The sequence below is a fragment of the Butyrivibrio sp. INlla16 genome (assembly GCF_900104155.1).
GTDB lineage: Bacteria > Bacillota > Clostridia > Lachnospirales > Lachnospiraceae > Butyrivibrio.
The window spans coordinates 57,672-173,014 of sequence record NZ_FMYB01000001.1 but is presented as its reverse complement, the minus strand read 5'-3'; the positions used below and the strand labels follow the sequence as shown (position 1 = coordinate 173,014).

Below are 115,343 nucleotides of genomic sequence, written 5' to 3'. Positions count from 1 at the left end.
ATCTCTATAAAGCTTTGTTATGTTAGAAACTGTAGCAGGGCAAACACCATTTGCTCTTGCACTTTGGCTGTAGGTAAGACGTTTGCCGTGGTTATTATCAAGATCCATGAGTACATGACACCTGCATTTTAGCGTCTTACAACTTGATTTCTTTTTTGAAAGTGAAGAAAGTGTATTGTACTCATCATCAGTTAAGTAAATTGCATTTTTGTTGGGTTTTCCTGCCATAATTAGCCTCGCCGTTTTCTTTTAATTATAGCGGAAAATGCCATCAATTAATAGTAGTAATTTAATTAAATGTCAATTAGACAAGACACTAGTAGAAATTCACTTTTCCATTAAGTCCTCAGGTCTACACTTCAATACTCTTGCCATAGAGAGGACCTTTTCTGCTGAGGCTTTATTTATATCCTTATCGCGTATCTCGTATTGCTGAAGGGTTCGCAGGTTCACACCGGAAGCATCCGCCAGAGCTTTTTGGGACAAACCTATGAGTTTTCTGTATGCCTGGATTCGTGTTACTGTTTTGCTTGCACCGGAAGATGAGACATTTTCTACCAAAAGCAATGCGTGGTCGTCTGAGGTGGTATGGCCTGTGTTATATAGTTTTGCCAGCTTTTCGTAATTTAGGGATTCAAATATTCTGGCAAAACTGATATTTTTCTTCCATTGATAGTAGGCAAGAATGTATCCGCACCAGTAATCCACCCCGGTATCGAAGCGAATAAGAGGCTCAGGCCAGGTTCTGTCAGAGAATCCGCAGGTCTCCAAAACTCTGTGATGAAGCTCAGTGCCGGACATTCCGCTGACAACCATGGGATCGCCCTTTTCAAAACGTTCAGCAAAGCCGCTGATAATCATCATCTGAAAAAAATCGTCAGGCTTGATATCGGGAGTTGCTTCAACCAAGTATTCTACAAGCTCGCCAAGATTACTCATGGCATCATGTAAATATAACTCAGAGTATGCGCAGCTGTTCATCGCTTATTCCTTTCTGTATAATTTCATTTAAATAGATACCTTCAGTTTGTTCCTTTCCCAACAATTTCTGATATGATTCTCTGGCGTCAGCATCGCGTTTTATACGCTTTGGCGCGTATATAAGTCCGTTGACAGGTGAGGCTTCCCAAAAGGTGATGCTGTCGAATACTCTTTTGCTCATTAGCACAACCTGCTTGCCAAGATCACCATATTTCATGGCATATGAGAGCTGCTCTAGCGTTATGGTATTACTGAGGAATGCTCTCGAGAAAGAAAAGTAGGAGTCATCAGCCCTATAGCCGATGATAACATCAGCAGATTTTGTATTGGGAAGATAATTATCAAGTATATGTTCCGCGCCTCTTTTTTCTATAGGACTTGAATATCTTATTTTTCTATTGGCAAGCAAAATGGCGAGCCAGTTTAAAATATGAAAATCAGGACTCAGCAATCGCAGGATCTTAAGACCTTCAGTATTGAGACGATATGTGTTTAAGAATCCTCCTTTATCAGTTATTGCTGCCCATTCCCTGGCGAGCTCAGGATCTTCTGTACAGTAAAAGCCTCTGCCATAGTCATTGTCATCTCTCCCATAGCCGAAAACAGGCTTATTTACAACTTGCACAGAACCGTGATATATAGTCATCTCCATAAAAATAATCTCCTAAAACCACAAAAGTACTTCTGTAGAAGTATATAATAATTATACTTCCGTAGCAGTATATTATGCAATATACACCTTCAATTCGTGAATTAACCGCTTATTAGCACTCGCTTCAATTGAGTGCTAATTTTTTATTGACTTTTGTCTCTCACAGTCTTAAACTCATATTTGTGGGTATTCTATATTATGTAGAACACGCCGCAATATTATTTTAATAAAAACGCGGAGGGGGCGGTTTTCATCCCGCTTCGCGATAGTAATGGAGGCACTACAATGGAGAAAAAAGGTAATCTTTCAATTAACTCGGAGAATATGTTCCCTATCATCAAAAAGTGGTTATATTCAGATCACGACATATTCTATCGTGAGGTTATTTCCAACGCATGTGATGCGATCACAAAGATCAAGAAGATGGACATGATGGGAGAGTATACACTTCCCGATGGCTTCAAGCCCCGCGTTGACGTTGTTCTTAACGATAAGGATAAGACAATAAAGATTATTGATAACGGTATCGGTATGACAGCTGAGGAGGTTGAGGAGTACATTAACCAGGTAGCTTTTTCAGGTGCTACAGACTTCCTTAACAAGTATAAGGATAAGGCAAATGCAGACCAGATTATCGGACACTTCGGACTTGGTTTCTACTCAACCTTCATGGTATCTGATTATGTTGAGATCGATACTCGTTCATATAAGGAAGATGCGGCTTCAGTACACTGGACCTGCGACGGCGGTTCAGACTTCGAGATGAAGGATGGAGATAAAGAGAACGTAGGTACAGTTATTACTCTTCACCTTTCAGATGACTGCCTTGAGTTCTGCAATGAGTACAAGGCTCGAGAAGTAATCGAGAAATACTGCTCATTCATGCCTTATGAGATTTATCTTTCAAGAGAGAACGAGGAAGGCACAGAGACCATCAAGGAATCCGAGAAGCGCGATGACGATGTTGTAATCGAAGTTATCGAGCCTGAGAAGAAGGAAGAAGCTAAGGATGGCGAAGTTTCTGAGGAGAAGAAGGAAGAGGAGAAGAAACTCAAAATCAAGAGAAGACCTCAGCTCCTTAACGATACACATCCTCTCTGGGGAAAGACTCCCAAGGATTGTACCGATGATGAGTACAAGGAATTCTACAGAAAGGTATTCCGCGATTACAAGGAGCCTCTTTTCTGGATTCACCTTAACATGGATTACCCCTTCAACTTAAAGGGTATCCTCTATTTCCCTAAGATCAACATGGAGTTCGAGTCAGCTGAGGGTGTTATCAAGCTTTACAACAACCAGGTATTCATTGCTGACAATATTAAGGAAGTAATTCCTGAGTATCTGATGCTCCTTAAGGGTGTTATCGATTGTCCTGATCTGCCTCTTAACGTTTCAAGAAGTGCACTTCAGAACGACGGATTTGTAAAGAAGATTTCAGACTACATCTCTAAGAAGGTGGCTGAGAAGCTTGCAGGTCTCTGCAAGACAGATAAGGAAAACTACGATAAGTACTGGGAGGATATTTCTCCTTTCATCAAGTACGGCTGCCTCAAGGACGACAAGTTCTGCGAGAAGATGAATGACTACATTCTCTTCAAGAACCTTGATGGAAAATATCTCACACTTCCCGAAGCACTCCAGATCAACAAAGAGGCTGAGGAGGCTGCCGCAGCTGAGGAAGCTAAGGATGAGAATGGTAATACAGTAGAAGCTGAAGTAATAGATGAGAACGGCAATACAGTAAGCGGAGATGGTGCTGACAAGGCTGGTGATAAAAAGGACGAGGAAAAAGAACCCCGCACCATCTATTATGTAACTGATGAGCAGCAGCAGAGCCAGTACATCAACATGTTCAAGGCTCAGAAGATGGATGCATTCATCTTAAATCACAACATAGATGTGCCTTTTATTCAGCAGCTTGAGTCCAAGAATCAGGACATCAGATTCCAGAGAATTGATGCTGATCTTACAGATACCTTTAAGAGCAGAACATCTAAGAAGGCTGAGAAGGAATTCGAGGAGATCGAGAAGAACATCGGCGAGAAGATGAAGAAGGCTCTTAAGAATGAGCAGCTCGTTGTTAAGGTTGAGAAGCTCAAGGATAAGAAGATTTCTTCAATGCTCACTGTATCCGAGGATACACGCCGTATGCAGGATATGATGAAGATGTATGCCGCAAACGGAATGATGATGGGCGACCTTGGTATGGGCGGTCAGACGCTTATCCTCAATGCTAACCATCCGCTTGTTAAGTATGTAATGGACAACGAGGACGGTGAGAACGTAAGCACAATCTGCGAGCAGCTTTACGATCTTGCCCGCATCCAGAATGCACCCCTTGATGCTGAGTCCATGACTAAGTTCGTTCAGAGAAGCAATGACATTATGATGTTTCTTGCTAAGTAATTATTTCTCATATTTTGGGAAAATATTTTTAAGTGTAAAACAGACCGAAATAAGTGTACATTTCGGTCTGTATTTATATATATGATAAATTTACTCTTGAAATCAGGAAAAAAGATCATTTATTTTTTAATAAATGAAGATACAATAGAAGTTGTTTCGTTATATACTATGGTAGATAGTTTATTATAACCTTACTATGAAAAAAGTTTTTTGTTAGCATCAGGCGATTTTCGCCAATTATTATTGGAACATTTTGACCAACCATCGGAGCATAGCAGCTGAAAAAAGTAAATAAAGTGGGTTTATTAGCGTTTTGGTATACATTTTCGACTTATTTTAATAGGTTTTCAAAACCAAAAGTAAATGAGAAGACATTTTTAGAGATTTGGTACCCATGATTTCTAAAAATAGGTATACCAAAATTCGAAAAACACGCTCTTATTTACAAAATGCCTTGCAGAAGCCTCAAAAAGCTTATAAAAGGTATACCAAAATGCCTAAAATGCTCTCTCATTTACGAATAACAATGCTGATTTGTGATGAGACTAATTGGTCATAATCTCCCGATAAGAAATGGCTGTAATCTCCCGATGCCAGCATCAAACATTCTCTTTTTGAAAAATAGCTTTGAGTTAGAGGGGAGGAGTAATGCCTGCGTTAGTTGAGGTACGGGATATATGTAAGATTTATAATCCCGGGGAGAATGAAGTCAGGGCTCTTGATCATGTGAGCCTTACAATAGAAGAAGGGGAATTCGTGGCTATCATCGGCCAGTCCGGTTCCGGAAAATCTACACTGATGAATATGCTTGGGTGTCTTGATACACCTACAAGTGGGATATATCTGCTCCATGGAATGGATGTTTCTCATATGAGTGATGATGAACAGTCAGATGTCAGAAACAGGGAGATAGGCTTTATCTTCCAGGGTTTCAATCTGATACAGTCACTTACTGCGCTTGAAAATGTTGAATTGCCGCTGATGTACAGAGGTGTTCCCAAGAGAAAAAGACGTGAGCTGTCTGTAGCGGCTTTGGAACATGTTGGGCTTGGGAAACGTATGACGCACAAACCTTCGGAGCTTTCAGGTGGTCAGCAGCAGAGAGTTGCAATAGCAAGGGCGATAGCACAGGCTCCGCCGATACTTCTTGCTGATGAGCCTACAGGTAACCTGGATAGTGGTTCCAGCAGAGAGATTATTGCTACTATTAAGAATCTGTATGCCGAGGGCAGAACGGTGATACTTATCACCCATGACCCGGGAATTGCGGCACAGGCTAAGAGGATTATAACCATAAGCGACGGAAAAATCGCAAAGGATGAGATAAACGAGAATTTTACTTTGTAACATGAAAGGCTTTGTTTTTAGACTACGAGGAGACAAGTAATTATGAATTTGGTTTTGGGGAAAAAGAAGAATTCAAAGGACACACTGGAAGTAAATGGAGAAGCTAAGGTAGATGCTGCGCAGGAAGCTCAGGCAGAAGTTTCGCAGGAAACTAAGACTTATGCAGTGAAAGAAGATGCGCCAAGTTATACTCCCGGTAAGAAGAAGGGCTTTGTGAAGTTCATCGTTCTGGGACTCATAGTGTTGATTGTAGGCTGGGTGGTTTTCAATAATATAAAGGCAAAAAATGCTCCCACGCCGGTCACAACCGCTACAGTCGGAAAGGGCGACATCGAAGTTATCGTTTCAATCAGCGGAAACGTTGCATCCGATGAGACCAAGAGTTATTACGCGAAGCTTCAGGCACCGATCGGAACGCTTAGTTTGTCGGAAGGTGACAGGGTCAACAAGGGAGACGTTATTTATACCTATGATGAAGCTGAACTTGAAAAGACAAAGAAGCAGGCTGAGCTCAATCTTCAGCAGGCAAACGGCAGCTACAGCGGAAGCATCGAAAAGAACAATAAGGCTACTGATGTTCTTGAAGGAAGAAGCATTCACGATATTAACAATCGTCTTGATGAGATTACAAGTGAGATAGATGCGATCAATGACAAGATCACAGAGAAGACATCAAGGATGAATCAGACTCTGACAGACCTTCAGAAGGTAAGCCAGGATGTTGATCAGAACAGGGTCTCAGACAGTTATGATGCAGCACTGAAAAACGAGGGACCTAATGAGAGAAGAACAGAGGATGGTGAGAGCCAGATGGCACTTGAAATCCAGGATGCCATTTCCGATGTTCAGTACGCACTGTCAAACGATCCTGAGATTCAGGAGTGGAATAGACAGATAACTGCCCTGAACGAAGAGAAGCAGGATCTTTCCGAGCAGTCATCAGCTGAAATGAGTGCTCTTACTTCGGGTGAAAAGAGTTCACTTGCAGCTCAGAGAGAGCTTGCAGAGCTCGAGAGCACGAATACCATTACTGACATTGAAGAGGCAGAGGGCGGAATCAAAGCAGATTTTTCAGGAGTAGTAACAGAGATTGGTGCAAACGAGGGCTCAACAGTTGCTCCCGGAACAAAAATCATGACTATCGAAAGTACCGATGATGTCAGAGTTGATATCCAGATTTCAAAGTCAGATCTTAGTAAGATCAAGAAGGGGCAGAAGGTGGATGTCACAATTAATGGCAATGATTACGAAGGCGAAGTGACACAGGTTTCCGGAACAGCTAAGAATAACGCGAGCGGAGTGCCTGTTGTTGATGGCAAAATAAAGCTAAAGAATCCCGATGACAGCATTATTCTCGGAGTAGAAGCAACTAATAAGATTCACACCGAGAAGGCAGAGGGTGTTCTTGTACTTCCTTATGAGTACATCGGAACCGATTCTGAGGGTGATTTCGTATTTGTTATTGATAATGGAATTCTTAAGAGACAGCCTGTTACTCTGGGACTTACCACCAGTACAGATGCAGAGATAAAGGAAGGTGTCAGCGAGGGTGATACCATCGTTACCACCGATCCCACAACCCTTGTCGAAGGAACCAAAGTCATCGAGATGAGCGAGTAATGGATACATTTATTGAATATTTAGAAAGTGCCATAAAAAATATTCTTGGCAATAAGATGCGAACAGCTCTTACGATGCTGGGAATCATAATCGGAATTGCTTCGGTCATCGCGGCGCTTACCATAGGAAACGGAATGGCAAGATATGTAGGAAACGAGGTTGATGCTATAGGCGGAAACGTTGCGGATATATATCTTGATATGTCGGTTGCGGACAGGGGATTTAATAACGACGATATAAGAGAAATCAAGGACAACTTCCCCGGAGTCAGTGCGACATTTTATGACAATGAATACGGCATTTCTTCAGGCCCAAGAGGAGCTTATGATACGCTCATCACAGCTGCCGGATCCGATTATCAGAAATCCACACTGACCAAGCTTGAGACAGGGACCTACTTTACCGATGATCAGGTGGATCAGGGAGCAAGAGTCTGCGTCATGATGAAAAATGATGCGGTCCGTCTTTTTGGAACGGCCGATGCACTTGGCAAAACTTTTGAATTAAGCGTTGGCGGCAGTTCTATCGAGCTGGAGGTTATCGGAATAAGAGAAAACTGGAGTGAGATGATTTCCAAGATGATTGATATGGAAACCGACTCCTATACAGCTATGATTGAGATGCCGCTCACAACCTATGCCAGAGCTTTTGGTAAGGACATCTCTGAATTCCATAGTGTCGAGATATATTGGGATAACACACAGCCGGGTACTATTGTTAAAAGTATTGTTCGCTTTGTTGAGAACAGACTTGGGCTGCGAGGACAGGACGCGGTTTATTACATGAGTATGTCAGATGTATCAGGCCAGGTAGATTCTATTATGGGAGCGATAACAGCATTTATTTCACTGGTTGCTGCCATATCCCTTCTGGTCGGCGGTATAGGTGTTATGAATATTATGCTTGTTACCGTAACTGAGAGAACAAGAGAGATAGGTATAAGAAAATCAATCGGAGCAAGAACCAAAGCAATTCTTTTCCAGTTCCTGGCTGAATCCGCTATCATCTCCCTGATGGGCGGAATCGTGGGCGTCATCGTCGGAATAGCGGGAGCTTATGTTGGATGCATACTTCTTGATCTTGAACCTGTGATAGACTTCAAAATTGTAATAGGAGCTACGCTCTTTTCTATGATGATCGGAATCTTTTTCGGCATCTATCCGGCACGAAAAGCAGCAAAACTTAAGCCGATAGACGCACTTGCAAGAAATTGATATATGCCTTCCATTGGGGGAAGGTGTCAGCGAAGCTGACGGATGAGGGTAAGAATTGGAATACATAAAAAGCGCATTTTCGAGTATAAAACAGAATAAAGGAAGAACCTTCCTTACCATGCTTGGTATCTTTATCGGTATATCCTCTGTTATAACAATTCTTTCAATAGGTAACGGAATGAAGGTTTTTGTCAACAGCAGTCTTGATGAAATATCAAGCGGCGGAGTAACAATCAATCTTGATCCCAAGAAAACCGACAGATATCTGGAACCGGAAGATCTTGAAAGAATAAAGGATGCTGTTCCGGAGATGCAGGGAATAACATTGACCATCAGCTCGAGCGGAACCTATAACGATGGCAAGGATGACAGGCAACTTGGAATTACCGGCGGAACTGCGGATATTTCGCATGAAGAGACGAAAGGAATGCATGCCGGAAGATTCTTTAGGGATGACGAGGCGGAAGCCGGAACGGCAGTATGCGTAATTTCTCAGCAGGATGCGCTCCTTTTGTTCAGAACGGATGATGTTGTTGATAAGACATTTACGGTCGACATCGGGTCCAAGAGTGTTGACCTGATGATAGTCGGCGTTGCAAAGAGCAGTGATGAAGATATTGAATCTGCAAAGGAAGCTATAAAGAAAAAAGAAGAGGCATATTATTACTGTTCAATTTATGTGCCGTATGCTCTTTTGACCGGAAGATTCGGGCTTGCGGGGGATAAGATTACAAGCTTTAAAATTTATACCAATCCGGGTATGGCGGACGAGACAGCCCTTAAAGTAAAAAGTGTAACCGAGAACATGCTGGAGCTTCGAGGCGAAGGTGCAGTCCAGATTCAGTCCTTTGCGAGTATTGCAGGAGCATATACCAGTATTCTTGATGTCGTGACACTTGTAGTTGCTCTCATTGCTGCAATTTCGCTCGTAGTCGGCGGAATTGGTGTTATGAATATCATGACGGTTACGGTTACAGAGAGAACCAGAGAAATCGGAATCAGGAAATCTCTCGGAGCCAGAACCTCATACATTTTGATACAGTTCCTGACAGAGTCTGCAATTATCACACTTATAGGTGGTATGATCGGAATGCTTATGGGCTTTCTGTTTACAAAAATTGCGGAGAATTTCATGTCGTTCCCGCCTGCAATCAGTCCGATGAACGTCCTTATGGTTGTTGCGATTTCGATAGCCGATGGACTGTTCTTTGGAATTTATCCTGCGAGAAGAGCGGCGAAGATGGATCCTATTGAAGCGCTGAGGCAGGAGTGATATACACAATATAACGCACAAATATACGCATTAAAACGTCCGAAATGTTTTCGTAAATTAAGTCATCCATACATTTATTTGTATGGGTGGCTTTGTGTTTTTTGTGCTATAATAATTTGGAATATGTTTTCTTTCGGGGAATTCTTTACGTGAATAGTGTAATTGACCGCTTATTAAATGGACAATTTGATAATATAGAAAGAACGCTCAGCTTCTCGCTTCCGCGCCTGGAATTAAATATTAAACCGGGGGAGGTTTGTGAAGGGAGCTTCATTATCTATGGACCTAAGGACAAGGTTGTGCAGGGGCTCATCTCTACTTCTGAGCTCCGTATGCAGGTTCTGACAGCTGATTTTTCCGGCTATGAATATGAGGTGGGATTTAGGTTTGATGGCACGGGTCTTAGCGCCGGTGATGTCATCAAGGGTGAGTTCTCAGTCATATCCAATCAGGGAGAATATCAGCTTCCTTTTGTTGTGAACGTGGAGATTAGTCACGTGATGTCCAGTATGGGACCGATTCGCAACATGTTTCACTTTGTAAATCTTGCAAAAACCGATTGGGATGAAGCGAAAAAACTCTTTTATTCCGACGAATTTATCGATGTTTTTCAGGAGAATGAGAGCGGCTTTGAAAGCCTGTACAGAGGGCTTTCTTCAGTCCCCATGTCCGAAGCGAACATGGAGGAGTTTCTTATTTCCATAAAAAAGAAACAGCCGATAAGCTATATTCCCGACAGGACTGAGATTGTAATAGATAATCCGACAGCTGTTTCGGAGCATACCGTGATGCTTTCCAGGAACGGATGGGGGTATACGCGTGTTGAAGTTGAATTTGACGGAGATTTCCTTTCAACGGATTCTCTTGACCTTACCGACAGCGATTTTATCGGAAATAACTGCTTTTTTAAATTTCGTGTGGATGCAAGTCTCTTGCATGAGGGCAATAACTTTGGATTGATAACCTTCAGAACTCCTTATATGGAGGTTAAGATTCCTGTTACCGCCAAGGTGAATCTCGGATTAGAACACCTTTCATCTATACAGATGGAGAAGAAAAAGCTCATAGTGGAACTTGTTAAGCTCTATGAAGATTTCAGATTTAAGAAAATAGGTTCTAGGGACTGGCTTTCGGAGAGCGGAAAACTTGTTAACAGAATGAACGCAGTGGATGCCAAGGATCCTGCCTTCAGATTATATACAGCTCAGTATCTCATCACAGCATCGAGAGTGAGCGAGGGTAAATGGATACTCGACCAGATGAAGCCGGTTCTGGAGGAGGAGTATCCGGACGACGATACCCTTTACTGTTATTATCTATATCTCACTACTCTTGTTGAGAGAGATGAGTATGCGACCAACGAAGTATCCAGAATGATGGAAGGTATATTCTCCAGAAATTCAGATAGCTGGAGAATCGCATGGCTTCTTTTATATATTTCGGAGGAGTATGCTAACAGCCCCACCAGCAGATGGGTGCTGATGGAACAGCAATTCCAGGACGGCTGCAGAAGTCCAATTATTTTCATAGAGGCACTTAACCTTATGTTTGAGTCGCCGACACTTCTTACCAAGGCCTCGGAGTTTGAACTTCAGACTCTTGCTTATGGAGTGAAAAAGGGTGTTCTTCAGCAGAATCTGATAGACCAGATAGTTTATATAGGATCCAGAGAGCGCAGCTACAATGAGAAGCTGTGCAAGATTCTCATGGCATGCTATCAGACTAATCCTGATAAGATTACGCTGGAAGCTATATGTTCGCTTTTGATAAAGGGAAACAGAACCGATCCCGAATCCTTCGAGTGGTATGCCCTTGGAGTTGAGGAGGAACTGCATATCACAAGGCTTTATGAGTACTATATGGCTGCCATTTATCTCGATGAGGATGGAATGCTTCCCTGCGAGATATCCAAGATGGTGCTCATGTTCTTTTCCTATCAGAGCAATCTTGATTATGAAAAAAATGCGATACTCTACAGGTATCTTCACGAACACAGAGACGAGTATCCTGATATCTACGATTCCTACAGGCTTCAGATTGAGAAGTATCTCGTAGAGCAGGTGGACAATGGTAGGATTAACAAGGATCTCGGTTATCTATATAAAAATCTGCTCACCAGGCAGATGGTTGATGCCAGCAATGCCGACAAGGTTTTAAGGATTTTATACAGCAATGAGATAAGGACTGACAATAAGCGCATGACCAAGGTGATTGTTGTCTACGACAAGCTGGAAAAAGAGGTGGAGTATCTGCTTGCGGGCGGAGTTGCCTATGTTCCTTTGTATGGCAGCGATTACTCAGTTTTCCTTGCGGATGCCGATGACAACAGGTTTGCAGAGGGCATACCATTTATAAATTCAAAGCTTATGCTGGTGGGACAGCTTGCATCCTATGCAACGCCTTATATCCAGAAGGGATCTGAGAGCGTGGAGCTTTTCCTTTGTGATATTGAGAAAAATTCTTATACCATCACGATGGAAAATGTCGGAAGGTTCAGGGAGCTTGCCAGTGATCCCAAGATCAGGTCCATTTGCAGAAAGCATATAAGAGAGAGCCTTATAAGGTTCTATTATGAAAATAACTTTGAGCGTCAGCTTGCAGAGTACATGGATGAGGTTACTATGGAGGATCTCGGAACCGCTGACAGAAGTACGATGTTCGAGCTTATGGTTATGTCCGGCAACTATGATAAGGCGTATAAGCTTGTTCACAGGTTTGGCACGCACAAGCTGGATCCCAGAATTGTTATGCGACTTTTCGGCAGACTTATGGATAATGAGTCGCTCGAGAATACTGAGGATAATGCCAAGATTGCCTGGTATGCATTCTCTCACGCGAAGTATGATGAGCAGCTTCTGACTTTCCTTGCGGCAAACTATAGCGGAACCGTCAAGGAGATGAGAGACCTTTGGAAAACTGCGAACAATCTAAGTGTGGATGTATTTGAACTGTCTAAGAGAATCCTTACTCAGATTCTTTACACCGGAGCACATATCGGTGATAAGATTGCTCTTTTCAGAAGCTATGTGGAAAAGAGCGGCGGCGGAGATGAGCTTGAGAGAGCTTTTCTAGCAAAATCGGCCAACGATTACTTCGTGGATAACATGGTTACAGACAGCTATGTCTTCGAGAGAATTGCCACACTTTCAAAGGAGGGTGCAGAACTTCTTGATGTGTGCAGAATGGCATATCTTAGGAGCTTTACAGAGGCTAACCACGAAGGACTTAAGCCTGACAAGGATATTGTGAAGGACTTCTTAAAGAGGCTTCTGGATCAGAATGTGTACTTTTCATTTTTCATGTACTACCAGAACGAGCTTCCGCAGATGGGACAGTTCTGCGATAAGTCAATAATTGAGTACAGAACCACACCGGGGACCAAGTGCATCGTTCACTACATCTCCAGTGAGGATGAGAATGAGGAGTACAAGACCGCGCCCATGCAGGAGATGTACAGAGGTATCTATGACGCCTCATTTATACTCTTCTTTGGTGAGCAGATTCAGTATTACATCACCGAGGAGAACTACAACGGCCGCGGTGAGAAACTGACGGAGAGCGGAGCTATCTCCAAGAACGATATTGTTCAGGAAACCATAGTCGGCCGCTACTCGATAATAAACGATATTATGATCGGCAAGACGCTTCAGGATTACGATACTGTGGACAGACTTCTTTCCGAGTATTACAGAAAGCGTTTCATGACAAACAAATTATTTAGGATGTTATAAAGCCTTCCCCCCCCATGTGGGGGAAGGTGTCAGCGTAGCTGACGGATGAGGGCACAATGCAATTTTTCAAAGAATCAAAAAACGCAAGAAGATATGTACTTGGTTATGATCTGGGAGAGGATGTCTCGCAGATTAGTTTTCTTGCGTCTGATTCCGACCTTCCGGAGACACTCTCAACCCTGGCAGGCGCAGAGGCTTACAACATCCCAACTGTTTTATGTAAACGAAAGGATGTTAACCAGTGGTTTTACGGTAAGGAGGCCATCGCTAAGATTGAAGCCGGGGAGGGCGTCAGAGTTGACGGCCTTATTGAGGCTGCCAGATCCGGAAAGCGTGTAAATGTAGACGGAACAGGCTATGATCCCGTTTCGCTTCTGACTCTTTTTGTAAAAAGAACCCTTTCACTGCTATCGATGGAACTGTCAATGGACATGGTAGATGCCATTGCATTTACGACAAGGACCATGGACAGCAGAATGATAGAGGTTTTATCTGAGGTTACGGGAGCACTTTCGCTTCCTGTTAAGAATATCTTTTATCAGAGCTATGAGGACAGCCTTTATCACTACATGCTTTATCAGCCTGATGATCTTCTGTCTCATGCGGTTATCGCCTGCGATTACAGCTTCGGCGAGATGACTGTCTATGACATGAAGCTCAACCATAGAACAAAGCCCATTGTTGTGACCATAGATAAAACAACTTACGGCGGGATGGTGCTTTCGCAGGGGAGATTCTCTGAGAATGCGAAGGAGCGCGAGGAGCAGGTAGTAAGGCTTGACCAGAAATTTTTGGAGTTTGCGGAAAAGACCATGGAGGGCAGAATTGTCAGCTCCGTATTTTTGCTGGGCGACGGCTTCAGGGATCAGTGGATGCAGAAATCTCTGGAGTTTTTATGCAGAACAAGGCGTGTATTCCAGGGAAACAATCTCTTCAGCAAGGGTGCAAGCATTGCGGCCAGAGAGAAAGTTGGCCCCAGCGAGCGCATGGAAAAATATGTGCTCCTTGACGGCGGAAAACTAAAATCAAATATCGGTCTTCTTGTTAAGAAGCAGGGTAAGGAGGCCTATCATGCCCTTCTTGATGCCGGTGAAAACTGGTATGACATCGGTACAAGCCTTGATCTTATTTTGGAAGATGAGAATTTTATAGATATTATTATTACGTCACTCACCGCAGGTGAAAAGCATGTACATACTATTGAACTTAATGACCTTCCGGAGCGTCCTCCGAGAACCACGAGACTTCGCATGAAAGTCTCTATGAGGGCTGCGGACAAGGTTATAATACATATCGAGGACATGGGCTTTGGAGAGCTCTTTGAGAACTCCGGCTTGTCATGGAGCGAGGAGATTTCGGTATGAGAGGACTTATTCTTTGTACCGGAAGGTACGCTTTAAAACCCTATTATCTTGAGAAAATCGGCAGACGTATTTATTCAATAGAAGAGCTCTGCTACTGTATAACTCAGAACGCATTTCTTATCGATGTGGATTCTTTTGAAATGAGTCTTGTAGACTGGATAGGAAATGAACTTGGTCTTGAAAAGCTTGCCGATGAGCTGAGACACATGATAGTTCACAAGTGTTCTGCTGTTTCCCTTGCTGGAATGATCCTTGATTATGTCGGATATTCCACGAAGGAAGAAATCGACAGCACAGAGGAGACACTCAGAAGTAATGCGGACATGGATATCTATGAAAAACGCATGTCCAGGGCTGAGTTTTTGATGAAGCAGGGGCATATCACTCAGGCTTTCAGTGAATATGACTATCTTTTGAAGCATATGCCGGAAATGGATAAAAATATAAAATCCAAGATAGAGCACAATCAGGGTGTCATGTATGCACATCTTTTTATGTATGATATGGCTGCGGAGTTTTTCCATAAGGCATGGGAGGACGGCGGAGCAGACGAGTCCTATCTCGGTTATCTTGCAGCAAAGCGCATGATGATGGATGAGAAAGAATATGTTTCCTTTGTGAGTTCGCATAAGGAGGCACACAATCTTTCCTTAAAGCTGGAACAGCGCATGGACGAGGCCAATGATCTGTATGATGCCAGCACTGCAAATATCAAGGTCAGAAGTCTGGAACTGTACCGCTCCGGTGCTAAGATGAGCGAGTACTACGAAGCGGTGGAGAGAATTACTAAGGATATGAAGGAAGAATATCGGGGATTGGTTGAATAATGGGGTTCTTTGATTTTTTCAAGAAAAAAGATACATATCGAATAGAACGTCATCAGCAAAACGAACTGGAAAACTGGAATGATATCGTCTATACAAGAAAAAATATAGACATGGACGACCCTGAACAGAGGCATGAGTACATCGAAAACTGTCTTCAGCAGATGGCTGAGGCCAGCAGGGAGATGGATAACCTTCAGTTCGAATACCGCGTAGTTACCTCACATTTGCGGGACATGGAAGAAATCGATGCACTTCCGCCAGAGCAGCGCGCTGAGGTTAATCAGTGTGCCCAGCGTATTCTCGATAGTGAAGAACAGCAGAAAACTTTCAACAGACGTAAGAGCAGAATGACCGATCAGGAATTCGAGAAGATGGAGCGCCTTCATAATCAGGTCAAGAAGAGTGCCGAAACTCTAAAGGAGACGGAGGAACACCAGAAAAAGGTCAAAAATGACCTTAGAAGGCTGGACGGCGAGAGGCAGGCTTACGATTTCAGACGTGCCGAGATTGAGGTGTCCCTGGACAACATGCAGAGGCTTATGCTTGTGGTCGCTGTGGCGCTTGGAGTTATCACGGTTGCTCTTGCCATCTTGTCTCTGGCACTTAAGCTTAACGTTATTTATGGCTATATGGTGGCGATAACTGTAGCAGCCCTGGCTTTCCTTTTTCTCAATCAGAAGATTCATGAGGCGAGAAGAGAAAAGAAGGTAATCCTTAATTCCATCGCACGTCTTATTCAGTTGCAGAATACAGTTAAGATCCGCTATGTAAATAACAGGAATCTTATAGATTACGAGTGCTTAAAGTATGGTATCAGCAGTTCCAAGGAACTGCTTCAGATGTACAATAAGTACCTTATGGAAAAAAATGAGCGCGAGCGCTATGCCATTGCAGAAAAGCAGCTGGATACCAATCAGAAGGCGCTTGTATTTGCACTACGTAAGTACAGGATTAAGGATCCCGAGATCTGGATTCACCAGGCGATTGCTCTCATAAATCACAACGAGGAGGTCGAAATCCGCCACGAGCTTGTGCAGCAGAGGCAATCTCTTCGTAAGCAGATGGACTATAACCGAGATGTTGTGGCAGGCAATGCCAAAAATGAGATTGAAGAGCTCGTACGCCAATATCCTGTCTATCGCCAGGAAATCCTCGACATGGTCGACCGCTTCGAACAAAGATATCCCGGAGCATAAAATTCCGGGCCGTAGACAGTGCGGGTATCATAAATTTGCGTTTTCGTCTGCGGAGTGATTTGCTAAAACTCAAAAAGAATTTATACCTCATTTCACGTTGTTCAAAGAAATCGGTATAAATTCTTTTTTCATTTTTTATTGCTAATAAATAGGAGATAATGTACTATGTTTTGTGTTGGGTATGGAAAGATTTATTTGTAGGTAATTCAATGGCAAAATATTTTAACAATGAACACGATAAGATAGGTGAGGAGTGCGGTGTCTTCGGAATCTATGATTTCGATGGCGGGGATGTTGCACCCTCGATTTATTACGGACTGTTGTCCCTGCAACATCGAGGGCAGGAGAGCTGCGGTATTGCTGTCAGCGAAACAATGGGTCCGAAAGGAAAAGTAACAAGTCATAAGGACATGGGACTGGTAAATGAAGCGTTTAACCATGAGATCATTTCAGGGATGCATGGTGACATAGGTGTAGGGCATGTGAGATATTCAACTGCCGGCAGCAGCACCAGAGAAAACGCTCAGCCCCTTGTCCTTAATTACGTTAAGGGGACACTTGCGATGGCGCACAACGGTAATCTTGTAAATGCGCCGGAGCTTCGAGAGGAACTTGCGTATACCGGTGCGATTTTCCAGACTACGATAGATTCAGAGGTTATCGCATATCATATTGCAAGAGAAAGGCTTAATACTCCCAATGTTGAGGGTGCTGTTGCCAACGCGATGAAGAAGATCAAGGGTGCGTATTCCCTGGTTATCATGTCGCCCAGGAAGCTCATCGGAGCAAGGGATCCCAATGGCTTCAGACCGCTTGTAATTGGTAAGAGAGATAACAGCTATATTCTTGCATCCGAGACCTGCGCGCTTGATACAATCGGCGCAGAGTTCATCAGAAATGTTGAGCCGGGAGAGATAGTGACCATCTCTCCGGAGAAGGGTATTGAATCCAATCTTCAGATGACCAACAGCGTTAAGCATGGCCATTGCATATTCGAATATATTTATTTTGCGAGACCGGACAGCGTGCTTGACGGAGTGAGTGTCTATGAATCCAGAATAAAAGCAGGGCGCTTTTTGGCAATGGATTCACCGGTGGAAGCGGATGTGGTTGTCGGTGTTCCGGAATCAGGTAACTGCGCTGCACTTGGATATTCAATGGAGTCCGGTATCCCTTACGGACAGGCCTTTGTGAAGAACCAGTATATCGGCAGAACCTTCATAAAGCCGGGGCAGAAGAGCCGTGAGAGCAGTGTTCAGGTAAAACTGAATGCCCTTAAAAACGCCGTCGAGGGAAAACGAGTTATAATGATAGACGATTCAATCGTTCGCGGTACCACTTCGGACAGGATTGTAAGAATGCTCAGGGATGCAGGAGCTACCGAGGTCCATATGAGAGTATCATCGCCGCCGTTTTTGTGGCCCTGCTACTTCGGAACCGACGTACCTGCAAGAGAACAGCTGATCGCCTATAACCGCAGCATCGATGAGATATGTAAGATTATCGGAGCTGATTCTCTTGGTTATTTGAGAGAGGAACGACTCAGTGAACTGGTAAATAACAAGTTTGATATATGTAAGGGGTGCTTTACCGGAGATTACCCCATTGCTCCGCCGGATGAAGATATCAGGGGAGACTTCGAAGCGTAAATCATTTAGGAGGATAATATGAGTACAGACAGATACAGTAGCCCGCTTTCAGAGCGTTATGCAAGTAAGGAAATGCAGTACATCTTTTCACAGGACATGAAATTCAAGACCTGGAGAAAGCTCTGGATCGCACTTGCGGAAATTGAAAAGGAACTCGGACTTAACATCACACAGGAACAGATTGATGAGCTTAAGTCACACCAGGAGGACATCAACTATGAAGTTGCCATTGCCCGTGAGAAGGAAGTTCGCCACGACGTAATGAGCCATGTATATGCGTACGGCCAGCAGTGTCCCAAGGCTGCAGGAATCATTCACCTCGGCGCTACAAGCTGCTATGTCGGAGACAACACAGACATCATTATCATGACCGAGGCACTTAAGCTTGTTCGCAGAAAGCTCCTCAATGTTATCAGCTGCCTTGCAAAGTTCGCTGATGAGTACAAGGATCTGCCGACACTCGGATTCACACATTTTCAGCCGGCACAGCCTACAACAGTAGGTAAAAGAGCATCACTCTGGCTTCAGGACTTCACTATCGATCTTGAGGACATTGATTATGTTCTTGATAATATGAAACTTCTTGGTTCAAAGGGAACTACCGGAACACAGGCATCTTTCCTTGAACTTTTTGACGGAGACCTTACAAAGGTTGATAAGCTTGATCCCATGCTCGCTGACAAGATGGGCTTCAAGGGTTGTATGGCGGTTTCAGGTCAGACCTACAGTCGTAAGATCGACATGAAGGTTGTTAATGTCCTTGCGGGAATCGCGTCATCTGCTACAAAGATGGCTCAGGATATCAGACTTCTTCAGCATCTTAAGGAAGTTGAGGAGCCCCATGAGGCTAAACAGATTGGCTCTTCAGCTATGGCTTATAAGAGAAATCCCATGAGAAGTGAGAGAATCTGTTCACTTTCAAGATACGTAATTGTTGATACATTGAATCCTGCTATTACAGAGATTTCACAGTGGTTCGAGAGAACACTTGATGATTCTGCAAACAAGAGACTTTCAATTCCCGAGGGCTTCCTTGCAATTGATGGTATTCTTGATCTTTGCATGAATGTAACAGACGGTCTTGTTGTATATCCCAAGGTTATCGAGAAGCGCCTCATGTCAGAGCTTCCTTTCATGGCTACCGAGAATATAATGATGGATGCCGTAAAGCTTGGCGGAAACAGACAGGAGCTTCATGAGAAAATAAGAGAGCTTTCCATGATCGCAGGAGACCACGTAAAGAAGGACGGACTCGACAACGATCTTCTTGATATGATCGTAAAGGATCCCGCTTTCCATATGACAGAGGATAAGATCAAGGAGTGCATGGATCCTAAGAAATACACAGGCTGCAGTGCACATCAGGTTGAGAGATTCTTAAGCAAGGTTGTGAATCCCATTCTCGAAGCCAACAAGGATGAGCTTGGCCTCTCCGCTGAAATAAACGTATAAGAGCCGTTCTGCCCGGCCCAGCGCGAGAGAGCAGAACTTCTATTTGAAAAAATACATAAAAAGACAAATATAACTACTTCATTTTCTTGTTTTTATGTTGCATAATTATGATATGCAAAAATCAGTATCCCGCATTGTTGTTTATAATGCGGTGTATGAATACAGGAAAATGAGGTAGTTTTTTATGGGAAAAACATGGGATATAAAACAGTTTGCAAAAACTGCGCGCGCAGCTGCAGCAGAGGGTATTGTCCTTTTGAAAAATGATAAAAATGCTCTTCCGCTGGAGAAGGGGGCAAAGATCGCTGTTTTCGGAAGAAGCCAGATGAATTACTACAAGAGTGGAACCGGTTCGGGCGGCATGGTTAACGTTGACTATGTTGTCGGAATCTATGAGGCTCTGGCCGCTTCAAAGAAAATCAAAGTAAACAAGGATGTACGCAAAGCCTATGAGGCATTCGTAAAAGAGAATCCTTTTGATGCCGGCATAGGATGGGCAGGAGAGCCCTGGTTTCAGAAGGAGATGCCTCTTGAGGATGCGCTTTTAAAGAGAGCGTCAGCTGAATCCGATGCTGCGGTTTTTATAATCGGAAGAACCGCCGGAGAGGATCAGGACAATAAAAATGAGCAGGGAAGCTATCTTCTTACTGATGAGGAGAAGGCTGCCCTGAAGAAGGTCTGCAAGGCCTTTAGGCGCACTATCGTGCTTTTGAATGTCGGAAATATCATCGATATGAAGTGGGTAAAAGAGATTAACCCCGAGGCCGTTCTCTACGTATGGCAGGGCGGTCAGGAGGGCGGAAATGCCGTTCTGGATGTGCTCACGGGGGATGTGAACCCTTCAGGAAAACTGTCCGATACAATTGCTTATAATATCGAGGATTATGCTTCCACAGCGAATTTCGGCTCAGAGAAGAGAAACTTCCAGTCTGAGGATATTTACGTAGGATATCGCTATTTTGAGACCTTTGCAAAGGACAAGGTAATGTATCCTTTTGGATTTGGATTGTCATATACGACTTTTGATATAGCTTTAGGCGAGTTTGATTACGACGCGACAGAAGGCGCCTCACTGGATGTTCTTGTTACCAATACAGGTAACAGGGCAGGAAAAGAGGTTGTTCAGGTTTATGTTGAGGCTCCGCAGGGTGTTCTTGGCAAACCTTCCAGAGCACTTGTAGCCTTTGCAAAGACAGACGTCCTTAAACCCGGTCAGATGCAGAGCATGGAGTTTGATATTCCCAAGTACTGGATGAGTTCCTATGATGACGGCGGGGCTACAAAAAATAAGTCATCCTATGTCATGGAGGCCGGAACCTACAGAATCTATGCAGGTAGTGATGTCAGAAGCGCAGAAGCAGCAGGTGAATTTGAGCTTAAGAAGCTCGAAGTAATCTGTAAGTGCGAGGAGAGCTACGCCCCGGTTAAAGAATTTGAGAGATTGAAGCCTTGTGCCGGTGGAAAGGGTGGCAATAGCTACACTGCAAAATATGAGAAAGCACCTATTAGGACCCTTGATCCTAATAAAAAGAGAAAAGACAGACTTCCGAAAGCACTTCCTTATTCAGGTGACAAAGGCTTTAAGCTTAAGGACGTGGAAGAGAAGAATGTTTCCATTGAGGGTTTCATAGCCCAGCTTTCCGATAAGGACCTCATTGCTATGATGCGCGGCGAGGGAATGTGTTCTCCCAAGGTAACTGCGGGAATAGCAGGTGCTTACGGCGGAGTGACAGACAGACTCTCAGATTTTGGTATTCCTGTCGGAGGCTGCTCCGATGGACCCAGCGGTATACGTATGGACTGCGGAACTCATGCATTTTCACTTCCGAACGGAACCTGCCTTGCATGTACTTTTGATGAAGAATTAAATGAAAAGCTCTTTAACTGGGAGGCACTTGACCTTAGGAGAAACAGAATCGATGCACTTCTCGGCCCCGGTATGAACATTCACAGAAATCCTTTGAACGGTCGAAACTTCGAGTATTTTTCAGAGGATCCGATACTCACTGGTAAGCTTGTATCAGCTCAGCTCCGTGGTCTTCATAAATATGATGTAACAGGTGTAATTAAGCATTTTGCGGGTAATACACAGGAATACAAGAGACATTTTGTTGACAACGTCGTATCGGAGAGGGCACTTCGCGAAATCTATCTTAAAGGCTTTGAAATTGCTGTAAGAGAGGGAAAAGCCCGTGCACTTATGAGTACCTACGGCCCCTTAAACGGTATCTGGACCGCCAGCAGCTATGACCTTCTTACTTCAATTTTGAGAGAAGAGTGGGGATTTGATGGCATCGTCATGACCGACTGGTGGGCAATGGGTAACGACGAGGCCGGTGCTGCAGGAAGCTACCAGAATGTATCCGCTCAGGTTCGTGCCCAGAATGATCTGAACATGGTAAATACCAGCGCAGAGGATAATTCGAATAAGGATGACCTTGACGTGGCCCTTGCAGAGGGAAGACTTACCCGTGCAGAGCTTGTAAGAAGTGCAATAAATATCTGCAAATTCCTGCTGAAAACTCCTGCATACAGACATTTGCTCGGAGAGGAATCAGTACTGGATAAGGAACTTGCAGCTGCGATTTCGGCAGAGGATGCTGTTCTCCAGGATATAATAAAGCTCAAGTTTGATGGCGATGAGCTTGACCTTGATGCTTCCAGGATAAAGGTTGGAAAGGGAGAGACAACTACTTATGTTATTACCAGTCCCAGAAAGTGTCTCACTGATTTAGAGCTTGTTATCAGAGCTAATAATCAGCCTGATGTAGCCCAGCTACCGTTCTCTGTATTCCAGGATAAGATGCTGGTAAAATCAGTTACTCTGACCGGAATGGATAAGGAATGGCAGACCATTAAAATCGGCCTTGGCCCTGCGATGATTGGAAATTTCTACCTTAAGCTCTATTTTGCACAGGGCGGACTTGAAATCAAGTCAGCTAAAATTATTTTCACAAAAGATATAGAGAGTATGTTCAGACATGATCCGGCACTGCTTTGATAAACACGCATAATAATGTGCATAAATACCCTATAAGCTCTTTGAGCTATAGGGTACTTTTTTGTTATTTTTGGTTTTTAAAAAGGGGTTTCGACTTAAGAATATATTATAATTTCGTTATTTTTAAGGAACTATAAATCAATTCTAAAATGTTGGTTAAGTTATCGGGTTAAACGTTTACTTCTCAATATAGAAGTGCTAATAATATAGCTGTGGGGGAAAAGCAAAGAAAAAAGATATGTGATGGTTTTTGTGAAAGGAGAATTTGTCTTATGGGTAATACTTTCAAAAGAATTATGTCAACTATGTTGGCAGTCACATTGGCTGCAACACTTTGCTTTATAGCAATACCTACTCGTGCACAGGCTGCTGTTAAGACAGTCAAAGTTACTTTGACTAAGGACGGCAACGGTGGAGCAGGCATCACTCTTAAGCCTGGTGCAAAGGCTCAGATTATTGTTAAGAAGGCAACAGGAAATGTAACTTATAAGACTAACAACAAAGCAGTTGTTTCAGTAACAAAGGATGGAGTAATCCAGACTAAGAAGGTTGGAAGCGCTGAGATTAAGGTTAAGGATAAGAAGGGCTATTCAGCAACTGTTTGTGTAGACGTTGCAAAGGGAAGCTATCTTGCACGCAGCGGAAAGGGCTCTGACGAAAAGGGCAAGGTTTATAAGATTTGGCTCAGCAAGCCCGCAGTAACACTTGACCTCGGCGAGGGATATTCTGTATGGGCATACACAATTGAAGAAGGCAAGACCGGTAGTGTACAGTTCCAGAGTGAGGACTGGGGAATTGCTGCAGTTGATGATCATGGTAACATCAGAGCTCAGGGACATGGCTCAACACGTATCTACGCTCACAAGGGAGGCAGAACAGCAGCTATCATGGTTAATGTAAACTGATATTTGCAGAATACGATCGTTTTATATAACAGGAGACCATTAGTAGGATAGTTTGAAAAAAGTTTCATCACAAACTGAATAAAGTACAAAACGTTGTTAAAACGTTATATGCACGTACCGGACTAGTCTATAGGGCAGTTCGGTACGTGATTTTTTGTGTATTGTTTCATGATTTTGTCATTTGTGATATGATACTGACATTGATTAGATTGTACAAAATAGAAAATTCCGGAGGAATAGATAAATGGCATTATCAAATTATGTAGAAGCAGTAATAGAAGAAAAGGACTGGTACATCACAAATCTTTCTAATGTGGCTGCCTGCCTGTGGCAGCAGATCCCTGATGTAAGCTGGGTGGGATTCTATTTAATGACTGATAAGGGTAACGATAAAGAACTTATCCTTGGACCCTTCCAGGGAAAAGTAGCATGCACTCATATCGCGCTTGGACGCGGTGTCTGCGGCGTTTCCGCTTCTGAAAACAAAACGCTCATCGTCCCTGATGTATCACAATTTTCCGGCTACATTGCCTGCGACAGTGAGGCACGCTCTGAAATCGTTATCCCCCTCAGAAACAAAGACGGGGTAGTCATCGGAGTCCTCGACATCGACAGCAACACAGAAGGCCGCTTCTCTGAAGCCAATGAAGAATCTGCAGACCTTGAAAAATGTGCGGAACTGATATCAAATATTATCCCTAAAACAATAAATTGATATATACCCCTAATTTAAGGCCGTCGCTTTATCAATAAAATACCCCATGGCAGAGGTGAACTGCCATGGGGTAAAAGAATGGAATGGGTTTTATTAGCCTTTTACTGCACCTTCGATCATACCTTCCATAATCTGCTTCTGAGCGATCAGGAAAAGAATAATCATGGGCAGGATAGCAAGAAGTGCAGCTGCCAGAATCAGGTTCCATTGCTTAACGTAGGAACCGACAAAGGCCTGAACTGCTACAGGAAGAGTCTTTACGGGACCGTTCTGACCAAGCATCATTGAAGGCAGAAGATAATCGTTCCAGATCCACATACCATTAAGAATGGTTACTGTTGTAATAACAGGTGTGAGGAGCGGGAAAATTACCTTGAAAAATACCTGCTCGGGTGAGCATCCGTCAATAGATGCTGCTTCTTCAAGATCATAAGGAATTCCCTTAATAAATCCTACAAGAATGAATACTGTCATTGCGCCGCCGAATCCAAGGTATGCGAAAACAATACCGGGAACTGACTTAAGCATCGGGATACCAATGAACTTTCCGACATCTCTGAAAGTAGAGATAAGAGGAAGCATAACTACCTGGAAAGGAATGATCATTGATGCGATGAATGTGAAGTAAATCACATTTGACCATACAGTCTTATTACGGCAGATAACCCATGCTGCCATTGCTCCGAACAGAGCGAGCAGTGCAAGGGAAAGAACAGTAATAAGTGCTGAAAATCCAAAGGTCTGCCAGAATGTGAAACTGGAGTTGTTTATAACATCATTAAGATTTCTAACAAGCTTTGCAAAAGATGCTCCATTCAGTCCGATGGGATTTGCTGTAATCTCATTGGAATCCTTGAATGAGTTGATAACTACAAGGAAGAAAGGGAACAGCACATAAGCTGCAATTATAATTGCAATAATGAAACGGATAATAACGTTTGAAGTCTTTTCCTTGGTATGCATTATAATTCCACCTCCTTCTTGTTAGATATGCGAACCTGAAGTATTGAAACGCAAGCCAGTATGATGAAGAACAATACGGCTTTTGCCTGGCCGAGTGCGTAATTGTTCTTTATAACAGCTGTGTTATAGATGTTAAGAGCGAGCATCTCGGTTCCGTTTGTCAGGTACTGTCCGAAAATATCTACAGATCCTTTACCATTAGTAAGTGCAAGGTTTACATCGAACTGCTTGAAAGCACTTGTAAGGGTAAGGAACGTACAAATCGTGATTGTGGGAGCGATCATGGGAATCTTTATCTCGAAAAGAGTCTGCATGGGATTAGCTCCGTCAATGGCAGATGCTTCAAGCACATCCCCGGGTATGGTATTAAGACCTGTGATGTAGATGAGCATTATATAACCGGCGTACTGCCAGATGTATACGATGATTACCGCGAGGAAAGCAGTGCCTGTATCGGCAATCATTGAATACTGTGTATTGAAAAGCTTTGTTACAACATTACTGAAAATGAACTGCCATATATAGCCAAGTACGATACCACCGATAAGGTTAGGTAAGAAGTAAGCTGCTCTGAAAAATCCAAGGCCCTTGATTTTTGATGTGCAAAGAAGGGCAAGAAGGAAAGCAACCAGGTTAACCATTATCATGTTACATACAACAAACAAGAATGTTAAAAATATAGACCAGAGGAAACTGGGCTGTGAAAACATACTTGTGTAATTTGCGAGTCCAACGGAATTCCTAACCCTGATACCATCCCAATCGGTAAATGAATATCCGATACCGAGGAAAAGAGGAATGATAACTGTTACCAAAAAGGCAAACAGAAGAGGGAATAAGAAAAGTATATTTATAATTGTGCGATGATATTTGAGTGTCGGGAAAAAGTATAAACCTAAAACTATTCCAATAATACCAATGATGAGTGTGGCACCACGGAATGAAGCCTGGGACTTCGTGAAGTCAAGCATAAGAGACCAAATCAGAAGACCAAGACCTGCTATCAGACAAATGAAAGAAAATACTCCTTTTGAGGTAGAAGGTGTTTTCATAGTGGAAGCTCCTTTGTTCCGGGATAATGGGGTGACGATGTTTCAGTGGTTTAGATAAATCGGGCAGAGCATTTGCTCTGCCCGAGAACTAACAATTTTTAACTTTGATTATTCAGCGTAGTAACTCTTGATTACTGCAGAAATCTTAGATACGAACTCGTCAGCATCTGCGATTGATCCCTTAGCATAATCAGCAAATACCTGACATGTCTCGTTCTGAAGCCCATCCTTCTTAAGCATTGTGTGCCATCCGCTGTAGTTGCCAGCATCGATGTAGCTCTTCATGCTCTTGTAGAAAGGATTTGTAGCTTCAAACTCGCAATCATCGAAAGGAGATACAAGACCAGCCTTGTTTACAAGGATATCCTGTGCAGAAGAACCTGCGCACCAGTTGAAGAATGCCTTAGCTGCATCTACGTTGCCGTCCTTGTAAGCTACCCAGTATGACGGAGGTCCAGCGATGATTGTGTTGATACCATCCTCAAATGCATAAGGAGCGAAACCAACTTCAAAGCTTACATCATCAGGAGATGTTACACACCAGTTACCCTGTGTGATGAATGCGAACTTGCCTTCCTTAAATCCGGCAACCTGCTCATCATATGTTCCGTCAACAAGAAGGTGATCCTTATCAGCATACTCGTTCATCATTCCAACGAACTCAGCGAAATCCTTCATTCTTGCTTCATCAATTGTACCGCCATCGTTAAGCATGTCGATGTACTTTGTGTCATCAGCCTTAAGACCAGCATCAAGGTACTGACCAAATACGTGTGTACCTGAAGACCATCCAAGGTTTGTGGGCTCTGCGCACCATGCAAATACTGCTGTAAGACCAAGCTCATCCTTCTTAGCGTCGATCTTCTCGCAAGCTTCTTTCCAAGCAGCGGGGCTTGTAAGAGAAGAAGGATCAACGTCACACTGTGAAAGGATGTCAGCGTTGTAACCAAGAGCAGTAGCCTCTACTGTATAAGGGAATCCGATTGTGCCCATGTTAGCATCAACGAGCTCGAATCCTGTCTTATCTGTCCATTCCTCACCTGCAAGATCAGCAAGCATGCCGTCCCATGTAGCAGCCTGGTTAGCTTCGATTACGAAGATGTCAGGCATGTTGTCGCCCTGGTACATTTTCTTAAGCTCATCACCTGCGCTTGTGTCACCACCGATTGTCTCGATAGCAACTTCGTTACCTGTTTCAGACTTGTAAAGCTCAGCGAGCTCTTTGAGCTGATCGTTGATCTCGGGCTTACCGTTAAGAAGACGGATAGCTCCTGCAGAAGCTGTAGAGTCCGAAGCTGTAGAGTCCGAAGCTGTATCAGCAGCCTCTGTTGTGTCAGCGGCTGTCTCTGTAGACTCAGCTGTATCAGCAGATGTGTCGGCACCTGAACCTGAGTTGCCGCCGCAAGCTGTCATGCTAAGAACCATTGTTCCAGCCAGAAGAATAGATAATACTTTCTTTTTCATGTTACCCTCCTTAATTGTGCACTTTGCCAATCAGATGTGTTGATTGGCGGTTACTTTTGCGCATAAGTTTTATGCTTAGACTAAAATATCACGATAATAATCAAAATGCAAGTAAAAAAATTCTAAAGTCTCCAGATTTTGCAACACCTTACGCGTAAAAGCTGACTACGACTGGCTTTATATAAATTATTAAATTTTTAAAAAAATAATAAAAATCCTGTTTATAATTTGTCGGCACTTTGCTCAATCGTTTTCGTAGTAAGCCCTGTTTTTGTTGTGTAACATGTACACTTTTTGGGACAAAAAAAGAAACCGAGAGGTTAACACCTTCACCGGTTTCTTTGATTTATATCGAATTTGGAAACTAAGTTTATTCGACAGGCTCTATTTTTTTAACAGTATCTCTTATTATAAGTTTTGTCGGTAATTGTATCTGGTTAGGAGTCTTTTCACCTCGAATTCTCTTAAGAAGTGTCTCGGTGGCAGTTATTCCCTTTAGCTTCACATCCTGATGAACAGTGGTTATGGCAGGGCGATGGAACTGTGCAAACAGAGTATCATCGAAACCGGCAACTGAGATATCATCGGGAACTCTTATGCCGCGATCCTCAAGAGCGGAGAGCAGCTGAACCGCATATAAATCGGATACACACATGATGGCGTCGAATTCGGGAGCTCTTTTACAGATTTCCTCAAGTGATTCCTCTATTTCATCACTTCTCGGCCTTATTTTAAGGAACCAGTCCTCTTCATAATGAATACCATTTCCCTCAAGAGCATATTTGTAACCTGAGAAGCGCTCATAGTCTACGCCGTTCATATTATCTGAAAGAAATGCTATTTTCTTATGGCCAAGCTTGATCATATAGTTAACCATGTCAAAGCATCCCTGTCTGTCATTAAGACCAACGTTAATAAAGTGCTTTAGTCCCTCTATACTATAGGTATCAATGCAGACGATAGGCTTTTTATAGCGTTCGCTGACGCGGATACCGTCGTTATCAATCATTCCGAAGAGCAGTAGACCATCAACGTTCCAGGTGGAAACATGTCTCATGATCTCGGTAGTATCACTTGAGATGTAGAGCATCATGAAGTAGCCGGCATTTCGTATCGATTCCTCAATACCACCTATAAGTTCGGATACAAAAGGATCCATTAGAAGATTCTCATACTTGTCGGCTCTTGCCTTGAGCGCCACGCCTATAATCTTTGACTCGTTCTGAGCAAGATTGCGTGCGTTGATGTTAGGCACGTAGTCAACTTTTTTCAAATAATCTTCTACAATTTTAATTGTAGCCGGAGATACTTCACCTGTTTTTCCGTGTATAACGTTGGAAACAGTGGTCGTACTCATATTTAGTTGCTTAGCGATTTCCTTAATTGTAATCATAAAAAATCCATTAACTAAAAAAATTAACTTTACAAAAGTTCAAAAATGATTATAGTGTAAAAATAACACAGCGAAAATGCGCTGTCAAAAATCTCGAAATGCACATAAATATAGAAACTTTTGCGTTAAAGTTAAAAACACCCCAAAATTATTTTTGAAAGGAAGTAGAAATGAACACTGTTTACGGCAAAATTAGTCCTATGAATGCAATAACCGCAGACATGACCTCCACACTCGGAGGAAAGGATATACAGATTCCTTCGGATATACCGCATGGAGACATGCCCGGAGATAAGATAGAGATCGGCGAAAGTCACATCGCCAAGGCAAAGACAATATTCCCCAGACTTTTGGAGGAGCTTACAAAGGTAACAGCAGCTAATCCTTACGGAAGAGCGGTTATTACCGTATGCGGAGGATCAGGTGTAGGAAAGTCGGAGATTGCTTCACTTCTTTCTTATATGCTTGAAGAGTCCGGTATCGGAAGCTACACAATGTCAGGAGACAACTATCCTCATCGCATTCCTATGTATAATGATGCGGAGAGACTTCACACATTCAGACAGTGCGCTATCCGTGGAATGGTAGACGGCGGTGCGATGAACGCAGAGAACTTAAAGAAGGTTCAGGAGTGGCAGGAACAGGGCGATGATGCCAATGCAGAACATGCAAAGGAGAATCCCTGGTTTTCATCATATCTTGAAGCAGGTAAAAAGGGCCTTTCCGAATACCTCGGGACTCCCGCAGAAACTGATTTTGCTGAAGTAGACAGTATTCTTGCCGCATTTAAAGATGGTGCGGACAAGCTCTGGCTCAAGAGAATGGGCAGAGATGAATGCACACTCTGGTACGACGAAGTTGATATGTCAAAGAAGCAGGTTCTTATCATAGAGTGGACTCACGGCAATACTGACTGCATGAAAGAGGTTGATATCCCGATTCTTCTTAACAGCACACCTCAGGAGACTCTTGAGCACAGAAGAAGCCGTGCACGTGACGGCAAAGTAGACAGTCCGTTTACAATGATGGTTCTTGAACTTGAGCAGAACAAGCTTATGGCACAGGCTCACAAGGCTAAGATAATTGTCAGCAAGCAGGGTGAAATTATAAGCTACGATGATTATAAGAAATTGATGGGTATCTGAAAACCTCATCCGCCCTTCGGGCACCTTCTCCAGTGGGGAAGGCAAAAAAGAAAGGAAACACAATGAGTAAATTTGTAGATAACGGACCTATGCTGAATGCTTACCCCGACAGCTGCGGTGGTACACTCGGCGATATTGTAACCTTCCTTGAGAAGGATGAACTTAAGGATACCTTCAGTTCATTCTATATCCTTCCGAGCATTTACAATACTGATCTGGACAGGGGCTTTTCCGTAATTGATTATGGTATTAATGAGGAGCTTGGCTCAAAGGCTGATTTGGACAGACTCCGCGCCCTTGGAATTGACCTTAAGCTTGATTTCATCTTAAATCATGCATCAGTTCTTTCACCGCAGTTCCAGGATCTTCTGAAAAACGGTGAGAAATCAAAATATGCAGACTTTTTCATAAATTGGAACAAATTCTGGGATGGCTGCGGAGAGATGACCGAGGACGGTTATATCCAGCCTGATGAGAAGTACATAAAGGACATGTTTTTCAGAAAGCCCGGACTTCCGATCCTTATGGTAAGAATGCCTGACGGAAAGGAGATACCTTACTGGAACACCTTCTATCAGGAGGTTCAGTACAGAAGACCGGATGCTCAGGACATTATTAATGCAGTAGAGGAATTTAACGGACAGGGATCCGAGAGAATTCAGTATATGACTGCAGAGAATATTGCGAAGTGTGTCTGCGAGGGTCTTGATGAGGGGAAAAAGCCGGAGGAAATAGATTTCGGTAAATATGCAAAATATCGCGAGGCAATTCTTGAATTCCTTGCAAACGGAAGAAAATATCTCGGACAGATGGATTTGAATATCAAATCAGATCTTGTCTGGGAGCACTATGAGAATACACTTAAGGCGCTTTCAGGATATGGAGCTGCCATCGTTAGACTTGATGCTTTTGCTTATGCTCCTAAGGAGCCTGGTAAGAAGAATTTCCTTAACGAGCCTGATACCTGGGATGTTCTTGAGAAGGTAAGGACTATTGCAGATAAGAACAGCTTGAGACTCCTTCCTGAGATTCACGACAGCTATGGTGCCGGCATCTATGAGAAGGTTGCAGGCAAGGGCTATATGACCTATGATTTCTTCCTTCCTGGACTTCTTATCTATGCGATGGAGCAGAAAAACGGTGAAGCCCTTGCATGCTGGGCTAAGGAACTTGTGGATAAGAAAATCCGCGTGGTAAATATGCTTGGATGCCACGATGGCATACCGGTTCTTGATCTGAAGGGCCTTATTCCCGATGAGGAAATCGAGAAGCTGATAGAGACTATTGTCGGAAGAGGCGGACTTGTTAAGAATCTTCACGGACAGAAGAATATGTACTATCAGGTAAATTCAACTTATTACAGCGCTCTTGGTGCTGATGATAAGAAGATGCTCTTTGCGAGAGCGGTTCAGATGTTCATGCCGGGCAAGCCTCAGGTATGGTATCTCGATCTTTTTGCGGGAGAGAACGACTACGCTGCAGTAGAACGAGCTGGCGCGGGCGGACACAAGGAGATTAACCGCACAAATCTTTCAAATGAGGAGATGCTGAAAAAGCTTAGTAAACCGGTTGTGCAGAAGCAGCTTGAACTTTTGAGACTTCGTAATACCGATCCGGCATTCGGTTTTGATGCAAAGCTTGATCTCAAGCAGGATGGTTCGGTTCTTACCTTTACATGGGAGAATAACGGAAACAAGATCTCGCTTAAGGCTGATTTTGCATCTTATGATTATGAAATAATAAAGTAAAATTTCATAAATATTACATGAAGGTGTTTCTTTAGGAGAACCGGGCATTTTGGCCCGGTTCTCTTTTTTTATCTACCTATTTCATTACAATTTTTATTTCTCTTTATTAATCGTAACAAAAAAATAATAGTGTACTCTAAAAGAATTCACCCCGGGTTTATATATTGATAATTTTTCTATCAATAATATTTATATGTTATCAGTACAATATAGATAACGAATATGATTTCCCGCAAAAGCGTGAAAAGGCGCAGTCTTTACGGGGGAGGAACGGGGGTAACAATGAGAAAATTTATGTTTAAGCAGCTAAAAACAGCATTGGTGCTTCTGTGTGCCATGCTTATTTTTTTACAGATGATTCCGTGTGCAAAACCGGTGAAAGTATATGCTGCTGAAGAAGAGGAAGAGGAATGCGAAGTTGAGGAAATAGAGCAAGGTGAAGAAGATGATGTTGAAGAAGATGAAGAAGACGACGATGATGGCGAGGAAATTAGTGAGGTAGAAAAGAAATTTGAAGGAGAAAATGCCAAAAAGCAGGAAAGCCAGCAGAATAAGACTACCGGGAAGCAGGAAAACTCTCAGAAACAGGCAGAATCCGGAAAGCAGGAACAGGTAAAAAAGCAGGAAGAAAGAAAAAGTCAGGAAGAGACAAAAAAGCAGGAGGGACAATCTGAAACCGTATTAAAGCAGGCGCCTAAGGGCAGGCAAAAAAAGCTTACGGTTGAATTACCCGCAGAAAAGCCAAGATATTATGATAAGGTGGCAATCGGTGAAGAGATAAAGATTGTTGTTAAATCTAAGGGAAAAAAGATAAACAATAAATATTTGAAGTTTAGTTCCAATAAGAAGTCGGTTGCATCAGTAAACAATGCCGGAATAATCACAGCTAATAAGTACGGTACGGCAAACGTTAAGGTTGTTTACAAAACAAAAAAGAAAAAATCTTATAAGTGCAATATATATGTCACTGTAGCAAAGAGTACTGTGCGGACACTTTATGTAGGTGATTCCAGAAGCGTTGACCTGTTCTCGGCAACGGCTGAATCGGTGTTTGGCGAGGTTCATAACGATATAGTTGTCTGTGCTTTGAATGGCGCAAATGTGAGATTCCTTGGAGAAGTACTTGATCATTCGGATCTTAGCGACTACGACATGATAATAACCTGGATGGGAGCAAATGATTTCGGTCATTTTAAGCCTTATATAGTTAAATACAACGGGCTTGTTTCGAAAGGGAAAAAGCTGGTGGTTTGTTCTGTTGGAATGACAAGGGACGCATTTCTTGATGAGGGCGGACAGCCGCTTTTCAACACCGGAGTTATAAACAGGTTTAATATCCAGCTGATGGACTGGGCAGGAAAAAAGAAAAAGGTAAAGACCGTATCAATGAACGACTACATCGCAAATAAGGTATCTATTGATTCGAAAGACGGGGTGCATTATTCACCAAAGCCCAATAAAGGACTGTGGAACTATATTCTTGATAAGGCGGAATGAACCTTTTTATACATAATTAAATGTAAATTCAAGTCAGCAGATCGAAACAGGCGGTTTTGTATCTGCTGATTTTTTTATTCATAATATGAAATCCATTTTGCAAAATAATTTACTTATGGAGGATTCTGTAGTATATTATCATGTGGTTATTTTAGTAAACTAAACCGTGTAACACAGAATGGAGAAATAAAATGGTTAAAGCAGTAGTTGGAGCAAACTGGGGAGACGAAGGAAAAGGTAAGATCACAGATATGATGGCCGATCAGGCTGATGTGGTTGTACGTTTTCAGGGAGGCGCGAACGCAGGACATACCATTGTTAATAAGTATGGTAAGTTTGCACTGCATACTCTTCCTTCAGGTGTATTCCACCAAAATATAACAAATATCATCGGCAACGGTGTGGCACTTAATATTCCGGTACTCATCGGAGAGCTTAATTCAGTAATTGAGAAAAATGTGCCGACTCCGAATCTTCTTATTTCAGATCGTTGTCAGATAGTTATGCCTTATCACATTCTTTTCGATCAGTATGAAGAGGAGAGACTTGGCGGTAAGTCTTTTGGATCAACAAAGTCAGGTATCGCACCTTTCTATTCAGATAAATATGCAAAGATCGGTTTCCAGGTTAATGAACTTTTTGATGAGGAGCTTTTAAAGGAGAAGGTAGAGAGAGTTCTTGTTACAAAGAACATCCTTCTTAAGGAGCTTTATCACAAGCCGGAGATCAGTCCTGCAGAGCTTCTTGATACTCTTCATGAGTGGAGAGACATGGTTAAGCCCTATGTTGCAGACACTGCGTTGTTCCTTGAGAAAGCAATTAAGGAAAATAAGACAGTTCTTCTTGAGGGCCAGCTTGGAACTATGAAGGATCCTGACCACGGAATCTATCCTATGGTTACTTCTTCTTCAACATTGGCTGCATACGGAGCAATCGGAGCAGGTATCGCACCTTATGAGATTAAGCAGATTGTAGTAGTTAACAAGGCTTATTCTTCTGCTGTAGGAGCAGGTGCTTTCACATCAGAGATTTTTGGCGAAGAAGCTGATGAACTCAGAAGACGCGGTGGTGACGGCGGTGAGTACGGTGCAACTACAGGACGTCCTCGTCGTATGGGATGGTATGACTGCGTTGCAAGTAAGTACGGCTGCAGACTTCAGGGTGCAACCGACGTTGCTTTCACTGTTCTTGACGTACTTGGCTATCTCGATGAGATACCTGTATGTGTTGGTTATGAGATTGATGGTGAGGTTACCAAGGACTTCCCTGTAACACATCTACTTGAGAAGGCTAAGCCCGTATACGAGACACTTCCCGGATGGAAGAGCGATATCCGTGGCATAAAGAAGTATGAAGATCTTCCGGAGAACTGCCGTAAGTACATCGAGTTCATCGAGAAGGAGATAGGATATCCGATCACCATGGTATCTAATGGACCTGCCAGAGAAGATATCATCTATCGCGAGAGCCCGATTAAATAATTGAGGATTATACATGGCTAAACGAGGCAATAATGATAAAACTCCGCTTATCAGACGTATATTGGCAATAATAGGTGTTTTGGTTCTTCTCGGAGTAAACGGTATCTTTTTCATAAAGGCTGTTCGAGGGACCTTTGATACGCCGAGTGCATTTATCACAGCTGCTGTGTCTACTGCTGCAATACCGATAGTAGTATGGCTCTTTGTATGGGCTTTTTCAACCGTAACAGGGAAGAGGACAGTGGCATCTCCTGATCCTTACGGGAGAAATGAGAAAGACGAATCTGAGGATGAGATAATGGCAGAAGACCTGAATATTGAGGAATCCACAGACAAATCCGAGACTTCCTCTGTGTCAAGGAAATCCGACAAGGCATCCAACGGGAAAGTAGACAGCGTGATTTTTGATATTGGTGGAGTTCTCGCTGATTTTTGTTGGGAACAGTTCATAAAGGACAAGGGCTACGTTGAGGATACAGTAAACAAAATTGCAGAAGCCAGCATTAAATCGCCTGCATGGGATGAGTTCGACAGAGGCGTTCTCGATACTATGGAAGTAATACAGGGGTTTGTAAAAAACAATCCTTCCATGGAAGCGGAGTTGTATGATGTTTTCTCTGACCTTAGTGGTCTTTTGAAGAAGAGAGAGCGGACTATTCCCTGGATACGAGCGCTTAAGAAAGCAGGCTTTAAGGTTTTTGTTCTTTCCAATTATTCAAAGCAGGCTGAGGATGCCAATCCCTTTATGAAGGAATTCCTTGATGAGGTTGATGGCGGAATTCTTAGTTATAAGGAACAGATAATAAAGCCCGACAGAAAAATCTTTGAACTTATATGCGAACGATACGACCTTATTCCGGGTAAGTGTGTATTTATAGATGATCTTCAACGAAATGTAGATGCTGCAAGTGATTTCGGAATGAAGTCAATATTGTTTGAGAGCTACGAACAGGTAGACAGAGAGCTTTCAAAGCTTGGGGTTACCTGTAAGATTGAGATGTAATCTTTAGATGTTTGCTTTTTTATAAAAAATAGTATTGACAGTATAACGATAAGAGTGTTATATTATCCAAGTATGTAAAACAAAGCAGAGGTTTCCACTCTCACCCTGTGGCGCAAAGCTTGCAGGTGTTAATACATCTTAGATACCGCAGATATTGGACTACGCGGTTATTCTGATTGATTGTTAAGTGGACTTCCTTTGTGAGTCCACTTTTTTTATACAAGTTTTGGAGGTACAAAGCTATTAGCAATAACGATTTATTCATCAATGAACAGATCAGAGACAAAGAAGTTCGTGTTATTGGGGTAGACAATGAGCAGCTCGGCGTTATGTCAATTCAGGATGCCAGAAAGCTTGCTGATGAGGCCGGAGTTGATCTGGTTAAGATAGCACCCAATGCTAAGCCGCCGGTTTGCCGTATTGTTGATTACGGTAAATTCAAGTATGAGCAGCTTCGCAAAGAGAAGGAAGCACGTAAGAAGCAGAAAAATGTCGAGATTAAGGAGATAAGACTTTCACCCAATATCGACACTAACGACCTTAATACAAAGGTTAACGCTGCTAAGAAGTTTCTCGAGAAGGGTAACAGAGTTAAAGTTACTTTGAGATTCAGAGGACGTGAGATGGCTCACATGGGAGCAAGTGTGCACATTCTTACAGATTTTGCTGAGGCTCTTGCTGATATCGCTGTGATAGATAAGCAGCCTAAGGTTGAGGGACGTTCTATGACTATGTTCCTTACCGAGAAGAAGTAATGTCTCTTGCTCACAAGGCAAGTTACATATATAAGTAATTGTTCAGCTTGATTATTGGATGATTACACTGTCCTTTCGGACGGATAATGAAATAATTTACAAGCATAGGAGGATTTAGTTATGCAGCACAAGATGAAAACAAACAGATCTGCTGCCAAGCGTTTCAAGGTAACAGGCACAGGTAAGCTGATCCGTAACAAGGCGTACAAGCGTCACATTCTTACAAAGAAGTCTACAAAGAGAAAGAGAAATCTCAGACAGGCAGCAGTAGTTGACGCTACCAATGTAAAGACAATGAAGAAGATTCTGCCTTACGTTTAATCTTAAGTATTATCGTATAAGAGCAGTACCGGTTATTCGAAATTAATTTAGGAGGAAAACGAAATGGCAAGAATTAAAGGTGGCATGAATGCCAAGAAGAAGCATAAGAGAGTTTTAAAGCTCGCTAAGGGCTATAGAGGCGCTAGATCAAAACAGTACAGAGTTGCTAAGCAGTCAGTTATGAGAGCACTTACATCAGCATTCGCTGGTCGTAAGCAGAAGAAGAGAGATATGAGATCTCTTTGGATCACACGTATCAACGCTGCAGCTCGTCTTAACGGAATGTCTTATTCAAACCTTATGCACGGCCTCAAGCTTGCAGAGGTTGAGATCAACCGCAAGATGCTTGCTGAGATGGCTGTAAATGATCCTGAAGGATTCAAGACTCTTACAGAGATCGCTAAGCAGAAGATAGCATAACTATTACGAACCGTTCCCAATGATTTGGGAGCGGTTTTTTTATGCCCAAAAACTTTCAAAATTCGAACATTTTGAAAGAATGATTAACCTAGAATAAACTTTATAAACAAGCATAAATTCTTTAGGAAAAAAGTATGTAAACCCTTGTAAATACTGGCTTTAACGGGTAAAGTACAAGATAGAGAAATAATCATAAAAATGGAAAAATATGAAAAAAACATTTAAAAAATGACATTTAGTGTTGATTTTTTAAATCAAATATAATATCATAAAATAAGTGAAACACGTGAAAATGTGTTTCAATTATGATTGAAAAGTTTTCCAAACAGGTTGACTTTTTAGTCCGTAGTTTAATATGGATGGAATTCAGGGCAAAGCTATCGTGAGGTAGTGACGCAAAGCTACAGGGTCTGAGGCTTATCAGACAGCCAGCTGCCTGCGCTTTTATTTTAGGAGCGCGGTTACAATTCGCAGTGATGATTTGCCCTGTTTGAGAAGCTTCAAACAGGGTTTTTTTGAGGGAAAAATATGGCAAAGCGGTATTTCCGAAAAAACACAGTAGAAAATTATGCTAAAAGGCACGACTTTTTAAGAAGGTGGCTTTCAGTAATGCTGGTTGTCGGTCTTCTGATTACTACCGTTACTTTATATGCCATGAATAAGGCGGCTTCAGCTGTTACCGAAGAGGGAGCAGAGGAAGTAGGTATGGTTCTTAATCCCGATGCTCTGGGCAGTCCTGAAGGCGGTGAAGAGGGGGCTGCAGAGGAAAGCTCAGAGGAAGAATCCGGAGAGGGGTCCGGTGAAGAGATTACAGAAGAATCCTACGAGGAGTCCGGTGAGGAGTCCTATGAGGAGGAATATACCGAAGAAGGCAGTGGCGAGGAATCCGAAGAAAGCCAGGAAGAATACGTTGCTGATGCCGGAGATTCCGAGGAATATTCAGAGCAGAGTTCCGAAGAATATGCTGAAAGTGAAGAGTCTTCAGGTGAAGAGGGAAATGGAGAAAATACAGAGGAAGGCTCTGAAGAGGCTATAGAAGACGAAAATGCCGAAGAGACAACTGAAGAAACAACGCAGGAACTTGCAGAGGAAGCTCCTGCGAGTATAGAACTTTCAGCAGATGTCAGACTTGCGGTTTCTTATGTTGATGAAGCAGGCGAACTTATTAAGGATGAGGAAGGAAATGCTGTAGCCGATGAAAGAGAGATGAATCTCTCGGAGGGGCTTGATCTTACGGCGGGCAGCAGCGATGTACGTGAATTAGAGGGTTACACCTATGTGGGTGCAGCCCTTGATGACGTGTCTGTTACAGGAATTACTGTGAAAAGGCTTGAATCCGAAGGCGAAGAAAGCGGATTTAAGTATTATGAAGCTACAGATGAAAGCGGAAATGTCTATGATGTCACTTCCGATGCTAAGCTTGTTATCACCTATCTTAAATCCGAAGAGGAGGTGGCAGAGAGCGAAGGCAAGAGATCAAAGGTAATAATAGATGATGTCGCTGTTACCGCAGTTTATGTAAGCTCTGCAGGTGAGCATATCAAGGAAGATCAGAAACTTGAGCTTACAGAAAATCTCGATCTCTCCAAGGCTGAAGAGACCGAGAAGATAGACGGATATTTCTTCAAAGAGGTTACTTATCAGGATAAGAAAGTAGCTTCGGTAAACATTGTTGAAAAAGATATCACTGATGAAATGATCGACAAGGCCATCGAAGAGGGCAAAGCTGTTGAACTGAAGGAGAAGAATACGAGCGATTCTTCTGAAAACAGTTCTGAAACGGCAGCGGAAGATACAGCTAATGAAACAGCTACAGATAGTGAAACTTCCGAAGCTTCCGGATCATCCTCTACAGGAAAGAATATTGTGATAATCGTGGAAGACGAAGATGGCACAAGAAAGATCGAGGAAGGCAGTGCAACTACATATAAGACCTATGAAGTTGTTACTGTTGAAGGTGAGACTATCGAGGTCACTGAGAATTCCGAGATTTCCTTCACTTATCTTAATGCAAACACGCAGGATACATTCACTGTTACCAATGACAAGGTAACTGTTACAGTTAAACTCTCCAATCCCGGATCACTTCCGGAGGGTGTTGAGCTTGTAGTGTCCGAAATCAATGAGAATTCCAGCGGATACAACTATGATGCATATCTTCAGGCTATGAACGAGAATGCAGAAAGCATTGCCTCTGCCAGCGGACAGGAAGAAGCCCAGATTTACGATAAATCCAATACTCTTATATATGACATCTGTTTCAAGCTTGATGGCGTTGAATATCAGCCTGCCGAGGGAACAGCTTCTGTTTCCATGCAGCTTATAGAGAACCAGCTTTCAGAGGATCTCGGTGCAGAAAATGAGGAGGACGTAACTGTAATCCACATGCCTGTATCCGAGGAAGTAATGCAGAATGTTGATTCAACTGAGGAAGCAACAGACATCTCCTCAGGAGATATCTCCATCGAAGTTATGCCTGAAAGTGATGCGAATCTTGAAGGAGACAAGGACAGCGTTGAGTTTGAAACAGATTCCTTCTCAGCCTGGGCTATAACTATCAACGGAACCTATACCTGGACAGGAAATAATAGCATGTCATCTTCCCAGATTGCAGAGGGACTTGGCGATAATATTTATTTCAGCGTTGTTGCAAATGACCTTGCTCTTGCAACTCACTCTGAAGGAAATGTTGCCGTTGTAAATCTTCAAGGTGGTGCCGCAGGCAATGCACTTGGTAATTCTACGAATGTTTATACTCACATCAGCGGTTTTGACCTCACGGTTACAAGAAAAGCATCAAGAGCCGGAAGATATAATTTTGCGATTTACTCAAATTCCAAGGCTGAGGGTAATCCGATTCATACTTTCAGCATAGATATTACCAGTAACGGTGGAAGCGGAACGTATACTGTTCCTGTAGATGCTAAGCAGTATACTAATCTTTTCGTGTTTGAGCTTGATTCTCAGGGTAAGCCTATAACTGATTCAGCGAAGTATGTTTCTACGGATAACGGCAAAGGAGATAATTCCCTTATCGGAAAGTTCAGTGATAACTACGTAGAGAATATGAATGGTAATTCTCCTCAGTATGTCATTCAGAAAGTGGATGGACAGACAATCAATCTCTATGTAAAGAATGAGAACAAGGTTTACAGGAAAACGGGAGACGACGTTAAGGATGAGGCTTTAACAAGTCCTTATCCTGTAAATGTTGGAAGCCTTCTTTCGCAGGCATATTCATTATCAAAATCTCTGGCATATATAAAGACCAATGATTCGGTTGAAGTTGTGAATATTAAGGCGACAACAGGAAACTTCAGGGAAGATGTGGGTAATGCTCTCGGAAAAGATCAGAACTGGATTACAGCCGAAAACGGAGGCTTTAGTTTTGGCGGCAAGCTCTTGGTAATAAATCTTGATCTTACAAGGTTTGTAGATAAGGGTTATGCAATAACCCAGTTTATTGCGAACGGCTCGAAGAGCGGTCAGGACTGGGAAGAAGTCGCAAATCAGATAATTATAAATCCTGTTCAGAAGGTTAACGGCGAATATGTGCCCTATACAGGAGCACTTACTCTTCAGTTAACCTCCGGCACGATTGTTGCGCCTTCTGCATATGTCAAGCACGAATCCGGTAACCACGTCGGAACAATCATTGGAAGCACTGTAAATCATGCAAGCGGTGAGATTCATAAGATTACTGTTCAGAGATACCTTACGCTCAAAGGCAACGTTACAATCAGCGACGTCGAGGGTGAAGTAGGCGGATCGCTTGAATTTAATGTTATTAAAAAGATTAACCGCTCCAAGGATAATGTGACGGAAACATTCTCCTTCAAGCTGGAGAGACTTGTTGACAATAACACCAGATGGGATACAGTTGAATCTGATATTAAAAACGCAGGCAACAACATAAGCTTTAAGGTTGAGGATATATCTCAAAATGATCATCTTAAGGATATGACTGTCGGACAGACCTATGTATTCAGATTTACAGAAAATAAACTTCCTGACAATTCGCCCTACACTAAAGATGGATCCTTCATCCTTGTGAAGGTTAAGGATTATCGTATGGCGAAGCAGGAAATAAACTATTACCGCGTTCCGATGTATGAGGAGGACACGGAAGGTAAGATTATACTGGATGAAAAAGGCGAAAAGAGGGTATATTACGGATACAGTGATGTTCTTCAGAATCCTTCTCAGGCACCTAATTACTGCAATACTGCACACCGTGTTTATGATGATGATATCGCTTTTAATAACACCAAGGGCGGAAGTCTTACGATTAAGAAAGTTTGGAACTACGATTCCTTTAAATATCCGTTCATTTATGTGTATGTATGCGGACGTGCAAATGGTAAGGATATTACTTCAGAAAGCAGACTAGTAACGCTCAGCTGGGAGAATAACTGGACTGAAACAATTACAGACCTGACAACAGCTACTGCAAAGGGTAGTCCTATTATCTACAGGGTTGCAGAAGTAAATGCGATAGATGTTTACGGCAACGTGATTGATTACAATACAATTCTGGCAAGACTTAATGCCGGTGACCACAGATTGCTACTCTATGACGATGGTGACACTGATGCTAATAATGTCACTAAGTATTCGGACGGGCAAAGTGCAGTACTTCCCGGTGGAGATGTGAGAATAAGCAAAGCTTCAAATGGATATGTGGTAAGCTACAGCACTACGGTTCCGAATATGAAGTCTACCTATGGCGGAAGCTCATGGCAGAGAGTTGGGCTTGTTGACGGTAACGGCGGCGAAGTAACAATAACCAATACTCAGGTAATAGACTTTGAGGTTACAAAGAACTGGATACTTGATGGAAAAAATCTTCCGGATAAGAGTCTGGTAAAAATAGAGCTCTGGATGAATTCAGCAAATATCCAGGATCAGGCAACAGGTATTGAGCCGGTTGTGGTAACTGATAATATTACGCCTACAGTTGAAGGTGCTGACACGGCATGGACATACACCTGGAAGACACTTCCTGCCTTTGATTCCCAGGGAGAGCCGATAGTTTACTATGCAAAAGAGACTTTGATTCCTGAGGGATTTTCATCAGATGCTGAGACAGAGGGTAAGAAGGTAACTACTGTCACGGAAAACTATAAGGATTCGAGCACAGGATGCGAGAGACTAAGGAAAGTAAGCATTACCAATACCGGAATGTCTCTTAAGCTGCATATGAACAAGCTTCTTGATGCAAAGGATCCCGGAACCGAGAAGTACTACTTCTGGGTAAGGGTGTATGATGAAGAGACAGGCGATTGTAAGGGAAGATATCTTCCGGATCACAACTGGGTCGCAAATAACGGAAAAGCGATTGATTATGAAATCGATCCCGCTGCATGGGAAATGAAGGTTGGCGGAACTTACTACTTCCTCTTCAGAGAGGGTAAGTGCGACGAAAACAATAAAACTACCTGCACGATGGATCCGGGTGCAATAATTGCAAAGGTGAATTATACAGCGATAGGCACAGCTGAAATTCACTATTACAAAGTTTATGAGTCCTCGGATACTGATGCATTATTTGCCAATAATTCTCTGGCGCCCTCATATTGCACAAATGAAGTGACAGATGATGGTGTGGCATTTAAAAATAAGACCGGTGCAAGTGCGGATATTTATGTTGTGAAGGAATGGGATTCACTTGTGGGACCTCCGCTTACGGATTCCTGGACACCGGATAACATTTTCGATGTAATAGTGAAACTCTATTCAAAAGAGGATGGAAAAGAGACACTGGTCGAAACCAAGACCATTAGCGTATCCGATAATTCAACCGCTGATTCAAAGAAGGAAAGACTTGGCGGAAGAGGAGGATATCCGAGCGTATGGACAGGAAGATCCAACCCGATAGTTTTCGAGGACATGCCGGCTTATGATTCAAAGGGCAACAAGATAGAGTACTTTGTAAGAGAGTACTGTATGTATGAAGGCCAGGAAACAGAGCTTACTTTGAACGGAGCGACAGTAAACGGATATAAACTTACCAACAAATACACCGAGAAAGCAAAAGATGGCTCAACACAGTTTGTTCTCCACAATACTCCTTATCTCATAATTCAGAAGGAGTGGACAATAAACGGGCAACCTGTTTCTGCTCAAAGTGCAAAGAGCTTTGGTGCAGTTTTCGTAAACCTTTATCAGTCCTATCGAAACTCCGGCGATGACGGAGCATATCAGGGTGATGCATCAAGCGGTATAAATGGTATAAAACTAATACAGTCAGCGATTGTTTTATCTGCAGATAATGACTGGACTTATGAGGTTGCGGTTGAAAGAAAGCATGACGCGGAGCAGCAGTATGTATACTATATCCGTGAGTGTGATAAAGACGGAAATCCTTATCCCGACAGTAATCTGCGTACTTACTATGATTACAATTACAATAATGTGACAAAACTCTCCGATTACAGGTATAAGCGTGGATTTACGGATAGGAATAACGGAGGAAGTCAGGGTACGACGACCTGGAACCTTGCCTATGTTTCGGGAAACAATTTCCCGTTCATTAAGCTTAAAGTAGTAAATGAGCGCGGAGGTTATACACTTCCTAATTCCGGTGGAAGTGGCACGATGAGATATTATCTTGGCGGACTGGCTCTTATTATGCTTGCCTTTGCAGGCCTGGCCATCATGCTGCTGAAGAAGTACGGACATAGAAAATTGTAGTACAATTATACTTTTGCTTAAAAAGTTTATAAATTATAGTCAAAAATGACTATTACGAAAATAATAGCACTGGGCTATAATGTGTATGCGTTTTTTGTAATGTATTCTTTAAGTCATAATCTAATAATTGTTGCGATCAAAGATTGGTGTTCATAGAGGTGAGCCATGGCACAGAAAGAATTACGAAAACTTAACAGAAAAGAACTTCTTCAGATGCTTGTTGAATTTTCCGAAGAAAGTGAGGCAATAAGAGCCCACGAGAAGGAGATGCAGGAACAGTTCGACAAGGAGAGAGAACAGCTCCTTCAACAGATGGCTGACGAGAGAGCGGATCTTTTGGCCAAGTTCGATGAAGAGAAGGCTGAGATGAGAAGCAAATTCACGCAGCAAAAGGAAGAACTTCAGGCCCAGTACGCAAAGGAGAAGGCAGCATATATGCAGCAGGCCGCCATTGAAAGAGCTGCGCTTCTTAACAGCTTCAACGAAGAGAAGGCTGAGATGCGTGAAAAATTCAATGAACAGAAGGCAAAGGCAGAGGCACTTTTCCAAAAGGATATCACCGGACTAAGGGCCAGGCATGAAAGAGAGTTCAAGGGCTTTCATGCACGCCTTGAGAGAGAAAGAGATGCCCTTCACGCTGAGGAAGAGAAGAAGTTACAACAGATAGAAGATGCAGGCACACTTGCTGAGGCAGTGCTTTCCATAAACGGCTTCTTTGAGGCTGCCAAGAAGGCCGCAGAGCAGTATGAAGAGACTATAAAGAAGATAGAGGCTATGAGAATAGCAGAAGCTGAACGCGGATTTAAACCTGAGGAAAAGGGCGAATCCGAGGAGATGCTCAGGATTAAGAGACTTTCAGGAACACTGAAGAAGGCAGAGGCTGTAGAGAAGACTAATGAACCTGAAGAGGTAGTTGAAGCTGAGGTTGATGAGAGTAAGGCTTTGGAAGCTGTCGATGAAAAAACTGAAAAGAAAACCGTAAAGAAAACGACAGCGAAAAAAACTACGACTAAAAAGTCGACAACCAAAAAAGCAACAACTAAAAAAACAACAGCCGAAAAAAACTCAATCACAAAAAAGAAAGCCACCTCCAAGAAAACTAAAACAGATGATGAGGCTGAAAGCGGCGAAATAGCTGAGGTTAAGAAAACTCAATCAAAAAAAGCAAAAAAAATTGAGGAAACTGAAAATTCAGCCACCACTGAAAACCCCGCCGCTGCGGATGAAGCATGAGTAATCAACGCTGTCAAGTACGAATTATGAATAAATCATTTCATATTTCGTAAACATAAAAATTTGTACCTCACTTATAATGAGAATGCTACCCGCTGAATCGCATTTATTCAAGTGCGTTTTAGCCTGGACTAAACAAGGAGTAATATGGATACGGAAATCAAAAAAGTCCAAGTCGAAGAAACTCCAAATGATCAATTGAATAAACCGTCGCTGGATGAACTGAAGGCAGAGCTTAAGCGCGAATATAGAAAGCACGACTATAAGAGAGCTCTAAGGAATACTCTTGTGGTTATCATAGTTGTTGCGGCGCTCTCGGTACTTGTATCAAGCTTTTTTATCACAGTTCTTAAGGTTACCGGTGACAGCATGACTCCCACTCTGGAGACAGGACAGATAGTAATAGCGAATAACTATTCTGAGTTCAAAACAGGAGAACTGATCGCTTTTTACTACAATAACAAGGTGCTTGTTAAGCGAGTTGTTGGATCTCCGGGAGACTGGATCAACATTGACGAGACCGGCAAGGTATTTGTCAATGGCGTAGAACTTGATGAACCATATATTTCGGATCCGAGTCAGTATGCTGCCGGAATGGGAGAAGGCGACAAGGTTGAGTTCCCGTATCAGGTACCGGATAAGAGGTACTTTGTTCTGGGAGATCACAGATCGGTTTCGATTGATTCAAGATCCACCACAGTTGGATGCGTTTCCGCAGAACAGCTGATTGGCGGAGTGTTTTTCAGGATATATCCTTTTAAGGATTTCGGGGGAATTGAAAGTAAGGCCAGCACCGGCAATGAAAGCATGGAAGAGCCGGAATTGCAGTAAAACGGGATGGAGAACAGGTTAAGGGAAGGAAAGAATGAGGAATCTAGATAACAATCGCGTTGAGGGGTTTGTAAAAAAGCACATTTTCTTAAAAAGATGGATATCTGTGATGCTTGTTGTAGCACTACTTGTTACCTGCACAACAATGTATGCCCTTAATAAAGCGGCATCCGCAGTATCTGAGGAGACCGCAGAAGATGTGGGAATGGTGCTTACCGGTGAAGGCAGCGAAGAGGGAACTGAAGAAGCCGGAGTTACAAACGAAGAAGAAAGCACAGAAAACGCGACTCCTGTAGAAAATAGCGAAGAAGGTGAAAGCTCTGAGGAGAATGCATCTGCTTCAAGTGAAGAAGCTGAAAGTGCTAACACAAGCGAAGAGACTTCAAGTGAGACAGCTACTTCTGAAACTGAGAATGTAGAAAATGCAGAGAATACCGAATCTTCAAACGAAGGCGAGGTCTCAGAAGAGAGCACTGTTTCAGAAGAGGCTAATGCAGCTACTGAGGGTGAAAGCACAGAAGAGAACGTAGCAGGCGAGGAAGCTGTAACTGAAGAGCAGACTGAGAATACAGAAGATAATTCATTGCTTGCCAGCAACAATGACATCGAGCTTACAGAGGATGTTGTTCTTACAGTTTCTTATGTGAATGAAGCTGCTGAGAAAATTGCGGACGAAAAAGAGATCAACCTTTCCGAGAGCCTTGACTTTACTACCGAAGCTCCCAAGCAGGAAGGTTATGAGTTTGTAAATGCAGCAATCGATGGAACAGTAATCACCAAGATCGTCGCTAAGAAGGACGCAAACGATCACAAGTATTACGAAGTAACTGCAGAGAAAAAAGAGACAGAAGATTCCTCTGAAGAAACTCAGACTATTGTAATTAAAGAGAATAAGACAGTTGTTCTTACATATAAAGCAATTGAAGCAAATAAGACAGAGTATGTATTTGAAAACGAGAAGGTCAGAGTAGTAGCTACACTTGAGAAAGCAAATGCTATTCCGGATGACGCAGAGTTTGTAGTAACTGAGGTTACTGCAGAGACAGAAGGCTACGACTACGATGCATACATGAAGGCTCTTAACGATGGTGAAGAGTCAACACTTTCAAATCATAACAATTTAAACACAATTCTTTATGACGTTGCGTTCATGGTTGATAAGAAGGATGCAGAGGGCAACATCATCGAAGGTGAGAAGGTTGAGTACCAGCCTGAAGAGGGCAGTGTATCAATCAAATTCGAGTTCCTTGCTAATCAGCTGGGTGAGCTGAATGAGAAGGCAGGAGAAGATAATAACATTGAAGTTATCCATATGCCTCTTGATGAGAAGGTAAAAGAGAGCGTTGATTCAACTGCTGAGGCTACGGAGCTTGAAGCATCAGATATCAGTACAGTTCCGGTTGAGGCAGAGGTCAATGCCGAGGCAGAGGAGGTTGAGATTTCACTTGATAACTTCTCACTTATTGGCTTTACTACTTACTTTAGCGGAACAACAACATTCAGTAACGGATCAAGAAACCTTACATATACTTTGAATGAGACAAAGGATTCATACAAGGAAAGTGATTATTACGACAAGAGCCTTGTATTTGGAGTAGCAGGTAACTTCCACATCGTAGCATTTGATACTGCAAGACTTAATGCTCACACAAACGGAAACGTTCTTGCCAAGATGCTTCATACCGAATCCAACTTTGGTACAAACAATCTTGAAAAAGAACTTTCTTATGTGCAGAACATTTCTAAGGCTAATGAGAACATGGCTTCCAAGGAAGGACATACACTTGCTATCGGAAGTAATGTCACATTAAATGTAACAAGTGATCATTACTTTGGAATTACTGCTCCTTACAACGGAAATGATCCTATAAAGATTGCCAAGCCGTTCAATATAGTACAGGATAAGAGCACAATTCAGAATCCTTACATTGACCTGAATGCGGTTAAGGAAGACATCACAAAGATGTCTCTTGAGATGGCAAAGGTTACAGATGGCGGAGTTAATGATTCACAGAGAACAACTTCCGAAGCAGTAATTAAGTATGAAGGCAACGGAGGCGCCGGATATAAGACCTATACAGCAGCACAGTGGAACGAATTGGTTTCGGAAAGAGAGCTTAAATTCGTATTTGAGAGTGATGAAAATGCAAATCCTGAACAGGCTATCATCATCAACATCAACTGCGAAGGTGCTGATTACATAGGAATGCCAAATAAGGCCAGCACGATCAAGGTTGGAACCGAAACACTTTCTACAAGTGAGACTACAGCCATCAAGGCAGGAAGAATTGTTTATAACTTCTACAATGTAGATAAGGCAAAGAATAAGAACATTAAGCTTCAGGAGATCTTCGGACAGGTTATCGCACTTGGTGCAAACCTCGAGGTCAACAAAGGTAACGGTAACTTCATAGCTGAGAACGTTACAATTTCCGGTGAGACTCACCGTAGAGACTTTGTAGGTACTACAAAGAAGAGCGCTATTGTAAAGCTTAGTGCTACAAAGAAGGTTGACGGACAGAATCCTACAGCTGATCAGGTATATGACTTTACAGTTGAGGCAGGAACATCTAACTGGTACGGAAATCTTGACTGGAATACTAAGAATGCGATAACAGTTAACAACGAGATAGAGACAGTAAGTGCTGATGTTTCAGACTTCATTGAAAAGAAGGAAGGAACTTATTACTTCCGAATTCATGAGGTAGCTAAGGCGAATGATGCATCAACTGTTTATGACAATACATATTATGTTGCCAAGGTAGTAATTAAACAGAAGACAGAAGGTTCAACAATTACTTTCTATCCTGAATCAGTTACTTACTACAGATTAAATGGCGCTGATGCGAATGTAAATAATCTTGGTACACCTATAAATACCAAGGAGCCTGTATTTAACAACTCAGTAAGAAAGCCTGTAGATATTACACTTTATAAGCTCCTTAATAATGAGAATCCTGGAGATGTTAAGTTTGATTTCGTAATCAAGCGTTTGAAGGATGATTTCTCAGGATGGAAGAACGGCGGTGGTGTAGAGAATCTTATTCACAATGAAGGTGATACGATCAAGTATTCAATAGATCCCGCTTATTGGGAGATGAATACTTCCGCAAACAATGTATTCTACTTCAAGATTAATGAGAAAGCTAAGGAAGGTTATAGAATTGATAAAACAATCTTCCTTGTAAAGATCGACTATTCGAGAAATGCTCAGAACCCTGAGGTTACATACTGGAAGATGGATCAGAGTGATCAGTACTTTAACTATTGGGTTAATGAATTAAAGAAAGCTGCGGACAATCATGACAAGCAGTATTTAAAGAATCTGATAGAAACATTAACCGGTAATCAGGGCCCGAAGGTTTCAGGGAAAAATCTGGTGGTATTCAGAAATTACATAGATGGTATCGGTAATCTCAGAATACACAAGATGGTTGTAAATGATTTTGGTTCTGACTTTGTAAGGGACAGTAAAGACGGACGTGCACTTTTATCAAATGTCATTTTCCGTGTTACTGATAATAAAACCGGAAATTACATAGTTGTTGAAGGTTTCACAGGTCATGCAAAAGATGAGACTAAGCCGGCAAAAGCATATGCTAAGAACGGCAGCAGGCTAAAAGGTAAAGATGGCAAAGACCTTACATACAGGGTTGTATATAACCAGAGCGCACAGTGGACAATAATTGGTCTGCCTGCAGGTACATATACTGTTGAGGAGGTTGCTGACGGATTAACAATCGCTTATGATGCAAAGTCTAATGTGAGCACACCTATTGAGGCAACAGACCTGTCACGTGTTACTAAATACGATGTGACTGTTGATAGTGAGGAAGTTGGGCTTGATACCTACGGTATCGGTGGAGAGAACTACAGAATGGTATTCTCCCGTGACCTTGGCGGAGAAGATCATCATAAGGATCTGGCACCGACAGAAGTATTGGTTGGAAGCACTGATATCAACAACCCTTCACATACTCAAACAGTTCAGGTATGTAACTACTACAGTAAGCCTATCGGACCTATCAAGGTATTCAAGAGATATACCGGCGGTGAGATGACTGATGATATGCAGTTTACCTTCAAGATTGAAGGTGCGGGCTATACAGCTCATGATTCTGCAGGAAATCCGATTTCCCTGAAGAATCAGCCAATGCCTGTAGTATCGGAAAAAGTGGCCGGAAGTACAACTCATGAATATACGAACAGGGTTCAGGATACAGTTACTCTTACTCTGAAGGATATGACAAAGCAGAAGGATGGCTCCTATACAGCAGAGGCTGTGTTCGCATCCATACCTTTCAGATTTGAAGGAGATTACTTCTACAAGATATATGAGAATGAGACCGGAATTCCGGGAATCGCATATGATAAGACAGTTTATTATATAAAGATTCATGTAGAGAAGAAGTACACTACATTCTCTAAGACATATACTGCTGAGAATATGACACATCCGGCACTTTATCAGTATGAGAAAGCCAATAATCTGGATAAGACTATGCCGGAAGAGGATTTCTATTATCTTGGAGCAACCGTAACCTATACGGATGATGTTGAGTATTCAAATGTAATAGCAATCTGTGATCTGTCTCTTGGCAAGGGATTAAATACAAATGATCCTAAGTCCAATGAGTTTATTGTGACTTACACCAAGGGTAAGGTTGAGAATGTCAACTTTATCAATACACTTAGCGGTAACTTAAGCGTTAAGAAGGTATGGCTTGACTCTGATAAAAAGGATGATTCAGCTAATCATACTTCACTGAAGCTTAGCATCTGGCAGAGAGTGGCAGGAACCACAACCTGGACCAGATACGGCAATGATATAGAACTCGGACCAAATAAGAAGGAACCTGAAAAGAGTTGGACATTTACTTTGACAGGACTTCCGCTTCTGACTAAGGATGGGAAGAAGTACGAGTATTGTGTAAAGGAAGCCGATAGCTACCTTGCATCTACTGAAGTGACCTATGAATATACCGTTAATGACGCAAGCGGTAAGCATACTGATACAGTAAAAGCAAATGCTCAGGGACAGATAAGTGTTGATGGTGTTACAACATATGATCCCGGATACAGCATGCATGTTGGCGCAGACAATATCAGCTACGGTGAAGTAACGATAACAAACAGAAGTCTGGTGGTTAATGAACTTCCGGCAGCAGGCGGAATGGGAACACTTCCATTTATGATTGTCGGTATTGCTATGACTATCGCGGCAGGAGCAGCTCTGCTCTTTGGTCGCAGGAAAAAGGACTAAAATGCTGAATGCATTTTAACAAGGTGCTCATTTGCACCTCATATAAGTAGTAATAAAGCAACTAAAAAACGTCTAAAACAGACAAGATTCAAGACAAAAGGAGAGAGGTTTTAAATGAAAGGATTAAAGAAAATTTTAACTGGTATCCTTGCTGGTGCTATGGCTCTTACCATGACAGTTTCAGCAGGATCCGCAACTACTGCCAAGGCAGCTGGAGAGGGCAGCATTACAATTGAGAAGGCTAGCGAAGGCCAGGAGTATAACGTATGGCGTGTATTTGACTATGTTCCTGCCGGCAGCGATTTGACAAAAGGTGTTTACAAGCTTTCAGCAAAGTTTTCAGGTTTTAAAAGTAGCTATTTTTCAGTAGGTGATGGCGATATTCTTGACACATCCAAACTTGCAACAGAAGCTGATGCAATTGCTTTTGGACAGGAAGTAATAGCATATGCCAAGAATGGCCAGACAGAAGTTGCGAAGTTCAGAGTAGCACCTGAAGTAACAAAAACTGCTGATGCTAACGGAACTCTTAAAGTGACCGGTTTGGACTATGGCTATTATGTATTGGATTCTTCACTTGGTAGTGCAGTATCTCTTAATACATCTACTCCTAATGCAAAGCTTGAGGAGAAGACAGAAGTTCCTTCAGTTGATAAGAAGATCACAGGTCTTACAAAAAATGGTACAACTCAGAAGACTGTACTTGATACAACAGGAAACAACGCTCAGATTGGTGATACTGTAGAATTTACCGTAACTGCTGATCTTAAGAAGGGCGGTGTAAACTACAAGATCGTCGATACTCTTACAGAAGGTCTTACACTTAATAAGAATGAATCAGATTTCTCAGTAACATTTGCACCTGCAAAAGATGGTGGTGAGGCTGTTGCAGTTGAGTATAAACTTGATGCAGCTACAGATAATGGCTTTGAGATGAGTTTTGCTGAGCCTTCAGCTGATGTTAAGGCTATTGTTACATACAGTGCAGTAGTAAATACAAATGCAAAGATTTCAGAGGATGTAAACAAGAATACTGTATATCTTAAGTATGGTAATACAAATACACCTATTGTAGAGACAATTACCAAGACATATCCTCTTGTTCTCAAGAAGGTTATTGCAGGAACAGAGACTGTTCTTGCAGGCGCTAAGTTCAAGATTTACAGAGCTGATACAGGCCTTCAGGTTAAGCTTACAAAGGTAAGTGATACAGAATACAAGGTAGATCCTAATGGATCTGATGCTGATTCAGTTATCGTTACTGTTGAGACAACACCTATCATGATCAAAGGTCTTGACGCAGCTAACTATATCCTTGAAGAGACAGAGGCTCCTGCAGGATACAACCTTATTACATCAGAAGCAGGCGGAAAGCAGCATGCGAAGATGGTTACTGTAACAGAGCAGTCAACTGTAAAAGCTCCTACAACTGAGACAATTGAGAATAGTACAGGTTCACTTCTTCCTTCCACAGGTGGAATCGGTACAACAATTTTCTACATCATCGGTGGACTTCTCATCGTAGCAGCTGTTGTATTCTTCGTAGTACGCAGAAAGGCTGATGCTGAGTAATATCTGTGAGATAGAGAATTTAGAGGGATTATTGCAATAATTATATTACTGGAATAATTGAATCTTGTTTCTGTAGACCAATATATATAGAAACATACTGTAACACCGGGTCGGGCTCATCCGCCCGATCCGGGATACAGATATATTATTTCGGAGGAGCTATATAAAAAGAAATAGGGGGAGAATTTGTTGCACGGAAGGCGTTTTATAGCCTGACTATCGATTGTTATTAAATTTGGACGGAAAAATTATGAAGAGTAAGGGCTTTGCAAAGCAATTACCAAACATCATATTTACAGCAATATTTGTTGTTGGACTTGGTATATTTTTGTATCCGTCCGTAAGTAATTATATTAATACCAAGAACCAAAGTAGAGCAGTTTCGAACTACGAAGAGCTTATGTCTTCATTTACAGAGGAAGATTACACGAATTATTGGAATGCTGCCTATGAATATAATGAAAAGCTACTTTCGAAAGGGATAAATTTCAACCTCTCGGAAGAGGAATTGGCAGAGTATCATTCAATACTTGATCCAACCGGGACAGGAGTAATGGGACATATTGAAATTGAAAAACTGGGCGTGGATTTACCGGTTTATCACGATGTTTCCGAATCTGTTTTGCAGGTCGGCATCGGACATATACCCGGATCATCGCTTCCAGCTGGAACAACAGGTTCGCATGCGATTCTATCCGGACACAGAGGATTACCATCCTCTAAACTTTTTTCTGACTTGGATCAGATGATTGAAGGAGATACATTCCTTCTGCATATAATGAATCAGACTTTTGCATATCAGGTTGATAATATTTCGATAGTGCTTCCTGAGGAGACGCAGGGTCTTACGATTTATCCTGACAAAGACTATGTCACGCTGGTGACGTGTACACCTTACGGTGTCAACACTCACAGAATGCTCGTAAGGGGCAGGCGTGTTGATTATAATGAAGAATCAAGACTTATAGTACCTGCTGATGCGACGAAGATAAATAATCTTCTTGTTGCACCGTTTATCGCAGGACCGATAATATTAGTTCTGTTTATTTGGTTTGTAATTAGTACATCAGACCATGGGAAAAAGAAAAAATCTGCGACAGTAGAGGATTTACGCAGACATTTGAGGTAAGTTTTTATGAAGATTTTTGAGAAGGTGAAAAAACTGATAGTAGGAGCTGCGGCGCTTAGCATGTCAGCGATGCTACTGCTTCCGGGAGTGGCAGCGAGCGCAAGTTCGGATAACAACAACGGACTTGGTACCATTGACATGAACAAGGACGCTACATTGTCGGTTTACTATTACTTTAATTCCTACGGAGATATTCCTGAATATGGAAAAATGGCAGGAGTTAATGTCAAAGCCTACAAGATTGCATCTATTTCCGCGACAGGTCAGTTTACTGTTGTATCACCATTTGATAGCCTTGGGCTTGATATAACAGATATGTACTCAGTTGCTGACCAGGATAAGTGGAACAATATCATCACAGAGGCGAGCAAATGTATCGCTGCAAACGGCGTTCAGCCTAGCTATACAGCTACTTCCGATGCAGAAGGCTATGCAAAATTCGGAAAGGTTGACAAGGGACTTTATCTTGGAGTAAGTGATCCGGTTGTAATCGATCAGATTCAGTATAAATATTGGGATTTCCTTTCTGTAGTTCCCGGACCTAACAACCTTGAAGAGAATCAGGGTAACGGATGGGACGGAACATGGTCAAATGCATCTTATGATGTAGTAGCTATCCCTAAAAGAGAAGCTGTTCACCTTGAAGATGATCCGGAACCTTTCAGCGTGTATAAGCAGTGGATTGATAACGGTGGAGAGGACAGACCGAAGTCAATTACAGTTAAGATTTACTGTGATGGAAACCTTCTCGAGACTGTAGATCTTTCAAATGAAAATAACTGGCAGTACAGTTGGCAATATGAAAAGGGGCATAATTTCACGGTAGAAGAGGTAATGAATACAGATGATTATACTTCAAATGTTTCAAGAAATGAGAATTCATTTATTGTTGTAAATACCAAGAATCCGGAGACTCCGGAAACACCCGATAAGCCTAACAAGCCAAGTTCACCGAAAAAACCCGATAAACCGGATAACCCGGAATCACCTACAACACCGGATACTCCGGATAATCCGACACCGGATGATACGCCTGATGTACTTGGTGCTATCAGAGACTTTATTGGAGAACTTCCAGAGGTTTTAGGTGCAAGAAGACTTCCTCAGACAGGACAGCTTTGGTGGCCGATTCCTGTACTTGCTATTCTGGGTATACTTCTTATAATCTTTGGATTTAGAAGTGAGAAGCACAGAAAATAAATCTGCAGTTGGAGATAAGGTAGAAAAAAGTGTTTATAGTCCTAAGATGATCGGGACATGACACAATTATGGGGGCTTGCTTTAAGATTAAAAGGTGGGCTTAACATGAAAATTATTACAAAAGGTAGAATAATGATCCTTATGGGATTCCTGTGTTTTGGAATTGCTGCTAATATCATAGTGCATAACCAGAATGAGGATCTTGAGGCCGGAGTAAGCGCAGCGGGGCTCCTTGAAGGAGTTGAGGCGCAGGTAACAAATGCTCCTCTTGATATGAATCCTACGGGACCGATGAAATCAGTTGATGTGAATGGACAGTCCTTTATAGGAATCATTGATATCCCTGCCATCGACATAAGACTTCCGATACAGACCGAGTGGTCTTCTGTGAATGCTAAGACTTCGCCCTGCAGATATAAGGGCTCTGTATATGAAAATGACCTGATTGTTGCAGGACATAACTACCAGAGGCATTTTGGTAATCTAAAAAATCTCGTTGCGGGAGATACCATCATCGTGACTGATGTAGATGGAAGAAAGTACTACTACGAGGTTACTTATATCGAAGACATAGGAACCTATGAAGTCGATAAGATGGATGAAGGCACCTGGGATTTCACAGTATTTACCTGTACCATCGGAGGCGCAAGCCGTGTAACTGTAAGATGTGATTTTGTTAAGGTTGAGGCACCCGGCTCCGGAGATGAGATAACCAAAGAAATTGAAGAAGCTGTTACAGCTGATGAAAATCAGTAAAGATGATATGTATATTAAAAACCGGTTCGAGTTATTTGACTCGAACCGGATTTTTTATACGCTTTATAGTGCTTATTTTCAGAAGAATCAATCCTTATCTGTCTGCATGTCCTGCAGCTTGTTTGCCTGCTGGAATATTTCAAGAAGTATTCCTTTAAAGTCATCGAACTGGCTTACAGCAGTATCGGCAGCACGGGCTCCGTCATTTGACAAGGCGGCAACCTCCTGGCTTGTTGCGGACAAATTGCTGATTCCGTCATTGATTTCAGTGGTGGAGGAAGCGATAGTCTGCATGCCTCGCTCGATATCACTGAATCTGTTAAGCATATCTGTTACGTTTGCGTTAATACTGTCAAAATTGTTTCCTACGGTTTCAATCATTTCATTCTGCTCTGTTACGGATGAAATGCTGTCATCGATACTTGCCATAGCTTTCTGAACATCTTCGGTTAGCTCGTTGATGATTCTTGTAATCTCAGTTGAAGCATTGTTTGTTTCGCCTGCAAGATCTCTGACATCATTAGCAACAACCGCAAATCCTTTTCCGGCTTCACCGGCTCTTGCTGCTTCAATGCTGGCGTTGAGAGCAAGGAGGTTAGTCTGCTTGGAAATTGACATAATGGCGCCGACAATTTTCTGAACTTCTTCAACCTTATTGATAACGGCCTGAGTGGCTTCAACTGTAACCTGGCTGGTGGCAGCTACATTCTGTGATTTTTCCTTAAGTTCCTCGATAACCTTTACACCTTCCTGAACAGTATCCTGGGTCTGTTTTGATACGCGGGACATCTCCTGTGTGTGTTCTTCTGTGGTTTGTGTTTCGGACTGAATCTGCTGAACTTTGTCTGCCTGATGGCTTATAGCCTGCGAGGTGCTCTCCATGCTGCTTGCTATATCATTCATCCCGGACTGCTGAGACTCGATGATCTCCTGAAGGCTGGATAAGTTGCTCTGTGAGTTGTTGAAAAGATCGGTGATTGTATTAGCAATTTCAGCCATCTGATTACCAGTTTTCAATGACTTTTCAGCATGACGATTGATTTTATCATTATTTTCATTGTTGAAGTTGGTAAGAAGACCTACAACACTTAAGCTTGTGATGAATGCAAGCGCCAGAGTAATAAGCGGCGGTACATATTCAAGAGAAAGCTTGCCTGAGACAAGAGCCTTGATGCAGGTAATTGCAAAGGAAAGGGTTATTGCAGCAATACCAACTCGGGAAAGTCTGATATTTAAATAGATCATACTGCTGATCAGAATCGGGAGTCCGAATGCGAAGTAAATCAGATCATCGGACGCGATAAGCAGAACGAAGTAGAAGACTGTAGCACCGCCCATGATAAGTACTGATCCCTTTTTTACTTCGGGATATTTATAATTGCCTGCAACCACCATAAGTATGCCGACTATGGCGCTGACAATTATAGCTATAACACCAAGTGTTTGTCCTTTGCCAAGCAGATTATTCAATGCAAGAACTGTGCCGCTGGCAATAATGATAATACAAACAATAAAACTGACTTTATTGGCGCGCCTGTACTGTTGTGCATTCATAGGCCATCCTTTCTGCTACGCTTAATTCGTGCATGTTAAATGTTCACTATATATCATTTTGATTTTAACATGCACCCAGTGCAAATTTACTGAAAAGGGATTAAAAAAATAATAAAAAAACGATAAAACCATCGTCCGCGAAGGCAGGAAATAAAAAGTGTGTTATTATGGTAGATGATATATTTAGATGTTAGCGTTTGCTCAACAAATATTGATTATAGAGATGAGAGGTATGGACAATGGCATTTGAAAAATTACAGCCTACAGAGGTATTTAAATGGTTTGAGGAGATATGTAATATTCCGCACGGATCGGGAAATCTGAAGAAGATCAGCAGTTTTCTTGTGAAGTTTGCAAAGGACAGAGATTTGTACGTTCGTCAGGACAACGATCTTAATGTAATAATAAAAAAGCCGGGAACCAAGGGCTATGAGAAGCATGCTCCGGTTATCCTTCAGGGACATATGGATATGGTTGCGGTTAAGGAAAAAGACGCAAAAATCAATATGGAGAAGGACGGACTTGATGTAAAAACCGACGGAGAGTTTGTATGGGCTGATAAGACCAGTCTTGGCGGAGATGATGGTATAGCTGTGGCTTACTGTCTGGCGCTTCTTGACAGCAAAAAGATTCCGCATCCACCCCTTGAAGTCATCATTACTACTAATGAAGAAGTTGGAATGGATGGAGCAATGGCTCTTAAATGCGATGACATCGAAGGCAAGAGGATGATAAACATCGACAACGAGGAAGAAGGCGTGATGATCGTAAGCTGTGCAGGTGGCGCAAGATTTCATGGATATCTTCCTTTGACAAGAGAGAATAAGAGCGGAATAAAGGTTAAGATACATGTTAAGGGGCTTCAGGGCGGACATTCCGGTGAAATGATAGGAAAAGGCCGCGGCAATGCCAATGTGATCATGGGCAGACTTCTTCTCGAGATAACCGATGCTCTCGAGGTTGGTATTATAAGCCTTAACGGCGGTGTTGCTGACAACGCGATTGCTACAGACTGCGAGGCTGAGCTTTTGCTTATGGGACTGGCCTCTCAGATGCACGGTAATATTGTAGGACCTGATGTATCTTTCTTCTCACTTTTCGGAAAACTGTCTTCAATTGCTTATAAAGTGGAATCTGATTTTAAGGCAGAACTTGGAAGCAGAGATCCGGGACTTTCAATTGTGGTAGAAGAAGTACACGAAAAGACTCTCGAGCCCGAAAAGACCGATATTTCAAATATGGCGTCCGTAAATCTTGATTCAAGTGTTGATACCTTTACGGAGACTCATGAGAAGAGAGAAGCGGTTTCAGGAGTTATTCCGTGCGCAGAGGTTATAGAACTCGCAAGATGCATATGTGCTATGCCTTACGGTGTTCAGTCAATGAGTTCATCCATTGAAGGTCTGGTTGAGACTTCACTGAATCTGGGCATACTGAAGATAGTAAGCAGTCAGACCGGAGCGGTTGAAGGAAAAGGCGCTGCGAGCCAGAGCGCCGGAACTATGGATGAGGCCTTCCTTCTTGACTATTCTGTCAGAAGTTCGGTTGCACCCGCAAAGGAAGCCCTTATCCGTAAGATGGAGATAATAATCGAGGGCTTTAACGGAATATTTGAAGTCACCGGAGAATATCCCGGATGGGCATATGCTGAGAAGTCTGAGCTTAGAGATACAATGGCCAAGGTCTATAAGGAACTCTATAAAAAGGATATCAGAATTGAAGCTATTCATGCAGGACTTGAGTGCGGTCTGTTTTCCGAAAAAATCGATGGCCTTGATTGTGTCTCAATAGGTCCTGATATGCAGGATATTCATTCTACAGGTGAGAAACTCAGCGTTGCTTCTACAAAGAGAACCTGGGAGTACCTGTGTGAGGTACTTAAAGCACTGTAATTTCATACCAATTTGATATTAATATTAAGAAACTAAAGCGCAGGAATAATAAAGGCCTGCGCTTTTTTCTATGCACTAGGAAACTGATAATAAAAAATCGGATAATCACAAAAAAATGTTCTTGTCAAGTACGAATTATGAACAGAATTATTCATATTTCGTAACCAAAAGTGAAAAAATAATTCATATAATTATATAGTCGAATGAAAATTTTAATCTTAGGAGGGATTATGAAGAAGAGTATAGTGAGAAAACTTGCTTTTACACTTGTACTTGTGCTGATGCTTCGGACCTTCGTGTCTGACTATAACAGCATTGGTGTAAGAGCGGACGAGGGTACAAATGAAGAAGTAACCTCAGTTGAAGAAACAGTTCGCTTAAGCGAAGTGTTGGAAAGTGCAGAACCTTCAACTGAAGAAACTGAGATAGCTGAAGTTCCCGCTGCACCTGCAGAGGAACCTGAAGCACCTGCAGAGGAACCGGAACAGCCGGCTGAGGAACCGGTAGTTACCGAAGAACCTCAGACAGTAGAAGAGCCGGCTACCGCACCTAGTGCTGAAGAAGGAAATGTCGAAGAGGCTCCCGCACCTGCAGAGGGTGAAAACGTAGCTCCTGAAGCAGCTCCTGCTGAGACACCTGCAATTGATGAGAACGGTGAAACTCCTGCAGAGCCTGAAGCACCCGCTGCAGCTGAAGAAGCAGCTCCTGCTGCAGAAGAACCTGCTGTAACTCCCGCTGAAGGCGGAGAGACCGTAGAAGCAGCTCCTGCTGTAGAGAAGGGCATGCTGGTTGTTTCTGTTATTAAGGATAGCGAGACAATATATTTCGATACCTTTAATCAGGACACAGGCGCAGAAGTTACTTTGACTGACTATTTTACTTCTATAGATCCTACCGATGAGGCAGGTAATGTAGATATTACTGAGAAAGATGCTGTTGCTGCAAGACTTACAGAAGGCTTCTACAATTGGGCAGCTGCCAATGTTATTCCTGGCGAGAATAAGATAGTTGAGTGGAATAAGATTTCTCATGTAACAGGAGAAAAATGGTTTATCGAGGGCGCAATCATTGATGATCCCGATGCTCCTGTAGAAGAGACCTATACTCCTGCAAATACTGTTTATACTCAGAGTCCGTCAGATGGAAATGCTGAAGGCACAAAGACAGAAAAAAATGAAACATCCGGTGGAAATGGTAGTGGCAATACAACTGGTGAGGGTGAAACATCAGGTGGAAATACTGAAGTGCCTGTAATAACAACTTATAATGTAAAAATATTTATAAGCGATAATGATGGCAAATATACAGATGCTCCTTCATTTGTGTTCAATTCAACTGATGAGGTAAATCCTTTTGGTAACCTGGAAGCTGTAGTTGATAAGTCATTAACTCTCACTCCGGAGAATAATGTTTCTCTTGGAAACACTATATATATATTCGATAAGGAAAATAAAAACAATGTTACTACTATCGACAAAGTAGTAGATAATCCGAATAATGATCCTGATACGAATGTTTTTGTAATATATTACAAGGTGGATCCTAAATCATTAGGAAAAACAAAGGTAGCATATTATGTGCTTCTTCCTAATCAGCCAATACCGGCTAATTCAACTCAGCAGGATGATAAGAATTATTATCCCGAGATGAACAAAGGTTATAGCTATGAGAAGTGGCTTGGAACCGCACAGAGAGATCTCTACGCAATACCCGATAGTGAAAGAGATGGGAACGGAAACGTTTGGGATCCTACAGGAGCCAGGATTAATGCTGAAATTGATACTGTGCCGACAGATCTGATAGATGCGGATTTTGTGAACGATGACGTATTGAAGAAGTATAAAGTTCTTGATGAAACAACTAATAAATTAAGAAGTCCTAAGGCAAGTGATATCACATGGTATGTGTACAAAAATGTTGGAGATAAAGCTAAAGGTGAAAAGGCATATCATATTGATGGATACCTCAACCGCGCTTATGTAACAGTTAGATATCATGCAAATTATCCTAAAGATGTTAAGGGTGAGCCGGATGTTGTTCCGTTTGAGAAACAGCTGACAGGATCATCACATGTACTTAAAGAATACTCCAAAACAGATGCAAGTGATGATAAAGGAGTATTTACTAAGGCACCTGAAGGATATTCATTCCTTTGCTGGATGGATAAAGACGGAAAATACTATGATCCCGGTGACTCAAAAATTCTTATGAGTGATACAGACTTCTATGCAGTTTGGTTGCCTGATTCGGTTATAACAATTATTGTTAAGATTAAGGCTGCATCAGATCAGGATGGTCGCGATACATATATTAAGTATGATGGTTCAAACCACCGTGGAAACATGGATGTAGATGTTGTTGTTGATACAGAAACTATTAAGAATGCTCTTGACGGTTTGGATCTTAACAGTAGTGCTGTAACGCCTGAGCCCAAAGCTGTTTCACTTTCTGAAGCATTGCAGATAAAAGCTCTTTCTTCAGGAAAACCTGTAGCCCTTAATGAGGGTGCTGCTGAGGAAGATAAGGTCTTCGCTGTAGATGATAAGAAGGTCGAGGTTAGCCTTGATAATGGTATCAAGTTTAACATTACTGTAAGTGGACTTACAGTAACAGGCGGATACGGTAAGCACGTTCTTCCCGATGGAGCAGGATATCCGATATCTGTTGAGACCAAGGATAAGAAGATTACTGTTGAAGGACTTAAGAAAGACATATCCGATAAGTTCAAGATAGTTTTTGATTCCGGAATTTCAGTAAATGCAGAAGAGAAGCAGCCTACAAGTGCCGTAATCGGACATCTGTATATCCTTCCCAGAGAGGTTGAGCTTGTTTCTCCTTCAGCAGAGAAGCTTTATGACGGAACACCTCTTACAGCTACTGATATCACAGTAGGTGCAGACGGATTTGCAACAGGCGACAGTGCAGAGTATACTGATTTTGCTTCTCAGACAGAGGTCGGAAGCACACCTAACACATTTAATTATAAGCTTGTGAATGTGGTTCAGCCTCTTGATTACAGTATTAAGCAGGTTACCGGAACACTTACCGTTAAGGATAATCCGAAGAGTGATCTGCCGAAGGATCCTGAGACTCCTGACAAGCCGGATAAGCCGAAGAAGCACAATAAGCATGAAAAGCCTGATAAGCCGAAGAAGACTAACCACTATGATCCGACACCGAATAACGATAATCCTCCCACAGAGGAAAAGAAGGTTCTTGGTGCAATCAGACCTATGAACGGTTCTGAGGAGAAGGGTGAAGTACTTGGCTCAAGAAGAGGAGCAACAGAAGATTCCACAAATACAGCAAGACTCTTTGTTCTTATAGGAGCAGCTGCAGCATTGGCAATTCTTCTCTTCGTAGGAAAAAAGAAAAAACGAGAAGTGCAGTAAGAGCTTTTCATAAAATCTGACAACGCAGAGCGTCACGAAATGTGGCGCTCTGCATTTTTTATGCTACAATAGCTGTATAAGTTTTGAGGGGAGTGAGAATTATGAGCAGAGAAAGCGGAATTCTGATGCCGGTATTTTCGCTGGCGTCTAAGTTTGGTATTGGGTGTTTTTCAAGAGAAGCCTATGATTTTGTGGACTTTCTTGAAAAGTCTTATCAGGGCTTCTGGCAGATTCTTCCTATAGGACCGACAAGTTTTGGGAACTCGCCGTATCAGCCCATTTCAGCCTTTGCGGGCAATCCTTATTTTATTTCACCGGAGAAGCTTATAGAGGAAGGCCTTTTGACCTGGGACGATATTAACGGTATCGATTTTGGAAGTGATCAGGAAAAAGTCGATTACGGAAAGCTTTATGAAAACAGACCATTAATTCTCAAAAAAGCCTATGAGAATTTCCTCAAAAAAGGTGATATGAAGGCCTTTAAGGAATATAGGAAAGCGCATGAATACTGGCTTGAGGATTATGCGCTTTATGTTTCGATAAAGGCTGCTCAGGATGGAAAATCATGGCTTGACTGGCCTGAGGATATAAGAAAACGAGATCCCAAGGCTCTTGATAAGGCAAGAGGCGAATTTAAGGACGAGATAGAATTTATCTGCTTTGAGCAGTTTAAATTTGATGAACAGTGGAAAAAGCTTCATAAATATGCCCTTGAACACAAGGTTAAGATTATCGGTGACCTTCCGTTCTATGTTGCTATGGACAGTGCTGACAGCTGGTCGCACCCCGAGGTTTTCCAAATGGATAAGGATCTTGTTCCTAAGGCGGTTGCCGGATGTCCTCCGGATGCTTTCTCAAAGGATGGCCAGCTCTGGGGTAACCCTGTTTACGACTGGGACTATCTTAAAAAGAACGACTATTCCTGGTGGGTAAAGAGAATAGAGCGCAATTACGAATGGTTTGATGTCATCAGAATCGATCATTTCCATGGCTTTGCTGAATACTATGAGGTCCCTTACGGCGATAAGGATGCAAGGGGCGGAAAGCAGATGAAAGGCCCCGGAATGGATCTTTTTAAGGCGCTGGAGAAACAGCTCGGTAAGCTTGATATGATCGCAGAGGACCTCGGTACCACTACAGAGGAGAATATAAAGCTCCTTGAGGATTCGGGATTCCCCGGAATGAAGGTCCTGCAATATGGTTTTACAAGCTGGGACAGTATTTATGTAAATCACAGGCATACAAGAAACAGCGTGGTATATACCGGGACTCACGATAATACTCCGACCTTTGCATGGGTTCAGGAGATATCGGACGGAGAGCGCGATTTTACCAGAAGATATATCAATTCGTTGCATACGAATTATGGTGCTCTTGTCTGGGATATTATAAGAGAAGCCTACAGATCGGTGGCTGATCTGTGCATAGTTCCTCTTGTGGATTATCTCTGCAAAGGGAAAGAAGCGAGAATCAACACGCCAGGGACGGCGGACGGCAACTGGATGTGGAGACTTTTGCCAAACTATCTGTCGGAGGATCTTGCGAGAAGCATAAGACTGATGGCAGAGACCTACAGCAGAATACCGACAGAACTTCCTAAGGATTAGTCAGTTTATTTTTTGCCGCAATATGCCGATATATATAGCGGAAGTATACATGACTATTAAACTGAGGGCATATTATGAGTTACGATTTATCCTCTTCTATGGGAAGACTGACAGATTTATATCTTGATAAGACAGGACTTTCGGGCAGTGGATCACTGCTTTCTTCCGATGGCATTTACAGCCTTGGAAAAGGCAACAAAAAGAGCGCTGTAGATGCTATTTCCAGTTCTTTTTCAAAAGCTGACGAAGCTAAAGAGAAGGTGGGAAAAGAGTTTTCCGATGTCTATGATTCACTCCAGGCTATGCGTACTCTGAATAATACAATGAGGCAGAGCTATGATATGAATCACAAAGAGGACAGAAAAAAGCAGTCCATGGATCGCCACTCGGCCATGAATTTCTCCAAGGGCAGTAGCAGGATCATGGACATGCTAAGTACACAGATAAACTCTGAGATGGACAACAAGGTATCCAAAGCCATGAAGAATGGGATAGATAGCATTACAGACAATAAATAAGAAAAAAGATAAAGACATAAAAGCTTATCCATCAGAAAAACAGAACCGGATGGATAAGCTTTTTTATATTATAATTATTCATGCCTTACGACTTCAAATCGTTCGAGACTAATTTCTTCCCCTTTGGGGATCCCCGCCTTCTGGCAGGCAATATTTATCTGCTGTATTACACTGTCAACTCCATCGAGATTAGGAAGGAGAAGACCGCGCTTATATCCGCTTCGAACTATTACTCCGTAGCGCTTAACATCAAGTTCGTCCGGTGATGATATGGGCTCCGGCTCATCAAGAACATCCACGCTTATCTCAAGCCAGGGGAGTTCATCCGGCGTTATCATCGGGAATCTCGGATCGTTAGTTCCTGCGCTTATGGCATTTTGCAGGATTTCCTCCGCTATGCAGCCACAGGTAGGTGAGATAGTACCTATGCACCCTCGAAGAGCACCGTTTTTATGTATCGAGACGAAAGTGCCCGCCTGGTTTTTATACATTTCCCTGGGCAGACCCATATCCATAACGTCCTTTACATGCAAGGTTTTCCCTGCGTTGACGTAGTTTTCCAATGAAAATCTGGCAAGCTTTACATAAGGATCTTCATCCTTTTGCCTCTCTCTTAGTTCATCTAACTTTTCATCTCTCCATATATCAAGAAAATGCCTGTTCTCATCAGGACCGCCTACCTCAAAACGGCAGATTCCGTAGCCTACTCCAAAGGTTGCAGCGTGGACAAGAGCCTCGGCCTTTACGGAGAGACCATCAAGCGCACCCGCCATCATTACAAAGGATTTGTGTCCGCATTCAGCAGCTTTTTCACAAAAACTGTCTTCAAATTCAAACAGACGCTTGAAGTTGCCGCTGCCACAGACGTCCATTATACGCTCGTCGTACTGCGGCCCTTCCGGAGCAAAACCGTAGGGGCCTTCTTCTTTCATCTTATGAGAGAGATCACCGCTTGCAACATAGACTATACGTCTTCCGGTTTCGTTTACAGCTTTCTGAATAATCTGCCCCATCTGGTAATGGAGTGCCAGAGGAAGGCCGGAGAGTCCAATTCTAACCAGCTTGAAATCAGTATATTTTTTACATATGAAATAAAGCGGAATGATTGTTCCATGATCCAGGGAAGGGTCGCGCTCACCCATAGTGCCTGCAGGAAATTCATGCAGAGCCAGACCGCCTTGACCTTCGCTATCTGAGTCGTTAGCCTTGTCAGATGCGTCCATGCCGCCCTTTTCAGCAATCCGGCAGATGGTGCTTACAAGTTCTTCATCATACTCGGCGTCAAAGCTTACCTGCTCAGCATTAAAACGAGCCATATCCCCATAAGCAGTTTTCCCGGGAGAAATATGAAAATAATCCGCATACATGATGCTGTGAGGACTGGAGATAACGATAGTATCAGGTTTGAGGCTTGCAATTTCGTCAGCTACCTTCTCATAAGCTGCTGTTACTTCGGAAATCTTTTTCTCCTCGCCATCACCTACTTCGGGTAGGATAATAGGCGGATGAGGTACCATGAAAGCTCCTAAAATCGGCATAATTTTTTCCCCCTTTTAGCATAATTATACACTATATTGTGATATAATAAGCAGGTAATTCAAACAACTATATTTAGGAGGAGTCAGATATGTTTTGTACTAATTGTGGAGCAGAAAATCCCGATAGCTCCAAATTCTGTACCAATTGCGGCGCGCCTCTCGGAGTTCCGAATCCGGGTCAGGGTGCAGGTCCCGAGGTTAATCAGAATGCGGGCATGGGTTCAATGAATGATCAGAATAGCGGTTTTATACCTCAGAATGATCAGCCTGTTGGCTTTGATCCCCAGAATTCAGGCGGTTACAACAGCTTTCAGCCTAATCAGCCCGCGCCCTACTACGGAGGCGGAATTAGCGGAAGAAGCATTGCTCTTGCAATCGTTCTTTCAATTGTTACCTGTGGTATTTACAGTATTTACTGGTTTATTGTTCTTACAGATGAGTCCAATCAGCTCAGCGGGCGCAGCCATGAGACATCAGGTGTAATTGCATTCCTGCTTACTTTTGTTACCTGTGGTATTTACGGATGGTACTGGGCTTACAAGATGGGTGAGAAGACTGATCAGATCAAGAATACTCCGAACGGAAGCTCTGCTGTTCTGTTTATCATTCTTCAGATTGTTGGTCTCGGCATCGTAAACTATGCAATTGCACAGGATGCAATCAACAAAGCAGTTGGATTCCAGGGTTAATCCCTAATTCTATACATACAAGACCTAAAGGGGGACATCATGATTCACGTTTTGCAAGGTGATATCACAAAAGTTACAGGTTTTGGAGCAATCGTTAATCCGGCTAATAATTCTCTTCTGGGTGGAGGCGGTCTCGACGGAATGATTCACAGAGCTGCCGGACCTCAGCTGAAAACGGAATGCCGCAGGTTAAACGGCTGTGAAACCGGTGATTCCAAACTTACGCTTGGTTATAACCTTCCATGTGATTTCATAATTCACTCCGTAGGTCCTGTATGGATGGGCGGTACAGCAGGCGAGGAGGAGCTTCTTTCCTCCTGCTATGTCAGCGCTTTGAAAATCGCCCTCGAAAATGGCATTCGCAAAATCGCATTTCCTTCCATTTCTACAGGTGAATATGGTTATCCCGTTGATAAGGCTGCAAAGCTTGCTATAGCTACAGTCTCTGATTTCGTTGCCGAAAATCCGGACGCCTTTGATGATATCAGCTTTGTTGTTCCTGATGATTTGAGTTTTAATACTTATTCCGAGGCCGCTAAGGAAGCTGCGCCCAAGAAATCAGAACCTAAGAAAAAGGCGGAGCCAAAGAAAAAGAGCGCAAAAAAGGCTAAAGAAAAAGTCGCAGACATCGAGCCCGGGAGTGAAGATGGCGCTAATGAAACGGGGAATACAGATGAAGCTGCAGAAAATGAAGCTGTAGAAACTACTTCGATGAGCGAAGTGCCGGGTATAGAATTGCCCGTCCCAACGGTTTCTCCTTCTTTGCCCGGTGCTCCTTACAATAAATATCATATCGACTGGCTGATAGACGAGGTTGCAAACGGTAATGACCATACTTACGTATGTTTCTTTCTTGCTGAAAAAACCAGTGAATACTGCCAGCTTTCTCAGTGGTATAAAGGAAAAACAATCTATATAAACGGTAGAAAGTATAGTTCTGCTGAGCAGTATATGATGTCTGAAAAGGCCCTGCTTTTTAATGATTTCGATACTTACAGTAAGATCATGAGCGAAGAGGATCCTGCCATCTGCAAAAAGCTTGGCAGAGAAATCTCAAATTTTGATGAGGCTGTATGGAGAAGCTGCAACCGCGAAATTATCTTTAACGGTAATATCGGGAAGTTCCTTTCCGATAAGGACTTTGCCGATGTACTACTATCTACAGGTGATGCTGTGCTGATAGAAGCAAGCCCCACGGATGATATCTACGGAGCAGGTTTATCGAAAGAAGAACTGCTGTCCGAGAGCGGGGAACTTCTTATTCCACCGCAGAACTGGCATAAAGAAGAATCCGATTTTCAGGCCAAGAATGAATTGGGCTTCGTGCTCATGGCTGTGAGAGATTGGTTTAAGGACAGGTAGCCCCTCATCCGGCGCTGCGCACCACCTTCCCCCAAAGGGGGAAGGCTTTTTTATTGCGTTGAACACACCTTCCCCCAAAGGGGGAAGGCTTTTTTATTGCGTTGAACATCGCCTTCCCCCAGGGGGAAGGTGGCGCGCAGCGCCGGATGAGGGGAGCGCTTGACAAACTCTACTAAATAAACTATTATCCTAAGTGTACTAGTTACAATAGTACGCACCAAACAGGAGGATGACATGCTGATAGAGATTGATTACAGAGACAAAAGACCTCTGTACGAGCAGATTTCAGGGAAAATTGAAGAGCTGATCCTTTGCGGCGTGATAAGTGCTGATGAAGCGCTGCCGTCTGTTCGTTCGCTAGCCATGGATCTTTCCATCAATCCCAACACGATTCAGAAGGCATATGATGCTCTGGAGCAGAGAGGGCTATGCTACTCTGTCACGGGAAGGGGGAGATTCGCAGCATCGGCAGACGAAGTACTTCCTGCGAAGAAGCGGGAGATACTGGATCAGCTTGACGCAGTTGTTGATAAGGCCGCAAAGATCGGTATGACTTCTGCAGAACTAATCGACAGAGTCAGTAAGAAAATGACCACTTAGCACCACTTTTTTCGGAGTGGAACCTCACAGGAATGTGAGGACAAAGAAATGAAAAAACAGGAGGAAGTGTATGATTCAGGTAAGTAATTTATCCAAAAGCTTTGATGATATACAGGCGATTGCCGGTATTGATCTTACCATAGACGACGGGCAGGTCTTCGGACTTGTGGGGACAAACGGCGCAGGTAAGAGTACATTTTTAAGATTGGCGGCAGGAATTCTTAAGCCGGATACAGGTTCTATAATAATTGACGGAAGACCTGTTTATGAGAATCCGGAGGTAAAAAAGGATCTTTTCTATATTTCGGATGACACCGCTTTCTTTCCCAATACAACACCGAAGGAGATGGCCTTTTTCTACGGCTGCATCTATCCCGAATATGATATGAAGAGATTTGATACTCTCATGGGTAACTTTGGACTTGATAAAAACAGAAAAATAAAGACTTTTTCAAAAGGAATGAAAAAGCAGCTTTCAATTATACTTGGTATCGCAGCAAATACCAGATATTTGTACTGCGATGAGACCTTCGATGGTCTTGATCCTGTGATGAGACAGGCGGTTAAGAGTCTTTTCATGGGAGACATGGCTTCGAGAAAATTCACACCTATTATCGCATCCCACAACCTCAGAGAATTGGAGGATATCTGCGATACAGTAGGACTTCTTCACAAGGGAGGAATACTTTTATCCAAAAACCTTGATGATGCTAAGGCGGATGTACATAAGCTGCAGTGCGTATTCAGGGATGACGTCAGCAGAAAGAGGATAGAAGAGAGGTTGTGTATTCTCACTACGGAGGAACGGGGAAAACTCGTTACAATGACTATCAGAGGTCAGGAGGATGAAATAAACGACGCTTTAAGAGCGGAGAGTCCTGTTTTTATGGAAATTCTTCCGCTGTCTCTTGAGGAGATATTTATAAGCGAAACGGGGGTAGAGGGATATGACATCAAAAAGATTATTTGCTGATCTGCTTAAGGAAAATTCCAAAAGAAGGCTCTGGCCCATCGCACTTTCAATTTCGGCAAACTTTTTTGCACAGATAGTTCTGGCGGTTCTGATGATAGGACGCTACAAAGAAAGAATTATCGATGGGCGAACAACAATTTATGATGTGAGAGGAGCATTCTATTACGAAGTCGGTGGAATGCAGAATGTTGCGATTTTCTTAATTCTTCTTGGGCTTTCTCTGCTAATTGCGCTCCAGGGCTACAGTTACCTCTTTGACTCCAGGCAGACGGATCTTTATTATTCGCTTCCGGTCAAAAGAACTAAGCTCTTTGATGTTGCCAATCTCATGGGAATTATAGTGTTTGCGGTGCCTTATATTATCTGCCACATAATAACAGTATTTATGGGGCTTTCAAGAGGCTATGTTGAGGCAAAAACGCTTCCCCTTTATGCAGCATCTGCTCTGATAGTAATACTTGTTTATATTATGTTTTACGAGGTGTGCGTGCTCGCCGCAGTTCTTACAGGACATGTTGTGATTGCGGCTCTTGGCTGCGGAGTATTCTTCTTCCTTGGTCCTGTTGTGGCCACTTTGAAAGAAGCACTGATGGGAACCTTTTTTGGAAGTTATGCATCTGACGTACCCAGATCAGGCTTATTTAAGGGCTCACCCATAACACTGTCGACTGATCTTGTGAATGCACTTCGTGGGGACGGACAGTATGAGATAGCATTCCGCTTTGGCCGTGCAATAGTACCATGTATATTAACAATTCTTATTGCAGTGGCAGGGTACGGCCTTTCTAGGTTTCTGATCACAAAGAGACATGCTGAGGCTGCAGGAAAAGCGATGGCCTTTGATATTACAAAGCCTGTTATTAAGGTTGTTATGCTTGTGGTAGCTTCTCTTGGCGGCGGAATAACAATGTTTTACATCGGTGATACCAGAAGTCTTGGAAGCTTTATCTTCGGAATGGTATGCGGCCTTATTGTGGTGCACTTTGTAATTGAGACAATATATGAATTTGATTTTAAGGCAAGCTTTAAGCACTTTGGTTCATTCTTTGTTGGCACGGGAATTGCTGCGGTTTTACTGTTGGCGCTTGTGTTTGATATCTTTGGCTATGAGAGCTGGCAGCCTATGCCTGACAAAGTTGAGAGCGTTGCAATCGATGATTACCTGGTATTTGCAAATCTTCACTGCCCAATGTACAGAACAATGGATAATCCCGAGGATAATTTATATTACGACTGGGGGACAAGTGATTCCGAGTTCATTTTCCGAAACATGAAGCTTAAGGACATGGAAAATGTTGAAAAGCTGACAAAACAGGGAGCCATAAATGCCAAGAATAACCACAGAGTAGCTTATCGAGGTGATCGGTATGGCCAGAGTGAACTTGCTGTGATTCGAGAGGACGGGAAAACAGCCTATAACACAATAATAAATGTTCAGTGGAACATGAAAAACGGTAAAAAGATCAGAAGAACATACTATGTTGATATTGATACCGATGAACTGGTGAATGCTTACAAAGCTATCTACAATAGTGATGAGTATAAATACGGGAAATTCCCTGCTTTGACTATGGAGCCAAACGAGATCGATAAGATTGGCTATGAAACACTTTCAGGTTATTTTGAAGAGAATATAGGCTCTGCAAAAATGAAAGAATTCCTTGAGGCTTACAGAGAAGACGTGATGAATCAGACCTTTGACGATTTGACAAAGGAGCTTGCAAGCATAGAAATTTCAGGTTTAAAGAATACCGATAATCCGTATGACAGTAATTATTTATATAATTTCTTCATATTCCCGTCCTTTACAAAGACAGGAGAGTTCCTCAAAAAGAACGGAATTTCCACCGATTGGAAGGATGGACAGGATAAGATTGTTAAGGCTACAGTGGGTGTGACAATTTATACAGAAGACGGTGAATACGGTCATGATGAGTATTGGACCAGTGAGAATACAAATGAGATAAATGATGTTCTCAAATACACCGTACCGGAATCACTTTATGGAGCTACAGGTGATGTAAATGAAAAGTGGAGAGGCTTCACCTATGACCGTGAGAAGTTTGCGAATATTAGCTTCAGCACAGATATTGAGGGCAGCAATGAAACAAGGTCATTATCTACACTCCTCTTCAATGAAAAGGGACTTCCCCAGGCTGTGGTAGATCTCTGCTTCCCGGATGCAACCGATGATGAGGTCGGACAGGCTGATAACGGAAACGTGGGCTGGACAGATTGTGTATCATTAAGGTAAATGTATTGCTTCGCAGACGGATGAGGGGGATATCACCTAAAATGACTATATATTTTTATGAATAATCACATAATAAATACTATTTACAAAAACACAGCAAAATGTTATTCTATTATATAACTATAGGTTACTCTACCCTGAGTGGCGGAGTATTGGGAAGGATCCTAATCACATTATCACTCTGCAGATGGTGTGACGAGCAGTCAGTTAATGGTGGGGACCGGAGATGAGGCTGCGGCGCAAAAATGGATTTATCCTTTTTCACGGAGGAAAGAAAGGAGCGCACATATGATAGGAGGCATAAGCAATAATAGTTATTCCAACTACTCTCAATACGGCAAGATAGCTAGCGGTAAGAAGTTACAGAGTGCTGCTGATGATGCTGCCGGACTCGCTATCAATGAGAAGATGGAGAAAGAGCAGAGAACCATGAAGGTTCAGGCCAGGAACGGACTGGAGAACATTGGCCAGCTGAACATTAAGGATGGCGTACTGGATGGTGTTACCGATTATCTTCAGAGCATTCGTGAGAACGCAGTATATGCTCAGAACGGAACACTTTCAGCAAGCGACAGGAGCGATATTGCAAATGCAAATTCACAGCTGATGCAGGGAATCGGCCAGCAGCTTGACTCATCCCAGATGAAATCACTGGGACTTGATAAGCTTGATGTTAACGATCTCGATTCCATTGATGCAGCAATTGCGAATGTAAGCAATGCAAGAGGCGAGGTTGGTGCAGTAACAAACGGATTTGAGCACAATGTAAGCTACAGCAACATTGCAAGAGAGAACCTCTTAAGTGCTCAGAGCTCAATAGCTGATACCGACATTGCCCAGGAGGTTACAGAGCTTAAGAAGAACCAGACACTGGATGCATATCGTCTGCAGATGCAGAAGAAGCAGCAGGATGATGAGCAGCAAAAGAGCAACATGATGAATCTTATGCTTTAATCAGTGGGAAAACCTTCTGAGGTTACAACTTCATAATTATCCGTAATGAACATTACGTAGGTATCGGGGATGGACTCAATGAGCTTCATCCCCTTTTCTATGCCGTAAATATAGCAAATAGTTGAGAGAGCATCACCGTCAGCTGAAGAGTCAGATATTATAGTAACACTGTACAGATTATTTTTTATCGGAAAACCGGTTTTGGAATCCAGAATATGATGATAGAGTTCGCCGTCTTTTTCAAAATAGCGGTCGTAAATTCCGGAGGTTACAACGGATTTGTCTGAAAGAGAAAGAGTTGTTATGGGATCATTTTCATCGCCAAAGGGTCTCTGGACGCCTGTGGTAAAGTCTGTGAAACCACCTGATTTATTCGGCTTTTGGCCAATCAAAAGCACATTTCCGCCAAGATTTATGATCCCGCTGTTTATGCCTCTTTCCAAATAAAACTGCTTTAATTTATCAGCGATATATCCCTTGGCTATTCCGCCAAGATCAAGCTCGGCTCCTTTATCAAGGAGGCGGACAGTGTACTCCCCATCGTCTTCATTTAATTCGACATTTTTATAATCTACATGAAAAAGAGCAGCAGACATGATAGGAGATTCCGGAACTGCCTTGTCGGAATCTGCATGAAAATTCCAAAGATCAGTAACGGTTCCGATCGTAGGATCAAAAGCTCCCTCGGAGAGCTCGGCATATTCAAGCGCTTTTTCTATGAGCTCATAGGTATCTTTGCCAACAACTACGGCGCTGCCGCCGGCATGGTTGATATTCCAGACATCGCTTCCTTCCTTTTTGTTCGAAAACAGATTCTCATATCTGGAGCACTCGGTAAGACATTCAGATAGAAATTCGTCGCAGTTTTTTTCTGCATCTGTGTTTCTTGTGAAAAAAGAGGAATCCTCTGATACAAAGTCCTTGTTGTAGGCGGTAAGAGTTATCACGGTATCAAAGAAAAAGCCTACTTTCTGACTTGCCTCATCATTCGGGACCTTGTTGCAGCCTGAGAGCATAGAGCCGGTAAAAAAGCATATGAACATAAACAATACCCGCAGGTAATTGCGGGTATTTACTGACATTTTGTTTTGCATTTTTAATGTATGTGATTGCATAAAATATATGATCCTTCGAAGATTATTTATGCATCCATGGCCATGCGCTCTGGTTTACCGGAAGGAGAAGAGAGCTTCATGATCTTGGGCGAAATGCGGATGCTGGTATAGAGTGTTGCATATTCGGATGCAGACAGATCCTCTATATAATTAAGCATATAATTTTTATCGTAACCGTTTTTCTTCAAAATATCGGCTGCCTTATTATAGGCGATGGCAGCTTCATTCTCGGTATTGTATTTTCCTACCACAAAATTTCCGTTTACATGAATCACAACCTTATACTTCAAAAATCCGCGCTCAGCGTACTGCCTTACGCCGTGGTAGCGATTAAGGATCTCGATATTTTCATATCGAAGGTCATTGGAGTTGCCGTTGGCAAAGCGGTAGTCACGCCCCTCAACCGCATAACTTCGGATCCCGTAGCGGCTTAGGATACTGATCTGGGAGCCATAGTCAGCCACGAAAAGATGTGAACCTCTCTTCATTATCTTATGCGATGAATAATAGAAGAGATCGTCAATATCAAAAATAAGTGTGTGGCTCGGTGAGAGATAGTAGAAAAAGTACTTTTTCTCAAGATAGATGGGCGTAGGAATATAAAGCCCTTTGTCTCTGAAGTTGATAAGAACCACAAACTTTTCAAAAGGCAGAGGCTGCCCCTTTTTATAGGAGTCGATTGTGCAGCTGCTGTCAGAAAGTACGGCTGCAGCCTGATCGTAGACCTTCCCCGCGGTCTTCTTATCGGCAAAGGACCCCAATGCTATGTGCTTCCCCCTGAAGGTGATGGACGCTCTGTAGGATTTCGTCCCGTCCTTCAAACTTGTTTCATACACCCCCGTAACCTTACCAGTCATTTAAGTTTACCCCCATAAGCTTAAATTCAGTTGTGTATTTATATGCAGTTTTGTGGTATACTTTGTACTCAAAGTAATGTCATAAGAAAATCGTTCAAACACTCATCAGTGTAGAGTCGTCTTTTCATTATTCTATCATATTAGACAGCACTTAGAAAATAAGAAAAACAAAGGAGCGTGGCAACATGAACGTTATGTATTCAAGTACCAGAGGTGATAAGAAGAAGGTAACAGCTTCACAGGCTATTCTGCAGGGGCTTGCTTCGGATGGAGGACTTTTTGTTCCCGACAGCATTCCGAAGTTTGATAAGAGTCTCTCAGAGCTTAAGGAGATGGATTACCGCGAGACCGCTTATCAGGTTATGAAGCTTTTACTGTCCGATTTTACTGAGGAAGAGCTTCGCTACTGTATTGAACATGCCTATGACTCCAAATTCGATACACCCGAGATGGCACCCATTACAGAGGCTGACGGAGCATTTTATCTTGAGCTCTATCATGGAAAAACCATTGCATTTAAGGATATGGCACTTTCTATTCTGCCTTATCTTATGACCACAGCTGCCAAGAAGAATCAGATCAAGAATGAGATCGTTATTCTTACAGCTACCAGCGGAGATACAGGAAAAGCTGCACTTGCAGGCTTTGCGAATGTTCCCGGAACAAGAATCTGCGTATTCTATCCCAAGAACGGCGTATCACCTATCCAGGAAAAGCAGATGGTAACTCAGGAGGGAGACAACACCTGCGTAATCGGAATCGAGGGTAACTTCGACGATGCTCAGACAGGCGTTAAGAAGATATTCACAGATCCTGATTTTGCTAAGGAACTTGATGAGAAGGGCTTCCAGTTTTCATCAGCTAACTCAATCAATATCGGAAGACTTGTTCCTCAGATCGTATATTATGTTTATGCATATACAAGACTCCTTAAGGAGGGCAGAATCGCAGAGGGAGATCAGATAAATGTAGTAGTTCCCACAGGTAACTTCGGTAACATCCTCGCTGCATATTATGCAAGTAAGATGGGACTTCCGATCAAGACCTTTATCTGCGCATCAAACTCTAACAAGGTTTTATACGATTTCTTCAAGACCGGAGAGTATGACAGAAACCGTGAGTTCGTGCTCACAAGCTCACCTTCAATGGACATCCTCATCTCATCCAATCTTGAGAGACTTATCTATCATATCGCAGGTGACGATGCAAATGCAGATGCTTCCTACATGAAGGAACTTTCTGAGAACGGAAAATACGAGATTACAGATTCTATGAGAAAGGAGCTTGACTGCTTCTACGGCGGATTTGCCACAGAGGAGGAGACAGCTTCCGCAATAAAGAATCTTTTTGACAACACAGGATATCTTATCGATACACATACAGCAGTTGCTTCAAGTGTCTACGACAGATATGTAAAGGATACGGGCGATAAGACTGTTACGGTTATCGCATCTACCGCAAGTCCTTACAAGTTCACCAGAAGCGTTATGCAGGCGCTCGGAAAAGATGATGCAAGTCTTGATGACTTCCAGCTTGCAGACAAGCTCTCTGAGGTTTCAGGGGTAGAGATTCCTGAAGCAGTTACCAGCATTCGCGACGCTAAGGTTAGACATGATAAGGTTGTGGCGAAGGATGCATTGGCTGATGCAGTGAGAGAGTTCTTGCGTTGAATGTAACCCCTCATCCGGCAGCTTCGCTGCCGGATGAGGGGATGAAATAGGAGGTTGTATGGGAATTAGTCATAACGAGACAAACATTTACACAGATAACGCACCACAGTTATCCGGTCTCGCGCAGATTGTTGAGACCGCCGATCAGATAGATCCTGAACTTTTCACTAAATTTGATGTAAAAAGGGGACTTCGTGACTTAAACGGTAAGGGCGTACTGACAGGTCTTACCAATATATCCACCATTAATGCAACAAAAGAGGTAAACGGAGAGAGAGTACCGGCAGACGGTGAACTGTACTACCGCGGAATAAATGTTAAAGAGATTGTTCACGGAACAGCAAGCAAGACAAAGTACGGATTTGAGGAAGCAGCGTATCTTCTTTTATTCGGAAAACTTCCAAATAAGGATGAACTCCAGGGCTTTACTGAGCTTCTGGGCTTTTACAGATCTCTGCCCACAGGCTTTGTAAGAGACATCATCATGAAGGCACCCAGCCGTGATATGATGAATACCCTTTCAAGGAGTGTACTTACGCTATATTCCTATGACGATCATGCTGACGACGTTTCTATGCCCAATGTACTCAGGCAGAGTCTTCAGATGATAAGTCTGTTCCCGCTCCTTGCTATTTACGGATACCAGGCTTATAACCATTATCATGAAGGGAAGAGCCTTTTTATACATCCGCCGAAGGCAGAACTGTCTACGGCTGAGCATATTTTGTATCTGCTTCGTCCGGACAGTAAGTATACTGAGCTTGAGGCGAGACTATTAGATATCTGCCTGATCCTTCATATGGAGCACGGTGGTGGTAACAACTCGTCCTTTACGACTCACGTTGTGAGCTCATCCATGACAGATACTTATTCCGTTATTGCTGCGGCTATCGGTTCACTTAAAGGCCCCCGTCACGGCGGCGCGAACATCAAGGTTATTCACATGTTTGAGCAGATGGAAAAAGAGCTTAAAGACTGGTCCGATGAGGAAGAAGTCAAGGAGTATTTGAAGAAACTTCTTCACAAGGAGGCCTTTGATAAAGCAGGACTTATCTACGGTGTAGGACATGCTATCTACTCAAAGTCCGATCCGAGAGCAGTGCTCCTTAAGGAGTACACTGTACAGCTTGCTAAGGAGAAAGGCATGGAAAAAGAGCTTGCCCTCTATGAAGCTGTTGAGAGACTTGCCCCTGAGGTTATAAGCGCAGAGCGCAAGATGTACAAGGGCGTAAGTATAAATGTCGACTTTTACTCAGGTTTTGTTTACAAGATGCTCGAGCTTCCTGAGGAACTCTTTACACCGATGTTTGCGATTGCGCGTATCGTCGGCTGGAGTGCGCACAGGATGGAAGAGCTTGCTAACAACAGCAAGATTATTCGCCCTGCTTATATGGCAGTAAGCGACTATAAAGACTATATCCCTATGGAAGAAAGATAAAATGCCTTCCCCCTAGGGGGAAGGTGGCGCGAAGCGCCGGATGAGGGGATTTTTTGGAGGCAAAAAATAAGATGAATGATTTAATAATGGGCAGATTATCCGCCCTTAGAGAAAAAATGGCAGCAAACGGCATTGACTATTATCTGATGCCGACTTCCGACTACCATAACTCGGAATACTCAGCCGATTTTTTCAAAGCACGTGAGTATTTCTGTGGCTTTACAGGCTCAAACGGAACTCTCGTGGTATCCGCCGACTGGGCCGGAATGTGGACTGACGGAAGATATTTTATTCAGGCCGAGAGAGAGATGGAGGGTACAGGAGTTACTCTTTATAAGATGGGAGAGGAAGGCGTTCCCACAATTTCAGAATACCTCTCTGAGAATATGAAGAACGGACAGGTTCTAGGTTTTGACGGAAAAGTGGTTCCTGCAAGAGAGGGACTTGCTTATGAAAAGAAGCTAAAAAAGAACCAGGTAAAGATAAAGTTCGACAAGGATCTTGCCGGAGAAGTCTGGAGTGAAAGACCTGCTCTTCCCTGCAATCCTATATATGTTTTGTCGGATGAACTCTGTGGCAAGTCCTTTGCGGACAAGCTTGCCGATATCAGAAAAGTTATGGAAGAGGAGAAAGCAAACGCATATCTTCTCTGCAAACTTGACGATATTTGCTGGCTTACGAATCTTCGCGGAAATGATGTGGAATGTAATCCCGTTATTCTCAGTTACCTGTTCATCACTAAAAAGTCTGTAAGCATGTTTGTACAGATTGAAGAATTAAATGATGAGGTCCGCGCTTACTGTGCCAATAACGGAATCGAGATTATTTCCTATGACAGGATAATAAACTGGCTTGATGAATATGAGTATGAAGGCTTAACACTCTATGATGAGAGAAATGTAAGCTATTCGGTTTACAGAACGATAAAAGATAATTCAGAGAGCAGCGGCGCCAACATCAAGAACATCTACGATCCTACCGAGATGATGAAGGCATGCAAAAATGAGACTGAGATAAAGAACATCAGGGAAGTTTACATAAAGGATTCCGCTGTTCTTACGAAGTTCATTTACTGGGTTAAAAATGAAGTTAAAAACGGCACATTAAACGAATATACTGCAGCAATGCATCTGGATGAGATGAGATCTCAGATTCCGGGATTCATTGAACTTTCATTCCCGACAATCAGTGCCTATAAGGATAATGCTGCTATGATGCACTATGAAGCAACAGCGCAGTCCAATGCAGAGCTTAAGCCTGAGGATTTCCTGCTTGTTGATTCAGGAGCGACCTACATGGGCGGAACAACTGATGTAACAAGAACCATAGTTCTCGGTCCCATGTCCGATGAGGAGAAAAAGCACTATACACTTACCGCAGTGGGAATGCTTCAGCTCGCCAATGCACATTTCCTTGAAGGCTGCAACGGTAGAAACCTTGATATTCTTGCAAGACAGCCCCTTTGGAATATCGGAATCGATTACAAGTGCGGGACAGGTCACGGAATCGGATATATGCTTAATGTCCACGAGGGTCCTCACAGCATAAGATGGAAGTCCAGATCTTCAGAGGATGAAGCACCGCTTAAGGTAGGTATGATCATGTCGGATGAGCCCGGCGTATATATCGAGGGTAAGCATGGAATCCGCATCGAGAATATCCTTGAGGTTGTATACGGTGAGAAGAATAGTGACGGACAGTTCCTTGAATTCCGTCATCTTACCTATGTACCTCTCGACCCTGATGCCATTGATAAAAAGTATCTGCAGCCTCGCGAGATTGATGCAATCAATGAATATCAGAAACTGGTTTATGATACAATCTCACCTCTTATCGAAGAGAATGAGATAAAAGAATGGCTTAAAAAACAGACCAGACCGATTAAATAATTATTTCATAAAAAAGCGCGTGAAGTGTAGATTTCATGCGCTTTTCTTCATATTAAATTAATAATTTTTTAGGTAAAATCTATTGATTTAGCGGGGTGTAGGTTTATAATGTAATTAGAAGCTGACGCAGATCAGCGTTTCGAGCCAAGTGCTCGCCTGGGATGCTCGACAACTCCGGTGTAATTTGAACCTACATTTACTTTAAACGGGACACTTAGATTGCATTTTCCAATGTCACGCCTCCGGCCCTGCACATGTGCAGACAAGCTATGGGAGAGGAAGACAGCGAAAAGGGCTGCGGTAACCCACCTGGCGTTAGCTAGGAGTCAAATAACCGGAACCGGCATTCTCGGGATTATTTCAAAACAGCCTTAGGGGCTGTTTTTTTTCATACATATTTAATAAACGAAACAATTGTGTATGTTTTTTCGTAATGATATAATAAATTGACAGACAAATGTACGCGAACTTTGAAAGGAGTATTGAAATGCTTGCTTCATTGATTCCTTTGTTTGATGATGAAATGAAAGTCTGTGCCTATTCTGTATTTGCGCAGAGAGATAATCATCTGATGAATCCTTATCTGATGGGGACCGGGTTCTTGGATAACGTTGTCAACATTGTAGGTCTTGACATTGTGGACAGCGTTGGAACAAATGTCCTTTCAGGAGGTAAGGAAGTCTTCGTTGAGATCAACAATATTTCACTATTTGCCAATATAGAGGAACAGTGCAGAGCACCTAAGAACATAATAGTTCTTCTTCTGGATACTTCGGTGCTTCCAGAGGAGCCTTATCTGTCAAGGCTGTGGGATCTTCGCGGACAGGGTTACAAAATTGCGATAAGGAAGCTTGCAGGTAATCAGTTTGAGACCTATAAGCCGATTCTGGAGATGTGCGATTATATTCTTCTTGACCATCGCAAGGTGAATATCAGAAGTGCGAAGATTTATTTTACAAGAGCATATCCGGACATTAAGCTTTGCGCAGTTGGCGTGGATACTAAGGAGGACTACGACAGACTTACTTCAGACGGGGCCTATGATCTGTATGAAGGTATTTTTTTCAGACTTCCGGTAGAAGAATCAGAGAAGACCGTAGCTCCTTTGAAGGTTACATATATTGAGCTTTTGAATGTTGTCAACAATCCTGATTTTGATCTCCAGGCTGCTGCTGATGTAATCGGAAAGGATGCCGCTCTTGTCATTTCTATGTTGGAAATGGTTAACCACATGAGCCTTAATTCTGAGATTACTTCCGTAAGACATGCGGCTGCAATGCTTGGACAAAAAGAACTGAAGAGATGGATTAATACAGCGGTAACGAAGGAACTTTGCTCCGACAAGCCAAGTGAGATTACACGTATCTCCATGGTGAGAGCGAAATTTGCCGAAAACCTTGCCGAGTGTTTTAAGCAAAAAGGCCTTGCACCTGAGCTCTTCCTAGCCGGACTGTTTTCACTTCTTGATGTCATGCTTGACCAGACTATGGAACAGTCACTTAAGCTGGTGCATGTATCCAAGAAGATTGAGGATGCTCTCCTTAGACATACCGGTGAGCTGTGGCCTGTATTACAGTTCATGTTCGAATATGAGAATGCTTCCTGGCAGGAGGTTTCACGTCTAATGATTACCGAAGAAATCGACATGGATGCGACCTACAAAGCTTACACGGATGCACTCAAGTGGTACAGAGATTTGATTGATCCAATTTGATTATATTTTTAGTGTTAATAGTCTATAGTGCCTTTCCCCCCTTTGGGGGAAGGTGGCGCGCAGCGCCGGATGAGGGACTCTAACTGTTGCATAAAAATGCAGCAGCTTTTTTATTTTCTTCCTATTTATTTATATTTGTTGTATAATCTTTAGAGTTTAAATCGAAGTAAGGAGCCTACAGTTATGATTAAAGATTACAAGGAGATGAATAAAGAAGAGCTTGAACGCGAGCTTGCCAACATGCGAGCAGAGTACAAGAGATACCAGGCCATGGATCTGACCCTCAACATGGCGAGAGGTAAGCCCTGCCACGAGCAGCTTGATATTTCCATGGGAATGATGGACGCGCTTAATTCCGGCGCTGATCTTTCCTGTGAAGACGGAACAGACTGCCGTAATTACGGAGTGCTTGACGGCATACATGAGGCTAAGGTCCTCATCGGAGCTATGATGGAGAATAAGCCTGAAAATATCATTATCTACGGCAATTCATCACTTAATGTAATGTATGATACAGTTTCAAGAGCGTATACCCACGGAATCATGGGCAATACTCCCTGGTGTAAGCTTGATAAGGTTAAGTTCCTTTGCCCTGTACCGGGATATGACAGACATTTCGCAATTACAGAGTATTTCGGAATAGAGAATGTTCCGGTTCCCATGACACCCGAAGGACCGGATATGGACATGGTAGAGAAGCTTGTTTCCGAGGATGAATCAATAAAGGGAATCTGGTGCGTTCCGAAGTATTCCAATCCTCAGGGATATTCATATTCCGATGAGACAGTTAGAAGATTTGCAAGACTTCGCCCCGCTGCAAGAGACTTCAGAATTTTCTGGGATAATGCATATGGTATTCACCATCTTTATGATGATGATCAGGATTATCTGATTGAGATTCTTGAAGAGTGTAAGAAGGCCGGAAGTCCCGATATGGTTTACAAGTTTTCATCAACTTCCAAGATCACATTCCCCGGAAGCGGAATTGCTGCTCTTGCAACATCTCTCAATAACCTTGAGGAGATCAAGGCTCAGCTTTCAAACCAGACCATCGGACACGATAAGGTTAACCAGCTCCGTCATGTGAGATTCTTCGGCGACATCGAGGGCATGAAGGAACATATGAAAAAACATGCCGAGATCATAAGACCTAAGTTCGAAGCAGTTCTTGAGATTCTCGACAGAGATCTGGCTCCGTATAAGATCGGTGATTGGACAAGACCCAAGGGAGGATATTTTATCAGCTTTGATGCACCTGAGGGCTGTGCTAAGGCTATTGTAGACAGAGCTAAGAAGGCCGGAGTTACCATGACAGGCGCCGGTGCAACTTTCCCCTATAAGAAGGATCCCAAGGACAGCAACATTCGTATTGCTCCTACATATCCTTCACTTGCGGATCTTCGCACAGCAATGGAGATCTTCACAGTATGTGTTAAGCTTGTATATGCAGACAAACTCTTAAAAGAGATGAACGAAGCGAACGCATAAAAGAGGTAAGAATGAATCAATTTCCTCCAATCAGCAAAGAAGACATGAAAGAGCGCGGTATAGATCAGCTTGACTTCGTCTATGTATGCGGCGATGCCTACGTAGACCATTCAAGTTTTGGTGCCGCCATCATAACAAGAACATTAGAGGCTCACGGTTACAGCGTGGGCCTTATTTGTCAGCCCGATTTCAGGGATGAAAACAGCATAACGGTTCTCGGAACGCCCAGACTCGGATTTCTGGTCTCTGCCGGTAATATGGATTCCATGGTGAACCATTACACAGTTGCAGGAAAGCGCAGAAAGACTGATGCCTACAGTCCGGGCGGCAAGATGGGACTTCGTCCCGATTATGCGACTATCGTATACTGTAATCTCATTAGAAAAGTTTATAAGCATGAGCCCATAATCGTGGGCGGTATTGAGGGAAGCCTTAGAAGACTAGGACACTACGATTACTGGTCGAATAAGGTAAGGCGCTCTATTTTGCTTGATTCCGGGGCTGATATTATATCCTATGGAATGGGCGAAGTAAGCATAGTCGAGATAGCGGATGCCCTGGCTTCAGGCATGAATATCGCTGATGTTTCCTTCATAAACGGCACTGTTTATAAGACCAGAAACGAGGAAGACATATACGATGCGATTAAGCTTCCGTCGTTTGAAGAGATTAAATCAGATAAAAGGAAGTATGCCGAAAGCTTTAGCATACAGTATAAAAATACGGATCCCTTTAACGGTAAACGACTGTATGAAACCTATGATGGCAGCCTTTTTGTGGTGCAAAATCCCCCTGCAAGACCGCTTACACAGCAGGAGTTTGATGATGTCTATGAGAGAGATTATATGAGGGCCTGGCACCCCGTATACGACGCTGTGGGAGGCGTGCCTGCCTTTGATGAGATAAAATATTCCATTACCTCCAACAGAGGATGTTTTGGGGAGTGCAATTTCTGCGCCCTTACTTTCCATCAGGGGAGAATAGTTCAGGCTAGAAGTCATGAGTCCATCATTAAAGAGGCCAAGCTTTTCCTTGAAGAAAAGGACTTCAAGGGCTATATCCATGACGTCGGAGGCCCCACGGCTCAGTTCAGAAAACCTGCCTGCAAAAAGCAGATGAAGCTCGGAGCATGTCCGAATAAGAAATGCCTTCATCCGGAGGTATGCAAAAACATGGATGTGGACCACAAGGATTACCTCAGCATTTTGAAGAAGCTCCGTGCGCTGCCCGGTGTTAAGAAGGTCTTTGTAAGGTCGGGAATAAGATTCGATTATCTGCTTGCGGATAAGGATGATACATTTTTACGGGAGCTATGTAAGCACCACATCAGCGGGCAGCTGAGAGTGGCTCCTGAGCACATCTCCGATAATGTTCTAAGTAAGATGGGTAAACCCGGCGTTAAGGTCTATGATCGTTTTATTGAAAAATTCGATAGAGTAAACAAGCAACTTGGAATGCAGCAGTATGCAGTGCCTTACCTGATGTCATCGCATCCGGGAAGCACCCTGAAGGATGCCATAGCTCTTGCTGAGTATCTTTGCAAGCATAAGCTCAGCCCCGAACAGGTTCAGGATTTTTATCCCACGCCCGGCACGGTTTCTACCTGCATGTACTACACAGGTCTTGATCCGCTTACTATGGAGAGTGTGTATGTGGCAAGAGATCCGCATGAAAAAGCGATGCAGAGAGCACTCATTCAGTTTAGAAGACCTGAGAATTACGATCTTGTTAAGGAAGCGCTTCTTCGCGAGCACAGAGAGGACCTTATCGGCTTCGGACCGCAGTTCCTTATTCCGCCCCGCAAGCCTTTGCCTAAAACATCTGTTGAGAAGAGAAAAACAAAGTCTACGCCTTCTCCTGAGGGGCGCTCGACGTCCGGGGGACGTCGGTCCAGCGCGGACCGGAGCGGAGCGGAGACAGGTGGCGCGAAGCGCCGGATGAGGGGATCCAATCCTAAGAACAAAAGGCGAAAATAAAAAAATCCCCCATTAATGGAGGAGGAGCTGTCAGATGGGGAATCTGACAGCTCTGGTATGAAAAAAGTTTTGTTGGGGGAGTCAGAAGTTCTCACTTCTGATACTTGTATAATACCTTTAATGTTTGTCTAAAGTATGTACATAGCCTAAAAGAAGCATAAGATTTATAACCAAAGTCTGAACTAATTATAATAAAATCATAAACTAAACTAATAATGTAAAATATACTCTTAAATATGATTGCAACTTTTCTGTTTATCGTATTCCATAATATATCTTGTAAAATATAACGATACATAAAAAATACGGATTTTTGGCGGAAAATAACCCCCTGGGGGGCTTGCGACTTCTGCCTGTAAAGCTATAATTCTTCTTGAGCAAAAAGAAAATTCAAAGTTTTGAAGAGCTTTTTGCCACGTATTTTCAACAAATCAGGAGGATTTTTTACTATGCACATGGCGGATGCTTTGGTTTCACCTGCAGTAGCAGGCACTATGTATGTACTATCAACAGGAGCGGCAGCTTACTCAATCAAGCAGGTTAAAGAGGAGAATGATCCTAAAAAAATCCCTGTAATGGGTGTTATGGGTGCATTTGTTTTTGCAACACAGATGCTCAACTTTACCATTCCGGGTACAGGTTCATCGGGACATCTTTGCGGAGGCATGATGCTTTCGGCTCTTCTTGGTCCTTACGCAGGATTCCTTACCATGATTGGAGTCCTTTTGGTACAATGTCTGCTGTTTGCGGACGGAGGTCTGCTAGCCTTGGGGTGTAATGTATGGAATATGGCCTTTTACGGGTGTTTTGTAGGTGCCCTTTTGATATGGAAGACCATTATGAAAAAAGGAGCAACCAGAGGTAAAATACTTTTAGCTTCAATACTTGGCTGCGTTTTGACACTTCAGATGGGAGCTTTTTCAGTTACTCTTGAAACCCTGGCTTCAGGAATCACAGAGCTTCCGTTCTCGGTATTTGTTGCTACCATGCAGCCGATTCACCTTGCAATCGGAGCTGTTGAGGGCCTTATTACAGCAGCAGTACTTATTTTTGTAAATGAGGCAAGACCTGAGCTTCTCTGGGGAGTTGGAGATGAGAGCAAGGCAAAGGAAGGAAAACTTTCACTTAAGAATACTATTGTGGTTCTTGGCGTTATTGCAGCTATCTGCGGCGGTATTGTTTCACTTTTCGCTTCAGCTTTTCCGGATGGACTCGAGTGGTCTATGGAGAAGGTTGCGGGAACAGCAGAGCTTGAAGCAGCAGGCGGTGCTTATGAGGTTGCAGACAGCATCCAGACAGCAACATCACTACTTCCCGATTATGCGTTCAAGAACAGCGAAGCAGCTGTCGGTACAAGCTTTTCCGGAATAGTGGGAGCTTTGGTAGTGGTTGTCATCCTGATCGGTGCATGCTACGCATTTAAGTTCTTTAAGAAGGATAAACCTGTCGGAAATATTTAATGGATTCAATAGAAAAAAGATTACGTGAATTTCAAAAGATACAGGAGTTATGGCAGCGTTCCCACTGGATGAATGACCTTCATCCTCTGGGGAAGCTGCTTATTTCCGTTATGTACATTTTTACTGTGGTATCCTTTGACAAATATGCCCTGGCACCACTTATTTTGATGGCTGTATATCCTGCTTTCGGATTTATAGTCGGTGAGTTGTCCCTTAGAATGGGAATTTATCGCATGAGACTTATTTTGCCGCTTGTACTTTTCGTTGGAATTCTCAATCCGTTTTTTGACAGAGATATATTGTTTTATGTGGGTGAGATTGGTATAAGCGGCGGAGTTATCTCAATGATCACGCTTATGCTGAAGGGTTTTTATGCAGTGCTTGCCGCATATATACTGATTGCTACGACATCCATTGAAAAACTGTGTCATGCGCTGAGACTGATACATGTTCCAAAGATTATAGTCATTGTAATTCTTCTGATTGAGAGATATTTTTTCATAATGGGCGAAGAGGCAGACAGAATTGCCACCGCCTATAAGCTCAGAGCACCGCGCCAGAAGGGAATCCACTACTCGGCCTGGGGAACCCTCGTTGGAATGTGGCTGATAAGAAGTATGGACAGAGCAGGTGTTGTTTATGAGAGTATGCTCCTTAGAGGCTTCAAAGGGAATTTTGACATGGAAGAAATAAAGGCAAGGCCTTTTGATATAATATACACAATCGCCTGGATCGCGATATTTGTATTTATAAGAAATATAATTAAAATATGATGAATAATAAAGCCTTCCCCCACAGGGGGAAGGTGCCCGAAGGGCGGATGAGGGGACCTATATGCAAACCGGAGTACACGGCGAACTACTTACAATTGAAAACCTGAACTTTTCCTATGAAAAGAATGCCCAGGTATTGTTTGATATCAATTTTCATGCATCCGAAGGAGAGAGTATCGGACTTATCGGCGCGAACGGAATCGGAAAGTCCACATTATTAAAGCTTCTTGTGGGACTGTACCTTGATTATGACGGGAAACTTGAGGTGGCGGGACATCCTGTAAACAACAAGAATTTAAACCATATAAGGGAGCATATAGGCTACGTTTTTCAGGATTCCGACAGCCAGCTATTTTTATCAACTGTCGAAGAGGATGTGGCCTTCGGACCAAGAAACTATGGGCTCTCCAAGGATGAAGTTGAAAAGAGAGTGACCGAGGCACTTCAAAAGGTGCATATCGAGGAACTTAGAAAAAAGCAGAACTTCAAGCTCTCCGGAGGTGAGAAAAAGCTCTCCGCAATAGCTACGATTCTTTCGATGGAACCTGATATAATACTTATGGATGAGCCTTCAATCGCTCTTGATCCAAGGAACAGACGCAATCTCATAGGTGTTTTGAACGAGCTTTCATGCCTTAAAATAATTGCATCCCACGATCTTGATTTCATAATGGATACCTGCGAGCGGGTGGTTTTGCTATATGATGGCAGGATAGAGGCAGACGGAAAAACAGATGATATACTAAGAGATAAGAAGCTTTTGGAAGACCACGGATTGGAATTGCCGCTGAGGTTTCAGAAGGTATAAAATGTTTTAAAAAGTAACATGTAGTATGAGGTCTAATAATGAGCAGTAAAAAGGGTGAACATAATCACGAACATGATTCCGGGCATATTCATAGTCATGTGCACTATCATTCTCCGGAGATAAAAAAGAAGCAGATAAACAGGCTTAGTAAAGCTATCGGACATCTGAATCATGTAAAAACCATGATTGAAGAGGATGAGGATTGCGCAGATGTATTGATGCAGCTATCAGCAGTTAATTCAGCGCTGAAAAGCCTTGGTAAGGAAATAATCAACGAGCATATGACTCATTGCATAATTCATGCCATAGAGGACGGCGACACTACAGCGGTGGAGGAATTCCAGAAGGCTGTTCAGAAATTTATATAATAGAATTGTTTTACAACTTATATGACCTTTCATCCCAATAAATGTTTTGTGGAATGCATTGAAAAATGGTAGGATAAACTATATAGATATTTTCTTAAATATTCTTTATGAGGAGGGTTTAAAAGTTGGATAAAACTAAGGAACTGTATATCAGTGACACCGAAGAGAAGGCACAAAAGGCGCTTGATACAGTGGATGCTTTTATTAATCATCAGGGGCTTACCGGTAAAAGAGCCATTCATTTAAGACTTCTTGCCGAAGAGACAATCGGAATGGTTAAGGCTATGACCGGAGATTACCAAGCTCTTTTCTGGATGGAGCATGAAGACGGGGAGTACAGAGTCAAACTACTTGCAAAGACGAAGATGAATCTGGAGAAAAAGGAAGAGCTTCTCTCTGTAGCAACCTCCAAGAAAAATGCAGCCGCTAAAGGTTTCATGGGGAAAATCGGAGATATCATTGAGAACGGACTTCTCAATTTTGATGAGGTAATGTCCCTTCAGCAGGAATATGGCGGAGGAGCAGCCGATTTTACGATGTGCGGAATGGGTGCTCCGGGCGAGCTTCCTCCTATGGGAGATCCGCTTATCTGGTCGCTTAGCAACTATAAAGATGCATTGGATGAAGCCGATGATGAAGAGGATGATGTTAAGGAGGCAAATGACGAGCTTGAGAAATCAATAGTTGCAAGTCTTGCCAAGGATGTTATCGTCGGAGTTAAAAAAGACAGCGTGGATATGACAATTATCTGGAGTTAAGAAAAAGGGCATCGAGGTAAACAGTTCAGATTACTGTGAGCCGTCGATGCCTTAATCATAAGTACAAGGAAGAAAGATGGAAAAGAAGAAGACAGCACTCATCGCCATGAGCGGCGGAGTGGACAGCAGCGTTGCGGCTGAGCTTATGAGCGAAAAGGGCTATTCATGTATAGGCTGCACTATGAGACTATATGAAAATGACATGATAGGCGAGGATCTTTTCGGAACATGCTGCAGCAAAAAGGATACCGATGATGCCAGAGCTGTGACGGAGAAGATAGGAATTCCCTATCACATTTTTCACTATGAAAAAGAGTTTATAGATAACGTAATAGAGCCCTTTGTCTGCAGCTATGAGCGCGGGGAGACACCGAATCCCTGCATCAGATGCAACAAATATCTGAAGTTCGATATTCTTTATAAAAAGGCGAAGGAGCTTGACTGTGAATACATAGTCACAGGACATTACGCAAGGATAGAGGAAAAGGACGGTCATTTTTATCTGAAAAAAGCGGTGGATGACACTAAGGATCAGAGCTATGTTCTCTATGATCTCACAGAGGAGCAGCTGTCACATACTATGTTCCCGCTTGGAGAATTTAAAAAGACGCAGGCTCGAGAGATTGCGGAAAAAAATGAATTTGTGACCTCTCACAAGAGCGACTCCCAGGATATATGCTTTGTGCCAGACGGAGACTACGCATCCATGATAAAAAGGTACAGAGGTAAGGAATATCCGGACGGAGATATAGTTGATAAGAACGGAAATGTAATAGGACACCACTATGGGCTTATCAATTATACCATCGGACAGAGAAGAGGTCTCGGGGTTCCTGCAGACAGAAGGCTTTATGTCACGGAGATTGATACCGAGAAAAACAGAGTGGTTCTGTCTGACAACGAGTTTCTTTTTAAGCGTGAGGTGACAGTCAGGGATTTCCACTGGATAACAGGAGAAATGCCAAAGGGCGATATCAGATGCAGCTCTAAGATAAGATATAAGCATAAGGAACAGCCTGCAACCGTAACCCTTCCCGAAAAAGAGGGCGGAATCTGCAAGATTCTTTTTGATGAACCCCAGCGTGCGATAACCGCAGGCCAGTCAGCGGTCTTGTATGATGGAGATATCGTGCTTGGCGGGGGGATAATCTGCAAACAGTAGAAGCGTGCAAATAAGAAAACCGGCTTAACCAGCCGGTTTTTTGCTGTTAATCTGTTCTAGGAAGCTGTGAAGGAGCCTTCCCGTAAAGCCCCAGACTATCGGATCGGTATCCTCATAGATCCACATGTCATACTTTTGAACATGGAAACCATAGGTGCTTTTTCCGCCGGTAACTTTTTCAAAAGGGAAATTATCCGGCGCAAATGTTCTTTTCTGCATCTTATAGCATACAGGAGGGTGATCCAGCAGGTAGGACACCGGATAGGTAAAGATTTTCTCGACTTCATCTTTTGAATAGGTGAAGTCGTCTTTTTTTACAAGTCCTACGAACGGATAGATTATCGCACCTGTAGGGCCCATTATGGGCGGAAGCTCTGAGAGGATTTCGAGGTAGTCTTCAATTGAAGATTCGCAGCTCTTTGCCTCAGAGTTATTATTTGGAATGTTATCATGATTGAACTTTGAAAATAATTCCTCAAAAAATTCCCTTAGGGCAGCCTCTTTTGGTGTTTCTCCTTCTTCAATCCTCCCTCCGGGAAAGCATACTTCTCCCGGTTGAAATTCAAGTTTATGAGAGCGCTCCTCAAAGAGAATGTGCATCTCACCATCTTTTTCAATCAGAGGGATGATGACTGCTGAGCTTCCCTTAGAGACGGCAGGTGTGTTATTAAGTTTATCTATTTTTTCAAGGATTTCTTTTTTATTCATAGCTCTATTATAGTACTTAAGACGTTTTTATTGCTATAATGGGAAAAGTATTATGGCTTTACAGAAGAAAACAGCATGAGGAGATATACGTATGGACAGAAATAAGACAATCATCAAAACAAGCATAATAGGAATCGTTACCAATATTCTTTTAGCAAGCTTTAAGGCAGCAGTTGGTATAATTTCAGGCTCTATCGCGATAGTTCTTGATGCGGTGAACAACCTGAGCGATGCGCTTTCATCAGTTATCACAATCATAGGAACGAAGCTTGCGGGAAAAGAGCCCGATAAAAAGCATCCCCTTGGCTACGGAAGAATCGAATATTTAAGTGCGGCTATGATTTCGGTAATTGTTCTTTATGCCGGCATCACTTCCTTTGTGGAATCCATAAAGAAGATTATTAGCCCTGAAAAGCCATCCTATCAAACAGCTTCTCTTATAATCATTGCTGTTGCGGTGGTTGTAAAAATCGTTCTCGGAACCTACGTAAAAAAGGTGGGAGAAAAGGTCAATTCCGAATCCCTTGTCGCATCGGGACAGGATGCAAAGCTTGATTCTGTTATATCTGCAGCTACCTTGCTGGCAGCCATAATTTTTCTTGCGAGCGGAGTAAGTCTTGAAGCGTATCTTGCAGCGGTGATTTCCATAGTTATCATTAAGGCGGGCCTTGAGATGCTTCGCGATAATCTGTCACTGATTCTCGGTGAGAGAGTTGACTTTGAACTTTCAAGTGAGATTAAGAAGACGATAGCATCGTTTCCTGAAGTGCAGGGAGCTTATGACCTTCTTCTTCACAACTACGGACCGGACAGATATATCGGCTCTGTGCACATCGAAGTGCCGGAAGATATCACTATCTACAGACTTGATCAGCTTCAGAGAGAAATAGCAGCCAAGGTCTATGAGGAGCACGGCGTTGCAATTGAGGGTATCAGTATATATTCTCAGAATTCGGATTCTTCGGCAGCAGGTAAGCTCAGAAATAGTATTGCTAAGAGTATACTCTCCAAGTACGACACGGTAAAACAGATCCACGGTTTTTATCTTGATGAGACCAAGAACATCGTAGCTTTTGACATGGTTGTTTCTTTCAAGGAGAGCAATAGAGAAAAACTTCATGATGATGTTATTTCTGAATTAAAGAGCGTATATCCGGAGTATTCGTTCCAGATAAATCTTGACAGGGATTTTAGTGATTAAGATGTAATATGAAGAAAACTAAAAATTTTCTTGTGTTTTTTGCAACATTATAGAGGGGATATTTGTATTATAAGTGAAGCCGTTTTAGGGTAACAATAAACGGTATACTACGAAAAAAGGAGAGACCGAGGGCAATTACTGCATATCAGGGAGGTTTTAAGAAAGTATGATGTATAAGAAAATGAGATCATTAGGAACAATGATGAGCCTGGTGCTTACGGCATCAATGATTAGCGGCTGCAGCATAGCTAATCCGCAGGAACAGATTGACGCAGTAGTGGATAGTGGTGAGTCGGAAAACTCAGATACACAGACTGAAGAACAGGTAAAGGTTGATACTAAAGACGGTATTGGCAGCAGTGAGCATACAAATATATTAAGCGGAGATGATGGTAGTCAGGATGCTCCGGGATTTTTCTCAGATGAAACAGGTGGTGAGAAAGAAGACAATACAGATGAAAAATTGTCATCCGATCAGAGCGTAAACACCGCATATAATGTCGGCGGACCTACCTACAAGCTTGTAACCAAAGAATACAGTATAAAATATGATGGTGATGTAACCTTCCCTGAAAATAATGAAAACAGCAAGGATTATTCCAATGGAATATTGTTCGAGGGAGTAACGCAGTCGGTACTGATGGATGAGGAGTGGAAGGATATATATCCGGAACTCTATAAAACTCTATATGACCAGACTCAGAATGTCATTGAAAAGGCGGACGGCTGGGCAAACAGTACAGCGGAGGAAGCAAAGGCCCAGTACGAAGACAGCGCACAAAACGGCTACACATTTTTCGGACCATTTGAAAATACGGATGATTACAGTATAAAGCGTTCCGATAATACTGTGCTTAGCATATATTGCTTTAACTATGAGTTTACCGGCGGAGTTCATGGAATTTATGGTGCTTCAGGCCAGACCTTTGATGTGGAATCAGGAAAAGAGCTTGATCTCGGAGATGTTGTGACCGTACCTGAAGAGGAACTTGACAAGATAATTTTGACAAAGCTTCACGAAATCGAGGAGTATGACGGACAGTTTTCATTGGCAGAGGATGGGCTTAAAAGTTATCGTTATTATGCGGAATTTGACACGAATTCGGATGTTCATGAATACAAATATAAATGGTATATGTCTGATGATGGTATCCATATCATTTTCAATGTCTATGAAATAGCGTCTTACGCCGACGGTATGCAGGATATCGTGATCGGATATGAAGAATATCCCGGACTTGTTGAAAGCAGATTCATTCCCGAGGAGAACACCGGCTATTGCAGAAGAGAAGATATCCCGGTTTGGAAAAAAGGCAATGACTCAGATATTCATTACATCCACTACAACTACTATCCTACAGATTACGATGATATGGACGACGAAATGATTTCCGCGGAGGATCTTGAGCTTGTTATGGAAAACGGCAGCAGTGCAAAAATCGGAGGCGGCTTTAGCATAAGACGTGATAGAGGTCTGAAATCCTACAGAGTCGGTACTCCGGAGGGCAGAGAGTATATTTATGTCATAATTCCGATAGAAAATGACTACTACTATCTTAACGTATTTGATATAACAGACGGAAGTGTGACTTATGTCGGAGACCAGGGATTCCATTACCTGGAGGAGTCTATCTACGGTGGTTTTGACATAGATACGTTATATTCGAATCCTGATAATATGCATTTCGGTCAGGTGCTTAACAGCCTCGGTACTTATACCTGCTATGGTTCTTACAAAGTAGGGAAAAACGGAATGCCTGAGCTTGTATCAAAGGAATTTCACATTGCCTGGAAGTCGGAAGAGGCTTACAGCAAGACTAAGCTAAGCGCTGATATCGTCGGAGAAGACGGAACTGTTCTTCAAAGCGGTGTTACTCTGCCGGTAGGGACACATGTTATCCCCTATAAAACCGATGGAGAGACCTACATTGACTGCAAGCTTGATGATGACCGGATTGTAAGATTTACATATACTTCCTTTGAGTATCCGGCTTCATTTAAAGAAGGCGAAGTGGATGACCTGTTTGAAGGATTGAAGTACGCGGGATGAAAATGATAAAAAAAACATAAATTTGATATAACCTTTTTCTAAAATTATCTAATATGGCTATACCGATTAGATTTATGGGAGGAAAAAGGACATGAAAAACAAGCAATTGGGAAGGTTGTTTGCGATGACAATGGCAATGGCCTTAACGGTTACAAGTGCTCCGCTTTCAGTAAGAGCTGAGGAAGAGGCTCCGGAGGGAAGCGTAGCAGAGGCTGCAGCAGAGCCCGCAGAAGGAGAAGGTGCGGACAAGAGCGACGATGGCCAGTATTCTCTTGTATGGGAGGATGAATTCGACGGTGAAACCTTGAACACCAACGACTGGAATGTTGAGCAGCATGAACCCGGCTGGGTTAATAAAGAGAAGCAGAGATATACCGCAATTGATGAGGGCAATATCGAAGTGCATGATGGCATGCTTCATATTATTTCCAAATATGAGGAGACAGAGGTCGAGGATGCCGAAGGTGAGAGCGAGGACCAGGGCGAAGCTAACTACGACTCAGTTGAATTTAGCACATATGGTTTTGATTTCGATATGGGCGGAGAATCATCTACAACAACTCTCCAGCTTAATTTCGGAAAAGTAGATGGCGAATTCGGTGAAGCAGCTGCAACGGTTTTGATTGACAGTGTTTCACTTAAGGATATTACCGATGGAGGCGAGGGTGTTGAAGTTTTGAAAAACTCAGACCTTGACTCATCAGACGGGGAAAGACCTGACGGTTGGGAACTTGGAATTACAGATCCTGCTAAGGGTGAGTACAGCGTAACAGACGGAGTGCTTAAGATTAAAATTGATGAGTGCGGTTCTGAAAACTGGCATGTTCAGTTCCAGCAGAAGGACTTTGAGCTTATACCGGGTCACAAGTATCATTTCGAGATGAGCGCCGTAGCAGACAATAACAGAACTGTTCAGGTTAATGCTATGGATTATTCAAACTGGGGTTGGTTTGGCGGTACCGGTTTGACTGTTAACGGAATCGGAGAGCTTTCTGAGGCAAGCGGATCTGCTAAGACTGTAAAGGGTGAGATCACTTCGGGAAGAATCACAACACAGAACCTTCACGATTTTACCTATGGACGTTTCGAAGCAAGAGCTAAGGTTCCTGCATCAAAAGGACTTCTTCCTGCATTCTGGCTTATGGCTACAGACGAAGGGCTCTATGGACAGTGGCCTAAGTGCGGAGAGATCGACATCATGGAGGTTATGGGACAGAATACAAGCAAGTCTTACCATACCATCCACTACGGTTACAGCCAGGATACACATAAAGAGAATCAGGGGACAAAGGTTATTGACGAGAATGGATTCTCCAATGATTTCCATGATTTCAGAGTTGACTGGGAACCCGGTCTAATCACCTGGTATGTTGACGGAGAGCAGGTTTATCAGACAAATGACTGGCACACAGGTACCGATGATGACAACCAGATTACATATCCCGCTCCTTTTGATCAGAACTTCTACATCATTCTGAATCTTGCGGTAGGCGGAAGCTGGGTTGGCTATCCCGATGATTATCACGATATTGACGGTGAAGAGTTCGTTGTTGATTATGTGAGAGTATATCAGAAGGATGAGGCTTCTTACTCCCAGGGCGAAGAAGTTGCAACACGTCCTGAGAAAGAGCCTGTACAGTACAGAGAGCCCGTAGATGGCAACTATTTATTAAACGCAGATTTTTCAGCTCCTGTAGACGAAGATAAGGATAATAATTCCAGCAAGAACTGGGTGATTCACCTACAGGATGATGCAGAGGGATCAACAGCAGAAACAGCTGATGGCGCAGTTACAATTACTCCTTCTACAGTAGGCGAACTGAGCTACAGCGTACAGCTTAAGCAGGCAGGTATTCCTATGTACAAGGGCTGGGAGTATGAGCTTTCATTCGATGCATACTCTACAGAGAACAGAAGTATAGTAGTAGATGTCTCCGCTCCCGATCGCAACTGGAGCAGATATCTTGCTGATACAACAGTTAATATTACTCCGGAGAACAAGAATTATACTCTTGATTTCACTATCAATGATAAAACTGATCCCAACGGTTCACTTGAGTTCAACCTTGGAGCGCTTGGTTCAACAGCACCTGTGACAATTTCAAATGTTAAACTTGTTCATAAGTCCGGAGAAGAGATTCAGGAGACTAATGAAAAGACAATCCGTCCCGACGGAAACTATGTATACAACGGATCATTTGACCAGGGTGATAAGAGGCTAGGTTACTGGGAAGTTGAGGAAGAGGATAAGGATAACGTATCCGTAACAAATACAAAGAACAAGAGAGAGCTTATGGTTAAGGTTGAGGTTCCCGAAGGAACTTCAGAGACTAACCCTGTGACAATCGCACAGTCTGATCTTGCTCCTTTGGTATCAGGCGAGTACGATTTCAGCTTCAGCGCATACACAACTGATGGTGAAAAGGACGGTCTTACAGCTACAGTCGCAGGCAAGACCTTTACACCTGAGCTTACAAATGAGAAGAAGAATTTCAGTAATGTACTCGTTGTTGACAACGATCTTACAAGAGAAGAAACCGGAGTAGAGTTCACATTTACAAAGCCCGGAACATACTTCCTTGACGATGTATTTTTAGCTGAAAAGTCTCTTCTTAAGAATGGTTCATTCAATGCAGGAATGACAGCCTTTAAGGTTTATGTCAATGAAGCAGCAAAAGCAAGCAGCGTAATTGACAGCATGAATGGCAACTCCAATACCTTCGCGATGAAGATTGATAATACAGGAGATGCCGGAAATGACTGGTACATCCAGCTCAACCAGGATGATATCAAGCTTCAGAAGGATAAGTACTATAAGGTTGCTTTCAGAGCAAAGTCAAGCATAGAGCGTAAGATTAAGTATTCCGTAGGTCATAACGGAGAGACCGATAATGACTGGTCAACCTATGACGGTGCTTTTGTAGAGACAGTTAACGGTGATTGGAAAGAATTTACAAGCGCATTCCAGATGCCTAAGGATGATGCTGCAAGATTTAACATCACAATGGGATCTGTTGACGGAGTACAGATAACAGATCAGCACGATGTTTACATCGATGATATCTCACTTGTAGAGATCACAAAGGAAGAGTTTGATAAGTTAAACGGTAATGAAGCACCTGCTCCGGCACCTTCAGAGACACCTGCAGAAGAGCCTGCAGAAACTCCTTCAGAGGAGAAAACTTCAGAAGTAGCTCCTACAGAGGAGAAGACTTCAGAGGCAGTACCTGCACAGGAGAAAGCTTCAGAAGTTGCTCCTTCCGAAAACAAAAGCGAGGAAGCAGCACAGCAGCCTGCACCTACGGTTGAAACCAAGAAAAATGAGCCAGCAAAGGTTCAGTCTAAATCTAACAATAATGGAAAGGCTGAGAAAGGCGAAGTAAAGGCTTCAAAGAACAAGGTTTACAAGGTAACAGGTAAGGGCGAAGCAAGCTTCAAGCCTAACACTGGTTCAAAGAAGAAGATTTTCACAGTTCCTTCAACCGTTGTAATTGATGGAGCCAAGGTTAAGGTAACAAAGATAGCAAAGAACGCATTCAAGGGTAACAAAAAGGTTAAGAATGTAACTATTGGAAAGAATGTTACCACGATCGGTAAGAACGCGTTTAACGGCTGCGAAAACCTTAAGAAGATCACTGTAAAGGGTGATAATCTTACTAAGATTGACAAATCAGCCTTCAAAAATTGCAAACATGATGAGGACTTCATAGTTGTAATCTATGCATCTAATGATGAGAACTTTGTTAGAATAGCTAAGCTCTTCGAGGAAGCCGGACTTACAGGTGTAACCTTCGTCCGCAAATAATTTATGCTTGTCGTTCCGGGCGGCATGCCGCCCGGTTTGATAGTTCTCCCTATATTTTTTTATCATACCAAAATCCCGCACAATTCAAGTGATTGTGCGGGATCCCTTTTTATTTCCATGTAGTTCCATAATATGTTTCGCGATACTTCTTAGGTGTCATTCCGGTCTCTTCGAAAAAGAGCTTACTGAAATGACTCTGTGAAGAGAAGGAGAGATAATTGGAAATATCAATTATTGAATAATCGCTGAATCTGAGCAGGTTCTTTGCTTTGTCCAATTTGACATTCCTTATATAATCACTTGGGGATATCCCCAGTTCTTCCTTGAATAATCTTGAGATATGACTTGTTGAAGTCTTCATATGTTCAGCAAGATCATCAATAGTGATGCGGTCGTTTACATTTGTATAGATGTAATTCAGGCATTCGTTTGTTGTCTTAGAAAGATTTGCGTTGTGCTTTAAATCCTTCATCCTGACGGTGTAGTCCATTACCATCTTGGAATGAAGATCCGATATTTCATTGATAGTCTTTATGTCATCGAGCTTTTGTATATAAAAATCGCTGAGTCTGAAGGCGCGCTCCATCTCCATGCCCTTTTCGGTGCATATTCTGGTGATGAGTGCTACCGTCACAACAAAATGATATTTGAGATTCTGGAGAGGATCCCTTGAGAGGGTACCGGTTCCGTTGGCATCGAGGAATCTGTGGTTGTCGATGTTTTCCTGGATGGCATCCACATCCCCGCTGGCAACACTCTGATAGAACATGTACTCATCGTTCTGCTGGCGGTGTATCATCTCGCTCTCTGAAAGATTCAGTTCATTCTCTTCCCAATCCTTGGATAATAACATAGTAATAACTCCGTAGTTACTTAAAAATTAAGTTGTTTATGCAACTATAATAGAACAAAATTGCTGATGTTTCCAATAATCTTTTTATTAATCCTAAGTGTAAATGTGATAAAATTATATTTAGACTTTGTGTATGAAAGTTTGAAGGGAGTTAAAAATGTACGAAGAACAGAGGGGAAGCTTCGGCTCAAGACTTGGATTTATTCTGGTAAGTGCAGGCTGCGCAATCGGTATCGGTAATGTATGGAAGTTTCCGTATGTGACGGGAGCTAACGGCGGCGCGGTATTTGTGCTTTTTTATTTGCTCTTTCTTATTCTCATGGGAATTCCCGTAATGACAATGGAGTTTGCCATCGGTCGTGCCAGTGGGCAGACTGTGGTGCGCGGCTATCAGAAGCTGGAGAAGCCGGGACAGAAGTGGCATATACACGGATGGATGTGTATTATCGGATGTTATCTTCTCATGATGTACTACACCACGGTTTCAGGCTGGATGGTTGACTACTTCTACAAGTTTGCGTCGGGACAATTTGCGAATGTAGCTACCGAAGGAGTAGAAGAGGTCTTTGGAAATATGCTGGCTAATCCAAAGGAGATGGGAATCTTTATGGTGATAACCGTTGTGTTCGGATTCCTGGTTTTAAGCCTCGGCGTTGAAAATGGACTTGAACGCGTCAACAAGGTCATGATGATTGGTTTGCTTGCTCTGATTATAGTTCTGGCACTTCATTCGTTGACACTGGAGGGTGCGGCAAAGGGTGTTAGCTTTTATCTCCTTCCCAGCTGGAAGAGAGCCATGGAGGTTGGAATCGGCAAGGTTATAAGTGCAGCGATGAACCAGGCCTTCTTTACACTGAGCCTTGGTATCGGTGCCCTTGAAATATTTGGTAGTTATATGTCAAAAGAGAATTCTCTTACCGGAGAAGCAGTGAGAATATGCGCGCTTGATACCTTTGTAGCGATCATCTCGGGCCTTATCATTTTCCCTGCATGTTTTAGCTATAACGTTGAACCCGGTCAGGGGCCTGCGCTTATTTTCATAACTTTGCCCAAAGTATTCTTGAATATGAATCTTGGAAGATTATGGGGAACATTGTTCTTTATATTTATGACTTTTGCAAGCTTCTCGACAGTTACTGCTGTATTTGAAAATCTCGTGGCATTCCTTACGGATAACCTTGGATGGAGCAGAGGAAAATCAATTTTAGTAAACTGCATATTTATCATTGTTGCCAGCATTCCCTGCGTACTTGGATATAATGTCTGGAGTGATCTCCACATCATTGGAGCAAGGGATGTCCTTGATTCCGAGGACTTTATTGTAAGTAACATCCTGCTTCCTCTGGGATCACTTATATTCCTCTTGTTCTGTACAACAAAGTTCGGATGGGGCTTTGACAAATATATTGAGGAAACAAACACCGGTGTCGGCATGAAAATGCCTCACATCCTCAAGTATTATTTTAAATTCATCCTCCCTATCCTCATAGCCATAATCCTTATCCAAGGCCTCTTACCTTGATTAGTTACCGCCGGAGTTAATTTCTAAAAATACTATACTTAAGAAACGAAAATTTTATAAATGCCGATTATAATTAATGATGGAATTGTGTTTTTTGACTGTTTGCCAGGTACCGTATGATATCGGAATAACAGGAAAACTATGGATAAAACGCTTGCCAGAAAATTGATTATATCGGCATTTCTTTTTATAGCTGCGCTCTTTGTGATGCAGTTTCTTTACTATGCCCAGGTAAGCCTTGAAAAAAAGAATAATCATGAAAAGCTAAGAGAATATATCAATCAGGATCTCGTTTTCAGCTGGGATACCATTGATGATGACCTGGCAAAGATAAATGAGATGATAGAGACAAGACACTTTACAAATGAGGATCTCGGAAGACTCTATGAGAAGGCCAGCCTTATATATATGCAAAAGGGCGAAACCATGAGCTACTACAGATACCTGGGTTATGCCCTGTATTATCTTGAACGGAGTGAGGACAAAGACTATACTGTCAACATTTACCTCGATCTTGCTAACTTTTTCCTGAACAATTATACAGAGGACTCGGCGAGAAAAATGATCACTGAGGCACAAAAGGTCGAAGAATTCGATGATATCGAAGATGTTCAGATTAAGAGCTATGCATACCGAATGCTTGGCATCATGGCTATTTTTGATGAAGATTATAAGGCTGCGGAGAAATATCTTGAGGAATCTCAGGATATAGTTGCGCAGTCGCATACAAACATATATGAAGAGAGCTATATGGCAATCAATGATACCTGGCTTGCCAGAGTTTATGTGGATACAGGAAGATATGAAGAGTGTCAGGAAAAACTGGATAAGTGGGACGGACACGATATGTTCATGATGGATGTTTACCGTCAGATAATGCTTCGGGATCTGATAGTTCCCTACTACCAGATTAAGTGCTATCTGTCTGCCGCCGAGACCTTAAAGGACTCAGACAAACTCAGTAAGGAGGAGCTTGAACAAAGAGAAGTTGAGGTTGGTGAACACCTTGATCAATTTATAGAGCTTTGCGAGGAAAATGGCTATCAGAAAGCAGAGCTTAGCACTATTTTAAGGCTTCAGACCGATTATCCGCCGACCAGTGACGAGGTTCGGTTTAAACTGTATGGCATATTGAACAGATTGTATACGGATTTGTTTGATAATCAGAATATATCGTATTCAAATGTCATTGATAACATGGTCTCTGATTCAAAGGCTGAGATGACAAGAGATGAGCAGTACAGGAAACAGTATGTCGAGAAATTGCAGATAATCATCGGTTCAATGATTGTTGTTGGCATTATAATACTGATATTTATAATATTGCTTCTAAACAGTAGGATAGATGGTCTTACAAGGCTCTTTAACAGAAAGACCTTTAATCACGACTACAACAGGGCAAAACGAAGAAACCAGATATTCAGCATAATAATGGTTGATATAGATGACTTTAAGCAGATCAACGATAGCTATGGTCATATCAATGGCGATATAGTGCTGGGAAGAATGGGACAGCTGATGCAAAGGGAAATCACAGCAGATGTTCACTGCTATCGTTACGGCGGCGAGGAATTCGTATTGCTCGTTGATAAAAAAGCTGTGCCTTATGCTGAGGCAGTTGCGAACAGACTCAGGCTTTATATGGAGCAGCAGACCTGGATGTTCGCGGAGGACCAGAAGATAACTTTAAGTATCGGGGTTGCCACCGGAAGCGGTAAGGATGATGTCCTAAAAAATGCGGACGATAGCCTGTATTTTTCAAAGGAAAACGGAAAGAACCGCGTTACGGTATATGAAAAAAATAAAATCTTAAGCCATTGACAGTGCTGTGTATTTTGACTGGGATGCTGCAATATGAGCAGCATCCCTTTTCTATGGAAGGTATTGTGTGTATAATAAAATTTTGTATGGATAGATTATTATCCGGTACAGGAATAGTTTGGGCTAGGAGAATTCATGTCAAATATAATTTTACTTATCAGTAATTCCATACTGCTTGGCATTGGTCTTGCGATGGATGCTTTTTCCGTGTCGATTGCAAATGCCATAGCAGATCCTGAGATGAACCCTAAGAGAAAAAATGTAATAGCGGGTACTTTTGCCGGTTTTCAGTTTTTGATGCCGATGATCGGATGGATCTGTGTACATACAATAGCTACTATATTTACACAGTTTCAGGTACTGATTCCCTGGATTGCGCTGATTCTTCTTTCATATATTGGCGGTAAGATGCTGATTGAGGGAATTAAGGAACAAAAGAGTGATGAGCCTATTGAAAAGGAACCGCTTACTGTAAAGCTTTTGATGGTTCAGGGAATTGCAACGGCAATAGATGCACTTTCCGTAGGCTTTACAATTTCTGATTACAACGCACCGGAGGCGCTTGTGTCTGCACTCATTATCGGCGCGGTTACTTTTGTGATATGCAGGATTGGTCTTCACCTTGGAAGAAAAGTCGGACTTAAACTTGCAGGAAGAGCCATAATTGTAGGCGGTATAATTCTTATCGGAATAGGAATAGAGATTTTTGTAAGAGGATTTTTCGGAATCTGAGTAAATGCATTTAGAAAGGAACAACTATGGCAACAATCAATTCAGTTGAACAGCTTACCGAGAACAGATTCGTTAATCTGTTCCATGTAAAGGGTGAGAATGATAAGGGGCATAAGTCCAATTATTTTGTGGCATCCAGATGCAAGACAAAAGACGAACTTATGATAAACACAGGGAAAAATGTGGCGGATGGTGTTTCTATCTATGCGCTTTGCGGAGAGAAGCATGACAAGGTGGTTATGGTAAAACAATACCGCTATCCGATAAATACCTATATCTATGAGTTCCCCGCAGGACTATGCGAGCCAGGAGAGGATTATCACGAAGCTGCAGTTCGAGAGCTTCGCGAGGAGACGGGACTTACATTTCACCCTATTGAGGTGGATCCGATGTATGAGCTTCCGAGATTCTCATCGGTCGGAATGACAGATGAATCAGTGGCTATGGTATTCGGATACGCAGATGGTAAGATAACCGATAAATACCAGGAACTGAGCGAGGAGATTCAGGTTGTAATTGCTGACAGGGATGAAGTCAGACGCATCCTTAAGGAGGAGCATGTTGCAATTCTTGCAGCCTATCAGCTCCAGCACTTTTTACATGATGAGGAACCATTCGCTTTTTTGGAAGAAAAACAGTAATATATTAGCCTTCTCCCCCTGGGAGAAGGTGTCAGCGAAGCTGACGGATGAGGGAAAGGTTAAGACAATGATTAAAGACAATTTAGAAGAAGTAGAGAAGAAAATTCAGGCAGCCTGTGACAGAGTAGGACGCGATAGAAGCGAAGTTACACTTATTGCGGTAAGTAAGACCAAGCCCGTATCTGATATCAGACAGGCGATGGACTGCGGCATTACCGTATTTGGTGAGAATAAGGTTCAGGAGATAAGGGACAAAACGGAGGAGATTAAAGAGCCTCTTCACTGGCATATGATCGGTCATCTTCAGACCAACAAGGTGAAGTATCTTCCGGGAAAAGTGGATATGATCCACTCTGTTGATAAGCTCTCACTTGCTGAAGAAATTGAGAAGCAGGCTGCAAAACACGACCTTGTCATGGATGTTCTCTGCGAAGTAAATATGGCAGGAGAAGATACAAAGTTCGGCCTTACACCGGAGGAGGCGCCGGAATTTGTAAGAACTATAGCAAAGCTTCCTCATGTCAGAGTTCGCGGACTTATGACTATAGCGCCTTACACAGATGAGCCTGAGTCTAACAGACAATATTTCAGGGCACTCAGGGAGATGCTGGAAAAGCTCAAGGGAGAAAATATCGAAGGGACGCAGCTTGATACACTTTCAATGGGAATGACCGGAGATTACGAGATCGCTATAGAAGAGGGGGCGACCTTTGTAAGAGTCGGCACCGGAATATTTGGCGAGCGCGACTACGGTAAGGTGTAACCATCACAGTTTACCAATTTTTCATAATCATTTTATTGATAATATGCCCACGGAACTTTAGAATATTAATAGGGCGTGAAAATTTGCTCAATTCTATTCCCGGAGTGGTCTGATGTTAAGAACAATGCCTTTAACCAAAAACCTCACACTGGATCAGATAAACCACCTGATAGACACAGGTCATGTTTTTGTGGCGCCTCTTGGCATGAACAGAACCGCTTATATCGTTATAAATCACAAGCCCTTCATGGTGGTGGTAACAGATGTATCAATAAACGGAATCCAGCTTTCGGGCTCCTGGTACAACTGGGATGAACTAGAGAAGATGGGCGGAGTATTCGAATCCGAATTTGAAGCTCTTAAGGCTGTAGCCGGAGGAGCATAAAACAAAACCATTAAAACAGCCGCCGCATATATATGTTATACTTCAGACTCGTTGCAAAAAACGCATAATCGTCTGAAGTATAACATATATATGCGGCGGCTTTTCTATGCTTTAGTATTCATTATGTTCTTGCCTGCTCATGCCTTTATGTGTTTCATGTCTTTGCATGCGTTATGTCTTTGTATAATTTATGCTTTGGCGTGTTTCATGTGGTAGAGGTCGGTGCCGGCGCGGGCAATCAAGGATGGAATCGGGACGGGAGAGGAGTAGTCGTACTCCGCTATGCCTACACATACTGATAAATCATAGGGAGCAGCGGCCTTCTCGTTGAGAATCTTCACGCTTGATCTGATCTTATCGGAGAGCCAGTTTACTTCACCTTTGTATTCGGTTTCGGCAATGATTATAAATTCATCCCCGCCATATCTTGAAACAAAGAATCTGTTTCTGTGAGCCTGGCAGGCTTCCTTCATTGCAGTGGAGACTCTGACAAGAGCCTTATCGCCCTCTATATGTCCGTAGTTATCATTTATTTCCCTGAAGTGATCCACGTCAATTATCATAAGATAAAGTGAAAGACCCGGTGTAGGCGTCTTCATTTTTTTCAGAAGATAACGCTGCATCTGGTGTCTATTGTTGACCTGAGTAAGGGAATCCATGGAAATCAAATCCTCCAATGAGGTCAGATAAACCTGAAGGATGGAAAGCGTTGCACCAAAACACATGATTGGAATCTCAAGGAATATCAACTGAAGAACTCCGCATGCTATGGGAAGGAGCGGGAAAATACCGATTACAAAATAAAGTCCGTGGTCAATATAACGCTCCTGTGTGTAGACTCTGATAAAAGCCTTGATAGACGCATGAACCATGTATCCGATGGGGACAAGTACAAGTACGGCATAAAGAGGACCATACAGAAGTGTGCCTGACTCATCAAAGGAAAAGACTATACCGCCAAATGCTCCGAAGAGAATCAGGAGAATAGCCAGTATCATGGGAGCAGCACTTTTTATGACTCCTTTTCTTGAAAGGATGTCCTTGTTTTGCTGATTCAGTTCGCAGAATAAAAACCAGCAGTAGCTGCAGGCAACAATAAATGCATAAGGAATAATGGAAACGATAAACATTGCGCTCTGAGTACTTGGAATGAGTCCCTCAAAGAAAAGCGCCCAGACAGCATCTGAGAGAAAATATCCCATCAATACCAGAATCATGTGACGCAGAACAATTGTTGAAGTCTGGCGATCAATGCCTTGATTTATCTTTATAAGAATTAGCCCCAAAATGATAGTGCATGCTATATTGGCTTCGGTATAATACAGAGCTTCAGACACGATGAGTCCCCCTGAGTTGTAATGAATTTCGCATCTGCGATATTTCCAACTATTTTATCACTTTTAGAGCCTCTATTTTTCGGCATTTTATAAATTTTATAATTTTTTAATAAATTATACACCGTGTGAAATTACGCTAAATTAAGGGAATCTTTAGCTAATTGTGCTATACTAATACCGATGCTATATTAAATATTTTTTATGGGGGTAAAGCCATGCAGATTTATGTTTCACAGAGCGTAGTTCGAAGTGGCGACGGAACGAGAAACCATCCATTCCGTTTCATTCAGGAGGCTGCCGACATAGCGCGCCCCGGGGACGTAGTAATTGTTGCTCCGGGTATTTACAGAGAATTTGTGCATCCGAAAAACAGCGGAACCAAGGATCAGCCTATAGTTTATTGTACCACCGAGCCTCAGGGGGCTGTGATCACAGGCGCCGAGGAAATAAAGGAATGGGAACCCTTCAGGGGAGATGTCTGGAAAGTCAGTGTTCCCAATAATATTTTCGGAAATTACAATCCCTTCACAACGAAGGTAGAAGGTGACTGGTATTTTACCGACAGGGAGAATCACACAGGAGAAGTTTATTTAAACGGCAAATCCATGTATGAAGAGAATTCCCTTGAGGCAGTTGAGAATCCTGAAGTCAGAAGAAGTTCCTGGGATCCGGAGTTTAGCGTTTATACCTGGTTCTCAGCGCAGGAGATGAATGACACCGTTATCTTTGCCAATTTTCATGGAAAAGATCCAAACGAAGAAAACGTCGAGATAAGCGTAAGAAGGAACTGCTTCATGCCGCTTACCGATGGTATAAATTACATCACTGTGTCAGGCTTTGCAATGAGGCAGGCAGCAACGCAGTGGGCACCGCCTACAGCTTATCAGGACGGACTTATAGGACCGCACTGGGCTAAGGGTTGGATCATTGAGGACTGTGAGATCTATGAATCCAAGTGCTCGGGCATTTCTTTGGGAAAATATCTTCAGAGCGGCAATGATAATAAGTGGACAAAGACGTATATTAAGGATGGCACCCAGACCGAGCGCGATGCTGTTTGTCAGGCAGTAAATGAGGGATGGGACAAAGAGCATATTGGTTCTCACATAGTAAGAAGGTGTGAAATCCATGATTGCGGGCAGACCGGAATTGTGGGACATCTCGGAGGCGCCTTCAGCACAATTGAAGATAACCATATTTACAGGATAAATACCAAGCATAATATAGAAGGTGCCGAGATTGGCGGTATCAAGATGCACGCCGCAATCGATACGATTTTCAGAAGAAATCACATCCATCACTGCACCAGAGGAATCTGGCTTGACTGGCAGGCACAGGGAACAAGGGTTACTCAGAACTTTTTCCATGATAATACTCCGCCCGAAGGGTGCGAAATAAAGAGCGGATTGTCTCTGGGAGAGGATTTGTTTGTCGAGGTATCGCACGGACCGACTCTTATTGACCACAACCTTATGCTGTCTGATATTTCCTGCAGACTCAGTACGCAGGGTATCGCACTTGTGCATAATCTTATAAACGGCTCATTTACCTTTGTCGGTGAGGGCTGTGACAACGGCGGACTTAAGTTCCAGAGCTGCAGATACACGCCGTACCATGTTCCGCACTCCACGAAAATTGCGGGATTTATGACTATTCTGCACGGCGATGCAAGATTCTATAACAATATCTTCGTTCAGAAGGAGATAAGGCAGGACCTCAGAGATTATGTGCATCAGGCAGGCTTTGAGTCACTGACGCTATACAATTTTATATGCGGAACCAAGCCCTATGATGGTTATCCCACGAAGGAACAGTATTTTGCCTCGTTAAAACCGATGTCCGGAGACTTCGCTAAGCCCGGCAGCAATGATAAATACTATGATCATCTTCCGGTTTACACCGGTGGAAATGCGTTCTTTAACGGAGCGCAGCCCTGTGACAGCGAGCATTCGCCCTATATTGAGAAAAATCATACCGTTAAGATAATTGTCTCCGAAGAGGACGGACATTTCAGACTTCACACAAACCTCTACGAGTATCTGCCAAGGAGCATGACTCGAATGGTTTCAACAAAGGTTATGGGACAGGCTTTTGAGCCGGAGCAGTTTTTTGAAAATCCGGACGGGACAGAGATTATCTTTGATACGGACTATTTTGGAAGAAAAAGATCAATCCATCCGCTCTGCGGACCTTTTGAAGAAGGTGCTGCGGACAGGTTTACCGTTGCATATCCCACCATGGGCGGACGTGCAATATATTATCACGATAAACACCGCCTTGAAGGAAGAGCGCGTAAGCGTATTTCTCAGAAGGACTTGGAGGATATGGAGCCGGAGCAGAGACCTTTTGGGGAGTTTGAGAACGGCCCCGAGGGTGAAGCAAGCTGGGAAGCCATGGAAAAAGAGGATGAAGTGGCAAGAATCCAGGCTGATATTACGATGACCGGCTGTGAAAATGTTACCTTCCCCTACAATGGAACGTTGTTCCAGGTTCAGGATATTTTTGTAAGAGGCAACACGGCGTGGCTTCGCGATCTTAAAACGCAGAGGCTTGTTGAGGTTGACTGCGAATACGGAATCTATTCGGAGAAGAAAAAATGGAGTGTCAGCTCATTGCAGTCTGTAGATGCCGGTTCTGATGCCAATATGAGCGGTCTTGTTCAGACAGTGGGAACACTTTTGTGCGTACTCAGTAAGAGTATGGCTCATGATCCCGCAGATGCCTGCAAGACTATAAGTGAGAGAGTAAATAAGGCTCTCGAGCCCCGCATAACTATGAGACTCACACCTAAATATTTAAAATTTATACAGGAGAAAAAATTCATCTCATTAGAGGATGTTATTTACAGAGTAAAGACATCACCTATTGAGCCTGTCACAGAGACTGTTGAGAATCTGTGATACAGATAACTATTAACAATGGAAAGACATACAAATTGGTACAAACTTGATAACGCTGCAAAGATCATTCCTTCAACAGTTAGCGGGGCAAATACGAGAGTTTTTCGTATTTCCTGCGAACTGTTTGAGGAGATTGATCCGGTCATATTACAAAGGGCGCTTGATGAGTCCATCGTCGAATACCCTTTTTTCAATTGCATTTTAAGGAGAGGACTTTTCTGGTATTACCTTGAGGATTCAAACCTTTCCTGTGAAGTGGAAGAGGAGCATCTGCCTCCCTGCAGTGCGCTGTATCTTCCCGGTAAAAAGAGTCTTTTATACAGAGTGTTTTATTATAAGAGACGCATAAGCATAGAGATGTTCCATGTGCTGGCTGACGGAACGGGTGCGTTCATGTTCTTTAGGCGTATGGTGACGAGATATCTCGAGATTGCTCATGATTTTCATGTGGATGACGATTTCTTCGCAGCGGAAATTTCATCTCTTCAGGAGAAAAATAACGATGCCTTCAGGCATTTTTATCAGAACCAGAAAGGCTTAAAGCAGCTAAAGAGCCTTTCTTCAAACAATGCTTATCAGCTTCACGGAGAAGTTGACAGTAACAATGAGTCACATATTGTTGAAGCCTGTGTTTCAGCTAAGGCTTTCAAAAAGCTTGCCGAGAAGTATGGCTCAACAGTTGGAGTCCTTTCGACTGCGGTTTATATCGCAGCCATAATAGATACGATGTCGACTGCACAGAAGAAAAAGCCTATTGTTGTAAGTGTGCCGGTAAACCTGAGGCAGTATTTTCAATCTTACACAGCGAGAAATTTCTTTGGGGTAATAAGCATAAAATATGATCCCATGGATTTTGACAATACGCTGCAGAGCATTATAGATGTGGTGAATGCAGCTTTTAAGAAGCAGCTTGAGCCTTCAAGAATTAATGAGACCATGAATTCTTATGCGGCGCTTGAGCATAATATAGCGATAAAGGTTGTGCCGCTTTTCATAAAGGATTATGTCGTAGGACAGTTTGATGCTGCTGCCAAGAAAGGTGTGACGACTTCGATTTCAAATATGGGTGTTATAAAAATGCCCGCTGAGGTGACTCCTTTCATAGAGAGATTTGCGGCGTTTATGACTGCTTCCAAGGAGCAGATAACCATATGCAGCTTCAGGGATAAAATGGTGTTCGGAGAGTGTTCGGCCTTCACCAATCATCCCACGATGCTGAACCTTTGCAGAAGGCTGACTGCTGAGGGAATCGGTGTTGAGATAAGCACCAATGATTATGATGTTCCAATTATTAAGGAAAAGAAGACAAGGGAGAGTAAGTAAATGCATTATTGCCCGAAATGTAAAATTGTAATAAGAGGGAACAAGACCTGCTGTCCTTTGTGTGAAGGAAAAATTCTCGGCAGGAGCGACGTTCTTAGAACCGGTATAGATGAGAGGATGTATGATATCGATGACTTTTCGGAGGAGCCGGATGAGCCATACCCGACGCTTCCCGAGAGAAAAATCAACGGCGTGACTTTTGTGAAAATATGCACCTTTTTACTGGCAATCATTATAGTACTTGGAATTACTCTTAAGTATCTCTTCGGAGATATGGTGACCTGGGTTGGAATGGTTATTCTCGGAAGTGTTGTGTTATGGCTGGATATACTGGCCATCATGCGTTACCGCTATAACATATTAAAAGTTCTTGCAGTTGAGGTACTTGTCGCGATAATTGTCGACTATTACATTGACAAGGTTACAGGCTTTCACGGATGGAGTGTTATTTGGATGATTCCTTTTTGCCTGGTGGGGCATTCGATCGCGAGCTGGATTATCGCTAAATTTATGAAGCTTCGTATAGAGGAGTACATCATATATATTGTATTTGATGCTGTGCTCGCCTTTTCCCAGGCCTATTTCATCTGGAACGGTGAAAACACATATCCTTACGCAGCGGTGTTTGTCATGGCAGCTTTCGCGATTGCTGTCGCCGCATTGTTACTGTTCCGCTTTAGAGAGCTTAGCAGTGCAACGCAGAGGATGTTTAACGTGTAAACCTTCTATGTGGCGAGAAGCCACAACGAGAAAATGCTTGCATTTTCGAGTCTGGCTCTGAAGAATTACTTACAAGAGATGATGGATCATGGACTACAAAGAAAAACGCAAAATCAGAAAGCAAAAACTAGAGCAGCAGTTTGGCGACTTCGTGGAGAATTCCATCGGGAAAAGAATAGTTGATAAAGACCTTATTGCCCCTGAACTCCCCGATAAGCCTGAAAAGAAGAAGTGGTACCGCGTTATAATTCCCATGGGGCTTAGCGGTGATGGCTCTGAATATCATGTTTATGTAAAGATTGCAGATCCCAAAAAGCTCTGCATCTTTTTTTCAGGCGGAGGTGTGGCGTACAACGAGTACACTGCTGCAAGGCCTATTACCGGTGGAAAGGTTGCTGCGGATCTTCCCAATTACTATTGGAATAATCTGCGCCCTTTTACACAGATAATGAACATCGATATGGGCATTATGAACCTCAAGGATAAGGCAAATCCGTTCAAGGACTGGTCTATAATTGATATACCCTATGCCACCGGTGATTTTCACGTAGGAAACAACGATTTCCCCTATGAAGGTGAGGATGGAGAGAAGCATGTTCTTCATTTTCACGGATATATCAATTTTCTCGAAGCGATGGGGGTATCCAGAAATTTGTTCGGAAACCCGAAAAGACTTCTGATAGCTGGTAACAGCGCAGGCGCTTTTGCGGTTCCGGCACTTACTGATGAGATACTCAGAGTGTGGTACCCTGAGGTGAAAGATGTGACGCTTTTATCGGACAGTGCGCTTCTTCTTTACAATAAGTGGGAGTATACCGCACGGGAAGTTTGGAAAGCTCCGGAGCCGATATGTGATGCCATTAAGTCAGACAACATCACGCTTAGCTGGTATAGACGATTATTTAAAAAATATGGTGACAGACTTAGATATCTTTACTCCAGTTCCACCAGGGATTATGTGCTTAGTGCCTACTATAATGATGTTACCAACAAAACCTACAAGACGGATGCGGATGTTCAGGATGCGTACTATAATCAGCTTAAGGAAATGGTGAAGGAGTTAAAGAATCTTACTCCGAAGTTCGGTATGTTTATCAATGACTGGACGTTGCCTATTGTCACAAAGGGTGGAACTGTTCATACAGCAGTGCGGGAACCGTATTTTACCCTTTTTTCGCAAAACGATGTGACAATGGCGCGATGGCTTCACGATGCCGTAAACGGGAATGTGTATGATATCGGGATGGAGCTACTGAAATGATGTCATAACTATATAGCCTTCCCCTGTGGGGCGCACGACGTCCGGGGGACGTCGGCTTTGCGCTGACCGGAGCGGAGCGTAGACAAGGTGGCACGAAGTGCCGGATGAGGGAAAAACAATATACTAAATTTTTTCTAAGTTTATGCCGAAATAAAGTATGAAAAAATAAAAGCAGGGGATTTATGCGCATGCAAAAACGTAGGGGGAAAATCAGGAAAACAATAAGAAATACTATCCTTACGTTATCCTGCATCACCTTTCTGGTGGTGACAGGTATTTTTGCTGTAGAGATTTATCAGGAGCAAAAGAGCAGCGCCAACATGAGAAAAGTTCAGGCAATGGCAGCCGTTACGGTTGGCGAATCCGGCACCGTAAAGAAGGCTATAAGTGATGATCCTGATGATCCAAAGAACAATCTCGCAGCTCTGAAAATCGAGTACCTGTATAAGAAGAACAAGGATCTGACCGGCTGGCTTCGAATTAACAATTCGGATATTGATTATCCGATAATGTACAGGGAAGGGGATAATGACTATTATCTTCAGCACGATTTTTTCGGAAATGATGACAGAAACGGCCTATTGGTTTTAGATAAAAGATGCAGTTTTGATTTGTCTGATAATCACCTTCTGATACACGGACATAACATGAAGTCCGGAGCATTGTTCGGAACTCTGAAGTATTATAAAGAAGATGAGTATCTTAGAAAGCACCAGGCAGTTGAGCTTGACACACCGACAGAACAGCGATTTTATGAGATAATAGCAGTGGTTGATACCACAGCAAACGGTGAGAAGGATGGCTTTAACTACGCAGATTATATCAATATAAATGATAAGCAGACTTTTGATACCTACATTGCATATCTTAAAGCAAAGTCACTTCACAAGATAGCAGCGACAGCTTCCTACGGTGACCAGCTGCTTACACTTTCAACCTGTGACTATACAATGAAGAACGGAAGATTACTTGTTGTTGCGAAACGAGTAGGATGATAAATTGCTAAATGACAGAGATGAATTTTGAGTCTAAACATCGGAAGGGGAATTTGACATGAAAAAAATACGAGTACTTACAATAATTCCAATTTGTCTTATGCTTATGCTTACGCCTGTATCTGGAATCCGCGCAGGTGCCGTAACGGTTGATATTAAGGACAATTACGATGCCGGACTTTTAGGCGAAGAGAGGGATGGTAACGGTAAAGATGAAGATGAGGATGCTGCAAGCACCGCGAGCTCAAGTACTGCAGCAAACAGTGCATCCAAGGCTTCCTCAGCAACAAGTAATACGGCTTCATCAACTGCTCCGGCAGCAACCACGCCGACAACTACTACGCCGGCAGCAACAGATGTCGCTGCTAACATTGCTTCTACAGCAGCAACCACCACAACAACAGATCTTCCCAAAACAGGTGATGATAACCGCATAATGATTACCTTCATTGCAATGCTTGCCAGCTTTTCAGTATTCCTGACAGCACTGCTTACAGGGAAACATCTTAAGGCATGAAGATGCTCATATTATTGATAAGCTTAGGTCCGGACATATTGTTCGGGCCTTTTTATTTTTGATCTAAAATTTTTAAATTTCCTCTAAAGTTATAATGTTTTTAGCCGATATATAAGATAGCAAGGGATATGCCGAATATCAAAGGATTGATAATCTTTGGTATTCGGCTGTTTTTGTGTTCGAGGAGTGATGCTTTACCCATAAATGATGAAGAATGGGGATTTATGGGTATGTTTAATAATGTGGGGTTCCAAGATTATTCTGATTTAGGGAAAATGTTGGTATAACGGAAAGAATTATTTGCCAAGATATTTGATAAATAAAGAATATGTTGGTAAAGAAGATTTGCTCTGTTACCAAGATATGTAGAATATCCGAACAATCTGGGTATAGAGCGCCTGAATAAATACCAAGGTATACTTACTACTATAAAAATCTGGGTAAAGACGAGTTGGCCTATTACCAAGATTTGAGTAATAAGAGACTAATCTTGGTAAAAAAGAGATTTTTTCATACCTGTAAATTAAGGAAGTGTCTAATATTTGGGCATGAGCGGTAAAAATTCAAGGAACAGTACCTTGAAATTTGTATAATGCTTTTTTCAAGGTAAAGATAAGAAAAATGTTACATTGGATTAGAACAAGAGGAGAAAATCAATGTAAAAATGGGGGGATATCTGGGACAACTGCGATCGTTCAACAGCGATTAGTAAAAGGAGGGATTGTCTATGATGGAACTCACCGAAATT

82 protein-coding genes, 1 other RNA gene, 1 pseudogene and 1 riboswitch (2 of these 85 cut by a window edge) are annotated in these 115,343 nt (G+C 42.7%); of the genes and pseudogenes, 70 read left to right on the top strand and 14 right to left on the bottom strand.

What is annotated here, in order from left to right:
• The 3 genes from BLR42_RS00625 to BLR42_RS00615 form a co-directional block, all read right to left on the bottom strand.
• A protein-coding gene (locus BLR42_RS00625; protein WP_091865692.1) for a helix-turn-helix domain-containing protein crosses the window boundary here: on the bottom strand, positions 1-228 show its start. It extends 285 nt beyond the left edge of the window; the window shows 228 of its 513 coding nt (coding positions 1-228); the start codon lies at positions 226-228; its stop codon lies beyond the left edge, outside the window.
• Between the two features lie 99 nt (positions 229-327).
• Positions 328-981 (bottom strand): helix-turn-helix domain-containing protein, encoded by a 654-nt coding sequence (locus BLR42_RS00620; protein WP_091865689.1) that lies wholly within the window; start codon positions 979-981, stop codon positions 328-330.
• Positions 959-1,633 carry a DUF3990 domain-containing protein gene (locus BLR42_RS00615; protein ID WP_091865687.1) on the bottom strand — a complete coding sequence of 225 codons (675 nt, stop codon included), beginning with the start codon at positions 1,631-1,633 and terminating at the stop codon, positions 959-961. The genes BLR42_RS00620 and BLR42_RS00615 overlap by 23 nt, the downstream gene beginning before the upstream one ends.
• A gap of 285 nt (positions 1,634-1,918) precedes the next feature.
• Between BLR42_RS00615 and htpG the strand changes: the two genes are divergently transcribed.
• The 14 genes from htpG (at position 1,919) to BLR42_RS00545 (ending at position 24,333) form a co-directional block, all read left to right on the top strand.
• On the top strand, positions 1,919-4,039 hold the full coding sequence (htpG, locus tag BLR42_RS00610; RefSeq protein ID WP_091865685.1) for a molecular chaperone HtpG: 2,121 nt from the start codon (positions 1,919-1,921) through the stop codon (positions 4,037-4,039).
• Between the two features lie 648 nt (positions 4,040-4,687).
• Positions 4,688-5,386: an ABC transporter ATP-binding protein gene (locus tag BLR42_RS00605; RefSeq protein ID WP_091865682.1), complete on the top strand. Its 699-nt coding sequence runs from the start codon at positions 4,688-4,690 to the stop codon at positions 5,384-5,386.
• Between the two features lie 42 nt (positions 5,387-5,428).
• Positions 5,429-7,006, top strand: a complete 1,578-nt coding sequence (locus tag BLR42_RS00600; protein ID WP_091865680.1) for an efflux RND transporter periplasmic adaptor subunit — start codon at positions 5,429-5,431, stop codon at positions 7,004-7,006.
• The gene (locus BLR42_RS00595) at positions 7,006-8,220 is read left to right on the top strand and encodes an ABC transporter permease (protein ID WP_091865678.1); all 1,215 of its coding nucleotides are present in this window, start codon (positions 7,006-7,008) and stop codon (positions 8,218-8,220) included. The genes BLR42_RS00600 and BLR42_RS00595 overlap by 1 nt, the downstream gene beginning before the upstream one ends.
• Positions 8,221-8,275: 55 nt before the next feature.
• Positions 8,276-9,493 (top strand): ABC transporter permease, encoded by a 1,218-nt coding sequence (locus tag BLR42_RS00590; RefSeq protein WP_091865676.1) that lies wholly within the window; start codon positions 8,276-8,278, stop codon positions 9,491-9,493.
• Positions 9,494-9,642: 149 nt separating this feature from the next.
• Positions 9,643-13,224 (top strand): DUF5717 family protein, encoded by a 3,582-nt coding sequence (locus BLR42_RS00585; RefSeq protein WP_091865674.1) that lies wholly within the window; start codon positions 9,643-9,645, stop codon positions 13,222-13,224.
• Between the two features lie 56 nt (positions 13,225-13,280).
• Positions 13,281-14,588, top strand: coding sequence for a DUF5716 family protein (locus tag BLR42_RS00580; protein ID WP_091865672.1), 1,308 nt, complete (start codon positions 13,281-13,283; stop codon positions 14,586-14,588).
• Positions 14,585-15,415 (top strand): hypothetical protein, encoded by an 831-nt coding sequence (locus BLR42_RS00575; protein ID WP_091865670.1) that lies wholly within the window; start codon positions 14,585-14,587, stop codon positions 15,413-15,415. The genes BLR42_RS00580 and BLR42_RS00575 overlap by 4 nt, the downstream gene beginning before the upstream one ends.
• Positions 15,415-16,611 carry an AAA family ATPase gene (locus BLR42_RS00570; RefSeq protein WP_091865668.1) on the top strand — a complete coding sequence of 399 codons (1,197 nt, stop codon included), beginning with the start codon at positions 15,415-15,417 and terminating at the stop codon, positions 16,609-16,611. Before BLR42_RS00575 ends, BLR42_RS00570 begins: the two co-directional genes overlap by 1 nt.
• A gap of 209 nt (positions 16,612-16,820) precedes the next feature.
• Positions 16,821-18,260 carry an amidophosphoribosyltransferase gene (gene purF, locus BLR42_RS00565; protein WP_026498484.1) on the top strand — a complete coding sequence of 480 codons (1,440 nt, stop codon included), beginning with the start codon at positions 16,821-16,823 and terminating at the stop codon, positions 18,258-18,260.
• A gap of 18 nt (positions 18,261-18,278) precedes the next feature.
• Positions 18,279-19,712 carry an adenylosuccinate lyase gene (gene purB, locus BLR42_RS00560; protein ID WP_091865665.1) on the top strand — a complete coding sequence of 478 codons (1,434 nt, stop codon included), beginning with the start codon at positions 18,279-18,281 and terminating at the stop codon, positions 19,710-19,712.
• A gap of 184 nt (positions 19,713-19,896) precedes the next feature.
• Positions 19,897-22,713: a glycoside hydrolase family 3 protein gene (locus BLR42_RS00555; RefSeq protein ID WP_091865662.1), complete on the top strand. Its 2,817-nt coding sequence runs from the start codon at positions 19,897-19,899 to the stop codon at positions 22,711-22,713.
• Positions 22,714-22,985: 272 nt separating this feature from the next.
• Positions 22,986-23,618, top strand: a complete 633-nt coding sequence (locus BLR42_RS00550) for a hypothetical protein (RefSeq protein WP_091865659.1) — start codon at positions 22,986-22,988, stop codon at positions 23,616-23,618.
• Between the two features lie 244 nt (positions 23,619-23,862).
• On the top strand, positions 23,863-24,333 hold the full coding sequence (locus tag BLR42_RS00545; RefSeq protein ID WP_091865658.1) for a GAF domain-containing protein: 471 nt from the start codon (positions 23,863-23,865) through the stop codon (positions 24,331-24,333).
• A gap of 93 nt (positions 24,334-24,426) precedes the next feature.
• Here the strand turns inward: BLR42_RS00545 and BLR42_RS00540 are convergent, their stop codons facing one another.
• The 4 genes from BLR42_RS00540 to BLR42_RS00525 form a co-directional block, all read right to left on the bottom strand.
• Positions 24,427-25,296, bottom strand: coding sequence for a carbohydrate ABC transporter permease (locus BLR42_RS00540; protein ID WP_091865656.1), 870 nt, complete (start codon positions 25,294-25,296; stop codon positions 24,427-24,429).
• Positions 25,296-26,348: a carbohydrate ABC transporter permease gene (locus BLR42_RS00535; RefSeq protein WP_091865653.1), complete on the bottom strand. Its 1,053-nt coding sequence runs from the start codon at positions 26,346-26,348 to the stop codon at positions 25,296-25,298. The genes BLR42_RS00540 and BLR42_RS00535 overlap by 1 nt, the downstream gene beginning before the upstream one ends.
• A 108-nt stretch (positions 26,349-26,456) precedes the next feature.
• Positions 26,457-27,812 carry an ABC transporter substrate-binding protein gene (locus BLR42_RS00530; protein ID WP_091865650.1) on the bottom strand — a complete coding sequence of 452 codons (1,356 nt, stop codon included), beginning with the start codon at positions 27,810-27,812 and terminating at the stop codon, positions 26,457-26,459.
• A 370-nt stretch (positions 27,813-28,182) separates the two neighbouring features.
• Entirely contained in the window at positions 28,183-29,205 is a 1,023-nt protein-coding gene (locus BLR42_RS00525) for a LacI family DNA-binding transcriptional regulator (RefSeq protein ID WP_091865646.1), read from the bottom strand.
• A 221-nt stretch (positions 29,206-29,426) separates the two neighbouring features.
• On the opposite strand from BLR42_RS00525, the gene BLR42_RS00520 reads away from it, so the two are divergent.
• From BLR42_RS00520 to BLR42_RS00445, 16 genes are all read left to right on the top strand, one after another.
• The gene (locus BLR42_RS00520) at positions 29,427-30,350 is read left to right on the top strand and encodes a nucleoside/nucleotide kinase family protein (protein ID WP_026498491.1); all 924 of its coding nucleotides are present in this window, start codon (positions 29,427-29,429) and stop codon (positions 30,348-30,350) included.
• Positions 30,351-30,412: 62 nt separating this feature from the next.
• Entirely contained in the window at positions 30,413-32,098 is a 1,686-nt protein-coding gene (locus tag BLR42_RS00515; protein WP_091865643.1) for an alpha-amylase family protein, read from the top strand.
• A gap of 282 nt (positions 32,099-32,380) precedes the next feature.
• Entirely contained in the window at positions 32,381-33,595 is a 1,215-nt protein-coding gene (locus BLR42_RS00510; RefSeq protein WP_091865640.1) for an Ig-like domain-containing protein, read from the top strand.
• Positions 33,596-33,786: 191 nt separating this feature from the next.
• Positions 33,787-35,076, top strand: coding sequence for an adenylosuccinate synthase (locus tag BLR42_RS00505; RefSeq protein ID WP_022760511.1), 1,290 nt, complete (start codon positions 33,787-33,789; stop codon positions 35,074-35,076).
• Positions 35,077-35,089: 13 nt separating this feature from the next.
• Positions 35,090-36,079: an HAD family hydrolase gene (locus tag BLR42_RS00500; RefSeq protein WP_091865638.1), complete on the top strand. Its 990-nt coding sequence runs from the start codon at positions 35,090-35,092 to the stop codon at positions 36,077-36,079.
• A gap of 242 nt (positions 36,080-36,321) precedes the next feature.
• On the top strand, positions 36,322-36,834 hold the full coding sequence (gene infC / locus BLR42_RS00495; RefSeq protein WP_026498495.1) for a translation initiation factor IF-3: 513 nt from the start codon (positions 36,322-36,324) through the stop codon (positions 36,832-36,834).
• A 120-nt stretch (positions 36,835-36,954) separates the two neighbouring features.
• A complete protein-coding gene (gene rpmI / locus BLR42_RS00490) occupies positions 36,955-37,155 on the top strand; it encodes a 50S ribosomal protein L35 (RefSeq protein WP_022760514.1) in 201 nt (66 codons plus the stop codon).
• Between the two features lie 63 nt (positions 37,156-37,218).
• Entirely contained in the window at positions 37,219-37,575 is a 357-nt protein-coding gene (gene rplT / locus BLR42_RS00485) for a 50S ribosomal protein L20 (RefSeq protein ID WP_022760515.1), read from the top strand.
• A 360-nt stretch (positions 37,576-37,935) separates the two neighbouring features.
• Positions 37,936-38,015: riboswitch (cyclic di-GMP riboswitch) on the top strand.
• An 88-nt stretch (positions 38,016-38,103) separates the two neighbouring features.
• Positions 38,104-44,268 (top strand): Cna B-type domain-containing protein, encoded by a 6,165-nt coding sequence (locus BLR42_RS00480; protein ID WP_091865635.1) that lies wholly within the window; start codon positions 38,104-38,106, stop codon positions 44,266-44,268.
• Positions 44,269-44,433: 165 nt separating this feature from the next.
• Positions 44,434-45,501, top strand: a complete 1,068-nt coding sequence (locus tag BLR42_RS00475; RefSeq protein ID WP_091865632.1) for a hypothetical protein — start codon at positions 44,434-44,436, stop codon at positions 45,499-45,501.
• Between the two features lie 147 nt (positions 45,502-45,648).
• Positions 45,649-46,332 carry a signal peptidase I gene (lepB, locus tag BLR42_RS00470; protein WP_091865629.1) on the top strand — a complete coding sequence of 228 codons (684 nt, stop codon included), beginning with the start codon at positions 45,649-45,651 and terminating at the stop codon, positions 46,330-46,332.
• Positions 46,333-46,366: 34 nt separating this feature from the next.
• Positions 46,367-51,595 (top strand): LPXTG cell wall anchor domain-containing protein, encoded by a 5,229-nt coding sequence (locus tag BLR42_RS00465; protein ID WP_091865625.1) that lies wholly within the window; start codon positions 46,367-46,369, stop codon positions 51,593-51,595.
• 114 nt (positions 51,596-51,709) lie between these two features.
• The gene (locus BLR42_RS00460; RefSeq protein WP_091865622.1) at positions 51,710-53,167 is read left to right on the top strand and encodes a SpaH/EbpB family LPXTG-anchored major pilin; all 1,458 of its coding nucleotides are present in this window, start codon (positions 51,710-51,712) and stop codon (positions 53,165-53,167) included.
• 250 nt (positions 53,168-53,417) lie between these two features.
• A complete protein-coding gene (locus BLR42_RS00455; RefSeq protein WP_091865619.1) occupies positions 53,418-54,296 on the top strand; it encodes a class C sortase in 879 nt (292 codons plus the stop codon).
• 6 nt (positions 54,297-54,302) lie between these two features.
• Positions 54,303-55,496 (top strand): Cna B-type domain-containing protein, encoded by a 1,194-nt coding sequence (locus tag BLR42_RS00450; protein WP_091865616.1) that lies wholly within the window; start codon positions 54,303-54,305, stop codon positions 55,494-55,496.
• Between the two features lie 105 nt (positions 55,497-55,601).
• Entirely contained in the window at positions 55,602-56,252 is a 651-nt protein-coding gene (locus BLR42_RS00445; RefSeq protein ID WP_170832578.1) for a sortase, read from the top strand.
• An 87-nt stretch (positions 56,253-56,339) separates the two neighbouring features.
• Here BLR42_RS00445 and BLR42_RS00440 read toward each other — a convergent pair whose 3' ends face one another.
• Positions 56,340-57,806 (bottom strand): methyl-accepting chemotaxis protein, encoded by a 1,467-nt coding sequence (locus BLR42_RS00440; protein WP_091865610.1) that lies wholly within the window; start codon positions 57,804-57,806, stop codon positions 56,340-56,342.
• A 239-nt stretch (positions 57,807-58,045) separates the two neighbouring features.
• On the opposite strand from BLR42_RS00440, the gene BLR42_RS00435 reads away from it, so the two are divergent.
• The 4 genes from BLR42_RS00435 to BLR42_RS00420 all read left to right on the top strand — a co-directional run bounded on the left by BLR42_RS00435 (position 58,046) and on the right by BLR42_RS00420 (position 65,215).
• Positions 58,046-59,698, top strand: coding sequence for an aminoacyl-histidine dipeptidase (locus BLR42_RS00435; RefSeq protein ID WP_091865607.1), 1,653 nt, complete (start codon positions 58,046-58,048; stop codon positions 59,696-59,698).
• A 230-nt stretch (positions 59,699-59,928) separates the two neighbouring features.
• Positions 59,929-63,090, top strand: a complete 3,162-nt coding sequence (locus tag BLR42_RS00430) for a hypothetical protein (protein ID WP_091865604.1) — start codon at positions 59,929-59,931, stop codon at positions 63,088-63,090.
• 101 nt (positions 63,091-63,191) lie between these two features.
• A complete protein-coding gene (gene malQ / locus BLR42_RS00425) occupies positions 63,192-64,697 on the top strand; it encodes a 4-alpha-glucanotransferase (RefSeq protein WP_091865600.1) in 1,506 nt (501 codons plus the stop codon).
• Between the two features lie 74 nt (positions 64,698-64,771).
• Entirely contained in the window at positions 64,772-65,215 is a 444-nt protein-coding gene (locus BLR42_RS00420) for a hypothetical protein (RefSeq protein ID WP_091865597.1), read from the top strand.
• Between the two features lie 74 nt (positions 65,216-65,289).
• On the opposite strand, the gene amrA is transcribed toward BLR42_RS00420, so the two are convergent.
• The gene (gene amrA / locus BLR42_RS00415) at positions 65,290-66,753 is read right to left on the bottom strand and encodes an AmmeMemoRadiSam system protein A (protein WP_091865593.1); all 1,464 of its coding nucleotides are present in this window, start codon (positions 66,751-66,753) and stop codon (positions 65,290-65,292) included.
• Positions 66,754-66,842: 89 nt separating this feature from the next.
• Between amrA and BLR42_RS00410 the strand changes: the two genes are divergently transcribed.
• The 7 genes and pseudogenes from BLR42_RS00410 to BLR42_RS00385 all read left to right on the top strand — a co-directional run bounded on the left by BLR42_RS00410 (position 66,843) and on the right by BLR42_RS00385 (position 73,585).
• Positions 66,843-67,442 (top strand): DUF4234 domain-containing protein, encoded by a 600-nt coding sequence (locus tag BLR42_RS00410; protein ID WP_091865590.1) that lies wholly within the window; start codon positions 66,843-66,845, stop codon positions 67,440-67,442.
• A 39-nt stretch (positions 67,443-67,481) separates the two neighbouring features.
• Positions 67,482-67,985, top strand: a pseudogene (locus BLR42_RS24045) (macro domain-containing protein); the annotation flags it as partial.
• 168 nt (positions 67,986-68,153) lie between these two features.
• Positions 68,154-68,804 (top strand): NADAR family protein, encoded by a 651-nt coding sequence (locus BLR42_RS24040; RefSeq protein WP_242879151.1) that lies wholly within the window; start codon positions 68,154-68,156, stop codon positions 68,802-68,804.
• Between the two features lie 234 nt (positions 68,805-69,038).
• Positions 69,039-69,404 carry a GntR family transcriptional regulator gene (locus BLR42_RS00400; RefSeq protein ID WP_242879146.1) on the top strand — a complete coding sequence of 122 codons (366 nt, stop codon included), beginning with the start codon at positions 69,039-69,041 and terminating at the stop codon, positions 69,402-69,404.
• A gap of 70 nt (positions 69,405-69,474) precedes the next feature.
• The gene (locus BLR42_RS00395; RefSeq protein WP_026498503.1) at positions 69,475-70,377 is read left to right on the top strand and encodes an ABC transporter ATP-binding protein; all 903 of its coding nucleotides are present in this window, start codon (positions 69,475-69,477) and stop codon (positions 70,375-70,377) included.
• The gene (locus BLR42_RS00390; protein WP_091865584.1) at positions 70,352-72,631 is read left to right on the top strand and encodes a DUF6449 domain-containing protein; all 2,280 of its coding nucleotides are present in this window, start codon (positions 70,352-70,354) and stop codon (positions 72,629-72,631) included. Before BLR42_RS00395 ends, BLR42_RS00390 begins: the two co-directional genes overlap by 26 nt.
• A 288-nt stretch (positions 72,632-72,919) precedes the next feature.
• Positions 72,920-73,585: a flagellin gene (locus BLR42_RS00385; protein ID WP_170832577.1), complete on the top strand. Its 666-nt coding sequence runs from the start codon at positions 72,920-72,922 to the stop codon at positions 73,583-73,585.
• Here BLR42_RS00385 and BLR42_RS00380 read toward each other — a convergent pair.
• Together BLR42_RS00380 and BLR42_RS00375 are read right to left on the bottom strand one after the other, a co-directional pair.
• A complete protein-coding gene (locus tag BLR42_RS00380; protein WP_242879145.1) occupies positions 73,582-74,628 on the bottom strand; it encodes an FAD:protein FMN transferase in 1,047 nt (348 codons plus the stop codon). The two genes, BLR42_RS00385 and BLR42_RS00380, sit on opposite strands and share 4 nt — an antisense overlap.
• A 98-nt stretch (positions 74,629-74,726) precedes the next feature.
• Positions 74,727-75,557 (bottom strand): hypothetical protein, encoded by an 831-nt coding sequence (locus BLR42_RS00375; protein WP_091865575.1) that lies wholly within the window; start codon positions 75,555-75,557, stop codon positions 74,727-74,729.
• Between the two features lie 185 nt (positions 75,558-75,742).
• Between BLR42_RS00375 and thrC the strand changes: the two genes are divergently transcribed.
• The 13 genes from thrC to mnmA all read left to right on the top strand — a co-directional run bounded on the left by thrC (position 75,743) and on the right by mnmA (position 91,061).
• Entirely contained in the window at positions 75,743-77,227 is a 1,485-nt protein-coding gene (thrC, locus tag BLR42_RS00370; protein WP_091865572.1) for a threonine synthase, read from the top strand.
• 58 nt (positions 77,228-77,285) lie between these two features.
• Complete coding sequence (locus BLR42_RS00365; RefSeq protein WP_091865569.1) at positions 77,286-78,665, top strand: citrate/2-methylcitrate synthase; 1,380 nt, start codon at positions 77,286-77,288, stop codon at positions 78,663-78,665.
• Positions 78,666-78,736: 71 nt separating this feature from the next.
• A complete protein-coding gene (locus BLR42_RS00360; RefSeq protein WP_091865862.1) occupies positions 78,737-80,554 on the top strand; it encodes an aminopeptidase P family protein in 1,818 nt (605 codons plus the stop codon).
• 150 nt (positions 80,555-80,704) lie between these two features.
• Positions 80,705-80,914: non-coding RNA, 6S RNA (gene ssrS / locus BLR42_RS00355), on the top strand.
• 127 nt (positions 80,915-81,041) lie between these two features.
• The gene (locus tag BLR42_RS00350) at positions 81,042-82,268 is read left to right on the top strand and encodes an EAL and HDOD domain-containing protein (protein WP_022760542.1); all 1,227 of its coding nucleotides are present in this window, start codon (positions 81,042-81,044) and stop codon (positions 82,266-82,268) included.
• A gap of 186 nt (positions 82,269-82,454) precedes the next feature.
• Positions 82,455-83,756 (top strand): aspartate aminotransferase type Ic, encoded by a 1,302-nt coding sequence (locus tag BLR42_RS00345; RefSeq protein ID WP_026498512.1) that lies wholly within the window; start codon positions 82,455-82,457, stop codon positions 83,754-83,756.
• Positions 83,757-83,767: 11 nt separating this feature from the next.
• Positions 83,768-85,732 carry a YgiQ family radical SAM protein gene (locus BLR42_RS00340; protein ID WP_091865567.1) on the top strand — a complete coding sequence of 655 codons (1,965 nt, stop codon included), beginning with the start codon at positions 83,768-83,770 and terminating at the stop codon, positions 85,730-85,732.
• A gap of 449 nt (positions 85,733-86,181) precedes the next feature.
• Positions 86,182-87,192 carry an energy-coupling factor ABC transporter permease gene (locus BLR42_RS00335; RefSeq protein ID WP_091865564.1) on the top strand — a complete coding sequence of 337 codons (1,011 nt, stop codon included), beginning with the start codon at positions 86,182-86,184 and terminating at the stop codon, positions 87,190-87,192.
• Positions 87,192-87,965: a cobalt ECF transporter T component CbiQ gene (gene cbiQ / locus BLR42_RS00330; protein ID WP_091865561.1), complete on the top strand. Its 774-nt coding sequence runs from the start codon at positions 87,192-87,194 to the stop codon at positions 87,963-87,965. The genes BLR42_RS00335 and cbiQ overlap by 1 nt, the downstream gene beginning before the upstream one ends.
• 61 nt (positions 87,966-88,026) lie before the next feature.
• On the top strand, positions 88,027-88,773 hold the full coding sequence (locus BLR42_RS00325) for an energy-coupling factor ABC transporter ATP-binding protein (RefSeq protein WP_091865558.1): 747 nt from the start codon (positions 88,027-88,029) through the stop codon (positions 88,771-88,773).
• A gap of 38 nt (positions 88,774-88,811) precedes the next feature.
• A complete protein-coding gene (locus BLR42_RS00320) occupies positions 88,812-89,141 on the top strand; it encodes a metal-sensing transcriptional repressor (RefSeq protein ID WP_091865555.1) in 330 nt (109 codons plus the stop codon).
• Between the two features lie 125 nt (positions 89,142-89,266).
• Complete coding sequence (locus tag BLR42_RS00315) at positions 89,267-89,899, top strand: hypothetical protein (protein ID WP_091865552.1); 633 nt, start codon at positions 89,267-89,269, stop codon at positions 89,897-89,899.
• A 76-nt stretch (positions 89,900-89,975) separates the two neighbouring features.
• The gene (gene mnmA, locus BLR42_RS00310) at positions 89,976-91,061 is read left to right on the top strand and encodes a tRNA 2-thiouridine(34) synthase MnmA (protein ID WP_091865549.1); all 1,086 of its coding nucleotides are present in this window, start codon (positions 89,976-89,978) and stop codon (positions 91,059-91,061) included.
• Between the two features lie 24 nt (positions 91,062-91,085).
• Here mnmA and BLR42_RS00305 read toward each other — a convergent pair whose 3' ends face one another.
• Entirely contained in the window at positions 91,086-91,769 is a 684-nt protein-coding gene (locus BLR42_RS00305) for an NUDIX hydrolase (RefSeq protein ID WP_091865546.1), read from the bottom strand.
• A 91-nt stretch (positions 91,770-91,860) separates the two neighbouring features.
• Here BLR42_RS00305 and BLR42_RS00300 point away from each other — a divergent pair, with 91 nt between their 5' ends.
• The 3 genes from BLR42_RS00300 to BLR42_RS00290 all read left to right on the top strand — a co-directional run bounded on the left by BLR42_RS00300 (position 91,861) and on the right by BLR42_RS00290 (position 98,825).
• Positions 91,861-92,970, top strand: coding sequence for a cation diffusion facilitator family transporter (locus BLR42_RS00300; RefSeq protein WP_091865543.1), 1,110 nt, complete (start codon positions 91,861-91,863; stop codon positions 92,968-92,970).
• A 166-nt stretch (positions 92,971-93,136) separates the two neighbouring features.
• A complete protein-coding gene (locus tag BLR42_RS00295; RefSeq protein ID WP_091865540.1) occupies positions 93,137-95,020 on the top strand; it encodes a DUF3298 and DUF4163 domain-containing protein in 1,884 nt (627 codons plus the stop codon).
• A gap of 91 nt (positions 95,021-95,111) precedes the next feature.
• On the top strand, positions 95,112-98,825 hold the full coding sequence (locus tag BLR42_RS00290) for a carbohydrate binding domain-containing protein (RefSeq protein WP_091865537.1): 3,714 nt from the start codon (positions 95,112-95,114) through the stop codon (positions 98,823-98,825).
• Between the two features lie 109 nt (positions 98,826-98,934).
• Here the strand turns inward: BLR42_RS00290 and BLR42_RS00285 are convergent, their stop codons facing one another.
• Complete coding sequence (locus BLR42_RS00285; RefSeq protein ID WP_022760555.1) at positions 98,935-99,678, bottom strand: helix-turn-helix domain-containing protein; 744 nt, start codon at positions 99,676-99,678, stop codon at positions 98,935-98,937.
• Positions 99,679-99,835: 157 nt separating this feature from the next.
• Between BLR42_RS00285 and BLR42_RS00280 the strand changes: the two genes are divergently transcribed.
• The 6 genes from BLR42_RS00280 (at position 99,836) to BLR42_RS00255 (ending at position 105,542) form a co-directional block, all read left to right on the top strand.
• Positions 99,836-101,200 (top strand): sodium-dependent transporter, encoded by a 1,365-nt coding sequence (locus BLR42_RS00280; protein WP_091865533.1) that lies wholly within the window; start codon positions 99,836-99,838, stop codon positions 101,198-101,200.
• A gap of 141 nt (positions 101,201-101,341) precedes the next feature.
• Entirely contained in the window at positions 101,342-103,021 is a 1,680-nt protein-coding gene (locus BLR42_RS00275) for a GGDEF domain-containing protein (RefSeq protein ID WP_091865530.1), read from the top strand.
• Positions 103,022-103,156: 135 nt separating this feature from the next.
• On the top strand, positions 103,157-103,753 hold the full coding sequence (locus BLR42_RS00270) for a manganese efflux pump MntP (RefSeq protein WP_091865527.1): 597 nt from the start codon (positions 103,157-103,159) through the stop codon (positions 103,751-103,753).
• Between the two features lie 26 nt (positions 103,754-103,779).
• Positions 103,780-104,394, top strand: coding sequence for an NUDIX hydrolase (locus BLR42_RS00265; protein WP_091821472.1), 615 nt, complete (start codon positions 103,780-103,782; stop codon positions 104,392-104,394).
• A 67-nt stretch (positions 104,395-104,461) separates the two neighbouring features.
• A complete protein-coding gene (locus tag BLR42_RS00260) occupies positions 104,462-105,157 on the top strand; it encodes a YggS family pyridoxal phosphate-dependent enzyme (protein WP_091865860.1) in 696 nt (231 codons plus the stop codon).
• 112 nt (positions 105,158-105,269) lie between these two features.
• Entirely contained in the window at positions 105,270-105,542 is a 273-nt protein-coding gene (locus tag BLR42_RS00255) for a hypothetical protein (RefSeq protein ID WP_022760561.1), read from the top strand.
• A 188-nt stretch (positions 105,543-105,730) separates the two neighbouring features.
• On the opposite strand, the gene BLR42_RS00250 is transcribed toward BLR42_RS00255, so the two are convergent.
• Positions 105,731-106,879 (bottom strand): GGDEF domain-containing protein, encoded by a 1,149-nt coding sequence (locus tag BLR42_RS00250; RefSeq protein WP_091865524.1) that lies wholly within the window; start codon positions 106,877-106,879, stop codon positions 105,731-105,733.
• A 215-nt stretch (positions 106,880-107,094) separates the two neighbouring features.
• Here BLR42_RS00250 and BLR42_RS00245 point away from each other — a divergent pair, with 215 nt between their 5' ends.
• The 7 genes from BLR42_RS00245 to BLR42_RS00215 all read left to right on the top strand — a co-directional run.
• The gene (locus BLR42_RS00245; protein ID WP_091865521.1) at positions 107,095-109,779 is read left to right on the top strand and encodes a right-handed parallel beta-helix repeat-containing protein; all 2,685 of its coding nucleotides are present in this window, start codon (positions 107,095-107,097) and stop codon (positions 109,777-109,779) included.
• 18 nt (positions 109,780-109,797) lie between these two features.
• Positions 109,798-111,102: a hypothetical protein gene (locus BLR42_RS00240; RefSeq protein WP_091821466.1), complete on the top strand. Its 1,305-nt coding sequence runs from the start codon at positions 109,798-109,800 to the stop codon at positions 111,100-111,102.
• Positions 111,103-111,822 (top strand): DUF6320 domain-containing protein, encoded by a 720-nt coding sequence (locus BLR42_RS00235; RefSeq protein ID WP_091865517.1) that lies wholly within the window; start codon positions 111,103-111,105, stop codon positions 111,820-111,822.
• 88 nt (positions 111,823-111,910) lie between these two features.
• On the top strand, positions 111,911-113,083 hold the full coding sequence (locus BLR42_RS00230; RefSeq protein WP_091865514.1) for a pectin acetylesterase-family hydrolase: 1,173 nt from the start codon (positions 111,911-111,913) through the stop codon (positions 113,081-113,083).
• Positions 113,084-113,271: 188 nt separating this feature from the next.
• Complete coding sequence (locus tag BLR42_RS00225; RefSeq protein ID WP_022760567.1) at positions 113,272-114,078, top strand: class B sortase; 807 nt, start codon at positions 113,272-113,274, stop codon at positions 114,076-114,078.
• Between the two features lie 58 nt (positions 114,079-114,136).
• Entirely contained in the window at positions 114,137-114,595 is a 459-nt protein-coding gene (locus BLR42_RS00220) for a hypothetical protein (RefSeq protein WP_091865511.1), read from the top strand.
• A 727-nt stretch (positions 114,596-115,322) separates the two neighbouring features.
• Positions 115,323-115,343, top strand: partial view of a hypothetical protein gene (locus BLR42_RS00215; RefSeq protein ID WP_091865508.1) — the 5' portion only. 1,143 nt of this gene lie beyond the right edge of the window; 21 of the gene's 1,164 nt are visible here — the first part of the coding sequence; its start codon is at positions 115,323-115,325; its stop codon lies off the right edge, out of view.

Bases quoted from the DNA above. Each gene is read 5' to 3' on its own strand.
- BLR42_RS00620 (WP_091865689.1), bottom strand. From the start codon at position 981: ATGAACAGCTGCGCATACTCTGAGTTATATTTACATGATGCCATGAGT.
- BLR42_RS00615 (WP_091865687.1), bottom strand. From the start codon at position 1,633: ATGGAGATGACTATATATCACGGTTCTGTGCAAGTTGTAAATAAGCCT.
- htpG (WP_091865685.1), top strand. From the start codon at position 1,919: ATGGAGAAAAAAGGTAATCTTTCAATTAACTCGGAGAATATGTTCCCT.
- BLR42_RS00605 (WP_091865682.1), top strand. From the start codon at position 4,688: ATGCCTGCGTTAGTTGAGGTACGGGATATATGTAAGATTTATAATCCC.
- BLR42_RS00600 (WP_091865680.1), top strand. From the start codon at position 5,429: ATGAATTTGGTTTTGGGGAAAAAGAAGAATTCAAAGGACACACTGGAA.
- BLR42_RS00595 (WP_091865678.1), top strand. From the start codon at position 7,006: ATGGATACATTTATTGAATATTTAGAAAGTGCCATAAAAAATATTCTT.
- BLR42_RS00580 (WP_091865672.1), top strand. From the start codon at position 13,281: ATGCAATTTTTCAAAGAATCAAAAAACGCAAGAAGATATGTACTTGGT.
- BLR42_RS00575 (WP_091865670.1), top strand. From the start codon at position 14,585: ATGAGAGGACTTATTCTTTGTACCGGAAGGTACGCTTTAAAACCCTAT.
- BLR42_RS00570 (WP_091865668.1), top strand. From the start codon at position 15,415: ATGGGGTTCTTTGATTTTTTCAAGAAAAAAGATACATATCGAATAGAA.
- purF (WP_026498484.1), top strand. From the start codon at position 16,821: ATGGCAAAATATTTTAACAATGAACACGATAAGATAGGTGAGGAGTGC.
- purB (WP_091865665.1), top strand. From the start codon at position 18,279: ATGAGTACAGACAGATACAGTAGCCCGCTTTCAGAGCGTTATGCAAGT.
- BLR42_RS00555 (WP_091865662.1), top strand. From the start codon at position 19,897: ATGGGAAAAACATGGGATATAAAACAGTTTGCAAAAACTGCGCGCGCA.
- BLR42_RS00550 (WP_091865659.1), top strand. From the start codon at position 22,986: ATGGGTAATACTTTCAAAAGAATTATGTCAACTATGTTGGCAGTCACA.
- BLR42_RS00545 (WP_091865658.1), top strand. From the start codon at position 23,863: ATGGCATTATCAAATTATGTAGAAGCAGTAATAGAAGAAAAGGACTGG.
- BLR42_RS00540 (WP_091865656.1), bottom strand. From the start codon at position 25,296: ATGCATACCAAGGAAAAGACTTCAAACGTTATTATCCGTTTCATTATT.
- BLR42_RS00535 (WP_091865653.1), bottom strand. From the start codon at position 26,348: ATGAAAACACCTTCTACCTCAAAAGGAGTATTTTCTTTCATTTGTCTG.
- BLR42_RS00530 (WP_091865650.1), bottom strand. From the start codon at position 27,812: ATGAAAAAGAAAGTATTATCTATTCTTCTGGCTGGAACAATGGTTCTT.
- BLR42_RS00525 (WP_091865646.1), bottom strand. From the start codon at position 29,205: ATGATTACAATTAAGGAAATCGCTAAGCAACTAAATATGAGTACGACC.
- BLR42_RS00520 (WP_026498491.1), top strand. From the start codon at position 29,427: ATGACCTCCACACTCGGAGGAAAGGATATACAGATTCCTTCGGATATA.
- BLR42_RS00515 (WP_091865643.1), top strand. From the start codon at position 30,413: ATGAGTAAATTTGTAGATAACGGACCTATGCTGAATGCTTACCCCGAC.
- BLR42_RS00510 (WP_091865640.1), top strand. From the start codon at position 32,381: ATGAGAAAATTTATGTTTAAGCAGCTAAAAACAGCATTGGTGCTTCTG.
- BLR42_RS00505 (WP_022760511.1), top strand. From the start codon at position 33,787: ATGGTTAAAGCAGTAGTTGGAGCAAACTGGGGAGACGAAGGAAAAGGT.
- BLR42_RS00500 (WP_091865638.1), top strand. From the start codon at position 35,090: ATGGCTAAACGAGGCAATAATGATAAAACTCCGCTTATCAGACGTATA.
- rpmI (WP_022760514.1), top strand. From the start codon at position 36,955: ATGCAGCACAAGATGAAAACAAACAGATCTGCTGCCAAGCGTTTCAAG.
- rplT (WP_022760515.1), top strand. From the start codon at position 37,219: ATGGCAAGAATTAAAGGTGGCATGAATGCCAAGAAGAAGCATAAGAGA.
- BLR42_RS00480 (WP_091865635.1), top strand. From the start codon at position 38,104: ATGGCAAAGCGGTATTTCCGAAAAAACACAGTAGAAAATTATGCTAAA.
- BLR42_RS00475 (WP_091865632.1), top strand. From the start codon at position 44,434: ATGGCACAGAAAGAATTACGAAAACTTAACAGAAAAGAACTTCTTCAG.
- lepB (WP_091865629.1), top strand. From the start codon at position 45,649: ATGGATACGGAAATCAAAAAAGTCCAAGTCGAAGAAACTCCAAATGAT.
- BLR42_RS00465 (WP_091865625.1), top strand. From the start codon at position 46,367: ATGAGGAATCTAGATAACAATCGCGTTGAGGGGTTTGTAAAAAAGCAC.
- BLR42_RS00460 (WP_091865622.1), top strand. From the start codon at position 51,710: ATGAAAGGATTAAAGAAAATTTTAACTGGTATCCTTGCTGGTGCTATG.
- BLR42_RS00455 (WP_091865619.1), top strand. From the start codon at position 53,418: ATGAAGAGTAAGGGCTTTGCAAAGCAATTACCAAACATCATATTTACA.
- BLR42_RS00450 (WP_091865616.1), top strand. From the start codon at position 54,303: ATGAAGATTTTTGAGAAGGTGAAAAAACTGATAGTAGGAGCTGCGGCG.
- BLR42_RS00445 (WP_170832578.1), top strand. From the start codon at position 55,602: ATGAAAATTATTACAAAAGGTAGAATAATGATCCTTATGGGATTCCTG.
- BLR42_RS00440 (WP_091865610.1), bottom strand. From the start codon at position 57,806: ATGAATGCACAACAGTACAGGCGCGCCAATAAAGTCAGTTTTATTGTT.
- BLR42_RS00435 (WP_091865607.1), top strand. From the start codon at position 58,046: ATGGCATTTGAAAAATTACAGCCTACAGAGGTATTTAAATGGTTTGAG.
- BLR42_RS00430 (WP_091865604.1), top strand. From the start codon at position 59,929: ATGAAGAAGAGTATAGTGAGAAAACTTGCTTTTACACTTGTACTTGTG.
- malQ (WP_091865600.1), top strand. From the start codon at position 63,192: ATGAGCAGAGAAAGCGGAATTCTGATGCCGGTATTTTCGCTGGCGTCT.
- BLR42_RS00420 (WP_091865597.1), top strand. From the start codon at position 64,772: ATGAGTTACGATTTATCCTCTTCTATGGGAAGACTGACAGATTTATAT.
- amrA (WP_091865593.1), bottom strand. From the start codon at position 66,753: ATGCCGATTTTAGGAGCTTTCATGGTACCTCATCCGCCTATTATCCTA.
- BLR42_RS00410 (WP_091865590.1), top strand. From the start codon at position 66,843: ATGTTTTGTACTAATTGTGGAGCAGAAAATCCCGATAGCTCCAAATTC.
- BLR42_RS24040 (WP_242879151.1), top strand. From the start codon at position 68,154: ATGAGCGAAGTGCCGGGTATAGAATTGCCCGTCCCAACGGTTTCTCCT.
- BLR42_RS00400 (WP_242879146.1), top strand. From the start codon at position 69,039: ATGCTGATAGAGATTGATTACAGAGACAAAAGACCTCTGTACGAGCAG.
- BLR42_RS00395 (WP_026498503.1), top strand. From the start codon at position 69,475: ATGATTCAGGTAAGTAATTTATCCAAAAGCTTTGATGATATACAGGCG.
- BLR42_RS00390 (WP_091865584.1), top strand. From the start codon at position 70,352: ATGACATCAAAAAGATTATTTGCTGATCTGCTTAAGGAAAATTCCAAA.
- BLR42_RS00385 (WP_170832577.1), top strand. From the start codon at position 72,920: ATGATAGGAGGCATAAGCAATAATAGTTATTCCAACTACTCTCAATAC.
- BLR42_RS00380 (WP_242879145.1), bottom strand. From the start codon at position 74,628: ATGTTCATATGCTTTTTTACCGGCTCTATGCTCTCAGGCTGCAACAAG.
- BLR42_RS00375 (WP_091865575.1), bottom strand. From the start codon at position 75,557: ATGACTGGTAAGGTTACGGGGGTGTATGAAACAAGTTTGAAGGACGGG.
- thrC (WP_091865572.1), top strand. From the start codon at position 75,743: ATGAACGTTATGTATTCAAGTACCAGAGGTGATAAGAAGAAGGTAACA.
- BLR42_RS00365 (WP_091865569.1), top strand. From the start codon at position 77,286: ATGGGAATTAGTCATAACGAGACAAACATTTACACAGATAACGCACCA.
- BLR42_RS00360 (WP_091865862.1), top strand. From the start codon at position 78,737: ATGAATGATTTAATAATGGGCAGATTATCCGCCCTTAGAGAAAAAATG.
- BLR42_RS00350 (WP_022760542.1), top strand. From the start codon at position 81,042: ATGCTTGCTTCATTGATTCCTTTGTTTGATGATGAAATGAAAGTCTGT.
- BLR42_RS00340 (WP_091865567.1), top strand. From the start codon at position 83,768: ATGAATCAATTTCCTCCAATCAGCAAAGAAGACATGAAAGAGCGCGGT.
- BLR42_RS00335 (WP_091865564.1), top strand. From the start codon at position 86,182: ATGCACATGGCGGATGCTTTGGTTTCACCTGCAGTAGCAGGCACTATG.
- cbiQ (WP_091865561.1), top strand. From the start codon at position 87,192: ATGGATTCAATAGAAAAAAGATTACGTGAATTTCAAAAGATACAGGAG.
- BLR42_RS00325 (WP_091865558.1), top strand. From the start codon at position 88,027: ATGCAAACCGGAGTACACGGCGAACTACTTACAATTGAAAACCTGAAC.
- BLR42_RS00320 (WP_091865555.1), top strand. From the start codon at position 88,812: ATGAGCAGTAAAAAGGGTGAACATAATCACGAACATGATTCCGGGCAT.
- mnmA (WP_091865549.1), top strand. From the start codon at position 89,976: ATGGAAAAGAAGAAGACAGCACTCATCGCCATGAGCGGCGGAGTGGAC.
- BLR42_RS00305 (WP_091865546.1), bottom strand. From the start codon at position 91,769: ATGAATAAAAAAGAAATCCTTGAAAAAATAGATAAACTTAATAACACA.
- BLR42_RS00300 (WP_091865543.1), top strand. From the start codon at position 91,861: ATGGACAGAAATAAGACAATCATCAAAACAAGCATAATAGGAATCGTT.
- BLR42_RS00295 (WP_091865540.1), top strand. From the start codon at position 93,137: ATGATGTATAAGAAAATGAGATCATTAGGAACAATGATGAGCCTGGTG.
- BLR42_RS00290 (WP_091865537.1), top strand. From the start codon at position 95,112: ATGAAAAACAAGCAATTGGGAAGGTTGTTTGCGATGACAATGGCAATG.
- BLR42_RS00285 (WP_022760555.1), bottom strand. From the start codon at position 99,678: ATGTTATTATCCAAGGATTGGGAAGAGAATGAACTGAATCTTTCAGAG.
- BLR42_RS00280 (WP_091865533.1), top strand. From the start codon at position 99,836: ATGTACGAAGAACAGAGGGGAAGCTTCGGCTCAAGACTTGGATTTATT.
- BLR42_RS00275 (WP_091865530.1), top strand. From the start codon at position 101,342: ATGGATAAAACGCTTGCCAGAAAATTGATTATATCGGCATTTCTTTTT.
- BLR42_RS00270 (WP_091865527.1), top strand. From the start codon at position 103,157: ATGTCAAATATAATTTTACTTATCAGTAATTCCATACTGCTTGGCATT.
- BLR42_RS00265 (WP_091821472.1), top strand. From the start codon at position 103,780: ATGGCAACAATCAATTCAGTTGAACAGCTTACCGAGAACAGATTCGTT.
- BLR42_RS00260 (WP_091865860.1), top strand. From the start codon at position 104,462: ATGATTAAAGACAATTTAGAAGAAGTAGAGAAGAAAATTCAGGCAGCC.
- BLR42_RS00255 (WP_022760561.1), top strand. From the start codon at position 105,270: ATGTTAAGAACAATGCCTTTAACCAAAAACCTCACACTGGATCAGATA.
- BLR42_RS00245 (WP_091865521.1), top strand. From the start codon at position 107,095: ATGCAGATTTATGTTTCACAGAGCGTAGTTCGAAGTGGCGACGGAACG.
- BLR42_RS00240 (WP_091821466.1), top strand. From the start codon at position 109,798: ATGGAAAGACATACAAATTGGTACAAACTTGATAACGCTGCAAAGATC.
- BLR42_RS00235 (WP_091865517.1), top strand. From the start codon at position 111,103: ATGCATTATTGCCCGAAATGTAAAATTGTAATAAGAGGGAACAAGACC.
- BLR42_RS00230 (WP_091865514.1), top strand. From the start codon at position 111,911: ATGGACTACAAAGAAAAACGCAAAATCAGAAAGCAAAAACTAGAGCAG.
- BLR42_RS00225 (WP_022760567.1), top strand. From the start codon at position 113,272: ATGCAAAAACGTAGGGGGAAAATCAGGAAAACAATAAGAAATACTATC.
- BLR42_RS00220 (WP_091865511.1), top strand. From the start codon at position 114,137: ATGAAAAAAATACGAGTACTTACAATAATTCCAATTTGTCTTATGCTT.